The following is a 90559-nucleotide window of genomic DNA, read 5'->3' as shown; positions in this document are numbered from 1 at the left end:
CGCCCACCTACGCAGCTACCTGTCCACCACCCGCAAGCACGACGTCCCCGCCATCGACGCCCTCACCCGGCTCTTCAAGGGCGATCCGTGGATGCCACCCACGCCGCCAGCTACGTGAACACTTACGTCCCGACAGCCGGTTTTACGAGGAATAGGCGGCGTCACTGCGACGAGCCGTTTGGCAACATCAGAGGATGGAACTGGGAGATACGGTCAGTCGACGCCTAGACCTTGCCACCAAGCGGAACGCCGCCGTCTGGGACACGGAGACGCAGCAGTGGCGCTTGCCGGACGATGAGTCCCCCAGGGGGTACCGCGTGGCTGAAGGGGTTTCCTGGTTTGGCTCGGTCGGGATCCTCGCCGGCGCGGTCATCGCACTTGCTACCTGGCTCGGCCGGCGGCTACGACGGCGCCGGGCATAGGCGGATCGGCGTCAGGGGGCGGCCCAGCGAGGGCTGTCGAAGCCGGTCCGACAACCGGCCGAGCCCCGGGACGACCGCAGGGGCCCATCAGGACCGAGCGGAGTTCCAGAAGCGCCGGACCGTTCTGCGCTGATCGTCGGCGTCAGGCGTTCGCCGGCATGCGCTTCTTGGCGGCAGCTGCGCGAGCCGGCCGGGCAGGCCTGGTACGCCGCGAAACCGCAGGCCGGCGGCCTCCCCACTCAGATGTCGTAGTAGAGGTAGAACTCCCAGGGGACGGGGCGGAGGCGGACCTCGTCGATCTCGCGGAGGCGCTTGTAGGTGACCCAGGTGTCGATGAGGTCGGGGGTGAAGACGTCGCCGGCCAGGAGGTAGTCGTGGTCGGCTTCGAGGGCGGCCAGCGACTCCTCCAGCGAACCGGGGACCTGGGGCACGCGGGCCAGCTCCTCGGGGGGGAGGTCGTAGAGGTCCTTGTCGACGGGGGCGGGCGGCTCGATGCGGTTCTGCACGCCGTCGAGGCCGGCCATGAGCATGGCCGCGAAGGCCAGGTAGGGGTTGCACGACGGGTCGGGGCAGCGGAACTCCAGCCGCTTGGCCTTGGGGCTCTTGGACACGAGCGGGATGCGTACCGACGCCGACCGGTTGCGCTGGCTGTAGACCAGGTTGACGGGGGCCTCGTAGCCGGGCACGAGCCGCTTGTAGGAGTTGGTCGTGGGAGCAGCGAACGCCAGCAGCGAGTGGGCGTGGCGCAGCAGGCCGCCGATGTACCAGCGGGCCATGTCGCTGATGCCCGCGTAACCCGTCTCGCTGAAGAACAGGGGCTCGCCCCCCCGCCACAGCGACTGGTGGGTGTGCATGCCCGAACCGTTGTCACCGAAGAGGGGCTTGGGCATGAACGTGGCCGTCAGGCCCCGGGCCCGGGCCACGTTCTTGACGACGTACTTGTAGAGCATGACCTTGTCGGCCATGCGCAGCAGCGTGTCGAAGCGCATGTCGATCTCGGCCTGCCCGGCGGTGCCCACCTCGTGGTGCTGCACCTCGACCTCGATACCGAGCCGTTCGAGGGTCAGGAGCATCTCCGAGCGCACGTCCTGGAAGTGGTCCATGGGCGGGACTGGGAAGTAGCCCTCCTTGTACCGGGGCTTGAAGCCCAAGTTGGGCTTCTCGTCACGGCCCGAGTTCCACACGCCCTCGATGGAGTCCACCGAGTACATGGCCGAGTGCTGGTCCTGGTGGAAGCGCACGTCGTTGAAGATGTAGAACTCGGCCTCGGGCCCGAAGTAGGCCGTGTCGGCGATCCCCGTCGACACCAGGTAGTCCTCCGCCTTGCGGGCGACGTAGCGGGGGTCACGGCTGTAGGGCTCGCCCGTCACCGGGTCGAGCACGAAGCAGTTGAGGTTGAGGGTGCGGTGCTCGGTGAACGGGTCGACCACCGCGGTGTCGGGGTCGGGCACCAGGATCATGTCCGACTCCTGGATCTCCTGGAAGCCCCGGATCGACGACCCGTCGAACCCCAGGCCGTACTCGAACACCTCCTCGCTGAGCTCGTGAGCCGGCGACGAGAAGTGCTGCATGAGCCCGGGGAGGTCGCAGAAGCGGAAGTCGACGATCTCGGCCCCCGACTCCTCGACCAGCCTCAGGACGTCGGCCGGGCTGCGCTCCTCCACCGCTTCCTCCCGTCTACGAAGTGGTCCCCCGGAGGGTGAGGCAACTTACCCGAACCCCCGGGGGCCCGCCCCGCGAGGCTCGCTCAGCGCCCGCCCGTCGTCGGGTCGATCGTACGCACCACCCGGGCAACGTTGTCGGCCGGGAACCCGCCCCGGGACGCGTGCTCCAGCACACGGCCGGCGTCGGGGGCGATGTAGACGCAGAACAGCTTGTCGTCGGTGACGTAGCTGTGCTGCCACTGGACGTCGCCCCCCAGGTCGGCGAGCACCGAGTTGCTCTTCTGGCTGATGGCCGCGATCTCGTCCTCGGACAGCGAGCCCGCTCCTCGCAGGCCTCTCTCGATGACGTACTTGGGCATTTCTGCTCCCTTCGCTCTCGCACCGCCACAGCGACGGTGCTATGCGTACTATCCGGCGAAGGAGGCCGCAGCACCATGACCGAGACACCGCCGGGGCTGACCCAGGCGCCGCAAACCGCGGTGGGCCGGTTCGCGGCTCTGGCCGAGGTGCTCGACCTGGTACGGCTGGAAGGGGCGCTGTTCCTCCGGGCCGACTTCCGGGCGCCGTGGGCATACACCTCACCGCCGGGCCGGGAGCTGGCCGAGGCCCTGCTGCCGGGCGCGGGCAGCCTGGTCCTGTTCCACATCATCGGCGAGGGCCGGTGCTGGATCGCCATGGAGGACGGTCAGCGGCACCCCCTGGAGCGGGGCGACGTGGTCGTCATGCCCTACGGGGACACCCACTCCATCGGCTCCTACGAGGACGCCGAACCGGTGCCCATCGCCAGCCTGCTCCCCGCCCCACCCTGGAAGGAGTTCCCCTACATCGACTACGGCGGCGACGGCGACTACACGCTGGTCGTGTGCGGCTACCTCCAGGGCGACGCCCTCTTGTTCGACCCCGTGCTGCGTGCCCTGCCCCCGCTGTTCGTCGTGCGCCCACCTGCGGGCCCGGCCGCCACGTGGCTCTCGGCCAGCGTGGAGTACGCCCTCATGGCCTCCCAGTCGGGGCAGCCCTCGGCCCACATGAACCAGCGGCTGCCCGAACTGCTGTTCACCGAGGTGCTGCGCCTCTACCTGGAGAGCGGTGAGGCCGACCTGACGGGCTGGCTGGCCGCCCTGCGCGACCCGGTGGTCGGACCGGCCCTCACCCTCCTGCATGGCGACCCGGCCCGGGAGTGGACCGTCAAGGACTTGGCCTCGGCCGTGGCCGCCTCGCGCACCGTCCTGGTCGAGCGGTTCGGCGCCCTGCTCGGACGCCCGCCCATCCGCTACTTGACCGAGTGGCGCCTGAGCATGGCGGCCGGCCTCCTGCGTACGACCCAACTGGGCGTGGGCGAGATCGGCGCCCGCGTCGGCTACCGGTCCGAGGAGGCGTTCAGCCGGGCCTTCAAGCGGGAGCTGGGCAAGGCCCCGGCCCACTGGCGGGCCGAGACACGGCCCCTCCCCCGAGTCTTCTGACCAAGCCCGGCCATGTCGGGCCGGACCACTACCGCACCAGCCGGCCGAACGTGGCCGGAGGCGGAGGCGGGACGCGGGCTCGTTCCTCGTCGGTGGCCGCCCGCCGCCGGCGCAGCTCGAGGGCCAGGCTCTCCTCGCCCCGGGCCATGGCCCAGCGGTGATTAGCCGCGAAGGCGGGCTTGAGCAGCCAGCTCAGGCGGCGCAGCAGGGGCTTGTTGGCCGCCACCCGCCAGTGATAGGTGATCACGACCTCGGGCCCGTCCTGCTCGAAGAACCACCGGCCTTCGCCTTCGAGGTCGCCCTCGGCCGTCAGGGCGAACCCCTCGTCGGTCACCGGCTCGGTGATGCGCAGCGTCCACCGCAGCGTGTAAGGCAACCAGCCCTTGGTGTGCAGGTCTACGGCCGATCCCACCAGGTCGGGCCCGCCCCGCTCGCGCTCGTTGACGCCCAGGTAGACCGACGGCCACCAGCGGGGGAGCGATGCCCCGTCGCTGAGCACCGCCTTGACCTCGGCGACCGTCGCCGCCACCCGCCACACCGTCACGAACCGGTAGTCCGTCCCCATCAGCGGTGGACGGTAGCTCGCCGGCCGTCAGTCGAGGTGGGCGAACTCGCTGGCCCGCCGGCTGGGCCCGGCCACCACCAGCACCGAGCCCTCCTGGAACCGGGTGTCGGGGGTGGCGTAGGTGAAGCCCTCCCCGGGCTGCTTGACGCACACCACCGTCACCCCGTGGCGGGCACGGATCTCCAGCTCGGCCAGCGTCGGTCCCACGAGGCCCTTGGGGACGGCCGTCTCGACCATGGCGAAGTCCTCGTCGAGCTGGAACCAGTCGATCATGCGCCCGCCCACGAGGTGGGCGACGCGGTGGCCCATGTCGTGCTCGGGGTTGATGACGTGGTGGGCACCCACCCGTTCGAGGATGCGCCCATGGGGCCGGCTGACGGCCTTGGCCCAGATGTTGGGAACGCCCATATCGGCCAGGGCGGCAGTGGTCAGGATGCTGGCCTCGAGCACGCTGCCGATACCGACGACGGCGTGGCGGAACTCATCGCAGCCGAGCTGGCGCAGGGTGTTCTCGTTGGTCGAGTCGGCCTGGACGACGTGGGTGAGCATGTCGGCGTAATAGGCCACCCGCTCGGCGTCGCCGTCGATGCCCAGCACCTCGAAGCCGAGCCGCATCAGCTCGGCCGCCACCGCCCCCCCGAACCGACCCAGGCCCACGACCACGACGGGTTCGCCCACGTCGAGGCGGGGCCCGTGGCGGCGGCTCCCGAGGCGTCCGGAGTTCTTGTCAACCAATGATCGGCCTTTCTTCAGGATGACGGTACTGCCGGCCGCGCTCGCGCAGGACCAGCGCGGCGAACAGCGTCGGCGGGCCGACCCGGCCCAGCAGCATCAGCACGACCACCAACAGTTGTGACCCTCCGGACAGCAGGGGGGTGACCCCAGTGGACAACCCGACGGTCCCCAGGGCCGAGACGACCTCGAACAGCAGGTCGGCTCGCGGGAGGCCGGTGGTCGCCATGAGAGCCATGGTCGACACGACGATCGTCCCGATGGCCATGAGGGCCACGGTGAGGGCCTGGCGCTGGGCCTGGGACGGCACGGTCCGCTCGAATATCACCACGTCGGGTTCGCCTCGAACCTCGGCCCACATGACCCAGCCCAGCAGGGCAAAGGTCGTCACCTTGATGCCCCCGGCCGTCGACGCGCTCCCGCCGCCGATGAACATCAGGGCCTCGGTCAGGAGCCGCGACGGCTCGCGCAGCAAGGCCATGTCGACGGAGTTGAACCCGGCGGTGCGGGGTGTCACCGAGTGGAAGAAGGCGTTGACCAGCGTGTCGGTGGCCGACATGTTCCCCAGGGTGCGGGTATTGGTCCACTCGAACCAGGCGAACAGGGCCCAACCGACCCCGATAAGGCCCAGGGTCGTGACCACGGTGAGCTTGGTGTGCAGGTTCCAGCGGTGGGGGGTGCGGGGCATCCGGGCGATCTGCACCCACACGGGAAAGCCCAGGCCCCCGGCGATGATCGTGGCCGCGACCACGAGCAGGATCACTGGGTCGCGGTTCACCCCGATGAGGCTGTCGTTGAACAGAGAGAAACCGGCGTTGTTGAAGGCCGAGACGGCATGGAAGATGCCGAGGTGGAGGGCCCGGCTGAACGGTTCCCCATGGCTGAACGCGAACCGGGCCGTCAGCACGAGGGCGACGGCCGCCTCCACTCCCAGGCTGAGCCGGGCCACCCCGATGAGCAGCGTGCGCACGTCGCCCAGGTTGAGCGAGCCCGTCTCGGCCGCGGCCAGCAGCCGGTGGCGCAGGCCCAGCCGCTTGGCCAGCACGAGCACGATCAGCGACGTGAGGGTCATGATCCCGAACCCGCCGACCTGGATGAGGGCCAGGATCACCCACTGCCCGAACCCGCTCCAGTAGTCCCCGGTGCTGACAACGGCAAGGCCGGTGACGCAGACAGCGGAGGTGGCCGTGAACAGGGCGGTGATAGCTGGCGCCCCCTCGCCACTGCGGGTGGCGCCCGGGAGCGAGAGGAGCACGGCACCCAGCACGCTGGCGGCCACGAAGGCCAGCACGACGTACTGCGCCGGGTGGCGCAGGAGCTTGTGCGTTCGGGCGGGCCCCACTGGCCCGCACGCTAACGACCCTGACACCGTCTCTGGCGTCTTAGCGGGCCCGGAGGGGCCGGGCGCCAGCCTCTACCGTGGGCCGGTGGGCCACGAGGGGAGGCAGGAGGCGGCGACCGTGCTGCGGGCCCTGGCCGATTTGGCGCCCTCGGGGGAGCAGAGAGCGACCCGCCTGGCTGTCCCGACCGAGTGGTTCAGATGGGTCGAGGCCGGGGCCGTGAGGGTGTTCACGCCCGGCCCGTTCGACGACGGGGCTCGCTCGCGGGCCGTCGAAGCGGCCATGAGGGTGGCCGGGCCGCCCGATGACTTAGCCGCCCGTTCCGTCGGCATCGACCGCAGCTTCGGCGAACGCCTGGCGGCCGTCGACCAGGTCCGTCCGGAACAGCGGTCCCTGCGGATGGGGTGGCTGTTCGTGGCCGGACGAGCCGCCGGTGAGGACGGGCGGCCCCGGCGGGTGTTCCACCCGCTGGTCACCGTCCCGGTCAGGGCGGTGCGCCCACCCGCCCTCGGCAGCGCCCGGCTGGTGCCCGCGGGTGACGTGGAGATCAGCGAGTTGGTCGACGACTGGGACGAGCGCTCCCGCCTGGAGGCGCACCTGCAGCTCGGGGGCGGGGCGCTGGACGGCATGAGGGACGTGACCATCCCGGCCGCCCTGCTGGCCCGGCTCGACGGCCTCCAGCGCTTCGCCCGGGCGACCGCGTCGGCCGCCCGCCTGCCGGCCTCCCGGGTCGTGCCCGCGGGCGACGGGCCGGAGAAGCTGATGCGGTCCGAGGGACTGGTGATCGTGGCCGGAGTGGGCGTCTTCGCCACCCACGACACCGGGACGGCGAGCCGGGCCGGGTCCCTGCGGGCCTGGGCCGCGGGGCCGCTGCCGCGCTGGACGGCGTTCCACTCGCTCTACGTCGACGCCCGCCCCCCGCCCGACCTCGGCCCCGCCCAAGGCTCCCTCGGCCCCGCCACGGTCGAGTCGCCTTACCTGCTCACGCCCGCCCAGCGAGAGGCGGTCGTCCGCAGCCGCCACGAGCCCGTCACCCTGATCTCCGGCGGCCCGGGGACGGGCAAGTCCCACACGGTGGTGGCCATCGCCTGCGACGCCCTGGCCCGGGGCGAGAGCGTGCTGGTCACGGCCAAGACCGACGCCACCGTCGACGCCCTGCTCGACCTGCTGGAACGTTCGCCCGGCCCCGAGGCCGTCGTGTTCGGGTCGAACGAACGCCGCGAGGCCCTGGCCGCCCGCCTGGCTGGCGGACGTCTGCAACCCGTGGCCGACGACGCCTTGGCGGCGGCCCGCGAGGCCCACCGGATGGCGCGCGCCGCCGAGGCGGCCGCCACCGCAGCCGTCGTCGACCGCCTTTCCGCCGAGCGGGCCCTCTCCGAGGGCGGCGGGGCCGAGGAGGACGAGTCCCGCCGCCTCGCCCCCCGCCTGTTCGACCCGTCCGCCGACCTGGCCCGTGCGGCCCAGTTGCTCGACGCCGTGTCGGGCGGCAGCGGGCGCGGGTGGTGGTCACGACGCCGGCAGCGGCGCCGGTCCAGGGAGCTGCACGAACTGGCCGGGTGCCCCGAGGGCACGCCACCAGGGGACGTAGCCACCGCCCTGCGCACAGCGCGGGCCACCCGCATCGCGTCGGGACTGGTGGCCGCGGGCGGGCTCGAACTGGGCGAGGCATGGACCGAGCTGCGCGGGCTAGGCGACGCCGCCCGGGAGGCGACGGCCCGGTGGCTGAGCGCCGAGGCCCGCTCGGGGGCGCGCATGAACCGCTCGACCATGCCGGCCGTGGCTGCCCTGGCCACCGCCCTACGCAGCGGGCGGGCGGCCCGCCGCCACCAGTTGAGCCGGCTGGACGACGAGAAGCTCACCCGGGCCCTGCCCCTGTGGGTCGGTTCGCTCCCCGACATCGACGACCTGCTGCCGCCGCTGGCGGGGGCCTTCGATCTGGTGATCGTCGACGAGGCGTCCTCGATCGACCAGCCCCTGGCCGTCCCCGCCTTGCTGCGGGCGCGGCGAGCGGTGATCGCGGGCGACCCCAACCAGTTGCGCCACGTGTCCTTCCTGTCCGACCAGCGCCTGCGCGAGGTCGTCGAGCTCCACGGGCTGGCCGACCGGCCCCTGGTTGCCGCCCGCCTCGACGTGAGGCGCAACAGCACGTTCGACGTGGCCGCGGCGGTGGCGCCCGTCCTCGTCCTCGACGAGCACTTCCGGTCGGTCCCTCACCTCGTCGAGTTCGTGGCCAACCACCTCTACGGCGGGGGCCTCAAGGTCGCCACCCGGAAGCCCAGCACCGAGGGCCGAGACTGCGTGCACGTCGTGCGCCTGGCGGGAGAGCGCGACAAGGCGGGCGTCGTGGCCGCCGAGGTGGACTGGGCGGTGGCCGAGGTCGCCCGGCTGCGCAGCGACGGGGCAGCGAGCGTGGGGATCATCACGCCGTTCCGGGCACAGGCCGACGCCCTGGAGGCGGCCGTACTGGCCCGGTTCTCGGCCGACGACATCGCCGCCCTGGGCTTGCGGGTCGGGACCGTGCACGCCTTCCAGGGCAACGAGCGCGACGTGGTCATCGCCAGCATCGGTGTCGGCCCCGACCAGTCAGGGGCGTCGTGGCGCTTCGTCGATGACCCACACCTGTTCGCCGTGTTCGTGACCCGGGCCCGCCGGCACCTGACACTGGTGATGTCGGCCGAACCTCCCCCCGGAGGCCTGCTGGCGGGCTACGTGGCCCGGGCCGACCGTCCCCCCGGACCTCCCCCTCCGGCTGGGGAGACCACCGCATGGGCCGCCCAGATCGCCGGGGACCTCCGCCTCGGTGGGGTCGACGCCCGCACGGGCTACCCCACGGGCCGCCATGTTGTCGACGTGTGCGCCCCACCCGGGGACACGGCCGTCGAGTGCGGGGTGCACCCATCGGGCCCGGCGGCCCACGTCGACCGGCACCTGGCCCTGGTGCGATCGGGCTGGCACGTCCTCGAAGCCTTCCCTTCGCGCTGGTCTCAACGCCGGGGCGAGCTGGTAGTCAGCCTGCTCGACCGGCTGGGTGTCCAGGACATCCGCCGGTCATGAGGAAGGGCGTGCTACCAGTTCCAGGAGGCGGCCAGGTCGTGGCGGACCGTGGCTGCGTAACCGTCGAGAGCGCCCAGCAGCTCCTCGCTGCTGAGCTTCATCTCCGACGACCGGACGTGCCAGACGGTGCCACCGTTGGACCGCCGGGCCTTGATGACCGCGAACACCGACTCGATGAGGAACTGGTCGGTGACCCCCACCGTCTCCAGGCCAGCGAAGAGCTCACTGAAAGGTACGGGGGCGAGCTGGCCGGCCTGGGCCGTGCTGCCCGGGCCCAGCGTTCCCTTCCAGGCCTTGGTCAGCCGCTGGCGGATCGAAGTGGTCAGGCCCTCGAGGACCCCGAGCCGCTCCTCGGCCGACAAGGGGGCGCCGCCGAGGCGGACCGACCAGGCCGCGCTGCCGTCCTCGGCCCGGAGCTTGAGCAGGGCGAAGACCGACTCGATCTGCATGCCCTCGCCGATGGTGACCGTGCCGTAGCCGGCGAGCAGTTCGCTGAACGGCATCGGTTTCTCAGCCACGGCATCCGTCCTCTATGCAGCTCACGGTAGGGAAAGGTAGTCGCGTCACCGGGCCGATCGGGGCAGGAGCCGGGCCCCGGGGAAGTCAGGACCGGTCGGCCCGTTCGGCCAGCACGCGCTCGCGGGTCGGCACCCGGAACAGGACATAAGCCGCCCCCACCAGCCCCAGGGCGACCACGGAGGCCCGGACCGCGGGGTTGGTGATGGCCAACCCGGCGCTGGCGCCGGTGGCGGCCCCGATCATCGTGACGGCCAGCACCTTGGCCCGCCTGGGCATACCGAGCCCGGCCCGGTGGTCACGCACGAGCGGGCCGATGCGGGGCAAGTCGAGAACCCACTGCTCGAAGCGGGGGCTCGACCGGGCGAAACAGGCGGCCGCGATAATGAAGAAGACGGTCGTGGGCAGCCCGGGCACGACCACGCCCACGCCTCCGAAACCCACGGCCAGGAATCCTCCGCCCATCCACAGCCAACGGACCAGGCCATGGCGGGCCCCAGCGTCACCACCGCCGGCGGGCTGACCGGGAGGGACGGTCATCACTGGTCCACCATCTGGCGACGGTCGCCCAGCAGTTGCTTGTTGGACCGGCCTCCCGGGCCGGTCATAAGAGGAGGGCGGCGACGTCTCCCACGGCCTGCACGGCCAAGATCACGAGGATCGCACCCCCAACCGCGGTGTAGGCCCATCGCCAGCGGTGGGTGGCCGCCCAGAACCGCCGCATGGAAGCGAGGATGGCCACAGCCGAGACCGTGCCGAGCAGCAGCCCCAGCACCGGCCCGACCCCCCCGCTCAGGTCGACCACCGGCTTGAGCAGCGGCAGGACCACGTAGGTCAGCAGGCAACGCACGGTCGACACCGCGATCGAGGCCGTGAACACGTTCTCGGCCGACCGGGACGAGGCGCCCCGGGGCTGGGCCCGCAGCAGGCGGCGCATGAACTCGTCGGCCGGTGAGCCCGCCCGCTGGGTCGTCGAAGCAGTGTCCACGGTGCGACGAGATTAGGCGACGCCCAGCACTACCCCCAGTTCAGCCCAGTCGTCAGCTGCAGGACTCCGGGCGCGAGGGCGGGCTCTGTGCTGGCTGACGCTGTTCCCGACCGACGTTCTACGTAGCATCGGCGGATGGCTGCCGCCGTCGACATCGCCGGTCTGGTCAAGACCTTCGGTCCCACCCGGGCGCTGGACGGGCTCGACTTGGAGGTGCTCGAGGGCGAGGTCCACGGCTTCCTCGGGCCCAACGGTTCGGGCAAGACGACCGCTATCCGAGTGGTGCTGGGGCTCCTGCGGGCCGACTCCGGGCAGGTGCAGGTGCTGGGGGGCGACCCCTGGCGGGACTCGGTGGCGCTGCACCGCCGGCTGGCCTACGTGCCCGGCGACGTCAACCTGTGGCCCAAGCTCACCGGCGGCGAGGTCATCGACCTGTTCGGGCGGCTACGGGGCGACCTCGACCCCCAGCGCCGGGCCGACCTGCTGGAGCGCTTCGAGCTCGACCCCACCAAGCGGGCCCGCACCTACTCGAAGGGCAACCGCCAGAAGGTGGCGCTGGTGGCGGCCCTCGCCTCCTCGGCCGAGTTGCTGGTGCTCGACGAGCCCACGTCGGGCCTCGACCCGCTCATGGAGGCGGAGTTCCAGGCCTGCATCCACGAGGTGAAAGCCGAGGGCCGGACGGTGCTGCTCTCGAGCCACATCCTCGCCGAGGTGGAAGCCTTGTGCGACCGGGTCAGCATCATCCGGGCCGGCCGTACCGTCCAGACCGGAACCCTGGCCGAGCTGCGCCACCTCACCCGCACGTCGATAACCGCCGAGACGACCCGGCCCGCGGGAGGCCTGGAGGCCCTCCCCGGTGTACACGACCTGGTGGCCGAGGACGGCCGAGTGCGTTTCGACGTCGACACCGACCACCTCAGCGGAGCCGTGGCCCGGCTGGTCGAGCTGGGGCTGCGCAGCCTCACCAGCCAGCCCCCCACTCTGGAGGAGCTGTTCCTGCGCCACTACGGCGACGAGCTGGCCGGTGAGGAGGCCGGCGAGGAGGCTGGCAGCCACCGGTGACCGAGTTCACCGCCACGGCCGTGCTCGTCCGCAGCATCCTGCGCCGCGACCGCGTACGGATCGGGGTGTGGGTCGCGGGAATCGTGGCCCTGGCCGTGTCCAGCGCCGCGGGGGTGGCGGGCATCTACCCCACCGACGAAGACCTGCAACGGGCGGCCGCCTTGGTGGAGGGCAACGCGGCCGCCATCGCCTTCAACGGGCCGCCCCAGGGCCTCGAGACCCTGGGCGGGCGAGTGGCTTTCGAGACGGGCTCGTTCACCCTGGTGATGGTCGGGCTCATGAGCCTGTTCATGCTGTCCCGTCATACCCGGGCCGAGGAAGAGAGCGGGCGGCTGGAGCTGGTGCGGGCTGCGGTCGTGGGGCGCCACGCCCCCATGGCGGCCGCGCTGATAGTGGTGGTGGGGATGAACGCGGTGGTGGGGGCGGCCTTGGCCGCCGGCTACGCCGCCATCGGGCTGGATGGGCCCGGCTCGCTCACCTTCGGGCTGTCGGTAGCGGCGGTAGGGACCGTGTTCGCCGGCATCACCGCGGTGGCCGCCCAGGTCACCGAGAACACCCGGGTGGCGTCGGGGCTGGCCGGGCTGGCGGTGGGCGTCTCCTACACAGTGCGGGCCGTGGGCGACGTGGGCGACGGGACGCTGTCGTGGCTGTCGCCGCTGGGATGGGGCCAGAAGATGCGGCCCTTCGCGGGCGACGTGTGGTGGCCGTTGGTGGTCCCTCTCGCCTTCTTCGCCGGTTGCCTGTGGCTGGCCGCCGTCCTCGCGTCCCGCCGTGACGTGGGCGCGGGGCTGGTGGCGCCCCGGCGGGGCCCGGCGGAGGCCAAGGCCGGCCTGGGCACACCGTTCGGCCTGGCCGTGCGGCTGCAGCGAGGTTCGCTGGTCGGGTGGGGATCGGGGGTGCTGGCCCTAGGGCTCGTCTACGGATCGGTGGCCAACGACGTCGAGGACTTCGTGGCCGACCTCGACGAGTCGGTTCGCGACATCATCGCCCGGGGCGGAGCCAGCATCGTCGACTCCTTCCTGGGCACGACGCTGCTGATCCTCGCCCTGATCGGCAGCGGCTTCGCGGTCGGCGCCGTTCAGCGGCTCCGCAGCGAGGAGACGGCCCTTCGGGCCGAGCCGGTGCTGGCTACGCCCGTGTCGCGCTGGCGGTGGGTCGCGAGCCACATGGCCGTGGCAGTAGGCGGGTCGGCGGTGGTGCTGGCGGCCGGGGGCCTGGGCCTGGGCCTGGCCTACGGAGTGGTGCTGGGCGATCTCGGCCAGGTGCCCCGGCGCATGGCCGACGCCCTCGGGTACCTGCCGGCGGTGGCGGTCATGGCGGGCGTCGCCCTGGCTCTGTTCGGGCTGCTCCCCCGAGCCGTGGTCGCGGTGTGGGGGTTCCTGGCCGCCTGCTTCGTGATCGGCTTCTTCGCCGAGTTGCTCGACCTGCCTGGCTGGTTGCGGGCGGTGTCGCCGTACGAGCACACGCCTCTGGCCCCCGCAGAAGGTATCCGGGCCCTGCCCCTGCTGGCGATGGCCGCCCTGGCGATCACGCTGGCGGCCGCTGGGGCCCGAGGCTTCCGCACCCGCGACGTCGGCTGACGAGCACCCACGAGCCGCCCCCCGTGCCGGGCTCGATGGATGGTCGCGGCACTACACGTGCACGATGCGGGCCTTCACGCCGCGGGCCCGTAGGAGCCCCTTGATGTCCTTGTCGTCACTGGTCAGGACGAGGGCACCGGGTGTTACCAGGGTTGCCACGTGCGCGTCCGCGAGGTCGGTGGAGGCGCTGTCTCCGAACAACTCGCCCACTCGCCGGGCCGCGACATCGCCCAGAGGGGCGACCTCGACCCCGGGAAGGACCCGCGCCAAGTTGGCCTGCCGGCGACCGTCGCGCCAGACCTGAGCGAGCGCCGCCGCGCTGGTACGGAGGGGCACGCCATCGCGCTGGAGCACACGCAGCATGGCCCCGACCCTGCGGTCACGCTTGTCGATCGCGATCAGCGCGCCCGCATCGAGCACGGCTGTCACGCCGCGCCGCGCCGTCGGGCTCCCTTCAGGGCGGCTGCCGCGGCGTTCAGCTCATCCTCGCTGAAGGGCCCCTGCTCGGCTTCCCAGTGATCCAGCGCGGCACCGAGGAGCTCGTTCCGCAAGCGCTGGGTGGCAGCCCCGCCAAGCCAGTTCGAGACGCTCGTGCCTTCCCGAGCGGCCGCGGCGCGCACGGCAGCTCCGACCTCGGGGGGCATCGTCACGGAGAAGCGATCGACCTGGGCCATGCACACGATCGTAATGCATACGACAGTGGGCACCGTTGGACGGGCGTTCGGCGCCACCCGTTGCGAGTACGGTCGACCCGTTACCCCAACCAGGCCAGGGAGAGCGCCTGTGAGGCCCCTGCGGTATTCGATCAACGTCACCCTCGACGGCTGCTGCGACCACCGGGTCTTCCGCCCCGACGAGGAACTGCATCGCCACTTCGCTGAAGGTCTGGCGCGAGCCGATGCGCTGCTCTTCGGTCGGGTGACCTACGAGATGATGGAAGTGGCATGGCGCCAGGGCCCGACGGGCACGTGGCCTGCATGGATGGACGACTGGATGGTCCCGTTCGCCCAGGCGATCGACGGCGCCAGGAAGTACGTCGTGTCGCGCACCCTGGACCACGTCGACTGGAACGCGGAGCTCGTGGGCGGAGACCTGGAGGAATCGGTCCGGCAGCTCAAGGGGGAGCCGGGCGAAGGCCTGCACGTAGGGGGCGTGACCCTCCCGCTGGCCTTGGCGGAACTTGGGTTGATCGACGAGTTCGAGCTCGTCGTTCACCCCATCGTGGCCGGCCACGGCCCGACATTGTTCGCCGGGCTGGGCAAACGGCTCGAGCTGGAGCTAGTGGAGCGCAAGGAGTTCCGGGCGGGCGCGGTCGCTCAGCGCTACCAACCCAGCCGAGCCACAGGCTGAGGTTCGACGGTCGCTGCCACGCCGGAGGATCGATGTCGTCGCCCGCCCGGGGACAACGGGGACCACGCTGGCAGTTGCTCCACCGGTGGACCTGACGGCTCCGGATCGCCGGCTAGCCCCTCAGCAGGAGGCGAACCGTCGCCTCTTCGTAACGGCGCTCGCGCCAGAACTTGAGTCCCGCCGCCGTCGGGAAGCCAGCGGTTCCGCTTACGATGGGCTCGCCTTCAGCGCTGATGACTTCGACATGGATCTTGACGAGGTCATCGCCCCGATACGTCGAGCACACTCGCACCTCTCCGAGTAGCAAGTCAGAAACGAAGTCGACAGCAAGACTCAACCAGGAGCGGTCGGGGACCGCGCCGTAGACGTCATTCCACGTAGGTGCGAAGTGCCAGTGGTAGCGCCAGCGATCTGCCTGGCTCATGTCGATGATGATCTCGCTGGCGCTGACGGAAGCCTCGACCGTGATGGCGTTCACCGGGTTTGTCAGGGCGAGGATGAGCTGATCGCTCCCTCGGAACCGCTCGACGCGAGCCGAAGTGCGCACATACTGCGAAACAGGGCGCGCCGAGGTGTGCGACCATGCGCCTGGCCTCGTCCAGGAAAGCCTCCTGGCCACTGGACAGCTGGGTGGTCGGCGGAAGACCGGCGAAGGTCTCGGGCATCGCTGAAGGCTACGGCGGGAGCCGGGCCATCAGTGCATCCGGGCCCGCCGATCGAGCCGTCGGTTCAGCCGAGCAGGCGACGCGTGCTTTCATCGTCCCGCACCGCGAACGGCGCTCCCTGCGCGCCTCCGTTGAGCCGGTAGCGACGAGCAACACGCCAGGGATGACGGGGGGGCGCGGCGGTGGAGAGACCCAGCGCCCGCTGGAGGGCGTCATGTCGGGCCGCCGTTGAGGGGGAGCTCCTACCCGTCTGGGCCCCGCTTGTAGTCATCGCCGGCGGGCGCGGAGCACCACGTCGTCCACGTGGTGAGACGCGGAGGCGGCGCCGGATGGACGAGGCCGCTTCTCGTGGACCTCGACGTCCCAGTCCGGGGAAGGGTTGAGCACCGCCAAGAAGTCCTCGACGCGCACGAAAGCGTCGGGATCGAACGCCCGGCTGTGGGTGGCCGTGTCGATCGGGGCCCGCATCGGCTCGAGGTCGTGGCTGACCACGAGCAGCGTCCCACCCGGGCACACGGCACCCGCCAGGTTGTGGACAGCCCGATAGTCGGGGGTGCGCGGGATCGAGGCGTACTGGGCCGACACGAGGTCGAAGGCGCCCGCCTCGAACGCCCCCGGCGAGTTCGCGTCCGCCGGGCGGAACTCGACCCGCAGGCCGCGGCGGTCCGCCTCGGCGGCGGCACGGTCGAGCGCTCGCCGGGAGATGTCGCTGGCGGTCACTCTCCAGCCCTGCTCGGCCAGCCATATGGCGTCGGCTCCCTCGCCGGCGCCCACGTCGAGGGCGCGACCTGGCACGAGCGTGCGAGCCTGCCCGACGAGCGTGCCGTTGGCGTTGCCGCTCCACAGTTGGTCGCCGCCGTAGCGGTGTTCCCAGTCGGCCTCGTTGGCACCCGGGCGGGCGGCCGCCCGTACGTCCTCGTCGGCCAGGCTGAAGCTGACCACGGCGCCCACCCGACTGCCCGCGGCGGCGGCGTGCAGCACCTGCTGGCTGGGATCGGTCAGGTTGCCGGCGGCGTACAGCCCGGGGACGGCGGTCGCCCCGGTGTCGTCGACCTCCAAGGCCTCACCCATCCCGCTCGGGTGAGGGCTGGGTCGTACCCCGAGCGGCAGGAAGGGCCCGACGTTGGCCCTGAACCGGGGGGTGACCACCACTACGTCGGCCTCGATGGCCCCGCCGCCGGCCAGCTCGACGCCCGCGACGTGCCCGTCGTCACCGGTCACGACGGCCTGCACCTGCCCGGTGACAACCTCCACCCCCGAGCCCCGTAGCCGGTCGATCTCTGGGCTGGTAGCCGCCTCTTCGTCGGTCACCACGAGGGTGAGCCGGTCGCTGAGCTGGCGGAACAGCACGGCGACGTGAAGGCCCCGCTCGTGGGTGACGATCTGGACGATGCGCCGGTCACGGGCCTCGAACCCGTGGCAGAACGGGCAGTGGATGATGTCGCCGCCCCAGTGGCGGGCCAGGCCCTCGACGTCGGGCAGTTCGTCGACCAAGCCGGTGGCCGCCACCACCCGGCGAGCGACGAGGGTGTGGCCACCGGCCAGCTCGACCCCGAAGCAGTCGTCGTCCACCCGGGTGACGCGCTCCGCTCGGCCGTCGAGCACCTCCACCCCGTAGCTGCGCACCTCCTCCCGCCCCAACCTGGTCAGCTCGGTGGGTGCGAGGCCCTCGTGGCCGAGGTAGCCGTGCATGTGGGCCGCCGGGGCATTACGAGGCTGACCGGCGTCGACCACGATCACCGACCGGCGCTGGCGCCCGAGCTGGAGGGCGGCCGCCAGCCCGGCCGCCGAGCCCCCGACGACAGCAACGTCGCAGTGCCGCACGACGGTGCGGCCGGTGTGTTCGCTCATCGTCGCCACAGTAGCGACTTCCCACACGATACGCATGCTAGCTTGCGGTATTCGCAAGCCGCCCGAGGGGGGACGATGGCCGAGCCGAACGATATCGAGCAGGTGGTACGCACCCGGCTGCGCAGCTTGCGCCACAGCCTCGGCCTCTCCCTCGACGACGTCGCGGCCAGGTCGAACCTCAGCCCGTCAACCATCAGCCGTGTCGAGACCGGCAAGCGGACCATCAGCCTCGACGTGCTGCTCCCCCTTGCGGCCGCCCTCCAGGTGGGCCTCGACTCCCTGCTCGACGTGAGCAGTGACGACGACGTGGTCATCCGCCCGACCCCGACCACGTCGGGGCACCGGACGACCTGGGTGCTCAGCCGCCCCACCGGCAGCACGATCGCCGTCAAGATGCGGCTGCGGCCCACCCGCCGGCCGCCCGAGCCGCGGGTGCACCCCGGCCACGACTGGTTCTTCGTCCTCGACGGGCGGGTGCGCCTGTTGCTGGGCGAACGCGCCATCACCGTCGAGTCGGGCGAGGCCGCCGAGTTCGCCACCATGACGCCCCACGCCCTCACCGCCGTCGACGGGCCCGCCGAGGTCCTCATGATCTTCGACCGCGACGGCCAGAGAACTCACGTCCACCGCGATCCCGGCGGCTAGCGACCACCTGCCGCCCGTCGGTAGCCACGGGGGGCGGCCGGGAGTCGTCGCACGGCTTGGCGCCACAATGGCGGTAGTAGCGCCGCGTCGGCGCCATCGCCGGTGGGCTGCCAGCCTTGACTCACACGGGCGCGATGACCACCTGCGGCTCGTCGGCCGCGAGCACACCGAGGTCACCAGCATCCCCGGTCAGGATCACGGCGCCCCCTGCTTCGGTCGCGGTGGCGACCACGACGGCATCGACGGTCGCCGTCGACCCGGTACCCCCGAGGAGCCGCCCCGCTGTCCGCCCGACGGGCTCGTCCGTAGCGTCGATCTCACCGACGGCCTTGAGCACCCGGTTGACGGGCGCGTCGGCTGGCCCACCTCGGACGGTCTCGGCCACCACCACCGCAGGGACCGACACCTCCGCACCGGCCTCGAGCGCAGCCGTCAGCGCGGCCCGGGCGCGCACATCGGCCCGGGACAGGCCGATGACGGCGCCGGCGTCGAGGATCAGGCGCTGCGGCGGCGCTTGGCGTCGGGCCCTCGCCACAGCCGGCGCGCCTCCTCCATCACCTCGTCCGGGACCGGACCTGACTCCGCCTCCATCGCTGCGACCAGCTCGGCGAGCCGGTCCCGCTGGAGCTGGCGGCGCAGCGCCTCGTTCACGTACGACGACAGCTCACGGCGCCCCGCTCGGGCGCGGGCCTCGGCCAGCACGTCCTCGTCGATGCTCAGCGACACCTTCGACACCGCCACGACAGCTATCGTACTCTAAGTAGGAAGACAGAGCCGGTTGCCTTCCCCGGCCCGCTGGACACCTGGGAGGCCTCCCGTCTGCAGAGCCGCGTCCGGCGCCGCTGTGCCGTCACCGAGGAGGCCCGGTGGCACACGTCCAGGACCTGTGGGAGAAGACCGTCGCCGGCCGGCGGGTCCGCACCGGCCGGTACGGCAAGGGGAACCGCTGGCAGGCCCGCTACCTCGACCCCAACGGCCACGAGCGCGCACCTTCGCCCGCGAGCAGGATGCCGAACGCTTCGTCGTCACCGTCCGAGCCGACGTGCTGCGGGGCGCCTACGTCGATCCAGCCGCCGGCAGGGTCACCTTCGCCGAGTCCGCCGAGCGCTGGCTCGCCGCCCAGACCTTCGACGAGAGCTCTCGGGAGGCCACCGAGCTACGGCTCCGCCTCCACGCCAGCCGCCACTTCGGCCACCGCGAGCTGCGCAGCATCAAGCCGTCGGTCATCCAGGCGTGGCTGCGCAAGCTGCAACAGGACCTCGCCCCCAGCTACATGGCTCGCAAGGCCGTGGACCGGCTGCTGGCCGGGCAACGCCCCGAACATGTCACTGCCCCCGCGTACGATGACCTTGCAAGTCGGCGACCTCGATGAGGTTCCAGCACTCCCGCCGCGGGATCCACGCCGATCGACCAGCACGACGAGTGGAGCGAGAGGGAGCACCCATGGGAGACCGCAGCGCCATCGAGTGGACCGAGGCCACGTGGAACCCGACCACCGGCTGCGACAAGACCTCGCCGGGCTGCGATAACTGCTACGCCCTCACTCTGTCGAAGCGCCTGAAGGCGATGGGCCAGGCGAAGTACCAGAACGATGGTGACCCCCGCACGAGCGGACCGGGCTTCGGTCTCACGCTCCACCCCGACACGCTCGAGATCCCCCGGTCGTGGATTTCACCCCGGGTCATCTTCGTGAACTCGATGAGCGACCTGTTCCACCAAGACGTTCCCGAGACCTACATCCGGCAGGTCTTCGAGGTCATCGCCGACACGCCGCAGCACCAGTACCAGGTGCTCACGAAGCGCTCGAAGCGGCTCGCCAGCCTCGGACCGAAGCTCGACTGGCCCCCGAACCTCTGGATGGGTGTCAGTGTCGAGAGCAGCAGGTACCGCTTCCGGCTCGACCACCTCCGACATGTCGACGCGGCTATCCGGTTCGTCAGCGCAGAGCCGCTCCTCGGCCCGCTCGAGAAACTCGACCTCGACGGCATCCACTGGCTCATCGCCGGCGGTGAGAGCGGCCCCCAGGCCCGCCCGATGGAGGAAGGATGGGTCCTCGACCTCCGCGACCAGTGCGCCGCCGCTGGGGTGCCGTTCTTCTTCAAGCAGTGGGGTGGACCTACGCCGAAAGCTGGTGGCCGCACGCTCGCCGGTCACACCTACGACGAGATGCCGGCGCTCATCGGAGCCTGACGATGGCCCGGTACTGGGGCTTCTGGACCCGCGGGAAGCTCGACCTGCTGCGCCGCTACCTCGACGCCTTCACGACGGCATCGAAGGGTCAGCCCGAGATCCTGTATCTCGACCTGTTCGGGGGTCAGCCACAGAACCGGGAGCGGCTGACCGAAGCCGACCTGGATGGCTCAGCGCGCATCGCGCTGGCGACGACCGACTCACCGTTCAGTCGTTTGCGCTTCTTCGAACTCGAGCCGTTTGCCTCGCGCCTTCGTTCTTCCCTGGCGGCCGACTTCGGCGACCGCGATTTCGAGGTGGTGCCAGGCGACTGCAACGTGACCATCGGGGCGGCGCTCGCCTCGCTGTCGTCGGTCAACTGGGCACCAACGTTCGCCTTCGTCGATCCGAACGGCCCCGATGTCCATTGGTCAACGCTCGAGGCGATCTCGAAGTTCAAGAAGCCGACGCTCACGAAACCTGAGATCTGGCTGCTCCTGGCAGCGGGGATGTTCATCCGCACGCTGCGCACCGACGGCACGGTCCGCGATGTCGACGCCGAGAAGCTCGACCGCATGTACGGGACCGGCCAGTGGCGAGCCATCTACGAGGCTCGAGTCACAGGAATGCTCGATCCGAGCGACGCTCGCGAGGAGTACGTCAACCTGATGCGATGGCGGCTCCAGCACATCCTCGGCTACCGCCGCACTCACCCGCTCGAGATCTTCAACGAGCGCGGGCATTCCATCTACCACATGATCTTCGCAACCGATCACCCGGCTGGTGACCGGATCATGACCGATCTGTACAACGCGGCAGCCGACGAGTTCCCACGGATGCGGCAGGAGGCTCGACATCGCCGGGAGCGGCTGGCCGAGCAGGAGGCCGGCGTGCAGAGTCTGTTCGGCGAGAAGTTCGAGGTGGCCGCCGCGCGACCACGAGGGCCGCGGGAGCGTCTCTACATCCACTCCGAACCGTGGCTGCCCTACGGCTCCACTGATCCCGAATAGCGGGCGGCTACCGCTCAAGGACGCGGCGGATCGCTGCTCTGTTGGCGCAGGGCCTCAGCTCGGAGGGCGGCTGGCCAGGCGTCGATGAAGGGCCGCATCGCTGGCTCCCACCACCCCGTGTCCTCGACGAAGGACACGGCTACGGCGTTCTCCACGAGCTCATCGCCCTCACGAAGGGCTCGGTCGAGAAGGTCCAGTAGACGGCGGAGGAGGTCGCCGTCGCCTCGTTGGAACGCGTCCACCGCCACCCTCCGAACGTCCGCGACCAACAGATGCAGCAGGAGTTCGCCTGACTGATCCCTCAGGTGCACGTCGATGAGATCTCGGATCTCGGGTGCCTCGTCAACGAGCGACCGAACGAAGTCAGCCTCGGTCATCACAGGCGACCCCATGGCCGCCCGGGCGCCCATGGGGGTATCTCTCGCCGTCGGCTGGTAACCCCTTGCGTGCCCATGAGTCGCCGTCCACATCGGTCGAGAACCGACGTTGACCGCCGCTCTCACGGAACATAGACGGACCGAGCAGGCCGCTGACCCACGTTTCCCCAGGTCAGCGGGCCGTCCGATCAGATGTCGTAGTAGAGGTGGAACTCGTAGGGGTGGGGGCGGAGGCGGAGGGCGTCGATCTCGTGGGCCCGCTTGTAGGCGATGTGGGTGTCGATGATGTCGTCGGTGAAGACGTCGCCGGCCCGCAGGAAGTCGCTGTCGGCTTCGAGGGCCTCGAGGGCGGCGTCGAGCGAGCCGGGGACCTGGGGCACGAGGGCCAGCTCCTCGGGGGGGAGGTCGTAGAGGTCCTTGTCGACCGGGTCGGGGGGCTCGGTGCGGTTCTGCACGCCGTCGATGCCGGCCATGAGCATGGCCGCGAAGGCCAGGTAGGCGTTGGAGGAGGCGTCGGGGCAGCGGAACTCCACTCGCTTGGCCTTGGGGCTCTTCTGGGCCAGGGGGATGCGGCACGAGGCCGAGCGGTTGCGCTGGCTGTAGACGAGGTTCACCGGGGCCTCGTAGCCGGGCACGAGCCGCTTGTAGGAGTTGGTGGTCGGGTTGGAGAAGGCCAAGATGGCCGGGGCGTGGGCCAGCAGCCCCCCGATGTACCACCGGCCGATGTCGCTCAGCCCGGCGTAGCCCGTCTCTGAGTAGAACAGCGGCGAGTCGCCCTTCCACAGCGACTGGTGGGTGTGCATGCCCGAGCCGTTGTCCTCGAACAGGGGCTTGGGCATGAACGTGACCGACTTGCCGAAGGCCTTGGCCACGTTCTTCACCACGTACTTGAACGTGACCAGCTTGTCGCCCATGTTGAGCAGGGTGTCGAAGCGCATGCCGATCTCGCCCTGGCCGCCGGAGGCGACCTCGTGGTGGTGCAGCTCGACGGGGATGCCGAGGGAGATCAGGGTGGCGGCGATCTCCGAGCGCAGGTCCTGGTAGTGGTCCATGGGCGGCACCGGGAAGTAGCCCTCTTTGGTGCGGGGCTTGTAGCCCAGGTTGGGGCCCTCGTCCCGCCCGGTGTTCCACGTGCCCTCGATCGAGTCGACGAGGTGCATCGAGGCGTTGCCCTTGTAGAAGAACTGCACGTTGTCGAAGATGAAGAACTCGGGCTCGGGCCCGAAGTAGGCCCGGTCGCCGATACCCGTGGAGCCCAGGTAGGCCTCGGCCTTCTTAGCCACGTAGCGGGGGTCGCGGGTGTAGGGCTCGCCCGTCACCGGGTCGTGGACGAAGCAGTGCACGTTGAGGGTCTTGCGGGCCCGGAACGGGTCGACGTAGGCCGTGTTGGGGTCGGGGATCAGGATCATGTCCGACTCCTGGATCTCCTGGAACCCCCGGATCGAGGACCCGTCGAAGCCGTGGCCGTCACTGAAGACGTCCTCGGACACCTGGCTGGCGGGCACGCTCACGTGCTGCACCAGGCCGGGCAGGTCGCAGAAGCGGTAGTCGACGAACTCGACGCCCTCGTCGGCGATCAGCTTCAGGACATCAGCCGGGCTGCGTTCCTGCACACTCTCCCCCTCTGGGTATGGCTCTGCGGGTACGGCGGGACGCCGTTCAGGGTGGCCCGAGCCGGTTTCCCGTTCGTTGCACCTTTGTGAACGGCGTGTGAACTGGCCAGGGCCCGCCTGGACGGCTGCGAAGATAGCCGCAGGGCGCGACCGGCGCGCCCGGCCGGAGGTGGCATGGAACGCCAGCAGGACTACGTGCTGCGATCGGTGGAGGAGCGGGGGATCCGCTTCGTCCGCCTGTGGTTCACCGACGTGCTGGGCCAGATCAAGTCGATCAACATCGTGCCCGGCGAGCTGGAGACGGCCTTCGAGGAGGGCCTGGGCTTCGACGGCTCGGCCATCGACGGGTTCAGCCGCATCCAGGAGTCGGACATGCTGCTCATGCCCGACCCCAACACGTTCGAGCTGCTCCCCTGGCGGGGCGAGGACGCCCCCGTGGCCCGCATGTTCTGCGACGTGACCAACCTCGACGGCTCGCCTTTCGAGGGGGACCCCCGCCACGTGCTGCGGCGCAACGTGTTGCGGGCGCGCGACAAGGGGTTCTCGTTCTACGTCGGGCCCGACATGGAGTTCTTCTACTTCCGGTCGGCCAACGGCTCGCCCACGCCCGTGCCCATCGACTCAGGCTCCTACTTCGACCTGACCACGACCGACGTGGCCACCGACCTGCGCAAGCGCACGATCCTGGCCCTGGAGGCCATGGGCATCCCCGTGCGCTACAGCCACCACGAGGACGCCCCCGGCCAGCACGAGATCGACCTGCGCTACACCGACGCCCTGACGATGGCCGACAACATCATGACCTTCAAGCTGGTCGTCAAGGAGGTGGCCCTCGAGCGGGGTGTCTATGCCACCTTCATGCCTAAGCCCCTGGCCGGGGTCCAGGGTTCGGGCATGCACACCCACGTCTCGCTCTTCGAGGGCGACCGCAACGCCTTCTACGACGCCGACGACGAGCACCACCTGTCGCCCGTGGCCAAGGGCTTCATCGCCGGCCTGCTGCGCCACGCCAAGGAGATCACCGCCATAACCAACCAGTGGGTGAACTCCTACAAGCGGCTGGTGGTCGGCTTCGAGGCGCCCGTCTACGTGGCCTGGGCCCGCAACAACCGGTCGGCCCTGGTGAGGGTGCCCGGGGCCAAGAAAGGCAAGGAGTCCTCGACCCGGGTCGAGTTCCGCTCCCCCGACCCGGCCTGCAACCCCTACCTGGCCTTCGCCGCCATCTTGGGCGCCGGCCTGCGGGGCATCGAGAAGGGCTACGAGCTACCCGACGAGCTGACTGCCAACCTCTACGAGATGACGCCCGAGGAGCGCATGGCCGAGGGTGTCGAAGCCCTGCCGGGCTCCCTCGACGAGGCCATCGCCGCTATGGAGCACTCCGAGATGCTGGCCGACACCCTGGGCGAGCACGTCTTCGAGTGGGTCATCCGCAACAAGCGGGCGGAGTGGGACTCCTACCGCAGCCAGGTCACGCCGTTCGAGATCGAACGCTACCTGCCAATCCTGTGAGACCGGCCTGATGGAACCGCTACTCGTCTTCCCCGAGCCCGCCCCGCCGGCCCTGGTGCATAGCCTCGACGTGGGGGGCTACCCGTGGGTGGCCGTGGGCCGCCCCGACGCCGTGGAGGACCTCCAGCCCGACGACGGCTGGTCGGGGGCCGTCGTGTGCGCCGATGCCGACGCCGACGGGGCCTTCGCCCTGTGCCGGGCCCTGCGCAAGCGCGACCTGCCCCTGGAGCCGCTCCTACTGGTGGTCGACGGCACCCAGCTCGACGACCTCGAGCTGCGCGAGGACCTGTTCGACGACTTCGTGGTCACGCCCTTCCGGTCCCGGGAACTGGAGGCCCGCCTCAAGCACATGTTCTGGAGGACGGGCACCGGCACCCGGCCCGAGCTCATCGAGTACGGCCCCCTGGTCCTCAACCTCGAGACCTATCAGGCCATGATCAGCGGCCGGCCCCTGGACCTGACCTACATGGAGTACGAGCTGCTGCGGTTCCTGGCCACCCACCCAGGCAAGGTGTTCACCCGGGAGGTGCTGCTCTCACGGGTGTGGGGCTACGAGTACTACGGGGGGGCCCGCACCGTCGACGTCCACGTCCGGCGCCTGCGGGCCAAGCTGGGCGAGGAGCACGCCAGCCTGATCCAGACCGTCCGCTCGGTCGGCTACCGCTTCGGCCAGAGCCGCTGGGGCGTCTAGGCGGCAAGTGTAGACGAGCTGCTAATTACGGCCAGGCTAGCACTTAACTGCTAACTTGGCAGGAACTAGCAGGTATCTAGCCGTCGAGGTACACCTCATGAAGCTTCCCGAGACGCCACCCGACGGGGGCGAGATCCTCGCTGGGCTCGATCGGGAGGAGCCGGAGACGGTCGCCCGCCTTTTCGGGGGGACGCCCACCGATACGGCGGGCAAGTACCGGCACTGGGACACGATGCGCCGCCTGGCTCCCCCGGAGGGGCTGACCACCCGCGAGTGGTGGCTGCAGACCAAGTTCGTCCGCCTGGCCATGCGGAAACCCCTGCCGCTGGCCGACAAGGCCGGCCAACCCTTCTGGTACGCCATGGTCGACCCGGTGCTCGACTACCTCCATAGGGTCGACCAGCGGGCGGCCGGTGAGGTGAAGGTGTCCGCCGTGGTCACGAACCCCGCCACCCGTGACCGGTACGTGGTGCGGTCGCTAATCGAGGAGGCCATCACCTCGAGCCAGCTCGAAGGGGCGGTCACGACCCGGGCGGTGGCGGCGGACATGCTGCGGTCGGGCCGACGGCCTCGTGACCGCAGCGAGCGGATGATCGCCAACAACTTCCAGGCGGTCCAGTTCGTGCGTGACCACCGGGACGAGCCGATGACCCCCGAACTACTGTGCCGCCTTCAGGCCATCGTCACCGAGGACACCCTCGACGAGGCCGGGACCTCAGGTCGTTTCCAGGCTCCCGGCGACGTGCGGGTACGGGTCTTAGACCAAGACGGGCAGCTCTTGCACAGCCCTCCGCCCGCCGAGGAGCTGCCCGAGCGCATGGACGCCCTGTGCCGGTTCGCCAACGGGGAGACGGGGGCCGGTTTCATGCACCCGGTCGTGCGAGCGGTGGTGCTTCACTTCTGGCTGGCGTACGACCATCCGTTCGCCGACGGGAACGGGCGAGCGGCCCGTGCCCTGTTCTACTGGTCGATGCTGCACCAGGGTTACTGGTTGGCCGAGTTCCTTTCGATCTCGCGCCTGCTCAAGCAGGCTCCCAGCCGCTATGCCCGGTCGTTCCTCTACACCGAGACCGACGACAACGACCTCACCTACTTCCTGCTCTACCAGTTGGGCGTGCTCAGCCGGGCGATCGACGAGTTCTTCGCCTATCTGGCCCGCAAGGCCGAGGAGGTCCGAACCGTCGAGGCCCTACTTCGGTCGTCCCCGGCGGGCTCGGCCGCACCCGCGTTCAACCACCGCCAACTGGCATTGCTGAGCCATGCGCTGCGCGCCCCCGGCCACGAGTACACGTTCGCGTCCCACGCCCGGAGCCACAACGTGGCCCGCCAGTCGGCCCGCACCGACCTTCTCGGGCTGGAGTCCGCCGGGCTACTGACCCGCCGCAAGACAGGCCGGGCGTTCTCGTTCCACGCGGCCGCTGACCTGGCCGATCAATTCCGTCAACTCGGCCAGCGGGCTCGGTAGGCGGGCGTCAGCCAGCTGACCAGGCCCAGGCTTCGATCTCGAACCGGGCGCCCAGGGGCAGGCCGGCCACGGCCACCGTCGAGCGGGCCGGGCGGTGGTCGCCGAAGAACTCCGCGTAGAGCTCGTTCATCGTCGCGAAGTCGGACATGTCGGTCAGAAAGACCGTGGTCTTGACGACGTCGCCGATGGAGCTGCCGGCCCCCTCGAGCACAGCGCGCAGGTTGGCCAGCGCCTGGCCCACCTCAGCGGGCAAGCCTCCGGCCACGAGGGCGCCTGACGAGATGCCGATCTGGCCGGACGTGACCAGCCACTCGCCGGCGCGGACGACCGGCGAGTAGGGGCCGACCGGCTTGCTCAGGGCCGGGGCCTAGGAGAACGAGGAGCCACAGCCGCAGGTGCGGGTGGCGTTGGGGTTGTTGATGGCGAACCCGGCGCCCTGCAGGCCGTCCTTGTAGTCGAGCGAGGCGCCCTTGAGGTAAGGGGCGCTCGAGGCGTCGACCACCACGCGCACGCCACCGGAGTCGGTGAGGCGGTCGTCGGGGGCGAACTCGCTGTCGAAGAACATCTCGTAGCTGAAGCCCGAGCAACCCCCGGGCCGGACGGCCACGCGCAGCGCCAGCTCGTCGTTGCCCTCGGCCTTGATGAGGTCTCGGACCTTGGCCGCGGCCGAATCGCTCAGGTTGAGGATCGGCTGCTGCTGCGTGACGGTGATCGGCTCGCTCAGGCTCATGATTGGAAGTCCTCCTCGAACATTCTCGTCTCTCAGCTTACCGGACGGACAGCTCCACTTGGCACGGGTCCCGGTCGGCAAGCGTCCCAAACCTCTCAACGCTGGCGCCGCCCAGTTCTTCCACGAACCCCTCGATCAGTCCCCGGTGGAGGTTGCAGACCAGCTCGGGATGGGCCTCGGCCAGCTCCCGGTAGGGGCAGTGAGTGAAAGCGATGGTGGTCAGGCCGTCACCGGTGGCTACCGCCGGGTCGAACCCCAGGTCGGCCAGGGCGGTGGTCAGGGCCTCGATGCATCCGGGGCGGGCCCCGGGGCGGGACATCTCGCCGGCCGTCGCCGCCGAACGGTCGGCGGCCAGGGCGTGGCCCTGGTTACTGGCCGCGGCCGCGGCGTCGACGGCACCCAGGCCGGCCTGCACCGCCACCCCGGCCAGAAGCTTGGCCAGCAGTGGGTAGGCAGGCGGCTCGAACCCCAGCGATGGGGCGTCGGCGGCCAGGAAGTAACGGTGCTGGGGCCGGCCGACGCTGCCCCGGTTGTCGACCTCGACGTCGAGCAGGCCGACCTCGCGCATCCGTTCCAGGTGGGGCCGAACGGTGTTGGGGTGCAGGCCAAGGGTGTCGGCGATGTCAGACGTGGACCGGGGGGCCTGGGCCCGGGCCAGCTCCAGGTAGATGGCATAGCGGGTGTTGTCGCCCAGGGCCTTGAGAACGGCCAGCCGGACACTCCCGGAACCGTCGGTGCCCTCGGAGCCGAAGGCGGCAGGGGCATCGGAGCCGGTCACATCTGCCACGTCTCGCATATTACCGGTCGACCCCGGTAAAATCCATGCGTGACCGCAACCGCCCTGCCGACTGAGGCCGACGTGCTCGGGACCCTGCAGGGCGTGATCGACCCCGAGCTGGGGGCCGACATCGTCACGCTCGGCATGGTCCAAGAAACCGACATCACGCCGACCGACGGCGGGGGCGCCCACGTCCGGGTCACCGTCGCCCTCACGATCGCCGGTTGCCCGCTGCGGGCCCAGATCCGCCAGGACGTGGAGTCCAAGCTCCGGCTCCTGCCCGGGGTGGGCACGGTGAAGGTCTCGTTCGGGGAGATGACCCAGGCCCAGCGCACCGAGGTGATGCAGCGGGCCCGCAAGAAGGCGTCGGACAACGCCCCGCCCACCGAAGTGCCCCTCACTGCCCGGGTGGTGGCCGTGGCCAGCGGCAAGGGGGGCGTGGGCAAGTCGAGCGTCACCGTCAATTTGGCCTCGGCGCTGGCTGCCCAGGGCTTCACCGTCGGGGTCCTCGACGCCGACATCTGGGGCTTCAGCGTCCCCCGGATGCTCGGGGCCAAGGGCCGGCTGGGGGCCGACGACGACCGCCGGCTCATACGCCCGCACCGGGTGGACGTGGGCGAGGGGCGCCTCGAGGTGGTGAGCATGGGCCTGCTCGTCGACGACGAGGACATGGCCATCATGTGGCGGGGCCTCATGCTGGCCAAGGCCCTCGAGGAGTTCCTCCAGAAGGTGGCCTGGGGGCCGCTCGACTACCTGCTGCTCGACATGCCCCCGGGCACGGGGGACATCCAGATGGCCCTGGGCCGCCTGCTCCCCCAGGCCCAGATGCTCATCGTCACGACTCCGGCGGTGGCCGCCCAGAAGGTGGCCGTCCGGGTGGCCGACATGGCCCGCCGCTCCTACCTGACCGTGCTCGGGGTGGTCGAGAACATGAGCGCCTTCACGTGCGACCACGGCCAGAGCTACGCCCTGTTCGGGACGGGCGGGGGGGCCACCCTGGCCGCCGACCTCGGCGTGCCCCTCGTCGGCCAAGTGCCGCTCGAACCAGCCGTCAGTGCGGCCAACGACGCCGGCACACCGCTGTCGGTGGCCGCCCCCACCAGCCCGGCGGGCACGGCCTTTGCGGCCATCGCCAGGGCCATCGCGGACGAGCTGCTGCCTCCCGTCGACATGGCCGGGTGCACAGCCCGCCTGCTCTCGGCAGTCGAAGCCGCCCTCGGGCCCGCCCGCCCCTGAGCCGACCGACCGGTCGGTTCAGCCCACTCCGGCGGGCCGGGCCTGGTCCCCGGGGGGCCGGGGCTGGTCGCCCGTGACCAGGGCGGATGCCACCTCGGGCGCGACCAGCAGGCCGAGCCCGCCGGTGACGGCCCGCAGGGCCGGGGCCAGGTCAGCAAGGGCGGAGGACTTCAGCAGGTAGCCGCTGGCCCCGGCCTCCAGGGCGTCGCGCACGTCGTCGCCGTCGTCGCTCACGGTCAGCATCACGACCCGGCTGGCCGGGCTGGCGCGGTGCATCTCGGCCGCCGCCTCGATCCCGTCCATCACCGGGAGCCGTAGGTCGAGCAACACCACGTCGGGGGAGAGCGCCCGGGCCGCCTCGATGGCCTCCCGGCCGTCGCCCGCTTCGCCGACAACGGCGATGTCGCCCTCGCCGGCCAGCGCGCTGCGGACCGCGGTGCGAAAGGTGGCGTCGTCGTCTGCCAGCAGGACCCCGATGGCGCCTTCCACGACGTCACCGATCTCAGTACCGCGCTGGAGCGTTCATCCGGTCCGATCGTAAACCGGTGACCGGCTTCCAGGAAGGGCGGAAGGCGAGTAATCGCCTCCTAGAGCAAGAAAGGCCCGACGGAGCCACGCGGGTATGGCTCCATCGGGCCACGTCCCTCGTTCCTGGGAGCCAATTCACAGAATGGCCCGTGCATTCTCGGTTGAGTGGACTTACCGTTCCTGTCAGATGACGACGGTTGAGGGATGAGGAGCTTGCACAGCGAGCACCTGCTGCGGAAATGGAGCCGATTCCAGTCATGCGATCGAAGAAGTTGATGGTGGGCATAGCCACGCTGGTGGTCCTCCTGGCGATAGGCGGCTCAGTAGCGCTGAGCAGCCTGGGAGGTTCGGATGGCGGCCGCCCCCCGGCGACGGCCACCGAAGGCGGACCGCCGACCACCGAGGCGGAGCCCCTACCACCAGAGCTGGCCGCGATCCTGGCCTCGTTGACCACCCAGATCGGGCAGTCCACGACTGACAATGGCCAACTGAGGGTCCCAACTCAGGAAGAGATAGAGGCTCTCCTGAGGGCCCACCTGTCCGACTTAGGCGTCCCTTCGGCCGCCCCACCCTCCTAGCAACAAACCAAAGCAATACAAAGCAAAGGAGAATACGGATGCGCAAGACAATTGCAGTCGGCCTCACGGCTCTCTCTGCGGCGGCCATGTCCGTCGGGATCGGGGCCCCGGCTCACGCGGTGGCTGTGGTCCCCGCGGTGTGTACGGCACTGCCCGCCCTGCTGGGCACGGCCAACGCCAACGTCGGGGTAACGGGCACCGCCCTCAACAACGCCAACAACGCCCAGAACACGGCCGAGTCGGAGATGAACACGGCCATCACCGAGTGGGTGGTGGCGGTCTCGGACCTGCTCAAGACCATCGACCTGGCCGGCGACGTCGGGGCCGCCCAGGCCATCGTCGACAACAAGGCCGTCATCCTGGCCAACAAGGTCGTGGCCTGGGGGAACGCCAAGGTCGCCCGCTTCGGGGCCAAGCACACCCACGAGGCGGCCGAGATGAGCCTGTCGATCCTGAGCCAGCTCCAGAGCAACCTCTGCCCGTAGGGGCCTGAGGTTGGCGGCCCCGGGGGGGACCGCATCCCAACAGGGCACCCCGCTCCGGCGGGGTGCCCTGTTGCATTTCAGGGCCGGTACACTGGGGCTCCACCCCCAGTGGCGAGGCGGCCGGTTTGCAGCCAGAAGACCACAAGATCACAGTGGCTATCGCCGACGACGAGAGCCGGGTGCGGCGGGTCGTGGCCGCGCTGCTGGCCGAGGAAGCCGACATCGAGGTCGTGGGCGAGGCCGAAGACGGCCGCCAGGCCCTCGAGGTCGTCCAAGAGAGGGTCCCCGACCTCGTCTTGCTCGACATCCGCATGCCTGTGGTCGACGGCCTCGAGGCGGCCCGTCGCATCCACCACGAGGTGCCCAACACCAAGGTGGTGATGCTCACGGCCAGCGACGACGACAACGACGTCTTCGAGGCCCTCAAGGCGGGAGCGAGCGGCTACCTCGTCAAAGACAGGCTGCTCGACGACCTGCCGGGAGCCGTGCGGGTGGTGGCCCGGGGCCTCGGGCTGCTCCTGTCCCCGGTCATCGCCGGCAAGCTCATCAGCGAGTTCCGCCACGGCGGCCGTCCGGCCAATACGTCGGCCTCGCTCACCGACCGCGAGCTGGAGGTGCTCCGCCTGGTGAGCCTGGGGTACGCCAACCACGAGATCGCCGATGCCCTCTGCCTGTCCAGCCACACGGTCAAGCGCCATGTGGCCAACATCTTGGCCAAGCTGCACCAGCGTTCGCGCCTCGACGCGGTGATGCACGCCATCCGCGAGGGCGTGCTCAGCGAGGCGCAGTGAGCAGGCGCCTCACAACCGGCCGACCCGCAACGTCACCCGGCTGAGCAGGGCCGCCCGGATCACCGCCCGCACCGGCGGGAAGAGCAGCAACAGGCCCACCGTGTCGGTGAAGAACCCTGGGGTCAGCAGTAGGGCCCCGGCGAACAGGATCATCACCCCGTCGGCCATCTCCTTGCCGGGGACCTGACCGCCGCGGACCTGTTCGTTGAAGCGCCGCCACACACCGGTCCCTTCGCGCCTCACCAGCCAGGCACCCACGAAGCTGACGAGCAGCAGGAGCCCGATGGTGTTGAAGACGCCGATCGACTGGCCGACCTGGATAACCACCGCCAGTTCGACGACCGGTACGACGATGAACAGGACCATCAGGAGGGGGAACATCTCCACTGGTGTAACACGCCGACTGCCGCCACCCTTCCCCACGCCGGTACTCTGGCTCCCCATGGCCCGGGGGCGCCGCTACTACCACGGAGGCGCCGTGAGCATGATCGTCATCTCGACCGTGCTGGCCGTTACCGCGGCCTTCGTGGCCACCTTGGTGTGGGCCAGCGTGGACGCCGGCCGGCCCCTTGTCGAGGAGACCGGGGACCAGAGCGGTGACCCAGACGGCACGGCGCCGCCCACCACCCGGCCCATCACCACGACGACCGCCGGGCCCACGGGCCTGACCGAGGCCGAGCTGGCTGCGAAGGTGGCCGCCAGCGTGAGGCCGGTGGTGACGGCCGACGAGTCCGGCCAGCGGGTGCAGGGGTCAGCCTTCGTCGTCGGCTCGTTCGGTGGCCAGACGCTCCTGCTCACCTCGTTCGCGGTCGTCAAGGCCAATACCCGGGCGCCGGGGCCGGGCATCACCTTGGACGGCGACCGCCAGGCCACACTGTGGACCTGGCACGAGGCGCTCGACCTGGCCCTGCTGGTGGTCCCCGGGGCCATCGAGAGCCTTCCCTGGGCCGAGGCGCCGCCCGAGGTCAACGAGAAGGTCTACGTGGGTGCCGCCGGCCAGCGCCTGGCCGTCGGCATAGCCCTGGGGTCCTCGGATGCCTGGTCCCAGCACAACATCTTCGTCGACGACGCCCGCCAAGGCGCCCCCCTGGTCAACGCCGAGGGCGAGGTCATCGGCATGGCGTCGCGGGCCTACAACCCGGGCGGGCGGGGGACCGACAGCGTGTTCTTCGCCGTCCCCATCAACGCCGCCTGCGAGCGGGTGCTGCGCTGCGGCAGCGGCAACGCCGGGCCGGGCGAGGCGACCGCCACGCCCACCACGACCGTTCCCTGACCTTGGGCCGCGACGCGCCCGTCAGCCGAACAGGCCGCCCCGGGTCGTGGTCGTAGTCGGCCCCGGGACGGTCGTGGTCGGAGCCACCGTCGTGGTGGGGAACAGGCTGGGCGGGAGCGTGAGCGGCGGGCGGGTGGTGGTCGGCGGGGGTGGGGCGGTCGTGGGCGGTGGGCCGAGCACGATCTGGACGGGCAGGGTGACCTGGGTCTCCTCGGGCGCCCGGCGGGGCCCGGCGGCGATGTCGCCGGCCAGGGCCACGGGGCGGGCGAAGTTGGCGGGCGGCACGCCCTCGAGCGCCTCGCTCATGAACGCCCGCCACGTGCGAGCCGGGATCGTCCCGCCGTAGACCGGGTTGACGCCCTTGATGTTGCGCAGCGGCCTGGACCGGCTGTCGGAATAGCCCATCCACACGGCCGTCGACAGCTGGGGGGTGTAACCCACGAACCAGGCGTCCCCGAAGTCCTCGCTGGTACCCGTCTTGCCGGCCGTACCGTCGGGGCGGCCGATGGCGGCCCCGGTCCCGGTCCCGAACTGCACGACCCCCTTGAGCACGTCGTTCACGTTGTCGGCCACGGCCTCGGCCAGCACGCGATTGCCGGGCCGGGCGCTGTTGTCCTCCAGGACCCGTCCGGAGGCGTCGGTGACCCGCACGACAGGGGTAGCCGGGTGCTGCACGCCCCGGTTGGCGAACACCGCGTACACGGCCGCCATGTCGAGGGGCGAGGTCTCAGCCGCCCCCAGGGTGAGGGCCACGCCGTACTCCTCGCCGTCGGCCCGCACGCCGTCGGGGCTGACCATGGTCATGCCGAGACGGTGGGCCATCTCGGCCGTCTCGGCCACGCCCACGTCCCGTACGAGCTGGGCGTAGACCGTGTTCACCGAGTAGGCGGTCGCCGCCCGTAGGGAGATGGCGCCGTAGGCCCCGCTCTCGACGTTGCTCACCGTGCACTGGTCTCCGGTGCAGCCTGGGATGCGGTAGGTCGACGGGCCGGAGTAGACGCGACTGGGCCCGATCCCCGCCTCGAACGCCTTGGCCAGCGTGATGGGCTTGAAAGACGAGCCGGGCTGGCGCCCGCTCCCCCCGCCCGACAGGCAGATGGGGCCGCCGGTCGCCACCGCCTGCTCGGGGCACGAGCCCAGGGCCAGGTTGACCTGGGACACCGAGAAGTCGCGCCCTCCAACCAGGGCCCGGATGAAGCCGGTACCGGGCTCGACTGACACCAGAGACATCTCCAGGGGGGCCTCTGTGCCCGACAGGGCCTCGGCCACCGACTCCTCGGCGGCCCGCTGCATCCTCGGGTCGAGCGTGGTCTCCACCCGCAGCCCGCCCTGGTAGATCTCGTCGTCGCCGTAGCGGCGGCTCAGGTAGCGGCGCACGGCGTCGACGAAGTAGGGCTCGGTGGCCGCGGCCAGCTCCAGGGGGTGGATGGCGGTGACTGGCCCGCCGGGCTCGGGGTCGGTGCCCACGAGGTGGACCCTCTGGGCCACCGCCTCGTCGTGCTGGGCCTGGGTGATGCGGTCCTGTTCGAGCATCAGGCGCAGGGACCGCACCCGGTTGGCCTCGGCCGCCGTGGGGTTGGCCCGCGGTTCGAGCTCGCTGGGTGCCCGGATGATGCCGGCCAGCAGGGCCGACTCCGACAGGGTCAGCTCGTTCACGGGCTTCTTGAAGAACGACTCGGCGGCCGCCCCCACGCCGTAGGCCCCGCCCCCGAGGTAGATCGTGGACAGGTAGTTGAACAGGATCTCGTCCTTGTCCATCTGGCGGTCGATACGGCTGGCGATGACCGCCTCTTTCAGCTTCCGGGCGAACGTGCGCTCGCCACCCGTGTAGACCTGCTTGACGTACTGCTGGGTGATGGTGGAGCCGCCCTGCACGATGGCCCGGCCCTGGATGTCGGCCCACAGCGCCCGCGCCGCCGAACGGACGTCGAGCCCGCTGTGGGAGTAGAAGCGCTGGTCCTCCACGGCCACGACCGCCTGCTTGAGCACTTCGGGGATGTCGCTGGGCTCGACGGGGATCTTGGTGTCGAACTTGCGCAGCACGCCGATCTCGTTGCCGGCGGCGTCGTAGATGTGGGTGATGCGCGACGCCTCGATGCCCAGGTCGGGCTTGGGCAGCTTGGGCGTGGGGAGAGGCAGGAACAGGTAGGAGCCCAGAGCCACGCCGATGACCACCACCGGGAGGCCGATGGCCACGCTCAGGAAGACCACGATGGCCTGCGGCAACCGCTTCCACTTCAAACCCATGCGCCCCCAGCATTCCAGAAAGCGGCGGGCCGGCCACCGCGGGCGGTGGCCGGGAGGGTCGAAGGGGCGGGGCGCCCCACCCGGGCGCCCCACCCGGGCCTCGGCCCTCCTATCCTCGGACCGATGCCTTCCCAACGGCCACCGTCGGTCGACACCCTGGCCCGCAGCCTGTCCGACATCGACCTCCCCCACCCGCTGCTGGTCGACGCCGCCCGTCGAGCCATCGCCGCCGGGGACCCGTCCTCGGCCCGGACCGTCGCCGAGCAGGTGGCGGCCGCCATGCTGCGGCCGGTCGTCAACGCCACCGGGGTCCTTCTGCACACCAACCTGGGACGGGCACCACGGGCATCAGCGGGCGGGGCCGCCGGGCCTGGCCCTGTCCGCTACAGCAACCTGGAGTACGACCTGGCCGCCGGCGTCCGGGGGTCGCGCAGCGGCCACGCCGCCACCCTGCTGGCCCGGGCCGCGGGCGCCGAAGCCGCGCTGGTGGTCAACAACGGGGCCGCGGCCGTCATGCTGGTGCTGGCCGCGCTGGCCCGCGATCGCGAGGTCATCGTCTCGCGGGGGGAGCTGGTGGAGATCGGCGGGGGGTTCCGGGTTCCCGAGGTGATGGCCCAGTCCGGTGCCCACCTCGTGGAAGTGGGGACCACCAACCGCACCCGCCGGCGCGACTACGAGGCGGCCGTCACCGACGCCACCGCGCTGGTCCTCAAGGTCCACCAGTCGAACTACCGGATCGTCGGGTTCACCGAGACGGTCGGGGTGGGCGCGCTGGCCGGCCTCGGTCCGCCGGTGGTGGCCGACATCGGCTCGGGACTTCTCGACGCGGGCACACCCTGGCTCACAGGGGGACCGCCGGCCTGGCTGGCCGGGGAGCCCGCCGCCCGCCAGACGCTGGCCGAGGGCGCGGCCCTGGTCACGTTCTCGGGCGACAAGCTGCTCGGTGGTCCCCAGGCAGGGATCGTGGCCGGCCGTCGCGACTTGGTGGCCGCGTGCGCGGCCCACCCCCTCAGCCGGGCCCTGCGCCCTGGGGGGCTCGTGCTGGCCGCCCTCCAGGAGACGGCCCTGGCCTACCTGCGCAAAGACGGCGACGCCATACCGTTCTGGCGTATGGCCGCCCTCGGCGTTGACGCCCTGAAGGAGAGGGCTGCGGCCCTGGGCGTGGGCCGGGTCGTACCCACGGTGGCCGTGGCCGGGGGCGGATCGGTACCCGGCCAGGAGATCCCCTCGGCCGGGGTGGCGGTGGAGGGCGACCACACCGAGGCCCTGCGCGGGCTCGACCCGCCCGTGGTGGCCCGCGCCCAGGGAGGGTCCACCGTGTGCGACCTGCGTACGGTCGACCCGGCCGACGACGCCCTGCTGGCCAAGGCCCTGGCCGCGCTGGCATGACGGCCACTGCGCCCGCGGGCACCGCCGGCGGCGAGGCCATGCACGTGGTGGCCACGGCCGGCCACGTCGACCACGGCAAGTCGACGCTGGTCATGGCGCTCACGGGGATGGACCCGGACCGTTTCGCCGAGGAGAAGGCTCGGGGCCTGACCATCGACCTGGGGTTCGCCTGGACCTCGCTGCCCTCGGGGGCCCAGATCGCGTTCGTCGACGTGCCCGGCCACGTCCGGTTCCTCAAGAACATGCTGGCCGGGGCTGGGGCGGTGGACGCCTGCATGTTCGTGGTGGCCGCCACCGAGGGGTGGAAGCCCCAGTCCGAGGAGCACCTGCGCATCTTGGAAGTGCTGGGCGTCCGCCACGGGCTGGTAGCGCTGACCAAGGTGGGCCTCGTCGACGACGACGACCGCGAGCTGGCCCGCCTGGAGATCGCCGAGGCCGTCGAGGGCACGTTCCTCGACAAGGCCGAGGTCGTCGAGGTCGACGCTCCCACGGGCCGGGGCCTCGACGAGCTGCGCCAAGCCCTCGACCGGCTGGTGGCGTCCACCCCGTTCGCAGCCGACCGGGGCCGGCCCCGGCTGTGGGTCGACCGGGTCTTCGCGGCCAAAGGCTCGGGGACGGTGGTGACGGGCACGCTCACGGGAGGGTCGCTGGCCGTCGACGACGAGGTGGTCGTAGTGCCCCTGGGCCGCCCGGCCCGGGTACGGGGCCTCCAGAGCCTCCAGCGGGCCCGCACCTCGGTGCTGCCCGGGAGCCGGGTGGCCGTCAACCTGACGGGGCTCTCCCACGACGACCTGGCTCGGGGCCACGCCGTCGTTCGGCCCGACCAGTGGCAGCCCACCCGCACCGTCGACGCCTCGCTGGCCGTGCTGGCCAGCCTCGACCACGAGGTCAGCCAGCGGGGTGCCTACCAGGCCTACATCGGCTCGGGCGAGCACCCCGTGCGGCTGCGGGTCCTGGTGGACGACGCCATCCTGCCCGGCGAGGAGGGCTACGTCCGCCTACACCTGCCCGTTCGCGTCCCGCTGCTCCCCGGCGACCGCTACGTGCTGCGCGAGAGCGGGCGGGACGAGACGGTGGGAGGTGGGGTGGTGCTCGACGTGGCCCCCGTCCGCTCGGCGGCCAAGGCCCGGCCGTCGCTGTCGGTCGACCGGGTCATCGAGGAGCGGGGCTGGGTCGACGCCGACGAGCTGGAGCGCGTCACCGGCGAACGCCGGCCGGCCACGGTCGGGCGCTGGGTGGTCGCCGACAAGGCCATGGCCGCCACCAGGCAACGGGTCCGCGCCGCGGTCGAGGCGGCCGGGCCCCTGGGCCTCGACCAGGCCACACTGACCGAGAACGAGCGGGCCGCCCTGGGACTGATCGAGGGCGTGGTCGTCGAGGCCGGCCGGGCCCGGCTGGCCGGCGCGGTGGACCCACTGGCGTCCCACCCTTACGTCGCCGCCCTGGCCGCCGACCTGTTCACCCCCCCCGACCCGGCCGGGGTGAGCAAGGCCGAGCTGCACGAGCTCGTCCGCCGCGGGCTGGTCGTGGCGCAGGACGGGTGCTACTTCGCGCCGGCCGCCCTCGACGCCGCCGCCCGGGTGGTGGCCGGGTTGCTGGCGGCCGATCCCGAGGGGGTCACGGTCGCCCAGGTCCGCGAGGCGCTAGGCACGTCCCGCAAGTACGCACTACCGCTGCTCAACCGGCTCGACTCGGACGGCGTGACCCGCCGTCGGGGCGACTTCCGCATCGGCGGCCCCCGCCTGCCACGGGTCGCCGGGGACAGGTGAGCGGAGGTGGGAAGCTCAGCCCGCCGGGCGAGCGGGGATGAGCTGCTTGCGCTCGAGCTCGTTGAGACCGCCCCAGATGCCGTGCGGCTCGCGGATACGGAGCGCGTAGTCGAGGCAGGGACGGCGGACCGGGCACGTGGCGCAGATCGCCTTGGCGCGCCGCTCCCGCAGCTCCCGCTCGTCCTTTCGCTCAAGATGCGGCGGTGGGAAGAAGACTTCGGCCTGCGGCCCTTTACAAGCGGCGCGCTCTTGCCATAGCTCTTCGGCCCTCTGGCTTCTCAACTGGCCCCCTCGGTCCGGTCAAGGAAAGTTACCGCCGTGAACGGCCCTCTACAAGGGGTTCTTTTTGGGCATCGCCGCAGGTAGGTGCGGGCGTCACCGCTCGCGGATGCTTCAACGCCCTACGTAGCGGTCGGCTCCGGGGGGCGCTCGTCGGGGGCAACCTCGAGCACGAGACCGTCAATGGCGACCACCTTGACCCGGTCCCCGGGCTCGATGGGGGTAACCCGGCTTACCCTGGCCCGCCACAAGGCCCCCCGGAGCCCGACCATGCCTTCGGGGTTGATGGCCGTCGTGGCCACCGCCGCCTCGCCGATCATCGATTCCCGCCCGATGGTGGGCGTCGAGAAGCGGGAGCGGACCATCGAGGCCATCCCCCGCACGGCGAACAAAACGGTGCCCGCGACGATGGCGATCAGGGCCAGCACGGGCACCCGCCGGTCCGCGGGGAAGATCCACCAGGAACCAGCCAGGAGGCTGACGGTACCGATGGCCGTCCACACCCGGGGCGCGCCCGCCTGCACGTCGACGGCGAAACCGAACACGCCGATGGCCACCAGGGCCAGGCCGAGAGGTGTGGCCCCCAGGGCCCCTAGGCCGTAGGCGCTCATGACCACGCAGGCCGCGCCCGTCAGCCCGGCCAGGCCAACCCCCACGGAGTAGAACTCGAAGAGGATCAGCAGCAGGCCCAGGACGAGCAGGAGCAGGGCCACCGAGGGGTTCGACGTGGCGTGCAGCACCCGCTCCACCAGGTCGAGCTTGGCGAAGCGGACCTGGGCGATGGGCTCGCGCCGGGGCTGGTCGCCCCGCTCGACCACCCGGGCCGTCTCCAGCGTCCGCCCGGCGATCTCCCGGCCGTGGAGCTCGACGATGAAGTCCCCGAGGGTGGGAGTGACCACGTCGACCGCCTGGCGGCTCGAGGCCCCCGAAGCCGACAGGCGGCTGCGGTCGAGCAGCGGGTCCCCGGGCGGGCACTCGGGGCAGTCCCCCCGCAGGCGCCCGATGTCGGCCCCGTTGGCCATCCCCGAGACGGCCGCCACCCGCAGCAGCCTCACCGGCTGGCCGTAGGCCCGTGACCCGCTGGGGCCGACCCACACCATGACCGGGACGGCGCTGGCCCGCAACCGCTCCAGCAGCCGGTCCATCCGACCGTCCGACAGCACGCTCCCGGGGGTGTCGAGCTGGATGACCAGGGCCTGGCTGCCGTCGCGGGCCGAGGACTCCACCGACCGCTCGATGAAGTCGGCGACGATGCCGTCGATGCGGCCCGACACCTGGATCACGTCCACCGGCGGGGGGGGCGGACCGGCCGGTAGGTCGGTGGCGGGGGCCCCGGCCGGCGTCGTCGTCGACTGCGCGGCGGCGCCCGGCATGGCCAGGACCATGCCGAGAAGGAGAGCGATGATCACTACGCTCTTGCGTGAAGTGTGCAGGGGGATGGTTGGATCCTCGTGAGTTCTGCGCCCAAACCCGGGTAGTCATCGTGGCCGGGAAGGGCGGCGTCGGCAAAACGACAGTCTCCGCGGCCCTCGCCACCATGGCGTCCGGGCTCGGATTGTCGACCCTCGTGGTCGAGATCGAGGGCAAGCACGGGCTGGCCGCGGCCTTCGGGGCCGACCCCCTGGCCTACGGCGACCAAGTGCTGGCGCCCGGGGTCCGGGCCCGCACCCTGACCCCCGACGAGGCCCTGCTGGAGTACCTCGACGAGCACGGCCTGACCCGCATCTCCAAGCGTCTGACCAGGTCAGGGACCATCGACGTCGTGGCCACGGCCGCCCCCGGCATCAAGGACATCCTGCTGCTGGGCAAGGTCAAGCAGCTGGAGCTGCGCAAAGCCGCCGACCTGATCGTGCTCGACGCCCCGGCCGCGGGCCACGCCGTCACCTTCCTGTTGAGCGCCCGGTCGCTGCTCGACACGGTCTCGGTCGGGCCCATCCGCCAGCAGGCCGAGGACGTGCTCACCATGCTCACCGACCCGGCCCGCTGCCGGGTGCTGCTGGTGACCCTGCCCGAGGAGACGCCGGTGAACGAGGTGGTCGAGACGGCGTTCACGCTGGAGGACAAGGTCGGCATCGACCTCGGCCCGGTGGTCGTCAACGGGCTCTACCCGGTGCTGGAGGGCCTCGACGTCGACCCCGAGCAGGCGGCCGCCGAGGCTGGCGTGGGGCTGCGGCCCGGGGAGGCCGAGGCCCTACGGCAGGCGGCCCGCTTCCGCTCGGCCCGCCAGGCCCTGCAGGCCGAGCAAGTGGACCGCCTGGCCTCGGCCCTCCCCCTCCCCCAGCTGCGGCTCCCCGCCCTGTTCACCTCCGAAGTCGGCCCCACCGACCTGGCCGTGCTGGCCCGGGCCCTGGAAGCGTCGGTGTCGGGGCTGTGACCCCCACCGACGAGGTCCCGGCGGGGGCGGGGACGCTGGCTGAGCTGGTGGCCCAGTCGGCGGTGGTCGTGTGCTGCGGGCCGGGCGGCGTGGGCAAGACGACGATCTCGGCCGCCCTGGCCGTCCAGGGGGCAGCCGACGGCCGGCGCTCCATCGTGGTGACCGTCGACCCCGCCCGGCGGCTGTCCGACGCCCTGGGCATGGACTCCTTGCCCGACACCCCGCACCGGGTCGAGGGCCCGTGGCCCGGGGAGCTGTGGGCGCTCATGCTCGACCCCAAGAGCACCTTCGACGCCCTTGTGCGCAAGTACGCCCCCCATCCCGGCCAGGCCGAGGCCATCCTGGCCAACCGCTTCTACCGCAACATCGCCGGGGCGCTGTCGGGCACCCAGGAGTACATGGCCATGGAGACCCTCTACGAGCTCTACGCCGAGGGCGGCTACGACCTGATCGTGGTCGACACCCCCCCGACGCGCAACGCCCTCGACTTCGTCGACGCCCCCCGGCGGCTGACCCGGTTCCTCGACAACCGGATCTTCCGGCTCCTCATGCTGCCGACCCGGGTGGGGATCAAAGCGGTCAACGCCGCCGCCCAGACCTTCCTGCGCACCGTCTCCAAGACCGTCGGCGGCCAGGTGGTGAGCGACGCCATCGCCTTCTTCCAGGCCTTCGAGGGGATGGAGGACGGGTTCCGCGACCGTGCCCAGGGCGTGCTCGACCTGATGACCGACCCCACGACCGCCTTCGTGGTGGTGGCCTCTCCCCGGCGGGACGCAGCCTCGGAGGCCGAGTACTTCGCCGACAAGCTGGCCGAGGCCGATATCCCCGTCCAAGGGCTGGTGATCAACCGCATGCAGCCCCGGTTCGGAGAGACGTGGACGCCCGAGGCCGACCGCGAACGGGCCCGCTCGCTGGCGGGTACGCCCCTGGGGGCGCTGTGGGCCAACCTGGCCGACCTGCACACCTTGGCCGACGCCGAGGAGGCCGAGATCGCAGGACTGGTGCGGCGGGTCGAACCCGGACCGGTCGTGCGGGTGCCGCTGCTGGGCACCGACGTACACGACATCGACGGCTTGGCCGCCGTCGGCCGCTTCGTCGGAGGAGGGGGCTAGAGCGCGGGTTCGCCGCCGCCGTCGAGGGAGCGGGCCGCCTCCTCGATGGTGTCGGCCACGGTCACGATGCGATCGAACCCGGTCGTGTGCAGGAGGCGCACCAGGGTCGGCCGGTTGCAGCATACGGCCACGTCGCCGCCCACCTCCCGAGAGCGGCGGATGCCCCCGATCAGCGCGCCGAGGCCAGCCGAGTCGACGAACGGCACCTCGGACATGTCGATGAGGAGCTTGGGACGGGTCGCCAGCTCCGCCAGGGACTCCCGGAACTGCCCGACCGTGTAGGCGTCGAGCTCACCAACCGGGCGGCAGATCGTGTACCCGTCACGCTCCTCGAGCTGGATGTGGAGCAACTACTTCTCCCCGCTCAGGGACCCGGACGAACTCGGATGCTACCCAACCCGCTCGCCCGCTACGCTCGGGGGCGTGCCCGACGTGCTGATAGCGAGCGACTCCGCCTCGGTACGGGCCGAGCTGCGAGCCGTCCTCGACGGTCCGGGCACGGAGGTGCGGGAGGTCACCCGGGGCGCCCACGTGCGGGCCGAAGTCGACCGCCAGGCCCCTGACCTTCTGATCTGCGACCTGCAGATCGGCAAGATGGGCGGCATGGCCACCACCTTGGACCTGCGCCTGGAGGAGGGGGCCGACCGGCTCCCCCACGTCCCGGTGCTCATGCTGCTCGACCGCCGGGCCGACGTTTTCCTGGCCCGCCGCTCCGAGGCCGAGGGCTTCGTGGTGAAGCCCCTCGACCCGTTCCGTCTGGCCCGGGCCGTAGAGGCCCTCCTGGCCGGCGGCACCTACGAGGACGAGGCCTATCGGCCCGTAACCGTGGCCCTCCCGGCCCGGTAGCATCACCATCGCCGGGGAGTGGCGCAGCTTGGTTAGCGCGCAGCGTTCGGGACGCTGAGGCCGGGGGTTCAAATCCCCCCTCCCCGACAGGTAAACGGGCTGGTCCGGGCCGAATAGCACTCATGAACGCCTGACGCCGCGGCGGCCTCCGACCGGGCAAACCGTCGCGTTCACAGGCGCGCGATAGCCGCCTGTCTGGGCATCCTCTCCGCTCTCGCTGCTGCCTGTACGCTCGGCGTTGCCCGTCGCGTTCATAACTGGATTGTCGATCGCCCTCAGTTGCCGGGCGACACCCCCGGACTTCACGCTTCGGGAAGCGAGCCTGGGTACACGACCGCGACCTCGGCAATCGAGGTCGGAAAGTCCGAGTGGTTGTTGGTAATGAAGCGGTCGGCGCCACCCGCCACGGCGGTCGCGAGGTGCACCGCGTCGGCCGCGCCGAGCCGGTACGAGGTCCCAAGGGCCGACGCCAGGCCCGCCGTGGCCCGGTCGAGCGGCAACAGGTCGAGGCGGCCGAGCAGGGCCTCCAGCTTCGACAGTCCGTCGACGGCGGCGAGGCGTGTTGGCTTCGCCAGGAGCTCCGGAAGAAGGAGAACCGAGCCGATCCCTGCGAAGGCGTCCGATGGCTCCATAGGGGCGCTGGGGAACAGAGCCCTTACGCGGCGACCAAGGGGATGCCCGTCGACGGCCGCGTAGATCAGGACGTCGGCATCGAAGGCGTCCACCGGGCGATGGGCCTACCGGCGAGAACGCGACGCTCGAACCTCGGCAATGAGCTCCTCGGCCCGCTCCTCGCTGATCCCGGGCGTGGCATCGAGCGGGCGAGCGCGACCCTCGACGAGCCTCTCGTTCAGTCGTTCCGCCACAGCGAACGCAGCGTCAGCCCGCCGGGTACGCAGCGCCTCTGGCCTGACGACCACGGCAGCCGCCTTGCCGTGGCGCGTGATCGTCACTTCCTCCCCGGCCTCGACGCGGTCGAGGATCTCCGGAAGGGCCGCCCGGGCCTCGCTTACGGTCATCACCTTTGCCATGGCTCAGTGTACGCCTCTGTACACCGATGTACAGACCACAAGCAGCCCCGATCGGCCGGGGCCACCAGGCTCATCACGACGCCGGTGCCCGCAGCCGGGCGTTGCGCTGGGTGACCCGGAAACCGGCGCCCTCGACCACCTTGAGGGCGATGGCCGGCCGAAGTTGGACGCTGACGCGCGCCTCTGCTCTGACACCGGTCTTCTCTCGGGCTCGGGCTCGGGCTCGGGCTCGGGCTCGGGCTCGGGCTCGGGCTCGGGCTCGGGCTCGGGCTCGGGCTCGGGCTCGGGCTCGGGCTCGGGCAACGCCACTTCTCCGGGTCGGGGACCACGGGCCTAGGGCCCCGCGTCCACGTCCCAGTGCACGTCGCCGGGCCGGTAGCGGCAGTAGGTGCCGGTGACGATGTGGCTGTCGAGGTGAGCGGCCAGCTCGGGGTGGACGAGGTGCAGCTTGGCGATCGCGTCGCGGACCCGTCCGGCCACCGCCTTGCGGGCCCGCTCGGCGGGATGGTTGGAGAACGGGCGGGGACGGCCGCCGAGACCGGTGGCCACCTCGAGTTCGTCGAGGACGGCGTGGCGTTCGGCCTCGGCCCACTCCCGGCGGCCAGGGTCGTTGTTACGCTCGGCCTCGTCGATCTCGGCGCTGATGTCGGCCAGGCGCCGGCGATAGGCATCGATGCCCCGCCGGTCGACGACGTCCCCGGCCGGCCCCGAACGGTCAGCCGAGCCGACGAGGTCGAGGACATGGACCTCCTGGCCATGGCCCGAGAGGAGCCGGGCAATGTCGGCTAGCCCCTTGCTGTGGGCGAGGGTGGCGTCGCGCCCCTCGAAGGACACGTGCCAAACCCCGCCCCGCCGGGACATGACGGCGCGCCCGTCCATCCCGGCCGCACCGCGGGCGGTCCCCGAGCCGGCGGTGACCGGGCCGCCAACCAAGGGGTGGCGGGCCAACTCGGCCGCCCAGATGCGGGCGCCGAGGCGGTCGTAGGTGCGCGCCGCCTGGTCCAGGAGGTCCCGAGCCTGGCCGGACCGGCCGAGGGCGGCCGCCAGCAGGCCGGCCGTATGGGCGTGGCTGCCGGCGAAAGCCACGACCGCACCGTTCACCCCGCACGAGGGCCCGAGCGGCACCAGGTCTTCGAGCAGGTCGGCGGCCAGGGAACGGTCGTCCACCGCGATGGCGGCCCAGGCCAGCTCCCGCACGAACACGGACCGTAGGTAGGAGCGGTCGGCCCGCCACGTACCCAGATCGGCGACGGCCGCCAGGTGGTGGCGGGCGGCGCCGAGGTCGCCGGCACGGGCTGAGAACCCAGCGGCCACGCCGTGGGCGTGAACCGGCGCGCCCGTCCAGTGGCCGACCGCCTCGGCCGCGAAAGCCAACAGTTCCGCGGGCCGGCCTCGGGCGCGTACCAGCTCGAGGCGCTGAGACATGCGCACGTTGGCCGTATCGGGCTCGCGGATGCGAGCACCGAGGGCGGCCGCCTCCTCGATGAGGTCGTCGGCGTCTTCGAGGGGACCACGGCACAGGGCCAAGCAGGCCTGCCTGGTCACCACCGTGTAGCGCTGGCGGGGCTGGCCTCGTGCCGCCAGCATGGTCAGGCACTCGACCAGCGGGGCCTCGAAGGCGGACGAACCCTGCTCGAGCAGAGCGTTGGCCAGCAGCAGGAGGGCTTCGGCGTGCCCGTCGTGGTCGCCCGCGGAGAGCGCCAGCGCGGCCAACTCCCGGGCGATGGCCTCCCGCTCCGGGCCTGTCCCGGGCGCCCACAGCACGTCGTGGCGGGCCAGCAGGCAGGCCCGGCGGGTGGCGTCGTCCCCGCTCCGGCGGCCGAGGACCAGCGCGCGCTCGCTGAGCGGCCCGGCCCGAGGGCGGTCCTCGGGAACGGAGTGGGCCAGTTCACGAGCGAGGGCGGCCGCCACCCGCGCCTCCCAGACGTCGTGGGCCCCCTCGACGGCGGCTAGTGCCCGCTCCAGCGGGCGAATGACCTCGTCGCGTCGCGAGGCGAAGCGTGCTCCGAGGCGGGCGGTAGCCAGGGCCACGGCCGCCACCCGGTCGGGACCGGCCGACGAGGTGGCCATGGCCGATGCCCGGCCCAGGAGCTCACGGGCCGCCTCGGTGGAGCCGGCCCGGGCCAAGGCGTCGGCCTCGACCACCAGGAGGTCCACGAGACGCTCGTGGTCGATGTCGAGCGCCGCCGCGGCCAAGGCGTGGCGCAACCGCTGCACGTGGCCGGCCGCCTCCGCGAAGGCCAAGGCCGCCATGTCAGTGGCGGACGCCACCAGCGTCCAGTGCACCGCCCGGTCAGGCCCGTCGAGGCCGACCGCGGCCGTGAAGTGGCGGGCCAGGTCAGCGGCAGCCACCTCCGCCCCACGCTGGCGGCGCCTCTCCAGGGCCGGTGCAAGGGCCAGGTGGAGGGCGGCCCGCTTCTCGGGAGCGAGGCCCGCCGCCACCGTCTCGCGCCACAGGTCGTGGACGAACGCCTCCCGACCTGCGCCCCCGGTCAGTACGCCGGCCTCGACGGCGGCCGCGGCGGCGGCCTCGACGGCGGCCTGCGACATGCCCAGGGCGGCCGCCACCACGTCGACCACCATCGGTCCGGCGAGCACGGCGAGGGCGGCGAGCACCTCTCGTGCCCCCTCGTCCAGCATGGCCAAGCGGCGCTCGATGGCGTCCCGCACGGCCGCCGGCACCGGCCCCGTACCGTCCGCGGCGGTACCGTCCGCGGCGGTGCCGTCCGCGGCGGTGCCGTCCTCGGCCGTACGGTCCAGGTCGAGGGTCGGCATCAGCCGGGCCACCTCGCGCACGAAGAACGGGTGACCACCCGTGCGCCGGTGGATGGCGGCGGCGGCCGCGCGGCTGACGGGCCGTCCCGTGACCGCCTCCACCAACCGGGCCGAGGCGGCCGCGTCGAGGCCCTGCACCGATATGTGCTCGGCCCGTCCCACCAGTTGGCTGACCCGCGCCCTTACCGGCCCGGCCAGCTCGCCCTGGCGGTACGCGCCGATGACCCCGACCGGGCCGGCCGACGGGGACCGGACCAGGAAGTCGAGCAGATCGAGGGACGATTCGTCGGCCCACTGGAGGTCGTCGAGCACGACGACGACGGGAGCCTCGGTGGCCAGCGCCCCGACGAAGCGGCCCACCGCGTCCATGAGCACCAACCGGTCACGGCCCGTCGGCTCGGTCCGGGGATGGGGCCCGAACGACCGCACGACGTGGGCCAACACGGCCACGTCCTCCCCCGCGGCCCGCAGCGAGGCCTCGTCGCCGACCAGCCTCACAAGACCGCCCAGGGCCTGGGACCACGGCCAGTAACCGGGGGCGCCGTCGACGTCGACACACGTTCCCCAGGCCACCCGCGCCCCGGCGTCGGCCGCCTCGGCGACGGCCGCTCGCACCAGCGTGGTCTTGCCGACGCCCGCCTCCCCAGCCACGAAGATCGTCGCCGAGCCACCTGCGACCAGTCGCCCGAGCTGGCCCCGCAGGAGCCCGAGGGGACGGTCCCGACCGAACAGGTGCGGCTCGGGGGGACCGGACATCACACCCCGATTCTCCCTCCCCGCGGCCCGCGGCGCGGTTTCTGGCGATGTGCCAGAGCCGATCTTCCGGCCTGACCGCCCACCTGGCGCCCTCCCGGGTGGACCTACAACCACGAGGAGGCCATCGTGAGCTTCGACCCTGTCCTGTACAAGACCGCCACCCGCCGGCAGTGGGAGGACGCGGCCGAGGCCTGGCACCGCTGGGGGCCCACGCTGGAGGCATGGCTGGGCCCGGCGACCGACCTGATGCTCGACGGAGCGGGGGTGAGGGCCGGGTCGCAGGTGCTCGACGTCGCCGCCGGCGCAGGCGGGCAGTCCCTGGTCGCGGCCCGCCGGGTGGGGCCGGGCGGGCGGGTCCTGGCCACCGACATCTCCCCGACGATCCTCGCCTACGCGAAGGCGGCCGCGGCCGAGGCCGGAGTAAGCAACGTCGAGGTCCTCGAGGCCGACGGCGAGGACCTCGGCGCCCTGGCCCCCGGAACGTTCGACGCAGCCATCTCGCGCGTCGGGCTGATCTACTTCCCCGACCAGCGGGCCGCCTTGGCGGGGATCCGGCGGGCGCTGCGGGCGGGAGGGCGATTCTCGGCCATCGTCTACTCCACCCCCGACAGGAACGGCTTCTTCTCGGTACCCGTGGCTGTGATCCGCCAGAGGGCGGGGCTGGGGGCCCCCGCCCCGGGCCAGCCCGGCCCGTTCAGCCTGGGGGCGCCCGGTGTGCTCGGTTCCCTGCTGGAGGAGGCCGGCTTCACCGAGGTGGACGTGCAAGCCGTCGATGCACCCGTGCGTATGGCCTCGGCGGCCGAGTGCGCACGCTTCGAACGGGAGTCGTTCGGGGCCCTCCACCAGATGCTGGCGGGACTGGACGAACCTGCGAGGGCACAGGCGTGGGCGGAGGTCGAGGTTCGGCTGGCCGAGTTCGAGACCGACGGCGGGTTCGTCGGCCCCTGCCAGCTGCTCGTGGCCTCGGCGACGAAGTGACGGGCGTCACGGGCGAGGTGGTCGTCGCGGCCGTGCAGGCGACCCCCGCCTTCTTGGACCGCGAGGCCACCGTCGCGAGGCTGGTGGAGACCATCGGGGAGGCGGCTGACGCGGGCGCCCGGCTCGTCGCCTTCCCCGAGGCCATCGTCCCCGGCTACCCCGACTGGGTCTGGCGGCTGCCGCCGTGGTCGGACGGGCCGTGGTACGAACGGCTCTGGGACCAGGCCGTGGACATACCCGGACCGGTCACCGCCACCGTGGGTAAAGCGGCCCGGAGGGTGGGGGTGTGGGTGACGGTGGGCGTCAACGAACGCACCCGGTCGGGGACCCTCTACAACTCTCTGGTCTACATCGCGCCCGACGGCGAGGTGGCAGCCGTCCACCGAAAGCTGCTGCCCACGGGCGGCGAACGGTCGGTCTGGGGCCGGGGGGACGCTTCCACCCTGGTGGTGGTCGACATGGGGTTCGCCCGGGTCGGCGGCCTGACCTGCTGGGAGAACCTCATGCCCTTGGCCCGGGCCGCCCTGTACGACCAGGGCATCGAGATCCTGCTGGCGCCCACGTGGGACAACAGCGAGTCGTGGCCCTGCACCCTCCGCCACATCGCCCGAGAGGGCCGGGTGTTCGTGGTCGGGACCAACACCTGCCTGCATGGGCGCGACGTGCCCCGCTCGTTGCCGGGAGCGGAGGAGGTCTACCCCGGCCACGACGAGGACTGGCTGTCGCGGGGCAACACCATGGTCGTCGGCCCGGACGGCACCGTGCTGGCCGGCCCCCTGATCGGGCGTCCCGGGACCCTCACGGCCCGGCTCGACATGGCCGACCTGGTGGCCGCTCGCCGCCAGTTCGACCCCGTGGGCCACTACGGCCGGCCCGACGTGTTCCAACTGACCGTGCACCAACCCCCGGGCCGACGAGGGGACTAGGTCCGCCGGGCCAGCTCGATGACCATCTCGAAGAGGCGGGTGACGGGGTCGTAGCTATCGGCTGACGGGGGCCGGTCGACCATCTCCAGGGCGAACGTCATGTCGAGGTCTGGCGAGTAGACCAAGGTGGCGGTCCCCCCGAAGTACCCGACGCCGAAGAAGCGGGGAGTCCCGTCGGGGTCGACCCGGCAGGGGCAGAACCCGAAGGTCCCCGGGCCGTACCCGCTGTCGGGGTCGACCCCGATCATGTACCGGTAGGACGCCTCGCTCATGCCCGCGTGGTCCCGCAAGATGGCCACCCCGGCCGCCAGCAGGTCCTTCAGGGTGGTGTCGATCCCCGAAGTCGCGCCCCGGGGCTCGCCGGGGCCAGGGGCCAGATGGATCGTCCTGGTCATCTGCAGGGGGGTGAAGAACCCCTCCCGGAACAGCTCGCTCACCGGCACCCCAGTGATGTCCTCCAGCAGCAGCCCGAGCACCAGGTAGTTGGTGCTGGAGTACTCGTGCTGGGCACCGGGAGGGGCGTAGCGCTGCTCGGCCAAGGCCGCCTCCACGGCCGTCACGGCGTTGTTCACCGAGTCAGGGTCAGCCTCGTAGATGGCCGTATCGCGATAGTTGACCAACCCGCTGCTGTGGTTGAGGAGGTGCTCGACGGTGATGCCCTCCCAGTGCGGGAAGTCAGCCAGCGCGCTGAGGGGCGGGACCGGAGCGGCGATATCGATCAGGCCCGCGTCGGCCAGCCGGTGGACCAGGGTGGCGGTGAACAGCTTGGTGAGCGACGACAGGTCGATCGTGTCGGTCGGCCGGGCCAGACGCCCCTCGGTTGGACGGGTACCGGTGGCGCCTGTCCAGCGCACCTCGGGGCCGATGGCCACTCCCAGCAAAGAGGCCCCGCCGCCCGTCTCGCGGGCCCACCGGCGGAGCAACCCGTCGAGCTCGGCCACGAAACGGGACTCGAACTTGGGGGCCACCGGCGCGCCCCCGGGACCGAAGACCGGGGCGGGTGGGGGCTTCGAGGGGATGGGGGGCCGGCGGGCCGAGCGTTGCTCACCAGCCAGACCGGGCTCGCCTGTCCCCCCGGCCACGGTGACGAGACCAGCAGCCGACAACACCAGCGCCACCACCGCCACCTGCGGGCCGAGGCCCGAAGAACGCTGGGCGCGGCCCGGGGCGGCGGGCGAAGCTGCCCGGGACCGGCGGCCGGCGGCCGCGTCCTCGACCCACCCGAACAGCGCCACCGCGACCATCGTGCCTAGGGCGGTGAGCAGCACGACACCGGCGGGGTAAGCCAAGGGCCCGTCGACGCTCCGGGCCTCGAGGACGTTGACGGCCACGATGATGGCGGCCGTGTGCCACAGGTAGATGGTGAGCGCCCGGCGGCCGATGGCCCGCACGGCCGGGCCTGTCAGCCGGCTCTCGGCCAGCCGGGCCAGCGGGCGCTGGGCGGCCATGGCCAGGGCCAGCCAACCCGCGCCCACGAACAGGTGCAGGGGATGGGAGTTGTTGACCACACCCAGGGGGACGGGCTGGGTCAGCCGCCAAGCGATGGCCGCCAGACCGGCCACGACAGCCAGCGCTACCCACCCCCGGGCCCGGGCCCGGCTGAACGCTCCGTCGCGGTGCAGGAAGCCGGCCATCATGAACAAGCCGTAGAGCGCCAGGTCGCCCAGGGCCCAGGTCAGATCATGGGCCAGAGGCCAGCGGCTCGACCGGGCGACCAGGTCGAAGCCGAACACTGCCGCCGTGGCCGCCACCATGGTGGCCGCGGGCAGCGCCCGCACCAGGCGCAGCAGGAGCGGAGAAGCCAGCAGGAGCCAGACCAGCGTCCGCAGGTACCAGAGGTGGGACGAGAGCCAGCCGCCCTCCCACTCGGTCCCCTGCGGGTCGGTGAAGGGCAGTAGCCACCACAGCGCCCGGCGCCAGGGAAGGTCGGTCCCCATCCACAGGGCGGCCATGGCCATCAGCAACCACGCCACCGCCGCGAACAGCCACAGCGGCACGAGGAGGCGCCGGAACCGGTCGAACAGTACGGCGCCCGCCCCCCGTCGGCCCAAAGACTTGGCCAGGAGGCTCCCGGTCACGAAGAACATGGCAGGCATGGCCGCCACGAAGTAGGTGATGGCCGCCGCCCCGAAGGCGTGCCAGGCCACCACCCGGAGGATGGCGATGGCCCTCAGGGCGTCGAGGAACCCTTCGCGCCCGGCTCTCCCCCCGGCCTCTGGCTGGGCGCGCCGGTACCCCGAACGCCCCTTTCCAGGGCCTGGGGAGGCGGTCTGGAGCCGCCCTACCGCGGGTTCGGTTGAAGGCGCCGCGTCTGCCTCCTGGGTCCGCAACGAGTTACGAAGGTTACCCGCATGTCCCGACGGTTTCGCGCGCGAACCGTAACAATTCAGCGGCGGGCCGCATGACAGCCCGAACTGTGGTTCAGTCTGCGCCCGTGGGTGGGGGGATTGGAAGACGCGTCGCGGTCGTGCTGCTGGCCGGCGCGCTGATGGTCGGGGTCGCGGGCGTGGGCGCGATCGAAGCGGCCGCGCCCGAGCCCGGTGGGCGGGTCGAGGTGGAGGCCGGGCCCGAGGCGGCCGTTACAGAGCAAGGCACCCAGCGACCGCCGCTGCGGGCGGGCTACCACCAGCACAGGGTCAACGTGGACGGGCAGATGCGCCGGTGGGCCACGTTCGTCCCCCCGGGCCTGGAGGACGAGGCCCCCAACGCCATCGTCTTCGCCCTCCACGGGGTCGGGGGCCGGGGTGCCGACATGAGGAACTTCGGCTTCGAAGCGTCGGCCGCCGGCCGCCGGACCGTGCTGGTGTACCCCGACGCCCACCACGGCGCATGGAACGACGGCCGACCCGGGGCCGACCCCATCGCCCCCGGCTTGGCCGCCGACGACGTCCGGTTCCTGCGGCTGTTGATCGACGAGGTCACCGCTCGGACGGGGGCCGGGCCCCGACGGGTGGCCGTGGTGGGGTTCTCGGCGGGGGCGATCATGGCCGGCCGGACGGGCTGCGAGCTCGCCGACCGGGTGGCGGCCATCGCCGTCGTGGGCGGGACCGCCGGCCAAGGTTTCGAGAAGGCGTGCCAGCCGGCCCTGCCGGTGGCGGCCATGGCGGTAGCCGGCACGGCCGACCCGATCGTGCCCTACGGGGGAGGCCGGGTGGCCGACTGGGCAGGCAGGAAACGCGGGTCGGTGGCGTCGGTGGACGAGTTCTTCGCCTTCTGGGCGGCCCGGGCGGGGTGCCGATCGACCCAGGCCACCCCGCCGTCAGCGCCGGTCCACCAGCTCCGGGGTGAGGACTGCACGGCGGGGACACTCGTGGTCCGCCACCGGGTCCACAACGGCGGCCACGACTGGTTCCGGCCCCCGGTCTTCGACACGACCGGCGCCATCTGGGACTTCCTGTCCAGGCCCTTCCCCATGTCCTAGGTGGCGGGTGCCTTTCGCGATCGACGCTTCGCGCCGAGGCGGCCGACCTGCCCCTGGCCAGCGACCTTACCGTACGGCGCGGGCCCCGTCACCTGATGACCCCCGGACCGGAGACGGGATCGGACTACCGTTATGGCCACGCTCGACGCCACTGGTCGCCCCCCCGAAGACACCCCTCCTCCCGGTCAGGAACTGGGCCCGGCCGACCTGCGGGCCCTCGTTGAAACGGCGCAGGCCCTGGCCGGGGAGGTCAGGCTGGACCGGCTCCTCGATCTGGTCCTCGAGAGGGCGGGCGCACTGACGGGCTCGCCCGATGCCAGCGTGCTGCTCTACAGCCCGGAGAAGGGGGGCCTGTCGTTCGTCGCCGTGGCCGGGGCCAACGCCTCGGCCCTCCTCGAACGGTGGGGCCCTGACAGCGACCAGTGCGTCCCGCTCGTCGGGAGCATGGCCGGCGAAGTGTTCACGTCGGGCCGGCCACTCGTGGTGGGGGCGGTCGAGGGGGTGGACGGTCACTTCAAGGGTGTCGACTCCGACACGGGCCAGAGCACGGCATCGATGGTCTGCGCTCCGCTGGCGGTCGGGGGCCAGCGCCTGGGCGTAGTGCAGTTGCTCAACAAGGCCGGGGGCGGTTACGACGGGCGGGACCTCGCGTTGCTGGAGCACTTCACGGCCCACGCCGCGGTGGCCCTGCGCAACGTGCAGCTCTACGACGACCTGCTGGCCCACATGGGCCTCTACGGGTCCAGGAGGGCCGGGCTCGGCCCCGCCGAGCTGCTGGAGGAACTGCGGCGCCCGCCCCTGAACGAGGAGCTGTCGGTGCTGTTCGCCGACATGCGGGGCTTCACCCGCCTCTCCCAGGTGGTCGACCGGCCCGAACAGACCTTCGACCGCCTCAACGAGTTCCTGAGCCTCCTGGCCCGGTCGGTCCTCGCCCACGGCGGGCTCGTCAACAAGTTCCTGGGCGACGGGCTCATGGCCCTGTTCCGGGGTGAGGGCCACAGCGAACGAGCAGTCAGGTCGGCCATGGCCATCGTGGAAGGATTCGACGGGCTGCGCGGGCGCTGGGACGAGACGAGCAACACCCTGCTCGACTTCGTCGATGTCGGAGTGGGCGTAACCACCGACACCGTGCTGCTGGGCACGCTGGGGACCGACCGCGTCCGGGACTTCACCGCCGTCGGGACAGCAGTCGCCCTCGCCGCCTGTCTGATGGAGCACGCCCGCGACGGGCAACGGCTGCTGGTGGACCGGCGCACCTTTCGCCTGGCCCGGGCCGTGATCGAAGATTTCGAGGGTCCCGAGACGATCGAGCTGCGCAGCCCGGGCCAGGAGGTCGGATGGCTGTTCGAGCGTTACTCCCTCGGGCCGCCGGCCCCTACCCGGCGGGCCGCGCCCGGTCCGAGCGGGGCGCCCACTGCCGACGTCTTCGTGAGCTACAGCCACCGCGACCGGCCGTGGCTCGAACTGTTGAGGACTCACCTCAAGCCCTACATGACGGCGGGCGGCATGACCGTGTGGGATGACACCGCCATCGCCGCCGGGGCCCGCTGGCGAGAGGAGATCGAAGGGGCGTTGAACGCGGCTCGAGTGGCAGTCCTGCTCGTGAGCCCGAACTTCCTGGACTCGGACTTCATCGCCGACAACGAGCTCCCGCCGCTGCTGGACGCGGCCCGTACCCGCGGGCGGACGGTCCTGTGGGTCCCCGTCAGTGCCAGCTCCTACGACGAGACGCCGATCGCCGCCTACCAGGCCACGTGGGACCCGGGGCGACCACTCGACGGGCTGACCCGGGCCGAACAGAACGAGGCCCTCGTGCGCATCTCGAAGAAGGTGAAGCAGGCCGTCACGGAGAGCCGGGCGCGCCGGCCTTGAGATCCCCGGCCAGGCCGGTTCAGGTGGTACGGACGAACAAGGCCGTCTCGCCCGCCGACGTCGTCCCCATGAGCCGGTCCCGCTCGACGGTGCCGAACTGGATGAACACCTGGTAGGGCAGCACGGCCATGCCGTTGTGCTGGGTGCCGGCCATCTGGAGGTGGGCCGGCCCCACGAGCTGCCACTGGCCGCTGACGGCCCACACCCCCATGGGACTGGCCATCTGGCCCTGGAACACCCCACCGGCGTCGATGACGAGCGAGCCCTGGCCGGTCCCGACAGCCGGGTGCTGGAGCTGGACGCTCCACGTCCCGGGCAGGGCCTCGGCCAGCCCTGGCGGGCCCGCACGCGAGGCCGCGGGCGCCGGCTCGGTGGGGCCGGGAGCGGGCGGGGGCGGCCCTCCGGACGGTGCGGCGGCGCCGACCGCCGGGCTCAGGGCGGCCACCAGACGGTCGGTGTCGTAGTCCCAGCGGCCGTCGCTGACCTCGAGGGCGTTGTGGCGAGCCAGGCGGGCGATGTCCTCGGGCAGGTCGCGCGACGAGGGCATCCGCGCCCCCTCGACGAGCACAGGGATGACCAGCGTCCCCCGGCGCAGGGCAGCCGCCACCTCCAGGCGCACGAAGTCCTCGGGGTCGTCGAGGCGCCGGCCCCCGTCGGGGTGGGAGGCCGCCAGCCAGTCGCGCCCGATCAGCACCACCAGTGCGTCACAGGCGGCCACCGCCTGCTCGATGGCGTCCACGAAGTCGCGCCCAGGCGGGATGGTGTCGAGGTCCATGAAGACCTGCTCACGCCCGAAGTGGGCCCGGAGGCGGTCACACAGCCGCCCGGCGTGCCCGGCGGTGTCGTCCCGGCGGTAGCTGATGAAGATCCCGCCCATCACCACTGACGCTAGGCCGCCGGCCGGCCTGGCGTCCGCCGGCCAACGTCCGAGGGCAGGGCTGCGTGCCCAGTGGCGTGGTTCAGGCGACGTCGCGGTCGGCCGGGGTACCTTCCCGCGCCGCACCCGGCTGGGTGCCCGGCAGAGCCGAGGTGCCACGCCGCCAGATGCCCTGTACGGCACTGATGGTGACCAGCACGGAGGCCAGCCACAGTGCGCCGAGGGCGTAGCCGCCAAGCACGTCGGTGGCCCAGTGGGCACCCATGTACACCCGGGAGAACCCGATGAGCAGGACGAGGACGCCGCTCACGGTCCAGACGGCCACCTTCGCCGACCACGACCGGATCCAACCGGCCGCCAGGTAAGCCAGGGCGCCGTAGACAGCCACTGCCTGGGTCGCGTGGTCGGAGGGGAAGGCGAAGCCCCCCGATGCCACCAGGGCCAGCACGGGCGGCCGCTCGCGGCCCACCAGGGGGCGGACCACGTCGGTCAGGGCCACGGCCCCGACCAGGGCGGTGGTCATCACGATCAGGGGCACCCAGCTCCGGGTCAGGCGCCAAGCCACCAGCCCCACAGCGGCCGTGGCCACCACCAGGACGGCCACCGCCCCCAGGTCGCTGAAAGCCGACATGGCCGAGGTCAGCCAGTCCACGCGCCGCTCGGCGATGGCCCGGGTGACCGGTCCGTCGATGGTGGCCACACCGCGGCCCCTCAAGACGTCCTGCACGAGCGAGCCGAAGGCCCACGCGGCCAGGCCCACGGCGGCCAGTTGCAAGGTCAGTGCCAGCCCCAGGACCTGCCCGGGCCGCAGCCGCCCGGCGGCGAAGACCAGCGGAGCCCGCAAGCGCCGGCTGAGACGGGCCGGTAGGGGCCGGGCGAGTTGGCGGTCGGCGAAGGCCCTGACCCGCTCAGGATGGTTGGAGACCCAGTGGCCGATGGCCAGGACCAGACCGACCGTCAGAGCGAGGCCCAGCACGACCCAGCCTGCCTGGCCGGCGATGTGCTCGACCCGCCGGTAGGAGCGGCCAGCCACGTAACCGAGCAGGACGAACGTCGGGGCCCACAGCATGGCGCCCAGGACGCTCCACAGGAGGAACTTGCGGTAGCGCATGCGCGACGCGCCGGCCAGAGCGGGGACGAGCGCCCGCAGCACCCCCACGAACCTCCCGAAGAACACCGCCCGCCCACCACGGGTGACGAGGTAGGCCTGCGCCCGCTGCCAGCGCTCCTCGCCCACCCGGCGCCCGAAGCGACTACGCATGATCGACGGGCCGATGCGGCGACCGATCTCATAGCCGACGGAGTTGCCCACGACCGCCCCCACGGTCGCCACCACGACCATGGGCCACAGCCCAGCCCGCCCGTCGAAGGCCAGGTAGCCCCCGATCACCATGGCCAGCTCACCGGGAACCACGAGGCCGACGAAGGCGGCCGTCTCCAGGGCGGCCAGCACGCCCACCACCAGATAGGCGACCGGTCCCCCCAGCGAGGAGATCGAGTCCATGACGAAGTCCACTGCCGCTAAGACCTCGTCCGGGCCTGGCCCGTCTCACACGGGCCCTCGGTCCTCCTGCGCCTCACGCCCGCCGAAAGTACCCAACCCGCGTACCCTCTGTGGCAGAACTGGCCCCCAAGGAGGCCATGATGAGGCGTGGACGACTTCGCCCTCGCCCTTCTCGTCGCCTCCTCGATGCTCGTCCTGGGGGTGTTGGCCAGCAAGGTCGCGGGCCGTCTCGGGGTGCCCGCTCTCTTGCTGTTCATGGGCATCGGCATGCTGGCCGGCTCCGACGGGCTGGGCGGCATCGACTTCGAGGACTACGAACTGGCCCAGATGGTGGGCGTGGTCGCCCTCGCCTTCATCCTCTTCTCGGGCGGGCTCGACACCCGGTGGGCCGACGTGCGTCCCGTACTCGGGCCGGGGATCGCGCTGGCCACCGTCGGCGTGCTGGCCACCGCCTGCGTGGCCGGAACCCTGGCCAGCGTCGTGCTCGACATCCCCTGGGCCGTAGGGCTCCTCCTGGGGGCGATCATCTCCTCCACGGACGCGGCCGCCGTCTTTTCGATCCTGAGGTCCCAGAGCGTCGGGCTGAAGGACCGGCTGCGGCCCCTCCTCGAGCTCGAGTCGGGCAGCAACGACCCCATGGCTGTCTTCCTGACCCTGGCCTTCATCGAGGTCGTCACCCAGCCTGGCACCGGCGTCTTCGACCTCGTCCCCGTGTTCGTGATGCAGATGGCCGTGGGCGGGGCCGTGGGCTACCTGCTGGCCCGGGCCTCGGTGGCGGCCGTGAACCGCCTGCGGCTGGGCTACGAGGGCCTCTACCCCGTGCTGCTCATAGCGGTCGTGCTGCTGACCTACGGCACGGCCGCCGTGCTGGGCGGGAGCGGGTTCCTGGCGGTCTACGTGGCCGGCATCGTGATGGGCAACGCCACGTTCTTGCACCAGCGCAGCCTCGTCCGCTTCTCCGACGGGCTGGCGTGGCTGATGCAGATCACGATGTTCCTGGTCCTGGGCCTGCTGGTGTTCCCGTCCGAGCTTCTCCCCGTGGCCCCCCGGGCCCTGCTGATCTCAGCCGTGCTGGTGCTGGTGGCCCGCCCGGTGGCCGCCTTCGCCGTCCTGCTGCTGGCCCGCCTACCCGTACGCCAGGTGGCCATGGTCTCCTGGGTCGGCCTCCGAGGCGCGGTGCCGGTCATCCTGGCGACCTTCCCCCTGGTCGAGGGCATCGCCGAGGCCGAGCTCATCTTCAACGTCGTGTTCTTCATCGTGCTCACCTCCGTGCTCGTGCAGGGCACCACGATCCCGGTCGTGGCCCGGTGGCTGGGCGTGGACGCCCCGCTGGCCCCGCACCGGCCGCCCGCCTTGGAGTTCGTGGGCGCCGACGACGGCCAGGGGGCCAACCTCCACCAGCTCACGGTGGCCCAGGGTGCGGCCGCCGCCGGCCGCCAGCTCGTCGACCTGCGCCTGCCGCCCGGGGCCCTGATCGTGCTGGTGACCCGGGCGGGGGTCTACCTGGTACCCCAGGGGGCGACCGTGCTCGAGCCCGGGGACTCCGTGCTGGTGCTGGCCGACGCTGAGGCCCTGCCGCCCACCCGGGCCGCCGTCGAAGGCGGGACCGGCCCCCCGGACGGCTCGGACCTCAGCCCGCCAGGAACCTGACCACCTCACCGATGCGGTCCCGCCGGGCAGCCACCACGAGGCGGTCGCCCACCCGGGCCGGTTCACGGTCATCGTCCTCGACCAGTTCGGGCGTGCTGTCCCGGATGACGGCCAGTGCCTCATCAGGAAAGGTTTGCCTCGTTTCTCGCTTGACCCCAAGAGGTGTCGACCGCGGGTGAGTTGGCCAGGACCAACCGAAGGTAGGGCGAGAAACGAGGCAAACCTTGACCGTGGAGGCACTGGGACGGCGGCGTCGCACCCGGCCGGGAGGGGGATGTCGCGCACCAGCCGGCCGGCGGCCGGCGACGACGGCCCCACCTCCACGGTCTGGACGTCCACGTCACCCTCCACCTCGCCCTCCACGTCGGTCTCGTTGGACACGATCGAGAACCGGGCCCCCGTCAACAGGGCAGCCACCGCGACACTCTGTTCGTGCGTCAGCGGGACGCTGACCACAGGTTCGTCGGAACCACCCGACAGGACCGAGATGGCCCGGCTCCCGTCCCGCTGGACCACCACCGCCAGCGTCGTGCCTCGACCGACATCGAGGTCGTAGCGCTCGCCCAGGTAAGGCAGGCGGTGCTTGCGGATGTTCACGCCCATGGCCGGATGGTACCGGGGCCCCTGGGCGTGGCGGGCGGTGGGACCGTCCGTCCGGCACTACCTTGGCCCCGTGGACGAGGTGCACACGCCCGACCGCGGGCTACGAGCCCGCTGAGCTTCCCTCCGTGACGGTCGAGGCCCGGGCTCGGGGTGGCGCTTCGGAGGACCGAGTGCCGGCTGCTCTGGGCTTTCACCTGGCGATGTACCTCGGACTGTGGCCACCCCGGCGCCCGGTCGACGTCGTCAGCTGGCCGGGGCGGGCCGAGCCCGCGTGGGACGGGGGGGCCGTACCGGTGGTGGCCGTGCGCTCCCCCCGGGGCACGATGGTGTCGGTGCGGCCCGACCTCGCGGGCGCCATCGCGCCGGTGGTTACGTCGGGCCGCCCGGGTGCCCTCGACGAAGACCTGGCGGCCGTGGGCTCGGCCTTCGGAAGGGTCAGCCCTTGGGTCGTGCTGCGGTGGTCATCCAGCCCGGCCCCCCTGGGCGACGTCGGCCGGTGGGTCGGCACCGACCATCGGGCACTGCCGGAGTGGCTCGGGGCCTTCGCCGGGCCGGTGCTGGTGGCCTTCGACCCCGACGGTCGCTACCTGGCCGGGGTAGGGGCCAAGGTCCACACCCACTGGGGCCGGGAACTGGCGGTCGGCACCGACGAAGCCGCCCGGGGCCAGGGCCTGGCCCGCCGCCTGGTGGCCCAGGCCGCCCGTTCGGTGCTCGCCGACGGCGGTGTGCCCCTCTACGTCCACGCCGCCGACAACACCCCGTCGGCCCGGGTGGCCGACGCCGCTGGCTTCCCCGACCGGGGTTGGCGCCTGCGGGTGGTATGGGGCACGGAGGCCGAGCCCCCGGGGTAGGCGGTCGGGTTCGGGTCACGGCCCAGACACCCCGCCGGCCCCGGGACCGGGTGATACACCGACAAGTGGGGCCGCGACCTCGCACCGCACCCGCCCCGGCCACCGGCCGCCCCACCCCCGGCCGCCGCCCGCTCGATCGGGGTCACGCCCGCCAAGTGGCAAGCACCGTCGGGCGAGCGCTTCGACGGCCGCTGGTTCGCCTGGAACTGACGCGCGGTCGAGCCGGCGCCGGTCCCGGCGGCCCGCTACCGTGGCCATGTGCGTACCTCTCAACTCCCTGGTGGGGTTGTGCACGAGCTGCCCGACGACCTGCGCGACGCCCTGATCGCCAGCCCTGTCGCCCTCGGAGCGTGGAAGGACATCACGCCTCTGGCTCGCAACGAGTTCATCTGCTGGGTCGAGGACGCCAAGCAGCAGGCCACCCGGGAGCGCCGCGTGCGCAGGGCCCGGGAGGAGTTGGAGGAAGGCCAGCGCCGGCCCTGCTGCTGGCCCGGGTGCGCCCACCGAGAGCGCACCGGCCGGTAGCAGCCGCCGCGCCCGGCCCTTCGGCACAGATGCTCCCCCCACCCAGCCACGGCGAGCAGGACCGCGACAGTTGCCTTGCCTCCGCGGTCACTTCAAGGGTTGCTCCACCCAGCTCGCGCCTCCGTCGGAGGTGCGAAGCACGCGAGCCTCGTTGGCACAGTCCGAACGGTGGGGATCGGTGTCCGCACGAGCACCAGAGCATGGGTTCAGCGTGAGCTTGACCCACCCGTCATCGACGCTCGGGAAAGCCATCTGGCTGACGCTGCTCAGGTCCCGGTCCGAGCGGACTGGCAAGAAGGTCTCCCCCCCGTCGCGCGTCACGAGCAGCGAGTCCGCAAGGACATACCACGTCGACTCGTCGACGAAGGAGGCCAGTGAGAACTCCCCGTCAAAGATGGAGCCGCCACGATGGACGTGGAGAGGTTCTCCCTTGGCTGCCCAAGATCTCCCGGCATCGGTCGTGGTGAAGAACTGAAGTACCGATCCGCCGGTGTCAAGCTGCTGTTGCACAGGCAGCACGCCGGATGCCGGCGTGAAGAAGTGCGGGCCGGTCAGTGTCGTGCCCGGTGATCGCTGGGCCCCGGGGGGAAGTTCCTTGGCCTCCCATGTCTCGCCGCCGTCGTGAGTCTCGTACAGCTGGTTGGCGACGGCGCCTCCGGCGAGCCAGCCATGCGAGGGAGTCGAGAAGCGGATAGCCCCCGCAACCGGGAGCGCGAAAGTCGACCAGGTCGCGCCGGCGTCGCTGGTCCTCAGCAGGACAGCGCTGCTGCCGGCACTGCTGGTTTGAGCCCGCGCCATCAGCCAAGCCGTTCCCGCTCGATGGACGGCCAGAGATCCACCGACGTATTCGCCCCGGCCAAGGCTGACCGTCTGCCGATTGGTCGACCAGGTCTCACCACCGTCGGTCGTACGATGCGTCAAGACCTCGGACGAAGTCGGTGGCATCGGTGTGTCAACCACCGCCGGACCGGTGTTGGGGGGAGGAGGGGGAAGCGCCGTGGGTAAAGACCGACTTCCGCCCTCCCGGCCCCCGGAGGCCGAGTAGGAGCCTCCAGGGGCTGTTGGTGCCGGAGCGGGAGCCGGAAGTCCCGATGTGGGCGGCGCGGTGGAACTTTCGTGCGTTCCCGCCGGCAAGGTCTGGACGCGTACGGCCCACGCGCTCATGTCATCGAGGGCCGAGAAGGCTCTGAAGACGCCCAAACCATCGACGACCCCCCGGAGGCCGGGTGGCGTCACATCGGCGGGGCCCGTGCCCGCTCGGGCTCGTAGCACCTGCGAGCCGGTCACGACCCAGGCACCCGCCGGCTCAGGGACATGGATGATCAGGGATGGTCGGGACGCCCTTAGCTGGCTGTCCGCTGAACCGTGGGGGCCCGCGGATTGACCCTGGCTCCGGACCTCTCCGCAGCCACTGAGAAGCGTGGTGATGGTCAGAGCGGCGAAGATGCCGGCCCCGCGATAGTGAGCATGCGCTCGTCTCCCTGTGCACGAAGCCATGGTCCGCGCCCACCTTTCGCCAGCCGACGTGTTGCCGTTCGAGCGTCCTTGGGAGGAGACGACCCGTGATCGTGACGCCGGATGTCGGGCCCAGTATTCAGCATCCCGGATGGGCCGTGCGGGGTTGGCGGCTGCGGGTGGTCTGGGGCACGGGGGCCGCCACCTAGGGTTGGGCCCGAGCAACGACGACCCACGGAGGCTGCCGACGACATGCAGATCGGGATGATCGGCCTGGGCCGGATGGGCGCCAACCTGGCCCGGCGCCTCATGCACGCCGGCCACGACTGCGTCGCCTACGACGTCGACCCGGCGGCCGTGGAGCGGGTGGCGGCCGAGGGGGCCGTGCCCGCGGCCTCGCTAGGCGAACTGGTGGCCAAGCTCGAACGGCCCCGGGCGGTGTGGATAATGGTCCCGGCTGCCTTCGTGAGCTCCACCGTCGACGAGCTGGCCACCCTCCTCGACGAGGACGACACGATCATCGACGGCGGCAACACGTACTACCGAGACGACATCCACCGGGCCGAGGCCCTGGCCGAGTTGGGCATCCACTTCGTCGACGTGGGCACCAGCGGGGGGGTGTTCGGGCTGCGGCGGGGCTACTGCTTGATGATCGGGGGCGAGGACGAGACGGTCGCTCGCCTGGGCCCGGTGTTCCGCGCCCTGGCCCCGGGGGCGGAGTCCGCTCCCCGCACCCCGGGCCGCTCCGGGGATCCCACCACCGCCGAGCACGGCTACCTCCACGTGGGCTCGTCAGGTGCCGGCCACTTCGTGAAGATGGTCCACAACGGGATCGAGTACGGGATGATGGCCGCCTTCGCCGAGGGCCTGGCCATCTTGGACAAGGCCGACATCGGCACGCGGCCCCGGGCGGGCGACGCCGAGACGGCCCCGCTCTCGAACCCGGCCTACTACCAGTACGACATCGACACGGCGGCCGTCACCGAGCTGTGGCGCCGGGGCAGCGTGGTCGGCTCGTGGCTGCTCGACCTGCTGGCCGCCGCCCTGGTCGACGACCCGCACCTGGATGGGTTCGGCGGCCGGGTGTCCGACTCCGGCGAGGGCCGCTGGACGGTAATGGCCGCCATCGACGAGGGCGTGCCCGCCCACGTCCTGACGGCCGCCCTGTTCGAGCGGTTCAGCTCGCGGGGGGAGGGCCTCTACGCGGCCAAGGTGCTGTCGGCCCTGCGCAAGCAGTTCGGCGGGCACGAGGAGCTGGAGATCGAGGAGCCTCCGCCCGGCAGCCCGCCGTCGTGACGGCCATCAGCTCCACGCCGGAGTGGGCCGCGCTGGCTGACCACTCCCGGGCCCTGGCCGGGGCCCACCTGCGCGACCTGTTCGCGGCCGACCCGGCCCGGGGCGAGACCTTCGTGGCCGAAGCCGGCGACCTCTACCTCGACTGGTCGAAGAACCGGGTGACGGCCGAGACCATGGGCCTGCTGGTCGAACTGGCCCGGCGGGCCGGCCTGCGGGCGCGCATCGACGCCGTGTTCGCCGGGGAGCGGGTGAACGTCACCGAGGGCCGGCCCGTCCTCCACGTGGCCCTGCGCGCCCCCCAGGGCGCGACCGTCATGGTGGACGGGGAGAACGTCGTGGCCGACGTGCACCGGGTGCTCGACCAGATGGCCGCCTTCGCCCGCCAGCTCCGGGCCCGCCAGTGGCTGGGCCACACCGGCCGGCCCGTGGTCAACGTGGTCAACATCGGCATCGGCGGCTCCCACCTGGGCCCGGCCATGGCCGCCTCGGCCCTGCGGGACTTCGCCGACCGGGGCCTGACCGTGCGGTTCGTGTCCAACGTGGACGGGGCCGACTTCGCGGAAGCGACGCGCGACCTCGACCCCCTCCAGACCCTGTTCGTGGTCGCCTCCAAGACCTTCACCACCTCCGAGACACTGACCAACGCCCGCACGGCCCGCCAGTGGCTGCTGGCGGCCGCCGGCGGCGACGAGGCGGCCGTGGCCCGCCACTTCGTGGCCGTGTCGACCAACGCAGTGGAGGTCTCGGCCTTCGGCATCGACCCGGCCAACATGTTCGTCTTCTGGGACTGGGTGGGGGGCCGCTACTCGATGTGCTCGGCCATCGGGCTCCCGCTGATGGTGGCCATCGGCCCCGACAACTTCGCGGCCATGCTGGCGGGCGCCCACGAGATCGACGAGCACTTCCGCACGGCTCCGTTCGAGGCCAACCTGCCCGTCCTCATGGGCCTGCTCGGCGTCTGGTACCGCAACTTCATGGGCCTTACCTCCCATGCCGTGCTGCCCTACAGCGAGGCCCTCGGCCTGCTTCCCGCCTACCTCCAGCAGCTCGACATGGAGAGCAACGGCAAGTCGGTGACCCTCGATGGCCAGCCCACGGCGTGGGACACGGGGCCGGTGCTGTGGGGGACGCCGGGCACCAACGGCCAGCACGCCTACTTCCAGCTCCTCCACCAGGGCACGACCGTCGTGCCCTGCGATTTCGTGGGCTTCGTCGAGCCCGGCACCTCGCCCCCGGGCCACCACGACCTGCTCATGGCCAACTTCTTCGCCCAGACCGAGGCCCTGGCCTTCGGTCGCACTCGCGGGGAGGTGGAGGCCGAGGGAGTGCCCGCCGAGCAGGTGCCCCACCGCACGTTCGCCGGCAACCGGCCCACCAACACCCTGCTGGCGCCCCGGCTCACGCCCGCCGTCGTGGGCCAGCTCGTCGCCCTCTACGAGCACAAGGTGTTCACCCAGGGGGTGATCTGGCAGGTCAACTCGTTCGACCAGTGGGGGGTGGAGCTGGGCAAGGTCCTGGCCGGCCGCATCCACCCCGAACTGGTGGCCTCCGGCGACGGCCCCGAGCCCCTGCTGGCCCACGACAGCTCGACCAACGCCCTCATCGGCCGCTACCGCGCTGGGCGCTGAGGTCGAGTAGGGCGTAGGCGCGGCGTACGGCCGCGGCCACGAACGTCGGAGGGAAGGGCCATCGTGCTCGGGCCTCCTCCACCGCGCCGTCGACGGGTACTTCGCCCACCCACAGGTCACGCACGGCCCGGGCCGCCTCCGCCAGGGCCCGCTGCTGGGCTACGACGAAGCCCCGGTCGACCACCCGCCCGTGCCCCGGCACCACCCGGTCGCCCTCGCGCAGCAGGCCCACCAGCCGGGCGGCGGCCAGGGGCCACTCCAGGGGGAAGCTGTCGTCGCCGTAGCTGGGCGGCCCCGACTCCTCGACCAGGTCGCCGGCGAAGGTGACCCCTGCCCCGGCCACGGTCACCACGACGTCGCCCGCGGTGTGGGCCGGCCCCAGGTGGCGCAGCACGACGGTGCGGTCGCCCAAGTCGACGTTCACGGCCCGCTCCACCGGGTGAGAGGGCGGCGGGCTGACGGTGGCCGCCAGCGAAGGGTGGCCCCACAGCCCGGCCTCGGCTCCTGGGCCGGTGAAAGCCAGGTTGCCGGCGACGTGGTCGAAGTGGTCGTGGGTGTTCACCACCCAGCGAGGCGCCCGGGGGTCCAGGCGGCGGACATCGGTGCGGAGCTGCTCGCCCTCGGCGGCCGTCGACCGGGTGTCGACCACCATCACGCCCGCGGTGCCCACGACCACCCCGACGGTCACGTCCCAGGGTTGGTAGCGCCGGGCGAACACGCCATCGCCGACCTCGGCCCAGTCCCCGCTCACTCGCCCAAGTGTGGCCGGCGCGGCGCCCGGCGCGGTGTACAGGTTCGATAAAGGCGTCCGGTGAGGCTCCGCGGGGCGCCTACTCTCGGCTCGTGCCAGATACCACCGACATCCTCATCGTGGGCGGGGGCTTCGGCGGCGCCTTCGCCGCCCGGTCCCTCGAAGCCCTCACCGGCGGCCAGGGAGTGCGGGCCACCCTCGTCGCCCCCGACAACTTCCTGCTATTCTCGCCCATCCTGCCCGAGGCCGCCTCGGGCACCATCGAGCCCCGCCACTCCGTGATCCCCCTGCGGGAGCTGGTCCACGAGACGGCCGTGATCGCCGGCCACGTCGAGTCCATCGACCTGGAGGCCCGCCACGCCCAGGTCGTCGACAGCGGCGGGCACGAGCGCCAGGTGTCCTGGCGCACGCTCGTGCTGTCCCCCGGGTCGGTCCCCACGGTGGCCCCCGTCCCCGGGCTGCTCGAGCACGCCGTGGGCTTCAAGACCCTGGCCGACGCCATCTGGCTGCGCAACCGGGTGCTCCACCAGCTCGAGGTGGCCGACAGCGAGCCCGACGCCGAGCGCCGGCGCCGGCTGCTGACCTTCACGTTCATCGGCGGGGGCTACGCCGGGGTAGAGGCCCTGGCCGAGCTGGAATCGCTGGTGCGCGACGCCCTACGCCGCTACCCCCGCCTCGAACCGTCCGACCTGCGGTGGGTCCTGGTCGAGGCCCAGGACAGCCTCCTGCCCGGCCTCGACCGCCGCCTGGCCAAGTACACCGAGCGCGACCTGCGCCGCCGGGGGATCGAGGTCTACCTGCCGACCCGCATGACGAGCTGCGAGGACAAGCGGGTCGTGCTCTCGGACCCCCTGGTCCAGCCCTACGTGTCCGAGACCATCGTGTGGACGGCCGGCCAGCGCCCTTCGCCCCTGCCCGCCAGCTTGGGCCTGGAGCTCGACGAGCGAGGGCGGGTGATCGTGGACGACCACTTGCGCGCTCGCGGGCGCAGCGACGTCTACGCCCTGGGCGACTGCGCGGCGGTGCCGGCTCCCGAGGGCGGGACGTGCCCGGCCACCGCCCAGCATGCACTGCGCCAGGGCCTGCTGTGCGGGCACAACCTGGCCGCCGACTACGGCGTGGGCAAAGCCAGGCCGTTCACGTACCGCAACCGGGGCCTGGCTGTCACCCTGGGCCGGGGCCGGGGCACCGCCCAGGTCCGCCAGTTCACGTTCACGGGATGGCCGGCGTGGCTCATGGGCCGCAGCTACCACTTGCTGATGATGCCGGGCCTCGGCCGCAAGGCCCGGGTGGTCAGCGACTGGACCATGGGGATGCTGTTCCCCCGCGACGTGGCCCAGCTCGGCCAGCTCGGCCAGCCGTCGCCCCTCGCCGACTAGGCGGGTCGGACCTACATCCGGTTCAGTTGCTGTGGCACTCGCACTGGCAGCCGAACCCGCTGTCGTTCTCGGACAGCAGGTTGGCCCACCAGGCCGGGCAGTCTTCGTGGTCGCCCCGGCTGCACTGGCCGGTGATGGGCTTGAGGGCCACGACCGCGGTGGCCGTCCCGATGGCCGCCAGGGAGATCATCGAGGAGACCAGGAGCCGGCTCTTGGCTTTGGCCAAGCAGTCCTGCTCGGGCAGGATGAGCCCCACGGGCTGCTCGCTCTCGGGCTTGCCCCCTAGCAGCGGCGGGCCGCACCTGACCCCTTCGGCGAAGTCGAAGGGCAGGAACGACCAGGCGACGGCCAGGAACATGATGGCCAGAGCGCCGAACGGCGAGAGCTTCTGGACCTTGGTCACGCCGTTCTCCGGACGCGCAACTCGGCATTCCTCCCAGTCGACAATGGCGGGCGAGCGATCGTAATCGTTACTGGCCCCGGGCCAGGAGGGCTTCGGCGATCTGGACGGCGTTGAGGGCCGCCCCCTTGCGCAGGTTGTCGCCCACGACGAACAGGGCCAGGCCGTTGGCCACCCCCGGGTCGCGGCGGACCCGGCCCACGATCGAGGGGTCGCGGCCGGCGGCGGCCAGAGGTGTGGGCACGTCGGCCAACTCCACGGCGGGGGCGGCGGCCAGCAGGGCGAGGGCGTCCTCGACGCTCAGCGGGCGCTCGGTCTCGACGTTGAGGCTGAGCGAGTGACCGGTGAAGACGGGCACGCGGACACAGGTACACGACACGCCCAGATCGGGCAAGCCGAGGATCTTGCGGCTCTCGTTGCGGAACTTCTGCTCCTCGTCGGTCTCCCCGCTGCCGTCGTCGACCAGCCCGCCGGCCAAGGCGACGACGTTGAAGGCGATGGGGGCCACGAACTTGTCGGGCGCGGGCATCTCCACGGCCGAGCCGTCGTGGGCCAGCTCGGCGGCCCGGTCGCCCACCTTGCGGACCTGCTCGTCGAGCTCGGCGATGCCCTTGACCCCCGCGCCGGACACCGACTGGTAGGTGCTGACCACCACCCGGCGCAGGCCGGCGGCGTCGTGCAGGGGCTTGAGCACCGGCATGGCCACCATCGTCGTGCAGTTGGGGTTGGCCACGATCCCCTTGGGCACCGACGCCAGTGCCCCAACGTTGACCTCGGGCACGACCAGGGGCACGTCGGGGTCCATCCTCCACGCCGACGAGTTGTCGACCACCAGCGCGCCGGCCTCCGCCACCCGGGGCGCCAGGTGGCGCGAGGTGGTGGCACCGGCCGAGAACAGGACGATGTCGAGACCCTGGTAGTCGGCGGTGGCCGCGTCCTCGACGGTGATCTCCCCGCCGGCCCACGGCAGGCGGCGGCCCGCGGAACGCGACGAGGCGAACAGGCGGAGCCGGTCCACCGGGAAGCCGCGCTCCTGGAGCACCGAGAGCATGACGCCCCCCACCAGACCGGTAGCCCCCACCAGTCCGACCCGGGCACCGCTCATGAGGACGGCTCCGAGTCAAGTTCAAATACCGTGTGCAGCGCCCGGATGCCGTCCTCCACCCGGTCGGCCCGCACCACGCAGCTGATGCGGATCGACGAGGTCGAGATCATCTCGATGTTGACGCCCGACTCGGCCAGCGTCTCGAACATGGTGGCGGCCACCCCCGGGTTGGTCTTCATGCCTGCGCCCACCAGGCTGATGCGGGCGATGTCGGCGTCGTGGGTCACGCCCTCGGCCCCCAGGTCGGCGGCCACCCCTTCGCTGATCTTCAGGCCGGTCGGCAGGTCGGACAGGGGCAGCGTGAAGGAGATGTCGGTGGTGCCGTCGACCGAGGTGTTCTGCACGATCATGTCGACGTTCACGCCCTCCTCGGCCAGCGCCCGGAACAGCCGGGCGGCGATGCCGGGACGGTCGGGGACGGCCAGGATCGTGACCTTGGCCTCCGAGGTGTCGTGGGTGACGGCCGAGATGATGGCCTGTTCCATGCTGTCTGCCTCCTCGCGGACCCACGTCCCGGGAGCCCAGGTGAAGCTGGACCGGACGTGGAGCGCGACATGGTGGTTGCGGGCGAACTCGACGGACCGCAGGGCCAGAACCCGGCCGCCGGTGGCGGCCATCTCCAGCATCTCCTCGTAGGAGACCGAAGCCAACTTGCGGGCCTTGGGCACGACGCGGGGGTCGGCGGAGTAGACGCCGGCCACGTCGGTGTAGATCTCACACACGTCTGCGCTCAGGGCGGCGGCCAAGGCGACCGCGGTGGTATCGGAGCCACCCCGGCCCAGGGTGGTGATGTTGCGGTCGGGGGACATCCCTTGGAACCCGGCCACGACCACGACCTGGCCCTGGGCCAGGGCCTCGCGCAGGCGGTCGGCCCGCACCTCGAGGATCTTGGCCCGCCCGTGGGCCGAGTCGGTCAGGATCCCGGCCTGGCTGCCCGTGAACGAGCTGGCCGTGGCCCCCAGCTCGTCGATGGCGATGCACAGCAGCGACATCGAGATGCGCTCGCCCGCGGTCACCAGCATGTCGAGCTCGCGCGCCGGGGGCGACGGGGACAGCTCCTGGGCCAGCCGGATCAGGTCGTCGGTGCTGCGGCCCATGGCGCTCACGACCACGACGACGTCATGGCCCTGGCGGCGCGTGCGGACGACGTGGTCGGCTACGGCTCGGATGCGTTCGGGGCCGTCTACGGACGTGCCACCGAACTTCTGGACGATCAGGCTCACGGGCTTCTGTCAGCTCAGAGGGCGGGGCGGGTGCACACCCAACGTACCAGCGGCCCCGGGGCCCGCCCCCTGGATTGCTACCGTTGGCCTCTCATGGCCAACAAGAAGAGCCCGCGCCAGCGCGACGCGGCCCGGGCCCGGGAGGCTCGGGAAGCGGCCCTGCGGGCCCGCAAACGCAAGGCGGAGCGCCGCAAGCTGGGCATCGTGGTGTTCACCGCCGTGCTGCTGGTGCTGGGCATCAGCGCCTTCGTCGTGACCGACGGCCCGGGCACCGACGTCGAGTCGACGGGCACCATCCCGACAGGCACCCCGGTCAGCCTGTCCCCCGTCCCGCCCGGGGCCACGGTCGAGGGCAGCACGCCCTGCCCGCCGACCGACGGCACGGCCCTGCGCACCACGGTCTTCTCCCAGGCCCCGCCCATGTGCATCGACCCGGCCAAGCGCTATTCCGCCGAGGTCACCACCTCGAAGGGCCGCCTGACGATCGAGCTCGACGCCCGGGCCGCCCCCGTCACGGTCAACAGCTTCGTGGTGCTGGCCCGCTACAAGTACTTCGACGGCATTCCCTTCCACCGCATCATCCCCGGTTTCGTCGTCCAGGGCGGTGACCAGACGGCCACCGGCCGGGGTGGCCCGGGTTACCAGTTCGAGGACGAGCTGCCCGCGGCTGGGGCCTACGAGGTCGGCTCGGTGGCCATGGCCAACTCGTCGGCACCAGGTACCAACGGCAGCCAGTTCTTCATCGTGACCGGCCCGGCAGGCGTCACCCTTCCCCCCCAGTACTCGCTGTTCGGCAAGGTCTCCGAAGGCATGGAGACGGTGCGGGCCATCGAAGAAGCGGGCACGCCCGGCGGCCAGCCCACCCAGGTCGTGACCATCACGTCCGTAACCATCAAGGAGTCCTGAACCAGTGGCCACCGATTGCCCCGCAGCCGACGGCTCCAGCCCCAAGCAGCAGAAGTTCAAGTCCCCACCGCCCATGTGCATCGACCCGGCCAAGCGCTACACGGCCACCATGGAGACCTCCAAGGGCACGATGACCATCGCCCTCGACCCGGCGGCCGCCCCCCTGACCGTCAACAACTTCGTGGTCCTGGCCCGCTACCACTACTTCGACGGGATCGTCTTCCACCGCATCATCCCCGGGTTCGTGCTCCAGGGGGGCGACCCCGAGGGCAACGGGCGGGGTGGCCCCGGCTACCGGTTCGCGGACGAGCTACCCAAACCGGGCCGCTACGAGGTGGGTTCGCTGGCCATGGCCAACGCCGGCCCCAACACCAACGGCAGCCAGTTCTTCGTCATCAGCGGCCCGGCGGGCGTGCGCCTACCGCCGCAGTACTCCCTGTTCGGCAAGGTGGTCAGCGGGCTCGACGTGGTGGCCGCCATCGACGCCGTCGGCTCCCCCGGCGCCGGCACCCCCAAGGAGCGGGTCACGATCAACTCCGTCACGATCACCGAGACGGACGAGTAGCGCGCCCGTCAGTCGCCGGACCGCAAGGCCAACGTGGTGTTCGCCACCCTGGCCTGCTCGGGCAACGACCCCGCCCCCACCAACTCGGGCCAGCCCAACACGGCGGCCACCAAGACCGGCCAGTGCGGGGCGCTGTAGGGCTGCCCCCGCCCAGCCGTCAGTGAGATAGGGCTCCCAGGCCGGTCTCATGGCCGTCGAGGAACACGACCACCTGGCCGGCCCCCTCGACACTCCACTGGCCGTCGGGCGAACGCAGCAGGGCAGTCTGCTCGTCGACGGCCACCACCGGCAGCCCGGCAGGCGCCAGCTTGATGGTCCGGCGGGCCTTGTCGGGTGACCACGTGTCGTGGTGGGGGATCAGCGCGAGCTGGGCCACGAGCCCCAGGCCCAGGGTGAACGCCCCGCCCCGCGGGTCCACCATGGGGTCGCACAGCACCATGGCGCCTGCCGACGAACCGGCCAGCACGGCGCCGTCGCCCCAGGCCGCCACCAGCGCGTGCCACACGGCCGAGTCCTTGAGCACCGAACGCAGGTGCATGGGCGAACCGCCGGCCAGGTAGAGGAAGCGGGCGGCCCGCACGGCCGCGGCGTTGGCCTCGTCCTCGGCGTCGCGCCGGTTGAGCACCATCAGCCCGGTGGCCTTGGCACCCAGGCCGGCGAAGTAGTCCTCGGCCGTGCGTACCGCCCGGTCGGGGTGCTCGTAGGCCGCGGCCGTGGGCAGCACGACGATCTCGGCGCCACCGCTGGCCTTGATCAGGCCGCGGTCGAACGAACACCCGTCCCGCCACTCGCCCCCGCCCACGAGGGCCAGCCATCCGCTCATATGACCGTCACGGGCGTGAAGGATGGGCTGCGCCGGCCCGGTCCCGCCAATCGGCGCCCGGCCGGGACCAGGTCCGCCCGGCCCAGCGCCACGGGCTAGGTGCCGGCGGGCGAGCGCCAGCGCCTGCGCCGTCGAGCACCACGGCCAGGGCGGCGGCCATGGCCGCCACCTGCTCGGGTGAGGCCGGCCCTCCCCCGACGACCGTGATCTGTGGCCCCCGGCTCACAGGGGCACGTTGCCGTGCTTGCGGCGGGGCCGGTCCTCGCGCTTGGAGCGGAGCATGGCCAGGCCCTTGACCACCATGGCCCGGGTCTGGGCGGGCTCGATCACGTCGTCCACGTAGCCCCGCTCGGCGGCCACGTAGGGGTTGGCGTACTGCTCGGTGTACTTGTCGACGAGCTCGGCCCGCAGCGCCTCGGGGTCGGCGGCGGCGTCGAGCTCGCGCCGGTGCAGGATCTCCACCGCCCCGTGGGGGCCCATGACCGCCAGTTGGGCCGAGGGCCAGGCGTAGGCCAGGTCGGCCCCGATGGACTTGGAGTTCATGACCACGTAGGCCCCGCCGTAGGCCTTGCGGGTCACGACCTGCACGCGGGGGACGGTGGCCTCGCAGAAGGCGTAGAGCAGCTTGGCGCCGTGGCGGATGATGCCGCCGTACTCCTGGTCGGTGCCGGGCAGGAAACCGGGGACGTCGACGAAGGTGACCAGCGGGATGTTGAAGGCGTCGCACGTCCGCACGAAGCGAGCCCCCTTCTCCGACGAGTCGATGTCGAGCACGCCGGCCAGCACCCGGGGCTGGTTGGCGACCACGCCCACGGGGTGGCCGTCGAGGCGGGCGAACCCGCACACCAGGTTGCGGGCCCAGCCAGGGGCGTACTCCACCAGGTCGCCGTCGTCCACCACCGCCCGGACCACGTCGAGCACGTCGTAGGGCTGGTTGGCGGCCACGGGGACGATCTCGACCAGCTCGGGGGCCAGGCGTCCGGGGTGGTCGGTGGGCCGGGACCACGGGGGCGGCTCGCCGCTGTTGGACGGCAGGAACGACAGCACCCGGCGCACGTGGTCGAGGCAGGCCCGGTCGTCGGGAGCGGTGAAGTGGGCCACGCCCGAGCGGGAGGAGTGGGTCACGGCCCCGCCCAGCTCCTGAAGGGTCACGTCCTCGCCGGTGACCGCCTTCACCACGTCGGGGCCGGTGATGAACATGTAGGACGTGTCCTCGACCATGAACACGAAGTCGGTCAGGGCCGGGCTGTAGACGGCGCCGCCCGCGCACGGGCCCATGACCACGCTGATCTGGGGGATCACGCCCGAGGCCGCCGCGTTGCGGTGGAAGATGCCGCCGTAGCCCACCAGGGAGACCACGCCCTCTTGGATGCGGGCCCCGGCCCCGTCGTTGAGCCCGATGCACGGGGCACCAACCTTGGCGGCCATGTCCATGACCTTCTGGACCTTCTCGGCGAACACCTCGCCGAGCGACCCCCCGAAGACCGTGAAGTCCTGGGAGAACAGGAAGACCTGGCGGCCCTCGACCGTTCCCCAGCCGCACACCACGCCGTCGGTGTAGGGCCGGCTGTCGAGGCCCACCCCCTCGGCCCGGTGGCGGGCCAGCATGTCGGTCTCGACGAACGAACCCTCGTCGAGCAGGTAGGCGATCCGCTCGCGGGCGGTCATCTTCCCCCGGGCGTGCTGGCGCTCCACCGCCGAGGCCGAGCCGGCGTTTAGAGCCTCCTGCTTGCGCCGCCGGAGGTCGTCGAGGCGGCCGTCCATCGGCGTCAGGCTACCGGCTGGCCCGGGCCGCTCGTTCGACCAGGCGCGGGCCGTTCACCTGCGCGGCGATGGCGGCCAAGGCGGGGGTGGGGCCCGTCCAGCGCAGCTCGTCCACGTCGGCCAGCACGGGGGCGTCGGCCCGCAGGGTGGCCAGGTCACGGAACAGCAGGGCCAGCTCGCGCTGTTCGGCCAGGGTGGCGGCCAGGCGTTCACGGCCGCGCACGTCGACTCCCTCCCAGCGCAGGGCCAACTCGGGGATGTCCTCGATATGGGGGTAGCGGGCCAGCACGGCGCTGGCCGCCTTCTTGCCCCAGCCGGCCAGGCCCGGGAACCCGTCGGCCGAGTCGCCCACCAGGGCCAGCCAGTCGGGCACCGACTCGGGCCCGATGCCGTAGCGGGCCCGCACACCGTCCTCGTCGGTGGTCACTCCCTGGCGGCGGTCGACCTGTACGACCCGCCGGCCCTGCACGCACTGGGCCAGGTCCTTGTCGGGGGTCATGATCTGCACCTGGTCGACCCGGGGGTCGGCGGCCGCCGCGGCTGCGGCCGCGGCCAGGGCGTCGTCGGCCTCCAGCTCGACCATGGGCCACACCTTGAACCCCAGGGCGGCCAGGCCCTCCTCCAGCAGCCCGAACTGGTCGAGAAGCTCGGGTGGCATGCCCATGCTCGACTTGTAGCCCGGCCACATGTCGTTGCGGAACGACTCGATCACGTGGTCGGTCGCCACCCCCACGTGGGTGGCGCCCTCCTCGACGAGCTGCAGCACGCTGCCCATCACCCCCCTCGTCCCGGCGAAGCGGTCGCCCTCCTCCCGCCCCGCGGCCGCCCCCCCGTAGTGGTGCCGGAACAGCTCGTAGGTGCCGTCGACCAAGTGGACGTCCATGGCATTGCTCCTGCTCAGAGGCGGTTTCGGGTCGCCGACAGCGAGATCGATACGACCAGCCTGTCACAGAGGGCCCCGGACGAAGGCGGCTCCCCGGCCGTTGGCTGACCCGACTTCCCGACCCAACCGGTCGGTCAGGTCGGGGGCGGCTGGACCAGCTCGATCAGGGTGCCGAAGGCAGACGATGGATGGAGAAAGGCCACCGTGGTGCCACGACCGCCGGGACGCGGGACGGCGTCGACGGGCCGGGCCCCGGCGGCCACCGCCGCGGCCAGGGCGGCCGCGCAGTCGTCGACCCGGTAGGCCACGTGGTGGAGACCCTCGCCCCGGCGGTCGAGGAAGCGGGCCACGGTCGAGCCCGGGTGGGTGGGGGTGATGAGCTGCACCCACGACTGGGCCACAGCCAGCATGGCCTCCTCGACGCCGTCGCTCTCGACGACCTCCCGGTGGTCGAGCTCGGCTCCCAGCACCTGGCGGTACCACCCGATGGCGGCGTCGAGGTCGCGCACGGCCACGGCCACGTGGTCGATCTCGGTCAGCACGCCCGGCCCGGCCTGGTCACTGGTGGCCATGATCGTCGCCCTCCCCACCGCCGGCAAGGTGGTGGACCGACCGCCAGCCTCGCGGCCCGACCATCAGCAGGTCGAGCAGGTCGACGCCCCCGGCCGCACACCGGGCCCCCACGCCCCGCAGAGCCGCGACCTCGGGCCTGGGGAGGTAGCTGCCGAGGCGCTCGCGCACGACGCCCAGCACGATGCCCGATACGCCGGCCGGGGCGGCCACTTCGAGGGCGAGGGTCACGAGGCTGGGCACAGCCGCGGCCGTCGCACCGTCGGCCACCACTGACAGCAACAGGCGGTGCGAACTGTCGCACATGAGCATGACCACGGCCGGGCCGGCGGCCGGCGGGGACGAGAGGCGGATGGCGGCCACGGCGCCGGCCGGGCCTTGCAGGACAGGCTCGGACGAGCCCGGCCCGTGGGTGGTGCAGCGGTGCCGCACGGCAATCCTCCTGGGTATGAGAGATCATCCAGGGGGAAGAGATGCCACAGCATATGCCGTGGGTGTGACAACTACCAAGCGCTCGGTCAGCCCTCGAGGTCGCGGCGTCCTTCGAGGGCCCGGCCCAGGGTCAGTTCGTCGGCGTACTCCAGGTCACCGCCCACGGGGAGGCCGCTGGCGATGCGGGTGGCCCGCACGCCTAGGGGCTTGAGCAGCCTGGCCAGGTACATGGCCGTGGCCTCGCCCTCGATGGTGGGGTTGGTGCACAGGATGACCTCGGTGATCCCCTCGGGCTCGATGCGAGCCAGCAGCTCGCGCACCTTGAGCTGCTCGGGCCCGATCCCCTCGATGGGGCTGATGGCGCCTTGGAGAACGTGGTAGCGCCCGCGGAACTCCTGGGTCTTCTCGACAGCAACGACGTCACGAGGCTCCTCGACCACGCACACGATGGTGGTGTCGCGGCGGTCGTCGGCGCAGATACCGCACTCGTCGCCCTCGCACACGTTCCAGCAGCGGCGGCAGAAGCCCACCTTGGCCTTGGCCTCGGCGATGGCGTTGGACAGCCGGGTGGCGTCCTCCACGGGGACCTTCAGGATGTGGAACGCGATGCGCTGGGCCGACTTGGGCCCGACACCCGGGAGGCGTCCCAGCTCGTCGATGAGGACCTGGACGGGCCCGGCGTACACCTCGGGCGCGCCGCGTTCAGCCGAGAAGCCCGGAGCCGCCCGCCAGCGGGCCGAGGTCGATGGTGCCCATGGCCTTCTCGGAAAGCTCGGTGGCCCGGGCCACGGCGTCGCGCACGGCCGCCAGGACAAGGTCCTGGAGCATCTCCACGTCGCCCGGGTCGACCACCGACGGGTCGATGGTGACGTCGAGGAACTCGAGGTTGCCGGTGACCCGCACCTTGACCATGCCCCCGCCCGACTGGCCCTCGACCTCGGCCTCGGCGGCGCTCGCCTTGGCCTGGTCGAACTGCTCCTTCATGGCCTGGGCCTGCTTCAGCAGTGCCCCGAGGTCGGGCATTGCCGGTGTGCCGTCGGTCATCGCTCCTCCTCCACCACCTCGGCGCCCTCGAAGACGTTCAGGATGTGCTCGAGAGGCGAGGGTACCGCCCCGGGCGGAGCATCGGTCAGATCCTCCCAGGCCACGGGCACCTCCTCCTCGGGCTCGGGCCCCGACGGCTCGACCAGCGGCTCCCCCGGGCTCGCGAGCGGGGCCGGTCTCGCCTCGCCGTCGACCACCAGCCGGAGCCGGACGCGCCGCCCGAAGTGGGCGGACAGGGCCTCCTCCACCTCGGCCTGGCACTCCCGGCACCGGTCGAGGTGGAACGGGTCGGGCAAGGCGAACACTGCGACCTCGCCCTCGACACCCGTGAACCGCCCAGCTCGAAAGCGCGCCCGGGCCCGCTGGTTGAGCCCTCCCAGCACCTGGTCACCCCAGGCCAGGGTGAGGTCGTCGCGGTTGGGGAACCCGGCGGCCGCCGGGCCTGCGGTCGAGGCCCCGCCCCCCGCCGGACCTGCGGTCGAGGCGCCGCCCCCTGCCGGGTCCTCCCCGCCACTCCCGGGCCCGGCGGCGGAGCCGGTCTGGCGAGGCGACTGCGCCCTCCCCCTCACCCCGCCCAGTGCCTTGCGCCCGCCAGCAGCACCCACACCAGCGCCAGGGCCGGGCGTCGCTTGGTGTTCGTCGCTGTCGGCCGAGCTCGCGGGCGGCTCGGGGTTCGGCGGGGATGGGTCGGGGCCTGCTGGTGGACCGCCGGGGGCCGGAGCCGCCTGTGTCGCGGCCCCCGCAGCGGGGCGCGGAGGCCGGGCCGTCACTTCGTGCTGGGAGGGTGCCTCGACCGCCCGGCGGGCGGCCGCCCGGGCCTCGGCCGGCCCGGATGGCTTGACCGCCTGGGCGGGGCCGGTCCCCGCGGGCGGGCCGTCGCCGGCGCCCCCGGCACGGCCGGGACCGGGACCGGGGCCGCCTGCCGGCCCGGGGGGGCCCTGGCCACCGGCGTCCGCACCCGCCGGCGGGGGGTGCAGGGAGCCCGGGCGGTGGGTACCCGACATGGCCCGTTCGAGGCGGTCGATCCGTTCCAGCAGGGCCTCGGGTGAGGTGTCGAGCTCGGGCCGGCACAGGCGGACTAGGGCCACCTCCAGCAGGACCCGGGGGTCAGGGGCCTCGCGCATGTCGACCAGTGACTGGCCCAGGGTCTCCATGGCCCGAACGGCGGCCGGTCGCCCCAGCCGGCGGCCCTGGCCCTCGACCCGTTCGAGGTCCTCGTCGGGCAGGCCGACCAGGTTGCGGTCGATGGTGGCCAGGAACGCCTGGCGAAGCTGCTCGAGAACCTCCCGGGCGAGCTGGCGAGGGTCGTGGCCCGAGGCCAGCCGTTCGGCCACGGCCACCAGGGCGGCCGACACGTCACGTTCGCACAGGGCCTCGACGAGATCGTCGGCCCCCGGCCCTTCGTGCTCGATCCCTCCGGCAGCGGCCACCTGGTCGAGGGCCGAGAGGGCGTCGCGGGCTGACCCCGAACCCCGCCGGGCCACCAGGTCGATGGCCTCGGGAGCCACGTCGAGGCCGGCGTCGCCTGCGACCCAGCGCAGGTGGTCGGCCAGCACCTGGGCGGCCAGCAGGCGGAACTCGAAGGGCTGGGTGCGGCTCTGGACGGTCGGCAGCACCTTCTGGGGCTCGGTCGTGGCCAGCACGAAGATGACGTGGGCGGGCGGGCTCTCCAGCGTCTTGAGCAGGGCGTTGGCCGCCTCGGTGGTCAGCATGTGGACCTCGTCGACGATGTAGACCTTCCACCGCCCCGGGGAGGCGAGCGAGACCCGGGCGATGAGGTCGCGCATGGCGTCGATGCCCCGGTTGGACGCCGCGTCCATCTCGTTTACGTCGAGGGACCGGCCCTCGGTGATGGCCACGCACGAGTCGCAGACGTCACACGGTTCGCCGTCGGCCACGTTGGGGCAGTTGAGGGCCTTGGCCAGGATGCGGGCCGTGGAGGTCTTGCCCGTCCCCCGCGGCCCGCTGAACAGGTAGGCGTGGGAAACCCGGCCCTCGCGCACGGCGTTGCGCAGCGTGCGGGTGATGTGGTCCTGGCCCTTGACCTCGGAGAAGCGCTGGGGACGGTAGCGGCGGTAGAGGGACTGGTACGCCACGCCCGCCGACACTACCGGGACAGTGGGACACCGCCGCCGCTCGGTGCAGCGGCCAGGCTGGACTGCGGCACACGGACCGGTCCGCTGAGAGCTGCTGCCTTCCGGCCCTGACTCGGTTCACGGGAGCCCGTTGCGCAGGACCCGGCCGCTGCACCCAACGGCGGGCGGCGTCCTGCCAGCACGATAGCCTGGCGGGGTTCAGGAGGGATGCGGGAGCGGCCGAACCGGCACGCCTGGAGAGCGTGTAGGGGGCAACCCCTCGTGGGTTCAAATCCCACTCCCTCCGCCAGAGTGGCCCGTGGCCGGGGGCCGGTAGCGTGCGGGCATGGGCGACGAGGTCGGTGACGAGGTCGCCATGAAGCTGGCCCTGGCCGAGGCGGCCCTCGCCCCCGGCCACGGCGACGTGCCCGTCGGGGCCGTGGCCCTGGTGGCCGGCGAGGTCGTCGCCAGCCGCCACAACGAGCGGGAACTGCTCGGTGACCCCACGGCCCACGCCGAGCTGCTGGCCCTGCGCGACGCCGCCGCGGTCGCCGGCGGGTGGCGGCTCACGGCCGTGACCCTGGTCGTCACCCTCGAACCGTGCCCCATGTGCGCCGGTGCCCTCGTGGCCGCCCGCCTCGGCCGCCTGGTCTTCGGGGCCTACGACCCCAAGGCCGGAGCCTGTGGCTCGCTCTACAACCTGTGCTCGGACCCCCGCCTCAACCATGAGGTCCCGCTGGTCGGCGGAGTGCTGGCGAACGAGTCCAGTAGCCTCCTGACGACCTTCTTCGCCGCCCGCCGCAGGCAGTAGCCTGGGCCCTGGTTCGGAGGGATGCGAGAGCGGCCGAATCGGACGGTCTCGAAAACCGTTGTGGGTACTGCCCACCGTGGGTTCGAATCCCACTCCCTCCGCTGATCTTGAGCCCGACACCGCAGGTCAGACAGGGTGCGGGCCGGTGCCCATACCGGCCCGAAACCGACCGCCCCTGAACCCGATTTTGGGGTGCGGATGGGGTGCGGATCGGCCCGCTCCGGGCGTCCGAGACCGCCACGCACCGTGGTCGCGGGGCCTTCCAGGCGGCGTGGGCCGTACGATGGGGACCGTGAGCGACGCTGCACATGACGCCGGTGACGCGCCCCTTGGGGTCGCCTCGCTGCCGGACGACCTCACCGAGGAGCAGCTCGCGGCGATCCCGGTTTTGGAGTCGGTCGACTCGCTCGTGATTGAGGAGCTGTCCGACGCCGAGGCTGACGCGTTCGCCGCCGCAACGCGCGCCCGGGGGTGGCTCAAACCCCGGGACCGCGGGTGACGCACCCGCTGGAGACCGACTACCTGGTCGTGGGGGCGGGGGCTATGGGCATGGCCTTCACCGACGCCCTGATCGACCACGCCGACGCCCACGTCACGCTCGTCGACCGCCGTCACGGGGCCGGCGGCCACTGGCTCGACGCCTACCCGTTCGTCCAGCTGCACCAGGCGTCGGTGTTCTACGGGGTCGCATCGACCGCCCTGGGCAGCGGCGCCCTCCAGCTGACCGGGCCGGAGAAGGGGCTCGGCGAGCGGGCCCGCAGGTCCGAGGTCCTGGCGTACTTCGACGAGGTCCTGCACCGCCGCTTCGTGGGCACGGGACGGGTCACCTTCCTCGGGGCCAGCGATTACCGCCGGGAGGGCTCGGCCCACCGGGTGACCTCGCTGGTCTCGGGGGAGAGCGTGGACGTCAAGGTGCGCCGCCGGGTCGTGGACGCCACCTACCTGTCCCCGCGGGTCCCGGCTACGACGCCCGCGCCGTTCGAGGTGGCCGACGGGGTCGACGTGGTCCCGGTCAACCGGTTGGCCACGCTGACGGCCAGTCCCACTCGCTTCGTGATCGTCGGTTCGGGCAAGACGGCCACCGACGCGATCGTGTGGCTGCTAGTCAACGGCGTGGGCCCCGACCGGATCGTGTGGGTGCGCCCACGGGACCCGTGGATGCTCAACCGGGCCGTGGTGCAACCCGACCCGGTCGTGGGCCTCGGGCTGGTGGGCGAGACGATGGAGGCGGCCGCGGCGTCCACGTCGCTCGACGACCTGTTCCTGCGCCTCGAAGCTGCGGGTGTGATGCTCCGGGTCGACCCCGGCGTGCTGCCCACCATGGCCAAGACCCCGACCCTCGGCCAATGGGAGCTCGACCTGCTGCGCACGGTCGAGGATGTCGTGCGTCTCGGGCGGGTGCGGCGCGTGAACCGTGACGAGGTCGTGCTCGACCGGGGATCGTTCGCGCTCAGTCCCGGCTCGCTCGTCGTTCACTGCGCGGCCTCCGGGCTGAGCTACCCGCCGCTGGTCCCCATCTGGGGCGCCGACGACATCAAGCTCCAGACGGTCCGGGCCGGCTTCCCGTGCTTCGGGGCGGCGCTGATCGGCTACGTCGAAGCCACCCGTGACGACGACCGTGAGCGCAACCGCCTGTGCCCGCCCAACGCCCTTCCCGACAGCCCGGGGAGCTGGGCGCGGATGATCGTTCGGGGGACCATGGCGTCGCGCGCCCAGTCCGCCGAACCCGACATCGCCGCTTGGGCCAACGGCTGCCTCCTCAACCCGACCCGCATCGACCCCTCCCGGCGTGACGACCCCGACGTGAGGGCGGCCACCGACCGGCTGGCCGAGACCGTCGAGCAGGGCCTCGTCAACCTGGTACGGCTGGCCTACGAGGCCGAGAAAGCGGCTCGGTCCGCCCGCCCCGGCCCTTCCGGGTAGGCGGCAACCGGCCGCTCAGCGGGTCAGTAGCAGGGTCAGAGCCACGCCTCGAAGCTGACCAGGATCTCGTCCTTCCAGTTGCGGCCCGTGATGCGCACGCGCACCCGGTCGCCCCCGTCGTCGTCGATTTCCAGCACGCCGAACTGCCCCGCCCCCGGGAAGGCACCATGGCTGTAGGGCCCGCCCTTCAGGCTGCCGGGGCGGTCGAGTGCTCCTCCATGGGCGACCGGGAAGCCGGAGGCCCCACTGGAGGCGTAGCCGCTGTTGGTGCCGTCGTCGATCGCCACCATGTGGGCGTCGCCGCTCAGCATCAGCAGCCTGATGCCATTTCGGTCGATGAAGTCGGCCACCCGCCGACGTTCCTGATCGAAGCCCGCCCACGAGTCCGCGGCCGGGTTCGCCTCGGCGATCCACGGTGTCGGGCTCACCCAGATGGCGAGCTGGCCGGCGTCACGGGCGGCGAGAAGCTCTTCTTCGAACCACGCCAGCTGGTCTTCGCCGAGTATCGTCCCGCTACCGTCTAGAGCGGGTCTGCGGTATGAACGCGTGTCTGTGAGGATGAAGCGGGCACGGCCTATCACGAAGGATTGCTGGATACCGTCACCACTAGCCAGCACGCCGTGGGGAACATAGGAGCGGTAGGCCGCCTGGGCCATCGGGCGGGCCGGGGAGGACGCATCTGCGTCGTTCCCGCCGTAGTCGTGGTCATCCCATACGTAGGCGATGGGTGCCTTCAGGTACAGGGCCTGCTGGGCCGGCGCACTCAGGGTACGGTCGAGCACGGCCCGAAGCCGCTCACCGTCGGGTTCTGCCACGTTCCCGTAGTGGAAGTCGCCTGTGATGAGGTAGAGCAGCGGGTCGACCCCAGCGATCGCGTCGAAAACGAGGCCGTTCGACCCGGTGCGGGCGCAGGCGCCGAAAGCCACCGTGAACGAGAAGGGACCCTCTCCGGGAGTCCTCACGCGGCCCAAGAATGAACGGTCGAGCACTCCGTTGACGGCCACCCCGTAGTAGTACGACGTGGCTGGGGCCAAGCCGCCGACGACGGCTGTGACCACCCGAGGATCGCTCGGGTCCGACCCCCTAGTGGGGACGAGTCGGGCGGCTTCCCCGTCGGGCGATGCCGATATCCAGACTTCGGCGGGACCGGGCCTGCTGAGCTTGGCCGTAACAGTGACGCCATCGGCGCTCAGCCCACCCGCCCACACCCACGAAAGCGTGTCCGAGCGGATGGCGACCAGGGGCGACTGGGGGTGGGCCGGGCCGAAGTAGTGGTCGTAGATGGCTGACGCGCCGGCCCAGGTCCCTCCGGTGAGAACCGCAGCAGCTGCGGCTGCGGCAACCAATGAGCGAAGAGGTTGCCCGTGCTGCCAGGCGACCCAGAAGAGCAGGGCAGGGGTGACGAAGGCCAAGGCCACCAGAAGGGCCGCCGCCGGCTGGTACTGCAAGGAGGCGAACAGCGCCATGGCGGTGCCGGTAGCAGCCAGCATGACCGCTCCCACGGCCTCCCACCTCCAGGCCACGGCAGCCGCCACGGCCGACAACAGGAGCAGGATGATCTGGACCAGGTCGTCGATGCCACCGTCGGAAAGTGCCCCCTCGGGGGCGCGCGGCAGTCCCACGCTGACCGAAAGGGCAGCTACGGCCACCACGGCCACCACGGCCAACCCCCGGGCCAGTACGCGGGCGCGCCCCGCGACCACCTCGGGGAGCAGCAGCAGCGGTCGGTAACCGCTGTGGTGCGCCGGCCGCGGGTGGATGATCAGCATCGCAATCAGCGCGACGAGGGTGGCGATCAAGGCACCACCAATCACATCGGAGGGCCAGTGGGCGGCGAAGCTCACCCGTGCCCAGCTCGTACCGGCCGCCCCGGCCCCAAGCGTCAAGCCGGTCACCGCCGTCAGCCACCTATGGCGGCTGACCTCGTGGACCGCCAGGGTGACGAAGACGGCCAGGAGGACCGCCTGGATGGTATGGCCGCTTGGGTACGACGACAGCGCCGTGCCCACGACCGGGCTGATCGGCCGGGGCCTGTCCACCACCCCCTTGAGCAGGACGTTGACCACGATGCCGGCCAGGACCGCGGCTGGGTAGGCGGCCGCCAGCCGGGGGGCGCGGCGCCCGAGCACGACAACCGTGATCAAGCTGGTCACCACCGCTACGCCGGTGCGCCCCAGGTCGTCGGCTCGAGTGAGCAGATGGACAGGACCGGTATCACGGACCCGATCGGCGAGGGTCACGTCAGCGCGGTGCACGACGGGGTTTCCCATGGCGACGGCGAGCGTGAGAACGACGCTGGCCGCGGCGACGGCCAGCAGGAGGACCGACGCGGTCCCGTGCCAGCGGGCACCCCACGCGTGGTGGGCGGGATGGTGGTCCGCTCCGTTGCGCACCACCGCGCTCACCTGCACCACCCGGCGGGCGGCCGGAGCGAGCGGACGCCGGCCCAAGGCGGAGAGCCCGAACACGAAACCGGCCGTCCCTACGACGACCACCAGCAACAGGGCGACGGCGAGGATCCAGGCGATCTCGGAGATGTAGCCCCCTGGGCGCAGGTAGTTGAACGTTGCTCCGGGGAGTACGTAAACGGCGAACCCGAGGAAGACGGCACCCACGACGGCGAGCAGCGTCCGGGTGGCCCGGGAGCCGTCCGGTGCGATGGCTGCCTCTTCGCCGCCCAGCACCTCGTCGGCCACGAGGCGGGCCTGGGCCCGGACCAGGGCCTGGCGTCGGTGCCGGCCGAGGACGCGGCCCGTCCATTCCCGGGCCAGCACGAGCAGCGAGTACAAGAGCCCGGCCCCCATCACGGCGGGGACAAACACGTGCAGGGCCTCCTGCTCCGCCTCCGTCCTCGCTCGGGCCGCCAGCGCGCCCCGGCTGTGGCCGTCGGCCGGGGCCCCCTCCACAGGCGGTGGCCCGGCTGGGGCCGGCCCGGCCACGCTCGGCCCGGCCACGCTCGGCCCGGCTACGCTCGGCCCTGCCGCGGGGCCCGTTCCCTGGTCCACCCCATCCTGTTGGCCACCGGAGGGAGCATCGTCGATCACTACGACCTCGCCGCTGCTGCCGTCGACGCTCACCGTGGGGTGCCCCCCGCTGATTCGCTCGACGATGCCGGTGACGTTGACCACCGCCGGCAGGCCCAGTTCCCGGGCGACCACCGCGGCGTGGGACAGCGGTCCTCCCTGTTCCACCACGAGTGCTCCGGCCGTGAGGAACAGGGGGCCCCACGACGGGTCGGTCGTATGGGCGACCAGGATCTCGCCGGGCTCGAGCTGGCCGTCGGCACTAGTCACGACCCGCGCCGGGCCCTCGTAGCTCCCCGCACTTGCCGCCCAACCCTGGAAGTGATCACCGGCGGGGGCCGGGGCGGGGGCGACCGGGGGCCGGCCCACGAACCGGGCGGGCAGCGGCAACGCGGCCGCATGGCCAAAGCGCCGGTGCCGACGGAGCAACTCAGCCCGCGAGGGCCCGTGCCCGGACATGGCCGCGGACAGTTCGGCCGTCCCGAGGTAATCGATCTCGGCTGCCTCGGCGATGCCACCCCTCTCCGCCAGGCGCCGGCCGATCTCCAGGTGGACACGACGGATCTCTCCGCCCATGCTCAAGAGCGCGGACTTGAGTGCCTCCCGCTCCCGGAGCAGGTCGCGCGCATCGTCGACGTGGCGGCGCAGGAGCAGGCCCTGGGTGTCGACGAGGACTCCGGTAAGGACGTTCAACCTCTGCCAGCGGGGCGTGGCCGACAGGAGGTCCTCGGCGGCGCGGGCGTCCAAAGCCCCGTCGGGAGCCCCGGGGTGCCGGGCCGTGGCCGCCCGCACCGCGCGCCAGGCCAAGTCCGGCTCCTCGACCCAGGAGGGACCGCCCATGACCGACCGCGACCCAGCGGCCCGGATCGTCTCTTCGAACCGCGACCGGAACCGCTTGGCCGACTCGCCATCTGCGGCCAGGATGGTCCAGGCCTCACTCCATCGGTGCGCCGCCATGGCTCGGCGGCCCGTAAGCGTGCGCTGAGCCTCAGCAGCCAGCTCCATCCACCGGCGCAGCACCACCGGCGCGTCGGTCCCCTGCGTCAGCCGAGCGGCCAGACCCGACGCTTCCTCGCTCCCCACGTACGGAGCCAGGAAGGCCTCCAAGCGATCGTAAGCTGCTACCGCGCATGCGGCCACGGCCACCTCGGCTCTCGTCCCCCGGGCCAAGATGTCAGCGAGGCGGGCTCGGTAGCCCAGCAGGGCAGAGTCGGAGAGCGAACCGAGGTGCCGGCCGTGGCCGACGATCTCGATGGTTGCCAGCCGGAACACTTCTCCGGCGCCCCGCGCCTGGTGACGAAGGCGAGCCACCCGCCAGTCGTGGGCCAGGCGTCGCAACAACCGGGCCCGACGAGCGTCACTCCCTGTCCCCGCCTCGGCCCCGGTCTCGGGCTCCCCGTCGCCTCCAAAGAGGCTCCGCTCCACGGCACCGGCGCTGGCTCCTGGGATGACCGCGGCTGCCCGGCGAAGAAGCCCCAAGTCGAGGGCGGCCTGCGCCCGGACACGGGCCAGGGCGTGAAGGTCGCCACCGGACGAGGGGAGGGCCGAGAGGTCGGCGAGCAAGCAGAGAAAGGCCTCGTCGATGGCCCGGCCGGCCGTGTCCCAAACGAGCGGCGCCAGCAGCCCCGGGAGCGCCTCGGCGATCCCAGTGGTCGTGTAGTCGGCCGCTGGGCTCCAGCGGTCGAACCCGTCGTCGTCAGGCGGGCCGGCGACGGTGATGGGCCGGGACTGGACCACATAGACGGCGGTGCCGTCCCAAGCCCACTCGACATCCTGGGGGCAGCCGAAGGCCGTCTCGGCGTCGAGGGCCAGGCGCGCCACGGCCGCCACCAAGGGTGAGCCCCCTCGGTCAGGGTCGGCACGGGGGACGACGAAGGCCTCCGGCGTGACCTCTCCGCCCACCAACTTGTCAGCGAAGCCCGCGACCGCCTCGACCCGCACGTCGCTTTCGTCGCCCGCGGGGTCGACTGTGAAGGCCACCCCGGCCCGCAGGGGTCGCACCAGTTCCATGAGGATCACGGCCATAGCCGCCTCCTCGTCGCCCAACCCCTGCTCGAGCCGGTAGCGCCGAGCCGCCGGGTGCCAGAGAGAGGCCCACGTCAGGCGCAGGGCCTGCAGGACTGCCGCTGGTCCCACTACGTCGAGGAACGAACGGTATTGACCCGCGAACGAGGCACCACGAAGGTCCTCGGCGCTGGCCGACGAACGAACCGCCAGGGCCCCGCCGGACCCGGCGATGGTCTCAGCCGCCCGGACCACCCCTTCGGTCAGGTCGTCGGGCAGTACGAGGGCGGCGAAGGCGGCGTCGACCTGGGCCCGCTGGCCCTCTTCGTCGGTGTCGGTCGGTGGGAGGTGCACCAGCCACTGCTTCAGGGGCCCCGACACGGCACGCCGGTAGGCGTCGGCGGTGACGACCGCCAGGCGCGGGACCGGGAACCCCAGGGCGACCAGTCGCCACAGCGACCCCGCCTTACCGCCAAGGACGGCCGGGTCGACCTGGTCGCCAGGGAGGACTACGAGTGGGGCATCGGACGGCGAAGTCGTCACCCGTTATCCCCGCGCAGGCTGGCCCGGTACTCGGCGATGCTCCGCTCGGCTATCGCCGCGGGCGGCTCTCCGGTCAGCGCGGAACGAGCTTCCAGCCAGGCCGCCAGATCAGGCCGGACCGGGACCGGTCGCCGGCCGAACTGGAGGCGTACCAGCAACGCAAGCTGCAGCGCGGCCACGAGAAGGAAGACGACGAGGAGGTCGGCGTTGTCGCCCCTGACCGCGTCGACACCGCCCGCAAGGGCGACCGCCACCGTCCCGATGACAACCACCCGTCCCGAAAGCGAACCGAGCATCGAGAGCCACCTCCTCTGCTCTCGAATGATCCAGTCCTCGCAGGGCGGTGAGAAGAGGCGAAGGTCCCATTAGGTACGGCCTGAGACCGCGGTGGACGGCAGCACGAGGGCCGGCGTCGTGGGGTAGGTCCGCCGTGGACAGCCGCGACGGCGGGTCAGAGCCGGGCGTGGACTGTCTGAGCCATGCCTGAGGCGGCGTTGCGCAGGCTGGCCTGGTCTCGCTCGCCGGAGAGGAACACGAGCACGACGGCGTTGTCCCAGCACGCCAGGAAGTTGCCCTGGAGCAGCACCGAGATCGGCTGCCAGACCCATACGGCCGAGTTACCGACCCCGCTCACGGAGTCGGCGGTAGCTTCGGAGGGGAGGCTGTTGCGCTGGGTCGTGCACTCGTCGGCCGCCCGCCCGGGCGCGGGAGCGACCACCGTCAGCGTGGCGCTCGTGCCCCGGTCGACGGTCGTGCCCCAAAAACACGACCGGCCGGCCTCCTGACCAGCGGTCACGCCGTTGCCCAGCAGGCGGGCCACCTCCTCGCGGCTCAGGTGCTCGCAGGCGGGCCGGCTGATGTTGCCCGTGCCCGTCGCGGGCAGGGTGCTCACGGGGGCCACGGTCGAGACTGGCCCCCCGCCGGGGCCGCTGGCCAGCTCGGCGCCGCCGCCACTGCCGCCCCCGCACGCGGCCAAGACGAGGGCGACCACCCCGGTGGCCACTGCCTGCATGCCAGCCCGTCTCAACCGTTGCCCGGCCCGCACCATCCCCGAAGGCTAGGCCACCTCCGGGCCCAGCCGGGACCGCCCCCGCCCATCCCCGGACAACTACCCTGGCCGCTTGCGATGCGTGGGCGGGAGGTCTGTGGTGGATGAGCCCCCGGCTCGGGCCCAGCGAGCGCCGGCCAGCCGGGGGCGCCGGCCCCGAGGCGGCTGAGCCTCGTTGCCACGTTTCGTCCGGGCGTGGGCGCTGGTGGCGTACGTCGTGCTGGCCGCCTGCGGGGGCGGGGGCGCTGGCGACGGCGCCCTGCCGGGGGCCGCGGACGGGCGCGACGGCGTGCGGGTGGCGGTCACCGAGGACATCTGGCCACTCACCGGCCAGGGCCCGGCGTCCAAGGCCTTCGCCGCCGGAGACCTCAGCGTGGGCGTGTACGAACCCCTGCTGCGCCTCGGGACCGACTTCACCGTCCAGCCCGGGCTGGCCGAGCGCTGGGAGATGGTCGGGGACCAGACGTGGAGGTTCCACCTGCGCCGGGGCGTGTCCTTCCACGACGGTCGCCCGTTCACCGCTGACGACGTGGTCTGGTCGTGGACGGGCCGCCAGTTCCTCTCGGCGGCCGTGACCGGCGTCCTCGACCGCATCGACAAGCTCGACGACCACACCGTCGACTTCGTCCTGAACAGCCCCAACCTCCGCCTGCCCGAACAGCTCGTGCACCCCGAGGGCCCGATCGTCCCCAACGGCAGCCACAACGACTCGACTCCTCCGGCGGGCACCGGGCCCTTCAAGGTCGTCGATTACCGGCCCCGCCAGCGGGTGGTGGTCGAACGCCACGACGGCTACTGGGGCGAGAAGGCCCGGCTGGAACAGGTGACCTTCGTGTTCATGCCCGACCCGGCCGAGCGGGTCGAGGCCCTGCTGGCCGGCGAGGTCGACGTGGCCGCCAACGTGCCGTGGGCGTCGGTCGCCGCCATCGAGGCCAGCGGTCGGGCCACCGTCGCCCGGGCCCCCGCCGGGGCCACCCAGGTCCTGTCGTTCACGACAGCCGGTGCGCTGCCTGACCGCGAGGTCCGCCAAGCGGTGGCCCTGGCCGTGGACCGGTCGGCCTACATCACGGCCGTGCTCGGGGGCAACGGCGAACCGGCCCGGTCCCTGAGCCCGCCCGCCGTGCTCGGGACGGCCGCCTCCCAGCTGGCGGTTGTGGGCTTCGACCCGGCGGCCGCCCGGCGCACCCTCGACGATGCCGGCTGGCGGGCCGGCCCCGACGGCGTGCGGGCCAAGGACGGCAGGCGCCTGACCCTCGCCCTGGTCGCCGGGCCCGCCCTTCCCGAGGAAGGGCTGAGAGCCATCCAGGGCCAGCTCCGGGAGGTGGGCATCGAGGTGGCCACCCGCCACGGCGCCGACATCACCACCCACCAAGAGTTCCGCCAACGGGGCTACGACCTCGAACTGGCCATGCCCAACCAGAACGACGCCAACCCGTTCTTCCTCTTGGCGGGACGGGCGGCCGGCGGCCACGCCGACGTCGCCCGTACGGCCGACAGCCGCCAGGGCGTGCAGCAGGTGGCGGTGGCGGCCACCCACACCCAGGTCGTCGACGAACTGCTCGTGGTCCCGCTGGCCCACGTGCCCCGCCTCTACGGCCTACGCCCCGGCATGCACCTGGCCGACCTGCACCCCTCGGCCATCAACCAGTCCTGGGCCGCCCTGACCGCCTCCCGCTAGAGCCCGGCCGGGCCGGCCCGGAGCCGACCGGCGCCGAGGCCGAAGGCGAATGGGCCGATCGGGCCATTTCCCCTCGAATCGGTCAAGGTCGTCACCTACGACTACGCGGGGGCGGCGACCCCCTCACCACCTCGGCCTCCGAAGCGGGGCTGGGCCCGCTCACGACGAAGGTGGACCTGGGCGGGCGCCCGGTGTCCTACACCGACGTCTGGGGCTGGACCACCACCCGGTCCTACGACCAGGCCGGCCGGCCCACGGCTGCCCACGGCCCCCGGGGGGCCACGGCCGTCGTCTACGGGGCGGCCACCGGGGCCGTCG

The 90559-nt window shown here is 72.0% G+C and carries 86 protein-coding genes, 3 tRNA genes and 1 other RNA gene; 41 read left to right on the top strand and 49 right to left on the bottom strand.

Going from position 1 to position 90559, the window contains the following annotated elements:
• Positions 1-661: 661 nt before the first annotated feature.
• On the bottom strand, positions 662-2086 hold the full coding sequence (gene glnA, locus AB1673_06260) for a type I glutamate--ammonia ligase (GenBank protein ID MEW6153577.1): 1425 nt from the start codon (positions 2084-2086) through the stop codon (positions 662-664).
• A gap of 83 nt (positions 2087-2169) precedes the next feature.
• Positions 2170-2445 (bottom strand): DUF4242 domain-containing protein, encoded by a 276-nt coding sequence (locus tag AB1673_06255; GenBank protein MEW6153576.1) that lies wholly within the window; start codon positions 2443-2445, stop codon positions 2170-2172.
• Between the two features lie 75 nt (positions 2446-2520).
• On the opposite strand from AB1673_06255, the gene AB1673_06250 reads away from it, so the two are divergent.
• Positions 2521-3546: an AraC family transcriptional regulator gene (locus AB1673_06250; GenBank protein MEW6153575.1), complete on the top strand. Its 1026-nt coding sequence runs from the start codon at positions 2521-2523 to the stop codon at positions 3544-3546.
• A gap of 28 nt (positions 3547-3574) precedes the next feature.
• Here AB1673_06250 and AB1673_06245 read toward each other — a convergent pair whose 3' ends face one another.
• From AB1673_06245 to AB1673_06235, 3 genes are read right to left on the bottom strand one after another with little or no spacing between them, the layout of a single operon-like run.
• Positions 3575-4111 (bottom strand): SRPBCC family protein, encoded by a 537-nt coding sequence (locus AB1673_06245; protein ID MEW6153574.1) that lies wholly within the window; start codon positions 4109-4111, stop codon positions 3575-3577.
• A 27-nt stretch (positions 4112-4138) separates the two neighbouring features.
• A complete protein-coding gene (locus tag AB1673_06240) occupies positions 4139-4846 on the bottom strand; it encodes a TrkA family potassium uptake protein (GenBank protein ID MEW6153573.1) in 708 nt (235 codons plus the stop codon).
• Positions 4839-6185 carry a potassium transporter TrkG gene (locus tag AB1673_06235; GenBank protein ID MEW6153572.1) on the bottom strand — a complete coding sequence of 449 codons (1347 nt, stop codon included), beginning with the start codon at positions 6183-6185 and terminating at the stop codon, positions 4839-4841. Before AB1673_06235 ends, AB1673_06240 begins: the two co-directional genes overlap by 8 nt.
• Positions 6186-6270: 85 nt before the next feature.
• On the opposite strand from AB1673_06235, the gene AB1673_06230 reads away from it, so the two are divergent.
• Positions 6271-9237: an ATP-binding protein gene (locus tag AB1673_06230; GenBank protein ID MEW6153571.1), complete on the top strand. Its 2967-nt coding sequence runs from the start codon at positions 6271-6273 to the stop codon at positions 9235-9237.
• An 11-nt stretch (positions 9238-9248) separates the two neighbouring features.
• Here the strand turns inward: AB1673_06230 and AB1673_06225 are convergent, their stop codons facing one another.
• From AB1673_06225 to AB1673_06215, 3 genes are all read right to left on the bottom strand, one after another.
• The gene (locus AB1673_06225) at positions 9249-9755 is read right to left on the bottom strand and encodes a hypothetical protein (protein MEW6153570.1); all 507 of its coding nucleotides are present in this window, start codon (positions 9753-9755) and stop codon (positions 9249-9251) included.
• An 85-nt stretch (positions 9756-9840) separates the two neighbouring features.
• On the bottom strand, positions 9841-10293 hold the full coding sequence (locus tag AB1673_06220) for a YbaN family protein (protein ID MEW6153569.1): 453 nt from the start codon (positions 10291-10293) through the stop codon (positions 9841-9843).
• A 64-nt stretch (positions 10294-10357) separates the two neighbouring features.
• Positions 10358-10741 carry a hypothetical protein gene (locus AB1673_06215; protein MEW6153568.1) on the bottom strand — a complete coding sequence of 128 codons (384 nt, stop codon included), beginning with the start codon at positions 10739-10741 and terminating at the stop codon, positions 10358-10360.
• Between the two features lie 135 nt (positions 10742-10876).
• Between AB1673_06215 and AB1673_06210 the strand changes: the two genes are divergently transcribed.
• Both AB1673_06210 and AB1673_06205 read left to right on the top strand, forming a co-directional pair.
• The gene (locus AB1673_06210; GenBank protein ID MEW6153567.1) at positions 10877-11803 is read left to right on the top strand and encodes an ABC transporter ATP-binding protein; all 927 of its coding nucleotides are present in this window, start codon (positions 10877-10879) and stop codon (positions 11801-11803) included.
• Positions 11800-13383 carry an ABC transporter permease gene (locus AB1673_06205; GenBank protein ID MEW6153566.1) on the top strand — a complete coding sequence of 528 codons (1584 nt, stop codon included), beginning with the start codon at positions 11800-11802 and terminating at the stop codon, positions 13381-13383. Before AB1673_06210 ends, AB1673_06205 begins: the two co-directional genes overlap by 4 nt.
• Positions 13384-13434: 51 nt before the next feature.
• Here the strand turns inward: AB1673_06205 and AB1673_06200 are convergent, their stop codons facing one another.
• Both AB1673_06200 and AB1673_06195 read right to left on the bottom strand, forming a co-directional pair.
• Positions 13435-13812, bottom strand: coding sequence for a PIN domain nuclease (locus AB1673_06200; protein ID MEW6153565.1), 378 nt, complete (start codon positions 13810-13812; stop codon positions 13435-13437).
• The gene (locus tag AB1673_06195; protein MEW6153564.1) at positions 13809-14057 is read right to left on the bottom strand and encodes a hypothetical protein; all 249 of its coding nucleotides are present in this window, start codon (positions 14055-14057) and stop codon (positions 13809-13811) included. Before AB1673_06195 ends, AB1673_06200 begins: the two co-directional genes overlap by 4 nt.
• Before the next feature lie 109 nt (positions 14058-14166).
• Here AB1673_06195 and AB1673_06190 point away from each other — a divergent pair, with 109 nt between their 5' ends.
• Positions 14167-14733, top strand: a complete 567-nt coding sequence (locus AB1673_06190; protein MEW6153563.1) for a dihydrofolate reductase family protein — start codon at positions 14167-14169, stop codon at positions 14731-14733.
• A 112-nt stretch (positions 14734-14845) separates the two neighbouring features.
• On the opposite strand, the gene AB1673_06185 is transcribed toward AB1673_06190, so the two are convergent.
• Both AB1673_06185 and AB1673_06180 read right to left on the bottom strand, forming a co-directional pair.
• A complete protein-coding gene (locus AB1673_06185) occupies positions 14846-15211 on the bottom strand; it encodes a hypothetical protein (protein ID MEW6153562.1) in 366 nt (121 codons plus the stop codon).
• Positions 15212-15665: 454 nt separating this feature from the next.
• On the bottom strand, positions 15666-17249 hold the full coding sequence (locus AB1673_06180) for a bifunctional NAD(P)/FAD-dependent oxidoreductase/class I SAM-dependent methyltransferase (protein ID MEW6153561.1): 1584 nt from the start codon (positions 17247-17249) through the stop codon (positions 15666-15668).
• 75 nt (positions 17250-17324) lie between these two features.
• Between AB1673_06180 and AB1673_06175 the strand changes: the two genes are divergently transcribed.
• Positions 17325-17894, top strand: a complete 570-nt coding sequence (locus tag AB1673_06175; protein ID MEW6153560.1) for a helix-turn-helix transcriptional regulator — start codon at positions 17325-17327, stop codon at positions 17892-17894.
• Positions 17895-18015: 121 nt separating this feature from the next.
• Here AB1673_06175 and AB1673_06170 read toward each other — a convergent pair whose 3' ends face one another.
• Positions 18016-18429: a PIN domain-containing protein gene (locus AB1673_06170; GenBank protein MEW6153559.1), complete on the bottom strand. Its 414-nt coding sequence runs from the start codon at positions 18427-18429 to the stop codon at positions 18016-18018.
• Complete coding sequence (locus AB1673_06165) at positions 18390-18635, bottom strand: type II toxin-antitoxin system VapB family antitoxin (GenBank protein MEW6153558.1); 246 nt, start codon at positions 18633-18635, stop codon at positions 18390-18392. Before AB1673_06165 ends, AB1673_06170 begins: the two co-directional genes overlap by 40 nt.
• A gap of 301 nt (positions 18636-18936) precedes the next feature.
• Here AB1673_06165 and AB1673_06160 point away from each other — a divergent pair, with 301 nt between their 5' ends.
• From AB1673_06160 to tcmP, 3 genes are all read left to right on the top strand, one after another.
• Positions 18937-19266 (top strand): hypothetical protein, encoded by a 330-nt coding sequence (locus AB1673_06160; GenBank protein MEW6153557.1) that lies wholly within the window; start codon positions 18937-18939, stop codon positions 19264-19266.
• A gap of 71 nt (positions 19267-19337) precedes the next feature.
• Entirely contained in the window at positions 19338-20084 is a 747-nt protein-coding gene (locus AB1673_06155; GenBank protein ID MEW6153556.1) for a phage Gp37/Gp68 family protein, read from the top strand.
• A gap of 2 nt (positions 20085-20086) precedes the next feature.
• A complete protein-coding gene (gene tcmP / locus AB1673_06150; protein MEW6153555.1) occupies positions 20087-21073 on the top strand; it encodes a three-Cys-motif partner protein TcmP in 987 nt (328 codons plus the stop codon).
• Between the two features lie 14 nt (positions 21074-21087).
• Here the strand turns inward: tcmP and AB1673_06145 are convergent, their stop codons facing one another.
• Both AB1673_06145 and glnA (AB1673_06140) read right to left on the bottom strand, forming a co-directional pair.
• The gene (locus tag AB1673_06145) at positions 21088-21450 is read right to left on the bottom strand and encodes a hypothetical protein (GenBank protein ID MEW6153554.1); all 363 of its coding nucleotides are present in this window, start codon (positions 21448-21450) and stop codon (positions 21088-21090) included.
• 188 nt (positions 21451-21638) lie between these two features.
• Entirely contained in the window at positions 21639-23063 is a 1425-nt protein-coding gene (gene glnA, locus AB1673_06140) for a type I glutamate--ammonia ligase (protein MEW6153553.1), read from the bottom strand.
• Between the two features lie 174 nt (positions 23064-23237).
• On the opposite strand from glnA (AB1673_06140), the gene AB1673_06135 reads away from it, so the two are divergent.
• The 3 genes from AB1673_06135 (at position 23238) to AB1673_06125 (ending at position 26728) form a co-directional block, all read left to right on the top strand.
• Positions 23238-24572: a glutamine synthetase family protein gene (locus tag AB1673_06135; protein ID MEW6153552.1), complete on the top strand. Its 1335-nt coding sequence runs from the start codon at positions 23238-23240 to the stop codon at positions 24570-24572.
• Positions 24573-24582: 10 nt separating this feature from the next.
• Positions 24583-25263, top strand: a complete 681-nt coding sequence (locus tag AB1673_06130) for a response regulator transcription factor (protein ID MEW6153551.1) — start codon at positions 24583-24585, stop codon at positions 25261-25263.
• 97 nt (positions 25264-25360) lie between these two features.
• On the top strand, positions 25361-26728 hold the full coding sequence (locus AB1673_06125) for a Fic family protein (protein ID MEW6153550.1): 1368 nt from the start codon (positions 25361-25363) through the stop codon (positions 26726-26728).
• A 7-nt stretch (positions 26729-26735) separates the two neighbouring features.
• Here the strand turns inward: AB1673_06125 and AB1673_06120 are convergent, their stop codons facing one another.
• The 3 genes from AB1673_06120 to AB1673_06110 are packed head-to-tail and all read right to left on the bottom strand — an operon-like array spanning position 26736 to position 28245.
• Complete coding sequence (locus AB1673_06120) at positions 26736-27086, bottom strand: Rid family detoxifying hydrolase (GenBank protein MEW6153549.1); 351 nt, start codon at positions 27084-27086, stop codon at positions 26736-26738.
• 9 nt (positions 27087-27095) lie between these two features.
• Positions 27096-27458 carry an iron-sulfur cluster insertion protein ErpA gene (erpA, locus tag AB1673_06115; protein MEW6153548.1) on the bottom strand — a complete coding sequence of 121 codons (363 nt, stop codon included), beginning with the start codon at positions 27456-27458 and terminating at the stop codon, positions 27096-27098.
• 37 nt (positions 27459-27495) lie between these two features.
• Positions 27496-28245 carry a helix-turn-helix domain-containing protein gene (locus AB1673_06110; protein ID MEW6153547.1) on the bottom strand — a complete coding sequence of 250 codons (750 nt, stop codon included), beginning with the start codon at positions 28243-28245 and terminating at the stop codon, positions 27496-27498.
• A gap of 39 nt (positions 28246-28284) precedes the next feature.
• Here AB1673_06110 and AB1673_06105 point away from each other — a divergent pair, with 39 nt between their 5' ends.
• A complete protein-coding gene (locus tag AB1673_06105; GenBank protein ID MEW6153546.1) occupies positions 28285-29472 on the top strand; it encodes an Mrp/NBP35 family ATP-binding protein in 1188 nt (395 codons plus the stop codon).
• 18 nt (positions 29473-29490) lie between these two features.
• On the opposite strand, the gene AB1673_06100 is transcribed toward AB1673_06105, so the two are convergent.
• Complete coding sequence (locus AB1673_06100; GenBank protein ID MEW6153545.1) at positions 29491-29961, bottom strand: response regulator transcription factor; 471 nt, start codon at positions 29959-29961, stop codon at positions 29491-29493.
• 655 nt (positions 29962-30616) lie between these two features.
• On the opposite strand from AB1673_06100, the gene AB1673_06095 reads away from it, so the two are divergent.
• Together AB1673_06095 and AB1673_06090 are read left to right on the top strand one after the other, a co-directional pair.
• A complete protein-coding gene (locus AB1673_06095; protein ID MEW6153544.1) occupies positions 30617-31063 on the top strand; it encodes a hypothetical protein in 447 nt (148 codons plus the stop codon).
• A gap of 152 nt (positions 31064-31215) precedes the next feature.
• Positions 31216-31854, top strand: a complete 639-nt coding sequence (locus AB1673_06090) for a response regulator transcription factor (protein ID MEW6153543.1) — start codon at positions 31216-31218, stop codon at positions 31852-31854.
• Positions 31855-31863: 9 nt separating this feature from the next.
• On the opposite strand, the gene AB1673_06085 is transcribed toward AB1673_06090, so the two are convergent.
• Positions 31864-32235, bottom strand: coding sequence for an FxsA family protein (locus tag AB1673_06085; protein MEW6153542.1), 372 nt, complete (start codon positions 32233-32235; stop codon positions 31864-31866).
• 103 nt (positions 32236-32338) lie between these two features.
• Here AB1673_06085 and AB1673_06080 point away from each other — a divergent pair, with 103 nt between their 5' ends.
• On the top strand, positions 32339-33127 hold the full coding sequence (locus AB1673_06080) for a trypsin-like peptidase domain-containing protein (GenBank protein MEW6153541.1): 789 nt from the start codon (positions 32339-32341) through the stop codon (positions 33125-33127).
• Positions 33128-33148: 21 nt separating this feature from the next.
• Here the strand turns inward: AB1673_06080 and AB1673_06075 are convergent, their stop codons facing one another.
• A complete protein-coding gene (locus tag AB1673_06075) occupies positions 33149-35374 on the bottom strand; it encodes a transglycosylase domain-containing protein (protein ID MEW6153540.1) in 2226 nt (741 codons plus the stop codon).
• Positions 35375-35497: 123 nt separating this feature from the next.
• Between AB1673_06075 and selA the strand changes: the two genes are divergently transcribed.
• Positions 35498-36763 (top strand): L-seryl-tRNA(Sec) selenium transferase, encoded by a 1266-nt coding sequence (selA, locus tag AB1673_06070; GenBank protein MEW6153539.1) that lies wholly within the window; start codon positions 35498-35500, stop codon positions 36761-36763.
• Entirely contained in the window at positions 36760-38532 is a 1773-nt protein-coding gene (gene selB / locus AB1673_06065) for a selenocysteine-specific translation elongation factor (GenBank protein ID MEW6153538.1), read from the top strand. Before selA ends, selB begins: the two co-directional genes overlap by 4 nt.
• A 15-nt stretch (positions 38533-38547) precedes the next feature.
• Here the strand turns inward: selB and AB1673_06060 are convergent, their stop codons facing one another.
• Together AB1673_06060 and AB1673_06055 are read right to left on the bottom strand one after the other, a co-directional pair.
• Entirely contained in the window at positions 38548-38814 is a 267-nt protein-coding gene (locus AB1673_06060; protein MEW6153537.1) for a WhiB family transcriptional regulator, read from the bottom strand.
• A gap of 119 nt (positions 38815-38933) precedes the next feature.
• Positions 38934-40220, bottom strand: a complete 1287-nt coding sequence (locus tag AB1673_06055) for an NfeD family protein (protein ID MEW6153536.1) — start codon at positions 40218-40220, stop codon at positions 38934-38936.
• 11 nt (positions 40221-40231) lie between these two features.
• Here AB1673_06055 and AB1673_06050 point away from each other — a divergent pair, with 11 nt between their 5' ends.
• The gene (locus tag AB1673_06050; GenBank protein MEW6153535.1) at positions 40232-41185 is read left to right on the top strand and encodes an ArsA family ATPase; all 954 of its coding nucleotides are present in this window, start codon (positions 40232-40234) and stop codon (positions 41183-41185) included.
• Positions 41182-42297, top strand: a complete 1116-nt coding sequence (locus tag AB1673_06045) for an ArsA family ATPase (GenBank protein MEW6153534.1) — start codon at positions 41182-41184, stop codon at positions 42295-42297. The genes AB1673_06050 and AB1673_06045 overlap by 4 nt, the downstream gene beginning before the upstream one ends.
• Here the strand turns inward: AB1673_06045 and AB1673_06040 are convergent.
• Positions 42294-42647 carry an STAS domain-containing protein gene (locus AB1673_06040; protein ID MEW6153533.1) on the bottom strand — a complete coding sequence of 118 codons (354 nt, stop codon included), beginning with the start codon at positions 42645-42647 and terminating at the stop codon, positions 42294-42296. The genes AB1673_06045 and AB1673_06040 overlap by 4 nt on opposite strands.
• Positions 42648-42720: 73 nt before the next feature.
• Here AB1673_06040 and AB1673_06035 point away from each other — a divergent pair, with 73 nt between their 5' ends.
• Complete coding sequence (locus AB1673_06035; GenBank protein MEW6153532.1) at positions 42721-43143, top strand: response regulator; 423 nt, start codon at positions 42721-42723, stop codon at positions 43141-43143.
• Positions 43144-43155: 12 nt separating this feature from the next.
• Positions 43156-43230, top strand: a tRNA-Pro gene (locus AB1673_06030).
• 215 nt (positions 43231-43445) lie between these two features.
• Here AB1673_06030 and AB1673_06025 read toward each other — a convergent pair.
• The 3 genes from AB1673_06025 to AB1673_06015 form a co-directional block, all read right to left on the bottom strand.
• The gene (locus tag AB1673_06025; protein ID MEW6153531.1) at positions 43446-43868 is read right to left on the bottom strand and encodes a PIN domain-containing protein; all 423 of its coding nucleotides are present in this window, start codon (positions 43866-43868) and stop codon (positions 43446-43448) included.
• Between the two features lie 12 nt (positions 43869-43880).
• A complete protein-coding gene (locus AB1673_06020; GenBank protein MEW6153530.1) occupies positions 43881-44174 on the bottom strand; it encodes a type II toxin-antitoxin system Phd/YefM family antitoxin in 294 nt (97 codons plus the stop codon).
• A gap of 333 nt (positions 44175-44507) precedes the next feature.
• Positions 44508-47705, bottom strand: a complete 3198-nt coding sequence (locus AB1673_06015; protein ID MEW6153529.1) for an AAA family ATPase — start codon at positions 47703-47705, stop codon at positions 44508-44510.
• A gap of 126 nt (positions 47706-47831) precedes the next feature.
• Here AB1673_06015 and AB1673_06010 point away from each other — a divergent pair, with 126 nt between their 5' ends.
• Both AB1673_06010 and AB1673_06005 read left to right on the top strand, forming a co-directional pair.
• Positions 47832-48683, top strand: a complete 852-nt coding sequence (locus AB1673_06010; protein ID MEW6153528.1) for a class I SAM-dependent methyltransferase — start codon at positions 47832-47834, stop codon at positions 48681-48683.
• Positions 48680-49609 (top strand): carbon-nitrogen hydrolase family protein, encoded by a 930-nt coding sequence (locus AB1673_06005; GenBank protein ID MEW6153527.1) that lies wholly within the window; start codon positions 48680-48682, stop codon positions 49607-49609. Before AB1673_06010 ends, AB1673_06005 begins: the two co-directional genes overlap by 4 nt.
• Here AB1673_06005 and AB1673_06000 read toward each other — a convergent pair.
• Entirely contained in the window at positions 49606-51939 is a 2334-nt protein-coding gene (locus AB1673_06000; GenBank protein ID MEW6153526.1) for a serine hydrolase, read from the bottom strand. The genes AB1673_06005 and AB1673_06000 overlap by 4 nt on opposite strands.
• A 104-nt stretch (positions 51940-52043) precedes the next feature.
• On the opposite strand from AB1673_06000, the gene AB1673_05995 reads away from it, so the two are divergent.
• Positions 52044-53030 carry a hypothetical protein gene (locus AB1673_05995; GenBank protein MEW6153525.1) on the top strand — a complete coding sequence of 329 codons (987 nt, stop codon included), beginning with the start codon at positions 52044-52046 and terminating at the stop codon, positions 53028-53030.
• A gap of 132 nt (positions 53031-53162) precedes the next feature.
• The gene (locus AB1673_05990; protein MEW6153524.1) at positions 53163-54902 is read left to right on the top strand and encodes a GAF domain-containing protein; all 1740 of its coding nucleotides are present in this window, start codon (positions 53163-53165) and stop codon (positions 54900-54902) included.
• 19 nt (positions 54903-54921) lie between these two features.
• Here the strand turns inward: AB1673_05990 and AB1673_05985 are convergent, their stop codons facing one another.
• Positions 54922-55779 (bottom strand): toll/interleukin-1 receptor domain-containing protein, encoded by an 858-nt coding sequence (locus AB1673_05985; GenBank protein MEW6153523.1) that lies wholly within the window; start codon positions 55777-55779, stop codon positions 54922-54924.
• Between the two features lie 82 nt (positions 55780-55861).
• Positions 55862-57295: a bifunctional DedA family/phosphatase PAP2 family protein gene (locus tag AB1673_05980; GenBank protein ID MEW6153522.1), complete on the bottom strand. Its 1434-nt coding sequence runs from the start codon at positions 57293-57295 to the stop codon at positions 55862-55864.
• Positions 57296-57430: 135 nt separating this feature from the next.
• On the opposite strand from AB1673_05980, the gene AB1673_05975 reads away from it, so the two are divergent.
• The 3 genes from AB1673_05975 to AB1673_05965 all read left to right on the top strand — a co-directional run bounded on the left by AB1673_05975 (position 57431) and on the right by AB1673_05965 (position 60912).
• The gene (locus tag AB1673_05975) at positions 57431-58933 is read left to right on the top strand and encodes a potassium/proton antiporter (protein ID MEW6153521.1); all 1503 of its coding nucleotides are present in this window, start codon (positions 57431-57433) and stop codon (positions 58931-58933) included.
• Between the two features lie 728 nt (positions 58934-59661).
• Positions 59662-60387, top strand: coding sequence for a GNAT family N-acetyltransferase (locus tag AB1673_05970; protein MEW6153520.1), 726 nt, complete (start codon positions 59662-59664; stop codon positions 60385-60387).
• Between the two features lie 258 nt (positions 60388-60645).
• Positions 60646-60912, top strand: coding sequence for a YdeI/OmpD-associated family protein (locus tag AB1673_05965; GenBank protein MEW6153519.1), 267 nt, complete (start codon positions 60646-60648; stop codon positions 60910-60912).
• A gap of 87 nt (positions 60913-60999) precedes the next feature.
• Here AB1673_05965 and AB1673_05960 read toward each other — a convergent pair whose 3' ends face one another.
• Positions 61000-61872, bottom strand: coding sequence for a hypothetical protein (locus AB1673_05960; protein ID MEW6153518.1), 873 nt, complete (start codon positions 61870-61872; stop codon positions 61000-61002).
• A gap of 618 nt (positions 61873-62490) precedes the next feature.
• Between AB1673_05960 and gnd the strand changes: the two genes are divergently transcribed.
• Positions 62491-63663, top strand: a complete 1173-nt coding sequence (gene gnd, locus AB1673_05955; GenBank protein ID MEW6153517.1) for a phosphogluconate dehydrogenase (NAD(+)-dependent, decarboxylating) — start codon at positions 62491-62493, stop codon at positions 63661-63663.
• The gene (pgi, locus tag AB1673_05950) at positions 63660-65291 is read left to right on the top strand and encodes a glucose-6-phosphate isomerase (GenBank protein MEW6153516.1); all 1632 of its coding nucleotides are present in this window, start codon (positions 63660-63662) and stop codon (positions 65289-65291) included. The genes gnd and pgi overlap by 4 nt, the downstream gene beginning before the upstream one ends.
• Here pgi and AB1673_05945 read toward each other — a convergent pair.
• The gene (locus AB1673_05945) at positions 65263-66042 is read right to left on the bottom strand and encodes an MBL fold metallo-hydrolase (GenBank protein ID MEW6153515.1); all 780 of its coding nucleotides are present in this window, start codon (positions 66040-66042) and stop codon (positions 65263-65265) included. The genes pgi and AB1673_05945 overlap by 29 nt on opposite strands.
• Before the next feature lie 92 nt (positions 66043-66134).
• Between AB1673_05945 and AB1673_05940 the strand changes: the two genes are divergently transcribed.
• The gene (locus tag AB1673_05940; GenBank protein ID MEW6153514.1) at positions 66135-67421 is read left to right on the top strand and encodes an NAD(P)/FAD-dependent oxidoreductase; all 1287 of its coding nucleotides are present in this window, start codon (positions 66135-66137) and stop codon (positions 67419-67421) included.
• Positions 67422-67443: 22 nt separating this feature from the next.
• Here the strand turns inward: AB1673_05940 and AB1673_05935 are convergent, their stop codons facing one another.
• From AB1673_05935 to AB1673_05925, 3 genes are all read right to left on the bottom strand, one after another.
• The gene (locus tag AB1673_05935; protein MEW6153513.1) at positions 67444-67824 is read right to left on the bottom strand and encodes a hypothetical protein; all 381 of its coding nucleotides are present in this window, start codon (positions 67822-67824) and stop codon (positions 67444-67446) included.
• A 67-nt stretch (positions 67825-67891) separates the two neighbouring features.
• Complete coding sequence (locus tag AB1673_05930; protein MEW6153512.1) at positions 67892-68926, bottom strand: aspartate-semialdehyde dehydrogenase; 1035 nt, start codon at positions 68924-68926, stop codon at positions 67892-67894.
• Entirely contained in the window at positions 68923-70149 is a 1227-nt protein-coding gene (locus AB1673_05925; protein ID MEW6153511.1) for an aspartate kinase, read from the bottom strand. The genes AB1673_05930 and AB1673_05925 overlap by 4 nt, the downstream gene beginning before the upstream one ends.
• Before the next feature lie 93 nt (positions 70150-70242).
• Here AB1673_05925 and AB1673_05920 point away from each other — a divergent pair, with 93 nt between their 5' ends.
• Together AB1673_05920 and AB1673_05915 are read left to right on the top strand one after the other, a co-directional pair.
• A complete protein-coding gene (locus tag AB1673_05920; GenBank protein ID MEW6153510.1) occupies positions 70243-71055 on the top strand; it encodes a peptidylprolyl isomerase in 813 nt (270 codons plus the stop codon).
• A gap of 4 nt (positions 71056-71059) precedes the next feature.
• Positions 71060-71620, top strand: coding sequence for a peptidylprolyl isomerase (locus tag AB1673_05915; GenBank protein MEW6153509.1), 561 nt, complete (start codon positions 71060-71062; stop codon positions 71618-71620).
• Between the two features lie 157 nt (positions 71621-71777).
• On the opposite strand, the gene AB1673_05910 is transcribed toward AB1673_05915, so the two are convergent.
• The 10 genes from AB1673_05910 to ffs all read right to left on the bottom strand — a co-directional run bounded on the left by AB1673_05910 (position 71778) and on the right by ffs (position 79379).
• Complete coding sequence (locus tag AB1673_05910) at positions 71778-72443, bottom strand: Type 1 glutamine amidotransferase-like domain-containing protein (protein MEW6153508.1); 666 nt, start codon at positions 72441-72443, stop codon at positions 71778-71780.
• A gap of 7 nt (positions 72444-72450) precedes the next feature.
• Positions 72451-72669, bottom strand: coding sequence for a hypothetical protein (locus AB1673_05905; GenBank protein MEW6153507.1), 219 nt, complete (start codon positions 72667-72669; stop codon positions 72451-72453).
• On the bottom strand, positions 72666-74207 hold the full coding sequence (locus AB1673_05900; GenBank protein ID MEW6153506.1) for an acyl-CoA carboxylase subunit beta: 1542 nt from the start codon (positions 74205-74207) through the stop codon (positions 72666-72668). Before AB1673_05900 ends, AB1673_05905 begins: the two co-directional genes overlap by 4 nt.
• Before the next feature lie 10 nt (positions 74208-74217).
• A complete protein-coding gene (locus AB1673_05895; GenBank protein ID MEW6153505.1) occupies positions 74218-75090 on the bottom strand; it encodes a 5'-3' exonuclease H3TH domain-containing protein in 873 nt (290 codons plus the stop codon).
• Positions 75091-75224: 134 nt separating this feature from the next.
• On the bottom strand, positions 75225-75662 hold the full coding sequence (gene mce / locus AB1673_05890) for a methylmalonyl-CoA epimerase (protein MEW6153504.1): 438 nt from the start codon (positions 75660-75662) through the stop codon (positions 75225-75227).
• Complete coding sequence (locus tag AB1673_05885) at positions 75649-76092, bottom strand: hypothetical protein (protein MEW6153503.1); 444 nt, start codon at positions 76090-76092, stop codon at positions 75649-75651. Before AB1673_05885 ends, mce begins: the two co-directional genes overlap by 14 nt.
• An 86-nt stretch (positions 76093-76178) precedes the next feature.
• A complete protein-coding gene (gene recR / locus AB1673_05880; GenBank protein MEW6153502.1) occupies positions 76179-76778 on the bottom strand; it encodes a recombination mediator RecR in 600 nt (199 codons plus the stop codon).
• A 16-nt stretch (positions 76779-76794) separates the two neighbouring features.
• Complete coding sequence (locus tag AB1673_05875; protein MEW6153501.1) at positions 76795-77136, bottom strand: YbaB/EbfC family nucleoid-associated protein; 342 nt, start codon at positions 77134-77136, stop codon at positions 76795-76797.
• Positions 77133-79232: a DNA polymerase III subunit gamma/tau gene (gene dnaX, locus AB1673_05870; protein MEW6153500.1), complete on the bottom strand. Its 2100-nt coding sequence runs from the start codon at positions 79230-79232 to the stop codon at positions 77133-77135. Before dnaX ends, AB1673_05875 begins: the two co-directional genes overlap by 4 nt.
• Before the next feature lie 47 nt (positions 79233-79279).
• An RNA gene (gene ffs / locus AB1673_05865) (signal recognition particle sRNA small type) lies at positions 79280-79379 on the bottom strand.
• A gap of 54 nt (positions 79380-79433) precedes the next feature.
• On the opposite strand from ffs, the gene AB1673_05860 reads away from it, so the two are divergent.
• The 5 genes from AB1673_05860 (at position 79434) to AB1673_05840 (ending at position 81945) form a co-directional block, all read left to right on the top strand.
• Positions 79434-79521 (top strand) — tRNA-Ser (locus AB1673_05860).
• A gap of 36 nt (positions 79522-79557) precedes the next feature.
• Complete coding sequence (tadA, locus tag AB1673_05855) at positions 79558-80022, top strand: tRNA adenosine(34) deaminase TadA (protein MEW6153499.1); 465 nt, start codon at positions 79558-79560, stop codon at positions 80020-80022.
• A 15-nt stretch (positions 80023-80037) separates the two neighbouring features.
• Positions 80038-80123 (top strand) — tRNA-Ser (locus tag AB1673_05850).
• A 191-nt stretch (positions 80124-80314) separates the two neighbouring features.
• Positions 80315-80521 (top strand): hypothetical protein, encoded by a 207-nt coding sequence (locus tag AB1673_05845; GenBank protein ID MEW6153498.1) that lies wholly within the window; start codon positions 80315-80317, stop codon positions 80519-80521.
• A complete protein-coding gene (locus AB1673_05840) occupies positions 80518-81945 on the top strand; it encodes an NAD(P)-binding protein (protein ID MEW6153497.1) in 1428 nt (475 codons plus the stop codon). The genes AB1673_05845 and AB1673_05840 overlap by 4 nt, the downstream gene beginning before the upstream one ends.
• Before the next feature lie 35 nt (positions 81946-81980).
• Here AB1673_05840 and AB1673_05835 read toward each other — a convergent pair whose 3' ends face one another.
• The 3 genes from AB1673_05835 to AB1673_05825 all read right to left on the bottom strand — a co-directional run bounded on the left by AB1673_05835 (position 81981) and on the right by AB1673_05825 (position 88527).
• Entirely contained in the window at positions 81981-87515 is a 5535-nt protein-coding gene (locus tag AB1673_05835) for a PEP/pyruvate-binding domain-containing protein (GenBank protein MEW6153496.1), read from the bottom strand.
• Positions 87512-87811, bottom strand: coding sequence for a hypothetical protein (locus tag AB1673_05830; GenBank protein ID MEW6153495.1), 300 nt, complete (start codon positions 87809-87811; stop codon positions 87512-87514). The genes AB1673_05835 and AB1673_05830 overlap by 4 nt, the downstream gene beginning before the upstream one ends.
• Before the next feature lie 155 nt (positions 87812-87966).
• Positions 87967-88527, bottom strand: coding sequence for a hypothetical protein (locus AB1673_05825; protein MEW6153494.1), 561 nt, complete (start codon positions 88525-88527; stop codon positions 87967-87969).
• Between the two features lie 211 nt (positions 88528-88738).
• Between AB1673_05825 and AB1673_05820 the strand changes: the two genes are divergently transcribed.
• Positions 88739-90241 carry an ABC transporter substrate-binding protein gene (locus AB1673_05820; GenBank protein ID MEW6153493.1) on the top strand — a complete coding sequence of 501 codons (1503 nt, stop codon included), beginning with the start codon at positions 88739-88741 and terminating at the stop codon, positions 90239-90241.
• A 170-nt stretch (positions 90242-90411) separates the two neighbouring features.
• Positions 90412-90559 (top strand): RHS repeat domain-containing protein (locus tag AB1673_05815; protein ID MEW6153492.1); only part of this gene is annotated, 148 nt, incomplete at its 3' end.

It is taken from the genome of Actinomycetota bacterium, from assembly GCA_040754375.1.
Classification (GTDB): Bacteria; Actinomycetota; Acidimicrobiia; order Acidimicrobiales; family AC-14; genus JBFMCT01.
The sequence above is the reverse complement of the archived record's forward strand: the minus strand, read 5'-3'. Positions and strand labels throughout refer to the sequence as shown.

Excerpts from the sequence above, each read along its gene's own strand:
- AB1673_06250 (MEW6153575.1), top strand. The coding sequence starts at position 2,521 with ATGACCGAGACACCGCCGGGGCTGACCCAGGCGCCGCAAACCGCGGTG.
- AB1673_05895 (MEW6153505.1), bottom strand. The coding sequence starts at position 75,090 with ATGGACGTCCACTTGGTCGACGGCACCTACGAGCTGTTCCGGCACCAC.
- AB1673_06180 (MEW6153561.1), bottom strand. The coding sequence starts at position 17,249 with ATGAGCGAACACACCGGCCGCACCGTCGTGCGGCACTGCGACGTTGCT.
- AB1673_06135 (MEW6153552.1), top strand. The coding sequence starts at position 23,238 with ATGGAACGCCAGCAGGACTACGTGCTGCGATCGGTGGAGGAGCGGGGG.
- AB1673_06085 (MEW6153542.1), bottom strand. The coding sequence starts at position 32,235 with ATGTTCCCCCTCCTGATGGTCCTGTTCATCGTCGTACCGGTCGTCGAA.
- AB1673_06020 (MEW6153530.1), bottom strand. The coding sequence starts at position 44,174 with ATGGCAAAGGTGATGACCGTAAGCGAGGCCCGGGCGGCCCTTCCGGAG.
- tadA (MEW6153499.1), top strand. The coding sequence starts at position 79,558 with ATGGGCGACGAGGTCGGTGACGAGGTCGCCATGAAGCTGGCCCTGGCC.
- AB1673_05910 (MEW6153508.1), bottom strand. The coding sequence starts at position 72,443 with ATGAGCGGATGGCTGGCCCTCGTGGGCGGGGGCGAGTGGCGGGACGGG.
- AB1673_05825 (MEW6153494.1), bottom strand. The coding sequence starts at position 88,527 with ATGCAGGCAGTGGCCACCGGGGTGGTCGCCCTCGTCTTGGCCGCGTGC.
- AB1673_05900 (MEW6153506.1), bottom strand. The coding sequence starts at position 74,207 with ATGGACGGCCGCCTCGACGACCTCCGGCGGCGCAAGCAGGAGGCTCTA.
- AB1673_05875 (MEW6153501.1), bottom strand. The coding sequence starts at position 77,136 with ATGACCGACGGCACACCGGCAATGCCCGACCTCGGGGCACTGCTGAAG.
- AB1673_06155 (MEW6153556.1), top strand. The coding sequence starts at position 19,338 with ATGGGAGACCGCAGCGCCATCGAGTGGACCGAGGCCACGTGGAACCCG.
- mce (MEW6153504.1), bottom strand. The coding sequence starts at position 75,662 with ATGGCCACCAGTGACCAGGCCGGGCCGGGCGTGCTGACCGAGATCGAC.
- AB1673_06175 (MEW6153560.1), top strand. The coding sequence starts at position 17,325 with ATGGCCGAGCCGAACGATATCGAGCAGGTGGTACGCACCCGGCTGCGC.
- erpA (MEW6153548.1), bottom strand. The coding sequence starts at position 27,458 with ATGAGCCTGAGCGAGCCGATCACCGTCACGCAGCAGCAGCCGATCCTC.
- AB1673_06080 (MEW6153541.1), top strand. The coding sequence starts at position 32,339 with ATGATCGTCATCTCGACCGTGCTGGCCGTTACCGCGGCCTTCGTGGCC.
- selB (MEW6153538.1), top strand. The coding sequence starts at position 36,760 with ATGACGGCCACTGCGCCCGCGGGCACCGCCGGCGGCGAGGCCATGCAC.
- gnd (MEW6153517.1), top strand. The coding sequence starts at position 62,491 with ATGTCGGGCCCAGTATTCAGCATCCCGGATGGGCCGTGCGGGGTTGGC.
- AB1673_06015 (MEW6153529.1), bottom strand. The coding sequence starts at position 47,705 with ATGTCCGGTCCCCCCGAGCCGCACCTGTTCGGTCGGGACCGTCCCCTC.
- AB1673_06220 (MEW6153569.1), bottom strand. The coding sequence starts at position 10,293 with ATGACCGTCCCTCCCGGTCAGCCCGCCGGCGGTGGTGACGCTGGGGCC.
- AB1673_06145 (MEW6153554.1), bottom strand. The coding sequence starts at position 21,450 with ATGACCGAGGCTGACTTCGTTCGGTCGCTCGTTGACGAGGCACCCGAG.
- AB1673_06210 (MEW6153567.1), top strand. The coding sequence starts at position 10,877 with ATGGCTGCCGCCGTCGACATCGCCGGTCTGGTCAAGACCTTCGGTCCC.
- selA (MEW6153539.1), top strand. The coding sequence starts at position 35,498 with ATGCCTTCCCAACGGCCACCGTCGGTCGACACCCTGGCCCGCAGCCTG.
- AB1673_06195 (MEW6153564.1), bottom strand. The coding sequence starts at position 14,057 with ATGGCCCAGGTCGATCGCTTCTCCGTGACGATGCCCCCCGAGGTCGGA.
- AB1673_05930 (MEW6153512.1), bottom strand. The coding sequence starts at position 68,926 with ATGAGCGGTGCCCGGGTCGGACTGGTGGGGGCTACCGGTCTGGTGGGG.
- AB1673_05990 (MEW6153524.1), top strand. The coding sequence starts at position 53,163 with ATGGCCACGCTCGACGCCACTGGTCGCCCCCCCGAAGACACCCCTCCT.
- AB1673_05985 (MEW6153523.1), bottom strand. The coding sequence starts at position 55,779 with ATGGGCGGGATCTTCATCAGCTACCGCCGGGACGACACCGCCGGGCAC.
- AB1673_06130 (MEW6153551.1), top strand. The coding sequence starts at position 24,583 with ATGGAACCGCTACTCGTCTTCCCCGAGCCCGCCCCGCCGGCCCTGGTG.
- AB1673_06075 (MEW6153540.1), bottom strand. The coding sequence starts at position 35,374 with ATGGGTTTGAAGTGGAAGCGGTTGCCGCAGGCCATCGTGGTCTTCCTG.
- AB1673_05920 (MEW6153510.1), top strand. The coding sequence starts at position 70,243 with ATGGCCAACAAGAAGAGCCCGCGCCAGCGCGACGCGGCCCGGGCCCGG.
- AB1673_06125 (MEW6153550.1), top strand. The coding sequence starts at position 25,361 with ATGAAGCTTCCCGAGACGCCACCCGACGGGGGCGAGATCCTCGCTGGG.
- AB1673_06245 (MEW6153574.1), bottom strand. The coding sequence starts at position 4,111 with ATGGGGACGGACTACCGGTTCGTGACGGTGTGGCGGGTGGCGGCGACG.
- AB1673_06255 (MEW6153576.1), bottom strand. The coding sequence starts at position 2,445 with ATGCCCAAGTACGTCATCGAGAGAGGCCTGCGAGGAGCGGGCTCGCTG.
- AB1673_05830 (MEW6153495.1), bottom strand. The coding sequence starts at position 87,811 with ATGCTCGGTTCGCTTTCGGGACGGGTGGTTGTCATCGGGACGGTGGCG.
- AB1673_06095 (MEW6153544.1), top strand. The coding sequence starts at position 30,617 with ATGCGCAAGACAATTGCAGTCGGCCTCACGGCTCTCTCTGCGGCGGCC.
- tcmP (MEW6153555.1), top strand. The coding sequence starts at position 20,087 with ATGGCCCGGTACTGGGGCTTCTGGACCCGCGGGAAGCTCGACCTGCTG.